Source organism: Paenarthrobacter sp. NPDC089714 (assembly GCF_044748905.1).
Taxonomy (GTDB): Bacteria; Actinomycetota; Actinomycetes; order Actinomycetales; family Micrococcaceae; genus Arthrobacter.
The window spans coordinates 624077-736382 of sequence record NZ_JBIVGX010000001.1 but is presented as its reverse complement, the minus strand read 5'-3'; the positions used below and the strand labels follow the sequence as shown (position 1 = coordinate 736382).

The window sequence follows — 112306 nt, the reverse complement described above, 5'->3', positions numbered from 1 at the left end:
TGGATTCATTGCGGGCAGCCGCGCGCGGGGCCGGGGCACGGAAGGTGCATGTGGACTCGTTCGCCGGGTACTGAGACGTTCAGGACCGCTGCGTGTTTGCCGAGGTGGCGCCCGGTTTTCCTTTGCACCGCGTGGACTGCTAAGCTCTAGGACGTCCCACCGGCAACGGAGGGAACCCCGGTTGCCCTCGTAGCTCAGGGGATAGAGCGTCTGCCTCCGGAGCAGAAGGCCGTAGGTTCGAATCCTATCGAGGGCACAGTGAATACCCCGCCAGCCAAGCTGGCGGGGTATTTTCATGCCCGCACGGGCGTTCTGCCGGAGCCCGCTGCACAGCCCGGCAACGCAAGGCAGGGCTATCAGTTCGAGGCTTGCCGGAGGCCCGCGGCCATAATGTCGGCCCCCGATCCTAGGCTGGATACAAGTTGCCCGCCAGACGTTTCCAGCCAAAGGGGTTGCCGTGTTTTGTTCAATCGTTCCGCCATACATGCTGCGCAAGCTTGCCGCCCGGAGTGAGCCGCGGCTCTGGGCCGTCGCAAGGGCTGCCAAAGAGTCCTTGCTGCATATCAAGGAACTGCAGGCCGTACGCTCGGCTCCTGCACCGTCCACACCGCCGAGCGCCCGGCAGGCCCAGCCCGGGCCACCCAAGCGGACCATCTACGACGCCGACACGTCGGAGAACCTGCCCGGCAGGCTGGTACGCAAGGAAGGCGCTGCTGCCACGGGCGATGTCGCCGCGGACGAAGCATATGACGGCCTGGGCAGCACCCACCGCCTCTACGCGGACATCTTCGGCCGCGATTCGATCGACGGCGCCGGCTTGCCGTTGGACGCCACCGTCCACTACGGCAATCTCTATGACAACGCGTTCTGGGACGGCCGGCAGATGGTCTTCGGGGACGGCGACGGTGAAGTGTTCCAGCGGTTCACCAAGTCGGTCAGCGTCATTGGCCACGAGCTCGCACACGGGGTCACGCAGTTCACTGCCGGACTCGCCTACCGCAACCAGGCCGGCGCGCTGAACGAGTCCATGTCCGACGTCTTCGGCGTGCTGGTGGAGCAGTACCTGAAGCAGGAGACCACCGCGCAAGCGTCATGGCTGATCGGCGAAGGACTGTTCACCGAGAAAGTCCAGGGGGCTGCACTGCGGTCCATGAAAGCTCCCGGCACCGCTTATGACGACGACGTGTTGGGCAAGGACCCGCAGCCCGACTCCATGGACACCTACGTCCGCACCAGCGCCGACAACGGCGGGGTGCACATCAACTCCGGAATCCCCAACCGTGCCTTCTACTTGGTGGCAGCCGAGCTCGGCGGCAACGCCTGGGGCGCCCCGGGCCAGATTTGGTACGGAACGCTGACCAGCGGCTCCCTGCCCCCTGCTTGCACGTTCGGCAAGTTCGCCAGGACCACACTGTCCACGGCGGAGGAACTGTTCGGCGCCGGTTCGGTAGAGCATGACGCCGTCCGAAAGGCGTGGGACACTGTGAAGGTGAAGGTTTAGGCCAGCCGGCGGGATTGCGCGCTCCTTGCGGTCCCGCCCCGGACTGGCTGCCTCAGGCCAGTAAACGGGAAAGCAGCCGGACATGAAGATCACCATCCAACGCAGCGGGGGCGTCGCCGCCATGACCCGTGTCTGGAGCGTGGAGGCCGTGTCCGCCGACCAAAAAGAGCGCTGGCTGCCCATGGTGGAGGCCTGCCCTTGGGAGGAAGCCAAAAGCCAGGCCCGCGCGTTGAACGAACCCGACCGTTTCATGTACTCCATCCGGGCAGGGCAACGCCGGGCTACCCTGCCCGAAAGGGCCGTGACCGGACCGTGGCAGGACCTCGTGGAATGCGCCAAGGCCGAGGGCGCCGAAACGCGTGGGCGCGTGGGCGGTCGGCGCTAGTCCCCGCCGCCTCGGACAGCCGCCAGCTCGGACAGCCGCTAGATTGCCTCGGCCAACTGCCCCCGAAAGGCCCTGCGGTAGCTCTGGGGGCTCGTATCCAGCACTTTGGTGAAATGGTGGCGCAACAGCACCGAATGCCCAAAGCCGGCCTCACGCGCAATCTCGTCGATGTTCAGTTCCGTGGTTTCCAGCAGTTCCTGTGCGCGGAGAACCCGTTGGGAGTTCAACCACGCGGCCGGCGTTGCGCCCGTTTCCGCGCGGAAGCGTCGGGCGAAGGTGCGCGGGGACATGTGGAGCCTGGCAGCAAGATCGTTCACGCTGTGCTCCTGGTCCAAATGCTCCACCATCCAGCGCAGGAGTGCCTCCATCGGCGCCGAACCGCAGGTAGGCATGGGCCTGTCGATGAATTGGGCCTGTCCGCCGTCGCGGTGCGGGGGCACCACCATGTCGCGTGCAATGGCTGCGGCCACGTTGGCCCCCAACTCCACCCGGACCAGGTGCAGGCACGCGTCGATGCCGGCGGCGGTTCCGGCGCTGGTGATGATGGTGCCGTCCTGGACGTAGAGGACATTTTCGTCCACGATCACTCCGGGGTACCGGCTGGCGAGGTCCTGGGAGTAATGCCAGTGGGTGGTGCAGCGGCGCCCTTCCAGAAGGCCGGCACGCGCCAAGGCATAGGCTCCCGAGCAGATGGACATCACCCAGGCCCCGCGCTCGTGGGCAGCGCGGAGAGCCGCATAGACAGACTCCGGCACTTCCTGGTCCCTGCCAAAGGGCGCCATGATCACCAAGTCAGCGTCCGCCGTTGCCTCCAAGCCACGATTGACGTGGAGGGAGAGCCCCGACTTCATCCGGACATCGCCGGGTTCGGGCGCACACACGCGGAAGTCGAAGGCGGGAACACCGGCTCCCCTGTCCGATCTGTCAATGCCGAAAACCTCAAAGGCAGTGCCGAACTCGAAGATGGAGAAGTCGGGAACCACTATCACGGCTACTGATGTCAACATCTCTCTATTGTGGCAGAAAATTGTTTATTTGGGTCATTTCTGCCACTGTTTTCCCAGTGCCTGCAAGAGAAGGATGGAGGCATGGAAATCTTCGGAATCATCCTCTTCATCGTCCTCATCACCGCCGTTTCAGCCACCATCGCTGCCCTCCTGAAGGACGGCCGCGGACACAACCCGCCCATCTCCTCCAAGGAACCGTGGAGCGCCTTCGAGGCCCCCAGCAGCCCCTACTGGAACCCGCGGATCTACTGAGCGGCCGGCCCCGGAACGCTGCCAATCATCCCCTCCCTGTCCCATCCATCCGACGCCCGTACGTTCACGGAGTTACTGCAGGACTCCTTGAACTGACGGGCGTCCTTCTACGCCTCCCCTGCCCTGTGCGGCACGCCGACGCGTGGGCTAGATTCTCCTCCATGATCCAAACCTCCGCCCGGCTACTCCAGTTGCTGTCCCTGCTCCAGGTCCGCCGGGAATGGACCGGCGCCGCACTGGCTGACCGCATGGGCGTCACTGAACGGACCGTGCGGCGGGACATCGACAAACTCCGCAACCTTGGCTACCCCATCCACGCTTCCCCCGGCATCACAGGTGGCTACCAGTTGGGTGCCGGCGCCCAGCTTCCACCCCTGCTCCTGGACGACAACGAGGCCCTGGCCGTAGCACTGGGGCTGAACTCTGTTGCCGCGGGACCGGTGGCAGGCATCGGCGAAGCCTCCGTCCGCGCGCTGGCGAAGCTTGAACAGGTGCTGCCCGCACGGTTGCGCCCGAAGTTCGCCATGTTGAAGGCCGCCGTAACCACGCTGCCCAGCAACGCCGCATCCGTGGACCCCCAGCAACTTACGGCACTCTCCGCAGCCATTTCCGATCGCCGTTACATCACGTTCGACTACGTGAAATCCGACGGCGATTCGGCGCGGCGCCTGGTTGAGCCCTATCGCCTGGTGGACACAGGCAGGCGCTGGTACTTGGTGGCCTGGGACGTGGATCGGGGCGACTGGCGGATTTTCCGCGCTGACCGGATGGCGTCGTTGCCCACGGAACGAAAGAAGTACGAACCACGGCCCCTTCCCGCCGAGGACTTGGCAGCCTACGTCCAGCAGTCGATCACGCGGTCTCCGTACCGCTTCGACGTCGTCGTGCGGCTGCGTGCCCCACTCACCGACGTTGCCGCCGTCGTGGGCCCGCACGCGTCCCTCACCGCGGAAGGGCCGCAGTCGACCATTCTCCGGGCCGGTTGGGACAACCTCGCCGCACCGGCGGCGCACCTGGCCGCCCTGGACATGGATTTTGAAATCATCGGGCCGGCGGAGTTCAAGTCCTTTGCCCTGGACCTGTCCCGCCGGCTTGTCGCGGCAGCGGGGATGTGACGGCGCCGCCGTTCCCGCCTGGTACCCCGCAGTAGACTGGCATCAACCATGACACTTCATATTTCCTACCCCGCCGAGCTCCCCGTCTCCGAGCGCCGCGAGGATTTGATGGCGGCCATCGCCGCGAACCAGGTGACCATCATCGCCGGCGAGACCGGCTCGGGGAAGACCACCCAGATTCCCAAGATGTGCCTGGAACTCGGACTGGGCGACAAGGGACTGATCGGCCACACCCAGCCGCGGCGGCTCGCTGCCCGGACGGTAGCGGAACGGATCGCCTCCGAACTCGGCGTGGACATCGGCGCGGAAGTCGGGTTCCAGGTCCGCTTCACCGGCGAGGTCAGCGCGGCTACCAAGGTCAAGCTCATGACCGACGGCATCCTGCTGGCCGAAATCCAGCGGGACAAGCTGCTGCGCAAATACAGCACCATCATCATTGACGAAGCCCACGAGCGCAGCCTTAATATCGACTTCATCCTCGGATACCTGAAGCGGATCCTCCCCCAGCGCCCGGACCTGAAGGTCATCATCACTTCGGCCACCATCGACCCCGAACGCTTCGCCAAGCATTTCGGCACCGAGGACTCGCCGGCTCCGATCATCGAGGTCTCGGGCCGGACCTATCCCGTGGAAATCCGCTACCGCCCGCTCTCCCAGCCAAGCGGTGACGACGATGACACCGACGACGAACTCGAAGAGGACCGGGATCCCTTGGACGCCGTCTGCGACGCCGTGGATGAGCTTGCCAAGGAGGCGCCCGGCGACATCCTTGTCTTCTTCTCCGGCGAACGCGAGATCCGCGATGCCGCCGAGGCGCTCAACAGCCGGATCCAAGGCAATCGCCGCCTGGCAGGCACGGAGGTCCTCCCGCTGTATGCACGCTTGAGCCTGCAGGAACAGCACCGGGTGTTCAACCCGGGCGGCAAGCGTCGCATCATCCTGGCCACCAACGTTGCGGAAACCTCCCTGACCGTTCCGGGAATCAAGTACGTGGTGGACACCGGAACGGCCCGCATTTCGCGGTATTCTCACCGGACCAAGGTCCAGCGGCTGCCTATCGAGCGGGTCTCGCAGGCCTCGGCCAACCAGCGCTCCGGACGCTGCGGACGCGTCTCCGAGGGCATTGCCATCCGCCTCTACTCGGAGGAGGACTTCGAGTCACGACCGCAATTCACGGACCCGGAAATCCTGCGGACCAACCTCGCGGCCGTCATCCTGCAAATGACCGCCATGGGCGTCGCCCGGAGTCCCAAGGACGTGGAAAACTTCCCGTTCGTGGAGCCGCCGGACTCGCGTGCCATTAACGACGGCGTCACCCTCCTCCGCGAACTCGGCGCCTTGAGCGCGCCCCGGCAACAAGACGCCCAGGATCAGCCGGCCACGGGCCGGGGCGGTCACCGCCGCGGCAGCCAAGGCGGCAGCGGCAGCGGGCTGACCGCCGTCGGGCAGAAACTCGCGCAGCTGCCTGTGGACCCCAGGCTCGGCCGCATGATCGTGGAGGCCGGGAAGCGCGGTTGTGTCCGCGAGGTCATGATCCTAGCCGCGGCACTGACCATCCAGGATCCCCGCGAACGACCCACGGACAAGCAGCAGCTTGCCTCGGAAAAGCACGCCCGCTTCCGCGATGAAAATTCCGACTTCACCGGGTACCTCAATTTGTGGAACTACGTGCAGGAAAAACAGCGCGAGTTGTCCTCCACGCAGTTCCGGCGCTTATGCCGCACGGAGTTCATCAACTACCTCCGGATCCGGGAATGGCAGGACCTTTTCACCCAGCTTCGGCAATTGGCGAAGCCACTGGGCATTACCTTGGACAACACCCGGGTCGCCGATCCCGTGGGGCACCACGACGGTATCCACATCAGCCTCCTGTCCGGCCTGTTGAGCCACATCGGCATCTACGACGAACGCAAGCGCGAGTACGCCGGCGCACGCGGCAGCCGTTTCGCGATCTTCCCCGGCTCGGCGCTGTTCAAGAAGTCTCCTGCCTTCGTCATGGCCGCGGAACTGGTGGAGACCAGCCGGCTCTGGGCCCGCGTGGCTGCGAAGTTTGATCCGTTGTGGGCCGAGCAAGTGGCCCCGGACCTGGTCAAGCGCTCTTACAGTGAACCGCACTGGTCATCGCGCCAGGGTGCAGTGCTGGCGCACGAGAAAGTCACCCTGTACGGGGTGCCGATCATCCCCAACCGCCGCGTCAACTACGGCCGGATCGACCCCGAATTGTCACGGGAGTTGTTCATCCGGCATGCCCTGGTGGAGGGTGAGTGGCGCACCCACCACAAGTTCTTCCACCGGAACCGCGCCCTCCTCCAGGAAGTCGAGGAACTGGAGACCCGCATGCGGCGCCGGGACATCCTGGTGGACGACCAAACGCTCTTCGAGTTCTACGATGCCCGTGTGGGCAAGGACGTGGTGTCCGAGCGGCACTTCGACAAGTGGTGGAAGGAAGCCCGCCAGTCCGACGCCACGTTGCTGGACTTCGATGAATCCTTCCTGATGACCGAGGACGCCGATGACCTGGATGACTCGGCCTACCCCAAGGTCTGGGTGCACAAGGGATTCGAGCTTCCGCTGAGCTACGAGTTCCACCCGGTGGCGCCTGGTTCGGCGCCCAACCCCTCGGATGGCGTCACGGCAGAAGTACCCGTGCTTTTCCTGAACCAGATGGAGGATGCTCCTTTCCGGTGGCAGATCCCGGGCCAGAGGGTGGACCTGGTCACCGCCTTGATCAAGTCCTTGCCCAAGCAGGTCCGGAAGAACTTTGTTCCGGCCCCGGACGTCGCGCGGCAGGCTACCGCTGCCCTTGAAGCGGACTTCGACACCGCCACGGATGAACTGGAGGCTTCCCTCGAGTTGGTCCTGCGCCGGCTGAAGGGGCACATCATTCCGCCGGGTTCGTGGAATTGGGAGGCAGTCCCCCAGCATTTGCGGGTGAGTTTCAAAGTGGTGGACAGCCGCGGCAAGGTCCTGGGCGAAGGCAAGGACCTCGCGGGCCTCCAGGAAGCCCTGGCCCCGGCCACCCGTCGCGCCATTGCAGAGTCGCTCGGAGCCACGCCGGCCACCACCCGGGCCTCGAACAAGGGTCCGGCCCGCCCTGCTGGCAAGGGTTCCCAACCGGCGCCCGCGGCTTCAAACACTCCGGCCAACGGCGCCGTTGCCGAGCGCGACGGCATCACTTCCTGGGATTTCGGCCCGGTGGAACGCCAGGTCACCAGGACCGTCAAGGGCCATGCCGTCACGGGCTTCCCCGCGTTGGTGGACGAAGGATCATCCGTTTCGTTGCGGGTATTCCAGACGCGGCAGGAGCAGGAAGCCGCCATGCGTGGCGGAGTAATCCGGCTCCTGGCCCTCCGCATTCCTTCGCCGGACCGGTATGTCCTGGAACACCTGAGCAACACGGAGAAGCTGACCTTCAGCCAGAATCCACACGGCTCGGTCAATGCCCTGATCGCCGATTGTGCCCTGGCCGCCATCGACAAGCTGACGCCCCAGGACCTTCCTTGGGACAAGGGAGCGTTCGATGCGTTGTACGAGGCTGTCCGTGCGGAACTGATCGATACGGTCTTCACCGTGACTGCCGTCGTCGAGCGCATCCTGGCCAGCACGCGCCGGATCCAGAAGCAGCTGAAGGGCAGTACCAGCCTCGCCCTGATCAGTGCCTTGAACGATATGAAGAGCCAGTTGGAGCAATTGGTCTTTCCCGGGTTCGTGGCACAGACGGGCTACGCCCAGTTGAGCCAAGTGCCGCGCTACCTGCAGGCCATGGAAAAGCGCCTCGAAAAGCTGCCCGGCAACGTCCAACGCGATGGCCTCAGCATGGCGGCGATCCAGGGCCTGGAAGACGATTACGACGATGCCGTCTCCGCGCTCCTGCCGGGACGCAGGATCGGCCCTGATTTAACCCGGGTGCGCTGGATGATCGAAGAACTCAGGGTGAGCCTGTTCGCGGTGGAGCTTGGCACAGCCTATTCCGTGTCCGAAAAGCGCATCCGGACCGTCCTCAACCAGGCCCTCGCACCGGCCTGACGGCCGTCCGGGGACTGACCGGCGGGCCTGCTCCTGAAAAAGAACCCGGTGGCGCCGAAAAAGCACCACCGGGTTAAGAGGTAAGGGATCAGTCCTCGGGCACCACGTCGCCGTGACCGGCGGAGCGGAGCGCCGCGCGCAGCTTCACGGCTGTGGCGTCCATGATGGCAGGGTCCGGGTTGTGGTCCACGTTGTGCACTTCGAAGTCGGCCATCGAATAGGCCGGCCACACGTGGACGTGGAGGTGGTCCACTTCGAAGCCCTCCATCAGGACGCCGACACGCTTGGCATCGAACACGTCTTCTTGTACCTTGCCGATCTTCTGGGCGACGTCCATGACCTTGGCCAGCAGTTCAGGGCTGGCATGGGTCCACGAGTCCACCTCTTCGCGTGGAACCACCAGGGTATGCCCGGACGTGATGGGCGCGATGGTCAGGAACGCCACCACCTCCGGGTCCTTCCACACGAAGCGGCCGGGAATCTCCCCGTTGATGATCCTTGTAAACAGCGTGCTCATGCGTCTGCCCTTTCCGAAGGTTCCTGGAGTGTTGAAGTGTCCAGCACGAACCGGTATTTCACGTCGCCCGCCACCATGCGGTCGTAGGCCTGGTTCAGTTGATCGGCTCCGACGATTTCAATATCGCTGGCCACCGAATGCGCGGCACAGAAGTCCAGCATTTCCTGGGTCTCCGCGATGCCGCCGATCAAGGAGCCGGCATAGGCCAAACGGCGCCGGATCAAGAGCCCCGGGCTCACTGGCGGCATCTCCTCCGCGGGCAGGCCCAGTTGGAAGAGCGCACCGTCCAGGCGGAGCGTCTTGAAGTACGGGTTAAGGTCGTGGGGTGCGGCAACGGTATCGATGATCACGTCGATGCTCCTGTTGGCGGCTTCCATTGCTTCGGAATCCGTGGACAGCACCACATGGTTGGCACCAAGCTCACGCGCTGCCTCAAACTTGGCAGCGGAAGTGGTGAAGACCGTGACATCGGCACCCATGGCCTTGGCGATCTTGACGGCCATGTGCCCCAGCCCGCCGAGTCCAACGACGCCCACTGCGTCGCCTTCCTCGACGTCGAAGTAGCGCAACGGGGAGTAGGTGGTGATTCCGGCGCACAGGAGCGGCGCTGCGGCCGCCGGGTCCAGGCCTTCCGGAATGCGCAGGACGAACCGGCGGTCCACCACCACCGAGGACGAGTAACCGCCTTGGGTAACGGCATCGCCGTTGCGGGGATCCTTGGCCCCGTACGTGCCAACATTTCCCCGCTCGCAGTACTGTTCCAGGCCTTCGAGGCAACTGTCGCATTCGCGGCAGGAGTCCACCATGCAGCCAACGCCCACACGGTCGCCTGGCGCAAAATCCTGCACCGCGGAACCGACCCGGGTAATCCGTCCCACGATTTCGTGGCCTGGCACCAAGGGGTACGGGGGGATGCGCCACTCGCCTCGGGTGGCATGGACATCGGAGTGGCAGAGCCCGCAGAATTCGATCGCGATCTCCACGTCGTCTTCCTTGGGCGCCCGCCGGGAAACGGTCAGCGGCACCAATCCGCTTTCCGGCGATGTGGCACCATAGGCAGCAGCGAGCAGGGATCCGGCGAACGACGGCGATGCTTCAGGGGTGATTGTTCTTCCAAGGGGCGGGGGCACAGGGCGTCCGGGGGTCATGCTTTGACGCTACTCCCGGCAGCACTGCCGGTGCCACTCGGACCGTCGAGGCGTTCCGCTTCGAAGGGTTGGTCACCCACCGCGACGGGATTCGCGTCGTTGTTCGACCATTGCGAAAACGATCCCGGGAACAACGCGGCCTCGAAGCCGGCGATTTCCAGGGCGGCAATCTGGTGTGCGGCCGTGACACCCGAACCGCAGTAGACAGCTACCTCGGATGACGCTCCGACGCCCAACTCCTCGAATCGCTCCCTGAGTTCCGCGGCGGGCAGGAACGCGCCCTCGGCGGTCACGTTGGCCGTGGTCGGCGCACTCACGGCGCCCGGTATGTGTCCGGCCCGCGGGTCGATCGGTTCCACCTCGCCCCGGTACCGCTCCCCCGCACGGGCATCGAGCAGCAGGCGTTCACCGTGCCATTGGGCAGCTTCGCCCTCGCCGATCGTCGCCATTGCTCCCTCACCCAGGGTGACCTGCCCGACGTCGGGATTCACCTCGCCTGCCTCCACGCGGTTCCCTGCCGCACGCCAGGCGGCCAGGCCGCCGTCGAGCAGGTACACCGAGGAGACCCCTGCGTTCCGGAGCATCCACCAGACCCGGGCGGCCGCCATGCTGCCGCTGTTGTCGTAAGCAACCACGGTGTCGCCGTCGTTGATGCCCCAACGCCGCGCGGCCTCCTGGAAGCGTGCCGCGGAGGGCAACGGGTGCCTGCCCAGGGACGGTTGCGCGTGGTCGGCGAGCTCGGTGGGAAGATCCACGAAAACCGCACCCGGCACGTGCCCGGCCACGTATTCGCTGTGCCCGTCAGTCCGGCCCAGGACCCACCGCACGTCCAGGAGCACAGTACGCTCTCCCGCCTCGAGGCGGTGTTGCAGCCCGGCTGCGTCGATCAGGATCGCCATCATTCTCCTTCGATATGCAGTTCCCTGCTGATGTCCGGTTCCAGCCTAGTCCGGCGGGCGAGGCTGGAACCGCCGGTAGGCTTGACCGGTGAGCAATTCGTGCATTCAGGACAGGGCCTGGGCCCACGAGGCCATCCGCAAGATCGAGGCCGAGAACAACCGATCGGCGGACACGCACCTCTACGCGGTTCCGCTGCCCGAACACTGGGGCGTGGACCTTTACCTCAAAGACGAATCGACCCACCGCTCCGGCAGCCTCAAGCACCGCCTGGCGCGGTCCCTTTTCCTCTACGGCCTGGTCAACGGCTGGATCACCGAAGGCACCACCATCGTGGAAGCGTCCAGCGGCAGCACCGCCGTCTCCGAAGCCTACTTCGCCCGGCTCATCGGACTGCCCTTCATCGCTGTGATGACCAAAAGCACCAGTGCCGAGAAGATCGCCTTGATCGAGGAGTTCGGCGGCGCCTGCCTGTTGGTCGACCATGCCTCGGAGGTCTACGCGGTTGCCGAAGAGACAGCCCGGACGTCCGGCGGCTACTACATGGACCAGTTCACTTTCGCCGAACGGGCCACGGACTGGCGCGGCAACAACAACATCGCAGAATCGATCTTCGAGCAGCTGACCCTGGAACGCCACCCGGTCCCGGAATGGATCGTGGTGGGCGCCGGGACCGGCGGGACCAGCGCCACCATCGGCCGGTACCTGCGCTACAACCGGCACAGCACCCGGCTGGCAGTGGTGGATCCGGAGAACTCAGCTTTCTACCCGGCCTGGCGGGACGGAACTGCCGGGACCGCTACGGGCTTGCCCTCCCGTATCGAAGGCATCGGCCGCCCCCGGGCCGAGCCAAGCTTCGTCCCGGCGGTCATCGACCACATGATCCAGGTCCCGGACGCCGCCTCCGTTGCGGCCATGCGGCACCTGGAAAAACTCACCGGCCTGCACGCGGGACCGTCCACGGGCACCAATCTGTGGGGCGTCTGGCAGCTGGTTGCGGAGATGGTGGCCGAAGGCAGGACGGGCAGCATCGTCTCGCTGATGTGCGACGCGGGCGACCGCTACGCGGGCAGCTATTACGACGCCGGATGGCTGGCCGGCAAGGGACTGGACCCGACCGCGTTCGAAACCGTCCTGGACAGGTTCCACGAGACCGGGCTCTGGAACTCCGGGGCCTAGACCTCGACGCTCTCGCGCGCAGCCAGTGATGCGTACGTGGTTCCGTACCGCGCACCGATGCGCGTCACATGGCCCTCAACCAGGCCACGGCCCAGGTCGTTGAGCAAGGCATCGTGGACGGGGAATGCCTGCGGCGCACGGACCGCGATCACGAAGTCCACCACTTCGCCCACCTTGGACCACGGCGCATGGATGGGTACCAGGAGTGTCTTGACATCGATTCCGTCCGGTACCACGAAGGAATCGCCCGGATGGAACACGTTGCCGTCCACGAGGTAGCCGATGTTGGAGACCACCGGAATCTGGGCATGGATCAACGCGTGCTGCCCACCAAAGGTCCTGACGTCGAATCCGGCCGCTTCGAAGGCCGAGCCGGGATCGACGGCATGGATGCGGTCTGCCACGTTTCCGGCGGACGCCTCCTCCGCGGCCTTCTTCACCGTGTTGGCCACCCCTGCCGGGGCATACAACTCCAGTCCTCCGTTGGCTTCCATGGCCTCAAGGACCGCAGGCTGATCTATATGGTCGCCGTGCTCATGGGTGATAAGTACTGCCTGCGCCCCCTCCAAGGCTTCCTTCGATTCGGAAAACGTCCCCGGATCAATGACCAGGACGTGGTTGTCCTTTTCCAGGCGGACACAGGCATGCGTGTACTTGGTGAGCTTCATGGTCTCAGCCTATGGTCCGCCGCAAAGGGTTTCCAAGCAGCCCGGCTGGTAAAATTGGGACTCGCCAGCACCCCAGGAAACGGAGCCTTCCACAATGCCCCACGGCACCCAGTCCGCCACGAGTGGTTCTTCTGCGCCTGCTTCCGGCGGCGTCAAGGAACAGCGCGTCACCAAGCAACGCCTGGCGGTCAGCGCTGCGTTGGATGAACTGGACGACTTCGTCAGCACGCAGGAGCTGTACCGCCTCCTGCAGAACAAGGGCATCTCGGTTTCGCTGGCGACGGCCTACCGCATTCTGCAGTCCCTCGCTGACGACGGCTTGATCGACGTCCTGCGCAACGGTGATGGCGAGGCCGTCTACCGGCGTTGCGCCGTCACCGGGCACCACCACCACCTGCTGTGCCGCAACTGTGGCAAAGCCGTGGAGGTCGAGGCGCCCGCCGTCGAAACCTGGGCCGCCCGCACGGCTGCCGAGCACGGTTTCACGGAGGTGGCCCACACCGTGGAGATTTTCGGACTGTGCCCGGAGTGCACCGCCCGGAAGGCCGAAGGCAAGCTTTAGAGCGCCCTCGCCGGTTGGTCCCGCGACACGCGTCCGTTGAGTCCCCGCTTGGCCCGGACCCGGCCGATCACCCGGCACACCACGTAGATCAGGAAGGACAACGTGGTGACGTAGGGGCTGATGGGGATGCGGCTGCCGAGTGCCAGGAGAATTCCGCCCACCGTGGCTGTGATGGCGAAAACGACGCTCAACAACACCACCAAGCGCGGTGACGTCGTCACCCGGAGGGCCGCCGCCGCCGGAGTAATCAGGAGCGCGAGCACCAGGAGTGCGCCCACGATCTGGATGGACAGCGCCACGCTCACACCCAGGAGCACCATGAAGCCGATGGCGATACCACGCACCGGCACGCCCCGGGCCTCGGCCATGTCCGGATCCACGCTCGCGAAACTCAAGGGGCGCCAGATGGCGGCCAGGGCGAGCATCACCACCACGGCCGTCCCGGCGAGGACCTGCAGCTGGACGGTGTCCACGGACACGATCTGTCCGGTCAGCAAGCCAAACTTGTTGGCCGCGCGTCCTTCATAGAGGGCCAGGAAGAGGATCCCCAGGCCTAGTCCGAAGGGCATGATGACGCCGATGATCGAGTTCTTGTCCCGCGCCCTGACTCCCATGAAGCCCAGGAGGACGGCCGCGGCCACGGAACCAATGAGTGAGCCGAAAATGATGTCGGCACCAATGAGCAGGGCGAACGCGGCACCGGCAAAGGAGAGCTCGGAGATGCCATGCACGGCAAAGGCAAGGTCCCGTTTCATCACAAAGGTGCCTACCAGCCCGCCCAGCAGGCCCAGGACGGCGCCGGCCCAGATGGAGTTCTGCACCAGGACCAGCAACTCGCCGTAGTTCTCGAAATTGAAGATCGTCTGCAGGACGCTTCCCCAGTCCATCAGAACTCCTCCCCGGAAGCCGCGTGGGCATCGTCATGGAAGTGCGTGGTGGCGTCGGGAAGTCCCACGACGACGATCCTTCCGTTGGCGTGGATGACCTCCACATGGCTGTTGTACAGATCCGAGAGGACTTCGGTGGTCATCACTTCCTGCGGGGTCCCCACCCGGAACCGGCCGCCGGCGAGGTAGAGCACACGGTCCACGTAGTCGATGACAGGGTTGATCTCATGCGTCACGAACACCACGGCGCTGTTGCGGGAATGGCATTGCTCGTTGATGAGCGAACTGACGGCCTGCTGATGGTGCAGGTCCAATGACAACAGGGGCTCGTCGCAGAGCAGGACCTGCGGTTCGGTGGCCAAGGACTGGGCAACCCGGAGCCTTTGCTGTTCGCCGCCGGACAATTGGCCCACCGGAACCTTGGCGTAATCCGCGGCGCCCACCAGCTCCAGCAGTTCATCCACGCGCTTGTTGACGGCACGCGAAGCCAACCTGAGGCCCCAGCGGTGTCCGTCGATCCCCAGACCCACCAGGTCCCTGGCACGAAGGGGCGTGTCCGGCGCAAACGACTTCTGCTGCGGAATGTAGCCGATGCGCCTGCTTCCGCGTTCCACCGGCTGGCCACCGAGGGCCACGGTTCCGGAGTGCAATTCCTGGAGCCCCAGGAGGACCTTGAGGAAGCTGGTCTTGCCGCTGCCGTTGGGCCCGAGCACGGCGAAGAACTCCCCCGGATGGATGTCGAGGTCAAGGTCTTGCCAGAGTGTCCTCTTGCCGAACTTCAGGCTCGCTCCGCGGAGGCTCACAACCGGTGTCAAAAGGTGTCCTCGATCCGTGCACGGCGCTTGGCCGTGGTAGTTGGGTGCCGCGATGGTCCGCGGGGCAGGTGATGGCAAGCGTGGGCCCCGCAGCCATCCTGATTATCTTAGGACGCTTGCGGGGCCTCCGCGGCAAGGCGGCGCAGGTTGTCGGGGCCTACTGCTTGGCCAATGCTCCCGAGATGGCATCGACGTTGCCGGCCATCCACTGAACGTAGTCCTTGCCCTCAGGCAGCGTCTCAGTAAAGTTCACCACCGGAACGCCGGCAGCCTCCGCCGCCTTCTTGACGGCCTCGGTCTGCGGACCCTCCGTCTGCTCGTTGTACGCCAGCAGCCTGACGCCCGGGACGAGGTCCGTGGTTTCCTTCAGGACGGAGGCGGGGACGTCCGTGCCTTCCTCGACGGCGGCGCTGTAGGCTTCCGGCGTCTTGTTCACCAGTCCGGCGGCCTCAAGGAGGTAGAGGGGAACCGGTTCGGTGATGGCCACGGGCGCGTCCTGGTTGCTTGCCTTGAGGGCTTCGAGCTTTCCGGTCAGGTCGGCCAGCTTGCCTTTAAGGGAGTCCGCGTTGCTCTTGAACGTGGCCGCCGATCCGCTGTCCAGGGCCCCAAGCTTTGCCGCCACGGCATCCGCCAGCTTGCCCATGGAGTCCAGGCTGTACCAGACGTGCTCGTTGAATTCCCCGTGGCTGTGGCTGTGGGCTCCGTCGGAGTGTGCCTCCTCGCTGTGGCCGGCTTCCTCTGGAGCCAGCCCGGATACCTCCACAGCGCTGATCATATTGTCATGGCCAATGTTGGTGTCATCGGCGATCTTATGGAGGAAGTCGTCGTAGCCTCCCCCGTTCTCCACCACAAGCCTGGCCTTGGAGATCACCAGTTTGTCCTGGGCGTTTGCCTCGTAGGAATGGGGGTCCTGGCTGGTCTTGGTGATGATGGCATTGACGTTGACCTTGTCCCCGCCGATCGCCTTGACGATGTCCCCGTAGACATTGGTGGAGGTCACCACCTCGATCGCTCCGGACGACGACGGCGAACCCGCCCCGGCATTGCCGGCGCAGGAGGACAGGGACAGGGCAGCAGCAGCGGCCACGGCGACCATGGACAGGCGGGCGGCGTTACGACGCACGAAAACCTCGGATCTACTCAAAATGAGAATCAAACACAACAAGTGGATGACTCCAGTGTAGCCCTAAATAGGAATCATTCCTATTTAGGGCCAACGGTCGGCCTCGCTTTCCACGGATCGCCTGACGCGATCCCTCCGCTACGACTGCTGTGCGCCACCGCCCAAGCGGCGGATTCCGGTGGCCTGGGTGGCGTCGCGGATTTCGCCCACAAGTTGCTCAATGACATCTTCAAGGAAGAGCACCCCCTGCGTATTCCCACCCGGTCCCACCACACGCGCCAGGTGTGAACCCGTCCGCTGCATCACGGACATGGCCCGTTCAATCTCGTCATCCGGGGACAGGTTGGCCAAAGAACGGATGCGCCCTTCGGCAATGGGGTGCCGGCGCCCTTCATCCGGGATGGAAAGGATGTCCTTGACGTGCAGGTATCCAGCGAGTTCGCCGTCGTCGTCCACCATGGGGAACCGCGAGAAGCCGGTGCGGCTGACCGCCTTCTCCACCTCCACCGGAGTGGCCGCCGTCTTGAGGACGACCAGCTTGTCCAGGGGCACCATGATGTGCGAGGCCGTGTGTTCAGAGAACTCCAACGCACCCGTTAGCAACCCGGCCTCGTCATCCACCAGGCCGTGCCTGGTGGACTCCTGCACGATCGACTGCACCTCTTCCAAGGTGAAGGAGGATGAAACCTCATCCTTCGGTTCGATCCTCATGAGCCGCAGGATGTGGTTTGCCAGCCAGTTCAGCGTCCAGATGATGGGTTTGACTACCCGGGCAATGAACACCAGCGGCGGCGCCAGCAGCAATGCCGCCTTGTCCGCCACGGATACGGAGATGTTCTTGGGCACCATCTCGCCAAACGTCACGTGGAGGAACGTGACAAACAGGAGGGCGATGGCAAAGGCAATCACGTCGGCCAACTCCACCGGGACACCCACCAGCTCAAGTGGCTCAGCCAGCAGGTGGTGGATTGCCGGTTCCGCAACCTGCAGGATCAGGAGCGAACACACCGTGATGCCCAACTGCGCGCAGGCAAGCATCAAGGACACGTTTTCCATGGCCACAAGGGTGGTTTGCGCGCGCTTGGACCCCGCCTCCGCCAAGGGTTCTATCTGGCTGCGCCGCGCGGACATGACCGCGAACTCAGCACCGACAAAGAAGGCATTGCCAACCAGGAGGATAACCAGCCATACCAGGCCTGCCCAGTCGCTCACAGGGTCCCCGCCCCGTGGGACTGTGCGCGGCCATCGTCGGAGGCCTCTTCCGGCTCCTCGATGTGGTGGAAGCAGATCCTGTCGATCCTGCGGCCATCCATCCTGGTAACCGTCAATGTCCCCCCGCCGGCGTCCACCACGTCGCCTGTCTTGGCGATCCGGCCCAGCTTGCTCATGACGTAACCGCCAACGGTTTCATAGGCTGCCTCATCAGGGACAGTCAGGCCGGGAATCTGCTCCGAAACTTCGTCCGGCCGCAGGAGGCCAGGGAAGTACCAATCCCCGGACGCGCTCTGGAGCAGTCCCGGGCGGACCTTGTCGTGTTCGTCGGACACTTCGCCCACGATCTCCTCCACAAGGTCTTCGAGCGTGGCAATGCCCGCAGTACCGCCGTATTCATCCAGGACGACGGCGAGTTGCAGGTTTCCTTCGCGCAGTTCAGCCAGGAGCGAGTCCAGGTGGATCGTCTCGGGCACGCGGAGGACTTCAGTCATGATCGCCCCGGCTTCCAGCTTGGCCCTGCGGTCGGACGGTACGGCAACAGCCTTCTTCACATGGACCACTCCACGGATATCATCCGCGGAGTCGCCGATCACGGGAAAACGTGAATAGCCGGTGCGGCGGGCGGCATCGAGGATATCGGTGACAGGCTGGTCGGCATCGATGGTTTCCATGCGGATGCGGGGCGTCATCACGTCGGCCGCAGTCCTGCCGGAGAAGTTCAACGTGCGGGCCACGAAGTTGGCAGTTCCAGCGTCCAAGGTTCCCAATTCAGCCGAACGCCGCACCAGGGAGGCGAGCTCCGCCGGGGTACGGGCACCGGAAATCTCCTCCTTGGCCTCAAGCCCAAAGAGGTTCAGGACCTTGTTCGAAAACCCATTGAGGACCACGATCGCAGGTTTGAAGACGGCGGTGAAGACCAGCTGGGGGCGGGCAAGGCGCTTGCCCAGGGGGAAGGCGAGGGCGATCGCCATGTTCTTCGGCACAAGTTCACCCAAGAGCATGGACAGCAGGGTTGCCAGCATCATGGCCACCACCAATGCCACGGAACGGGCCACCTCGGGAGCCAGCCCCAGCAGCCCCAGCGGGCCGGACAGCAGCTGGCCAACCGAGGGTTCCATAACGAAACCCGTCAGGAGCGTTGTGAGGGTGATGCCCAGCTGGCAACTGGAAAGTTGCGTGGAGAGGGACTTGAGGCACTTGAGCAAGGGCGCCGCGGCCTGGTCGCCGTTGTCCACCGCGCGCTGGACGCTGGCCTGGTCCAAAGCAACCAGGGAAAACTCAACGGCAACAAAGAAACCGGTGCCCAGGATCAGGGCAAAGCCGGCGAGGAGGAGGAGCCATTCCACTTAGCGGATCCCTCCCAGGGCCGGCGCGTGGGTTGGGGCGCCCGCCCGGCGTCGGCGGCGGTGGGCCGGCGGAGGCTGGTCCGGTCCCGCAGGCCTGGAACCTGCCGGACCACCGGCATGGAGGGCCGGCGGGTGATGGGCATGTGAACGGGTGTTGCCGGCTCGCGGGGCACGCTGTGGAGAGATGCCCTTCAGGCTCCCCCAGCAGTACCCAGGCCGGCACCTGGATTTACTGTCCATAAGGATTCCAGTTTACAGGCCGACCTGACCGTACCTTACTCATTTTCAGGGGTTGGTGACGGCCTGAAATCCTCCGCCGGAAGCCGCAACATGATTTAGGTCACCACTATTGGCAGTTAACCAACGATCCTAACTAGACTGACAGGGGTCTGAGTTCGCGGGACCCGGACCCTGGCGCATTGTTGTGGAAAAGCAACGTGGCCAGCGGGAAATCAACACTCATGGAAGAGGCGTATTTCAAGTGCCAGAGCAGCCCAGCCACCGTCTACCAGAGGAATTTGGCGGAAACGAGTGGCTCGTTGACGAACTGTACGAGCGGTATCAGCAGGACAAGAATTCGGTCGACGCCAAGTGGTGGCCGCTCTTCGAATCCTTTGACACCGGTGACGGCACTTCTTCCAACGGAACCTCCGCAGCCCCAGCAGCTGCCAATCCCCCCACCCAAGTACTTCCGGTTGTAGCCCCGGCTGCAGCGGCTCCGGCACCGGCGCCGGCCGCTCCCCCGGCCGCACCGGCGGCAGCCCCCGCCGCTGCCGCAGCTCCCGCGCCGGCGAAGAAGGAACCTGCCACGGTTGCCCGGGACGGGGCAAAGAAGCCCTCCGGCGGCAACGCAGCACAGCCCATTCCGGCCCAGCTCCCCAAGAGCACCAAGGCGCCCACCGCACCCGAGGAAGACGTCGTTTCCGTCCTTCGCGGACCGGCGAAGGCCATTGCGTCCAACATGGTCACCAGCCTCGAGGTTCCCACCGCTACCAGCGTGCGCGCCGTTCCAGCCAAGCTGCTGATCGACAACCGCGTGGTCATCAACTCCAACCTTGCCCGTGCCCGCGGCGGCAAGGTCTCCTTCACGCACATCATTGGCTACGCCGTAGTCCGGGCACTTTCCCAGTTCCCGTCCATGAACGTGTACTACGACGAGATCGACGGCAAGCCCAGCGCCGTCCAGCCCGCCCACGTCAACTTCGGCATCGCCATCGACATGCCCAAGCCTGATGGCACCCGCCTCCTGATGGTTCCCAACATCAAGAAGGCCGAGACCATGGACTTCGCGGAGTTCTGGCACACCTACGAGGACCTCATCAAGCGCGCCCGCAACGGCAAGCTGACGGCCGACGACCACGCCGGCACCACGGTCTCCCTGACCAACCCCGGCGGCATCGGCACCGTCCACTCCGTGCCGCGCCTGTCCAAGGGCCAGGCAGCCATCATCGGCGTCGGCGCCCTTGACTACCCCGCCGAGTTCCAGGGTGCCAGCGAGAAGATCATCGCCCAGAACGCCATCAGCAAGATCCTGACGCTGACGTCCACCTACGACCACCGCGTCATCCAGGGTGCCGGCAGCGGCGAATTCCTCAAGCTCGTGCACCAGCTCCTGCTGGGCGCGCAGAACTTCTACGACGAGATCTTCGAAGCCCTGCGCATCCCGTACGAGCCCGTGCGTTGGAGCCCGGACCTCCAGGTTGACCCGGCCGACGAGATCAACAAGGTCGCCCGCATCCAGCAGCTCATCCACTCCTACCGCGTGCGCGGCCACCTGATGGCTGACACCGATCCCCTGGAGTACGTGCAGCGCAAGCACCCGGACCTGGACGTCCTCACCTACGGCCTGACCCTCTGGGACCTCGACCGCGAATGGCCCACGGGCGGTTTCGGTGGCAAGCCGCAGCTGAAGTTCCGCGACATCCTCGGCGTCCTCCGCGACGCGTACTGCCGCACCACGGGCATCGAATACATGCACATCCAGGAGCCTGCCGAGCGCAAGTGGTTCCAGGATGAGCTGGAGCACCCCTACTCCAAGCCCAGCCGCGAAGAGCAGCTGCGCATCGTGTCCAAGCTCAACGCCGCAGAAGCCTTCGAGACCTTCCTGCAGACCAAGTTCGTGGGCCAGAAGCGCTTCTCCCTTGAAGGTGGCGAGTCGCTGATTCCGCTGCTGGACGCCGTCATTTCGGACGCAGCCGACGACGGACTCGACGAAGTCGCCATCGGCATGGCCCACCGTGGCCGCCTCAACGTCCTCACCAACATCGCGGGCAAGACCTACGCCCAGGTGTTCCGCGAGTTCGAAGGCACCCAGGACCCGCGCTCCGTGCAGGGTTCGGGTGACGTCAAGTACCACCTGGGTACCGAAGGCACGTTCACCTCGGACAACGGCAAGCAGACCAAGGTCTACCTCGCCGCCAACCCGTCCCACCTGGAAGCCGTCGACTCTGTACTCGAGGGCATCGTCCGCGCCAAGCAGGACCGCCTGGACCAGGGCGAATCGTTCCCCGTGCTGCCCATCATGGTCCACGGTGACGCCGCGTTCGCCGGCCAGGGCGTGGTTGCCGAAACGTTGAACCTGTCCCAGCTGCGTGGCTACCGTACCGGTGGCACCATCCATGTCATCGTCAACAACCAGGTTGGCTTCACCACGGCTCCGTCCTCCTCACGCTCGTCCACCTACTCCACGGACGTCGCCAAGATGATCCAGGCGCCGGTGTTCCACGTGAACGGCGACGACCCCGAGGCCGTGGTCCGCGTGGCCCAGTTGGCGTACCAGTTCCGCCAGCGTTTCCACAAGGATGTTGTCATCGACATGGTGTGCTACCGCCGCCGTGGCCACAACGAGGGCGACGACCCCTCGATGACCCAGCCGCTGATGTACAACCTGATCGAAGCCAAGCGCTCCGTCCGAAAGCTGTACACCGAATCGCTCATCGGTCGTGGCGATATCACCGAGGAAGAAGCAGAGCAGTTGCTCCGCGACTACCAGGAACGCCTGGAGCGCGTGTTCGCGGAGACGCATGCCGCCCAGACCTCCCCGATCCCGATCATCACCGCGGATTCCGCGGCGGTCTCGGACATCGAGCGCCCCATCGCGCAGCAGGCCGACTTCGGCACCAACTCGCCTGCCTCCACGGCGATTTCCACGGACACCCTCGCCCGCATCGGCAAGGCCCATCTGGAAATCCCGGACGGCTTCACGGTCCACTCCAAGCTCAAGCAGCTCCTTGAGAAGCGCGAGCAGATGTCCCGCGAGGGCGGCATCGACTGGGGCTTCGGCGAAATCGCAGCCTTTGGCTCGCTCATCATGGAGGGCGTCCCCGTCCGCCTCGCCGGCCAGGACTCCCGCCGCGGTACGTTCGTGCAGCGCCACGCGGTGTTCCATGACCGCGCCAACGGCAACGAGTGGCTCCCCTTGGGCAACCTCTCGGACAACCAGGCCAAGCTTTGGATCTACGACTCCCTGCTGTCCGAATATGCAGCCATGGGCTTCGAATACGGCTACTCGGTAGAGCGCCCGGATGCCCTGGTCCTGTGGGAAGCGCAGTTCGGCGACTTCGTCAACGGTGCCCAGACCATCATCGATGAGTTCATCTCCTCGGCCGAGCAGAAATGGGGCCAGCGTTCCTCCTTGGTCCTGATGCTGCCGCACGGCTACGAAGGCCAGGGACCCGACCATTCGTCGGCACGCATCGAGCGCTTCCTGCAGCTGTGCGCCGAGGACAACATGATCGTGGCCAACCCGACCACGGCGGCCTCGCACTTCCACCTGCTGCGCCGCCAGGCCTACAGCCGCCCGCGCAAGCCGTTGATCATCTTCACGCCGAAGCAGCTGCTCCGCCTCAAGGGCGCCGCTTCCGCCGTCGAGGATTTCACCACCGGCGGCTTCAAGCCGGTGATCGGCGAGAACGAAGTCCAGGCTGCCAACGTTGACCGCGTCATCCTGGTCTCCGGCCGCCTGTACTACGACCTCCTGTCCAACCGGCAGAAGTCCGGCGATACCTCCACCGCGATCATCCGCGTTGAGCAGCTTTACCCGCTGCCCAAGGCCGAGATCGAGGCAGAGCTTGCCAAGTACCCCAACGCGGACATCGTGTGGGCACAGGATGAGCCGGCCAACCAGGGTCCGTGGCCGTTCATGGGCCTCAACCTGGCACCCGAGCTGGACCGCAAGGTCCGCCTCGTATCGCGCCCGGCTTCTGCTTCCACCGCGGCTGGCTCCATGAAGCGCCACGCCGCCGAACAGGACACCCTGATCAAGCAGGCGTTCGAACGCAAGTAAGGAAATCTGCCCGGCCCGGGGCGCTGTCATGCGCCGCGGGCCGGGCATTTTCTGTTTAATGGGACAGATACCCGGTTCGCTAACCGGCGCTGACCGCATAAGCCGAGCATGGACCGTAACGAGTGTGAAGAGGTAACCGTGGAAGACAGGAAGCTGCGCATCGCGGCTGTTGGAGATGAACTGCTGGCCGGACTGGGCGATCCCCGTGCCTTGGGCTGGCTGGGCCGGGTGCTGGCCCGTACACCGCAGGAATCCGTCTCGGTGGAATGCTTTTCGCTCCCCTGCCCCATGGAAGGCACCGAGGGCCTGGCGGCACGGTGGCAGGACGAGGCCGGCCGGCGCTTCAGCGATACGCACGAGAATCGCCTGGTCATCGGTTTGTCCGGGCGTGATCTGGAGTTCGGCCTGTCCACCGCCCGGAGCCGGTTGAACCTGGCGAACATCCTTGACGGGGCCTCGCACAGCGGTGTGGAGGTTTTTGTCGTGGGCCCGCCGCCCACGCTGGATCCTGCCCGCAACAAACGGCTGGCCGAGCTCAACACCGCCTTCGCCGATGTCACCACCAGGCGTAACCACCATTACGTTGACACTTTCTCCCCGCTGCTCAACCACGAGCAGTGGAGGACGGACCTCGCAGCCAATGGGGGCACGCCGGGACAGGCCGGCTACGGGCTGATTGCGTGGCTGGTACTTCACCGGGGCTGGTTCCAATGGCTTAACATCGCCCAACCTGAGTAACCACGGCGTCGAACACGCCAGGGTCCGCAAACCGGCCGCTTGAAGCCATGTGACTGTTGCCAACCCGGGATTCGCGATATATCGTGTTTCTATCAACGCGATATATCGCATCTCTGGAGGGATCATGTCAGACGAGCTTTGGACCGTGACGGGCCCGCAAACCATCGACGTGGACGATGTCCGCTCACTCAAACTGGGAATCGTAAAAGGCCGCTTCGACGTGGTGACCCACGACGAGCCCTTTGTCCGGATCGAGGTGAGCGAGATCAGTGGCGACCCCTTGACGGTCACGCTGGTCAACGGCCGACTCGAAGTCCGCCATCAACTGCAGGGACCGCAGGGCTGGTTCCGCAACCTGATGGGCACCGTGAACAACACGAGCACCAATTCGGTGATCGTCGGGATCGCGCTTCCACCCGGTGTCGACGTCGAGGCGGGGACGGTGAGCGGCGACGGCCTGGTCTCCGGCATCAGCGGCCGCGTGCGGCTGAACACCGTCTCGGGATCCGTCATGGCCGACGGCACCAGCGGCGAACTGCACGTCAATACAGTCAGCGGCGAGGTCATCGCCCGCAACCACGACGGCGTCCTGACCGCCAAGAGCGTCTCCGGCGAAGTAACCGCCTCGGGCAGGTTTTCGAACGTGCGCGCCACGACTGTCAGCGGCGACCTCAGCTTCGACCTGCAGGACTACACCAGCGATTTCGGCGCCAATTCTGTCTCCGGCGACCTCACCATCCGCTTGCCCCACGATGTAGGCCTCGATGTGGTGGCGAAATCGGCCAGCGGATCGGTTGTCATCGATGATCAGCTCTATGCCCAGCCAGGCAGCAATGTACACACGATCGTGGGCCCCGACGAGAAGCTCATGTTGTTGCGCACCAACACGGTCTCGGGCAAGACGTTCGTCATGCACGCCACCGCACCGGCAGCGGAGGGCGAGCACCCGTTCCCCGGCGAAGCGGGGCTCTGATGCCCCCGGTCTTTGCCCACGGAGCACTCCGCCTGTACCTTCTTGCCTTGCTGGAGGCAGCGCCCAAGCACGGCTATGAACTCATCAAGGCCCTTGGCGACCGCTTTGGCGGCACCTACTCCCCGAGCGCCGGAACCATTTATCCCCGCCTGGCCAAACTCGAAGAGGAAGGGCTGGTGGCTACCGAGACCGAAGGCAGGCGCACGAAGTACCTGATCACCGACGCCGGCCGCGCGGAGCTTGACCGCCGGCGCCAGGAACTGGCCGATGTGGAAGACACCATCTCGGCCTCCGTCAGGCGACTCGCCGACGATCTGCGGGCAGATATCCGAAGCAACATGCAGGGCCTGCGGGCGGACCTGGCGGCGACGGCCGAAGCTGCGCGGACCAACGCCAGGACGGCCACCTCGGCCCCGGGCCGGCCCTCCGGATACTCACCCGAGGGCCAGCGCATCCTCAAAGAAGCCGAGCTCATGGTGCAATCCTTCAGGGACGATGTCCGCGTGGAGCTCAGGAAGCACGGCGCTTCACACCCGCTCTCCCCCGTGACCTTGGAAACAGTGCGCACCGTGCTGGACCAGGCCCGGATCTCCATCCGAAATTCGCTGCACGGCTGACCAGCACCGTCCCGGTTCGCTAGCCCATGCCCGGATGTGCGAAACTGGAGGGCAGCTTTATTGAGTATCAATCATTGAAGGAGGCCAGCTATGAGCAAGCGTGCACGTAAGCGTCGTGACCGTAAGCGCGGCGGCGCGAACCACGGCAAGCGCCCCAACACCTAAGCACAGGCTTAGCGTCAAGGCTTAACCGCAAGGGCCCCGGAAACCATCAGGTTTCCGGGGCCCTTGGCGTTCAAGGTCCAACCAGCATCAAGGGGCCAAACTCAGGCGTCCACCGGCTTGATCGAATGGATCCTGTCCAGAATGGAGTTCTTGAGGTTTTCCGGCGCCGATTCGGTGCAGGAGCGCTTGACCATGGTGCGGATGAGGCACTCGAGGTCGTACTGCTCGGAACATTCCTCGCAACCGTCCAAGTGCTGCTTGATCTCGCTGAGGTCCTCGCGGGTCAAGGCGCCGTCGAGGTACTCATAAATACGCTGCATCCGCGTATCGTCGCAATCGCCCAATCCCTGGCAGTCGCTCATTTCTCTTTCTCCTGATTGTTGCTACCGGCCGAGGCCTGGTCTTCTGTCTGGGCACTGAAGCCCCGTTCGGCGGCATAGTCCGCCAGCATGTCCCGCAGCATCTTCCTGCCGCGGTGAAGGCGCGACATCACGGTACCGATGGGGGTGTTCATGATTTCGGATATCTGCTTGTAGGCGTACCCCTCGACGTCCGCGAAATACACGGCCAAGCGGAACTCCTCCGGAATGGCCTGCAAGGCGTTCTTCACATCCGAATCCGGGAGATGGTCCAGGGCTTCGGCTTCAGCTGAACGGAGTCCGGACGAGGTATGGGACTCCGCTTTGGCCAACTGCCAGTCCTCGATCGTGTCCGAGTTGGACTGCAGCGGCTCGCGCTGGCGCTTCCGATAGAGGTTGATGTAGGTGTTCGTCAGGATCCGGTACAGCCATGCCTTGAGGTTGGTACCCGGCTTGTACTGATGGAACGCCGAGAATGCCTTGGTATAGGCCTCCTGGACCAGGTCTTCGGCATCGGACGGGTTCCGCGCCATGCGCATGGCCGCCGAGTACAACTGGTCTACGTACTTCATGGCGTCGCGCTCAAAGCGCGCCCGCCGCTGTTCGGGTGTCTCCTTGGCAGGATCGACGTCGGCTGCCGCCCCGGCGTCGTCCAGCCCGCCGGCTGCCTGGTCCATGGCCGTTGCGGCCGGTTCAATGGTGCTCATCGAAGCCAAGTCTACTGTCAGCTTCAGGGAATCCGGCTGCGCCGGTACCCGGGCGCCCAGTAAATCCAGACGGTCCTCAACCAGGGTCAAAAAACCAACTCCGTTCGCGAAGCGGCAAACACCATGCCGCAGCCCGGTCTTCACCGCGCCTGATGTTCACAACGGGTCCCGGTGGGTAATTATTCCGCAAAGGTGCAAGACTAGAGCAGACTGCACCCCTTGAACACAACGCTCAGTGACTTTTGTGGCAAGCCATCCAGGAGGCAAGACATGTCAGTAATCCGTTTTCTCGCGCGGCCCATGCTCGCGTCCAGCTTTGTCATCGCAGGTTTGGACAAGCTCAAGAACGCGGACGATACTGCCCGGCAACTCTCGCCGGTCCTGCGCCGTGCCTCCGAGTCCCTGCCGTTCCCAGCTGATGAGAAGGTCCTCGCGCGGGTGATCGGCGGCGCGCAGCTTGGCGCCGGCGCCCTGCTCGGCTTGGGTAAGCTCTCACGTTTCGCGGCCACCGTCCTGGCCGTGACGTCCGCACTGAACACCTATGTCGAGTGGCGTTCGGCAGACATCAGCACCAAGGAAGCCCGCGGCGCGCGCCGGGCCCAGCTTTTGAAGAACATCTCCCTCACGGGCGGCGTGCTGCTGGCATCAGTTGACACCGAGGGACGCCCCAGCCTGGCATGGCGCGCCGAACACCTCGCCACGGACGCCCGCAAAGCAACGGGCAAGCAGATCAAGCGCGCAGACAAAGCAGTTCGCAAGGCCGTAGATAACGCAGTTGGAGCATAAGGAAGCATGACAGGTACCACCGCAGCAAACGCCGACCCGAAGAACGGCACACCCCTCCCCCTGTGGCCAGCACCCTATGCCACGGTTCCGGTGGATGCCACGGTGACGGTACCGGGATCCAAATCACTGACCAACCGATTCCTGGTCCTGGCTGCGTTGGCCGACGGACCCTCCCGCCTGCGGGCACCACTCCATTCCCGGGACTCCGTGCTGATGATCCAGGCCTTGCGCCAGCTCGGCGCGACGGTCACCGAAGTACCCGGCGACGGCGATTACGGCCCGGACCTGGACATCACACCGATGGATCCGTCCGTCGCGGGCGGCGAAACAGCGATCGACTGTGGACTCGCGGGAACGGTCATGCGCTTCGTCCCACCCCTGGCGGCCCTGCGCGCCGGCGTCACGGTGTTCGACGGCGACCCCCACGCCCGCAAACGCCCCATGGGAACCATCATCGAGGCTTTGGTCGCACTCGGCGTGCCCGTCCGCAGCGAAGGCGGCAGGACGCCGTCGGCCCTTCCGTTCGCGGTGGAGGGCTCGGGCGAAGTCCGCGGCGGGCACCTGGTCATTGACGCCAGCGCTTCCTCCCAGTTCGTCTCGGCCCTGTTGCTTGTTGGCGCCCGCTTCACGGAGGGGCTGCACCTGGAGCACGTCGGCAAGCCGGTGCCCAGCCTGGACCACATCAACATGACGGTCGCAGTCCTGCGCAGCGTCGGTGTCCAGGTGGACGATTCCGTCCCCAACCACTGGCGCGTGGCCCCCGGTCCCATCAGGGCCTTCGACCAGCGCATCGAACAGGACCTGTCGAACGCCGGTCCGTTCCTCGCGGCAGCACTTGCCACGCGCGGCACCGTCCGGATCCCCAACTGGCCCCTCGAGACCACCCAGGTGGGTGACCTGTGGCGGAGCATCCTGGCATCCATGGGCGCTGAGGTGTCGCTGGAGAACGGAACCCTGACGGTCAAGGGCGGACCCGAGATCCTGGGCGCCGATTTCGACGAAACCAGCGAGCTCGCCCCTACCGTCGCCGCATTGTGCGCGCTGGCCACGGGCCGCTCCCGCCTCACCGGCATTGCGCACCTCCGGGGCCATGAGACAGACCGCCTTGCCGCACTGGTGGCCGAAATCAACCGACTCGGCGGAAACGCCGAAGAGACGGCCGACGGCCTCATCATCCACCCGGCCGCCCTTCATGGCGGTGTAGTCCACAGCTATGCGGACCACCGCATGGCCACGGCCGGGGCCATCCTGGGCCTCGCCGTTGAGGGCGTTCAAGTGGAGGACATCGCAACAACGTCGAAGACCATGCCGGAGTTTCCGCAGATGTGGGCAGCGATGCTCGGCCGGACCCCGGCTGAGGCTTCATCGGGCGGGGCCACGAGCTGACCATGGGCCGCGACGCACGCTCCTGGGACGAATCGGACGTACGGATCCGGCCCAACAAGAAGGGTTCCCGCCCCCGCACCAAGGATCGGCCCAGCCATGACGACGCCGTGATCGGCAGGATCATCACGGTGGACCGCGGCCGATATACCGCAGTGGTTGGTGAGGACACCGACAATGAGCGGGTGGTCATTGCCGCACGTGCCCGCGAACTGCGCCGGAACCCGGTGGTCCCGGGTGATTTCGTGGCACTCGTGGGTGATGTTTCCGGTGGCCCGGACACGCTCGCGCGGCTGGTCCGCGTCGAGGAACGCCGGACGCTCCTGCGCCGCAGCGCGGACGACACCGATCCCATCGAGCGCGTCGTGGTGGCCAACGCGGACCAATTGGTGGTGGTTGTGGCTGCAGCGAACCCGGAGCCTCGCACCGGCTTCATCGACCGCGCACTGGTAGCAGCCTACGACGCCGGCATCGAGCCGCTGCTCCTCGTCACCAAGGCGGATGTCAAGGATCCTGCCGAACTGCTGGCCAATTACCTCAGCCTCGACTTTCCGGTCATCATCAGCCGCACGGCGGATTCGCAGGCCTCCGGCATCGATGCACGTTCAGACGACGGGCTCTCCGCCCGTTTGGACAGCGACGCCGTCTCCCGCCTGCGTTCCCACCTCGACGGCAAGGTAACCGTCATGCTGGGACACTCCGGCGTGGGCAAATCCACCATGGTCAATGCCCTCACAGGAGCCGAACGGGCGACCGGTGGGGTCAATGCCGTCACCGGGCGCGGACGCCACACCTCCTCCTCCGCCCTGGCCCTCAAACTGGCGGACGCTCCTTCCGGCAGTTGGATCATCGACACCCCGGGCATCCGTTCGTTCGGCCTTGCCCACGTTGATGCCGACCGCATCCTGCATTCCTTCCCCGATCTGGAGCCCGGCACGGAAGCCTGCGACCGTGGCTGCAAACATGACGCGAGTGCAGTGAACTGCGGGCTGGATGAGTGGGTCAACCAAGGCAACGCCGGTCCTTCCGGCGTGGCCCGGCTGGCTTCGCTCAGGCGCCTGCTCGGTGCCGACCCCCGCCTGGAGGCCAAGGAAACCAAGGAATTGGGCACCGTCAACTGAGGGTCGGAGCCTCACCTCCCCCGGGGCGTGGAGGATTCACGATAGTTTGGTGGCATGACCCAACCCGTTTCCAGCTACAACGATGACTTGCGATTGGCCCACGTCCTGGCCGATTCCGTGGACGCCCAGACCATGGACCGGTTCAAGGCTTTGGACCTGCAGATCGAAACCAAACCCGACCTGACGCCGGTCACGGATGCGGACAAGGCCGCTGAGGAAGCCATCCGCGGACAGTTGTCGCGTTCACGCCCCCGCGATGCCGTCCTCGGTGAGGAATTCGGAAGCAGCGGCCACGGTTCACGGCGCTGGGTCATCGACCCCATCGACGGCACCAAGAATTTCGTCAGGGGCGTCCCCGTGTGGGCAACCCTCATCGCCCTGATCGACGAAGGCGAACCCGTGGTGGGCGTGGTCAGCGCACCAGCCTTGGGCAAGCGCTGGTGGGCGGCCAAAAGCATGGGCGCCTACATGGGCCGCTCGTTGGCCTCGGCCACCCGGCTGAAGGTTTCCAACGTTTCCACGCTCGCGGATGCGTCCATGTCCTACTCGAGCCTTTCCGGCTGGAAGGAGCGCGGGAACCTTGACGAGTTCCTCGGCCTCACCGAGGACATTTGGCGTACGCGCGCCTACGGGGACTTCTGGTCCTACTGCCTGGTGGCAGAAGGCGCCGTTGACATCGCCTGCGAGCCCGAATTGAACCTCTATGACATGGCGGCCCTCGTGCCGATCGTCACGGAGGCGGGCGGCCGGTTCACTTCCCTTGAAGGTGAGGATGGCCCCTTCGGCGGCAACGCACTGGCAACCAACTCGATCCTGCACTCCGAGGTCCTGAAACGCCTCAATCCGGGAATCGACGATCTCCTCTGAATTTTCGACGGCGGACACCTCCCCTGGGAGGTGTCCGCCGCACTTTATTCGCCAAATCCGCCCTTTCCGCATCCTGCGTAACAATGCGCTTAACAAAGTGGACGGCTTTGTGTCCGGCATGCGGGGTGCCTTAATGTCTACTACAGGTCACGAGTGCCAGCGCTAAACCCCGGTTTGCTGGCCGGCAACCCTCCATTCGCGGTGGGGTGCCCCGGGTGACGACCAGGCCGGTCCGGAACGGATACGGCAAGCGCGGATCCCCCCGCAAGGGGGTCCCTCTTGAGTGAGGTCCCATGAGCACTGTTACGTTCGAATCCACCGTCCTTCCCACTGCCACGCAGGAAGCCGCGGCCGCCAGGCCCCTTGCCGCCGTGACTGGCGCCGAACTGCAGGCGCCCCTGATCCAGGGCGGCCACGTCCGCTACGCCAACCTCGACTATGGAGCTTCCGCGCCGGCGCTGACCATCGTGTCCGCGTACCTGAACGAGGTCCTGCCGTACTACGCGAGCGTGCACCGCGGAGCCGGATTCGCGTCCCAAATCAGCACGTCCGTCTATGAAAACTCCCGCGAGATCGTGCGCGACTTCGTGGGCGGGCGCCCCGATGACTCCGTCATCTTCACCCGTAACACCACCGACTCCCTCAACCTGCTGGCCGGCTGCCTTCCGCAGATCGACGGTACGCCAACCGGCGAAGTCCTGTACCTGGACATCGAACACCACGCCAACCTGCTGCCGTGGCAGGGCGTACCGCACCGCAGCGTCGTAGCCGCTTCCACGCTTGCTGCGACCCTCGCCAACCTGCGCCACGAACTGGCCCAAGGCGGAGTCTCCCTGCTCGCGGTCACCGGCGCCTCCAACGTGACAGGTGAAATCCTGCCCATCGCGGAACTGGCCTCCCTTGCCCACGAATTCGGTGCCCGCATCGTGGTGGACGCTGCCCAGCTCGCCCCGCACCGCCGGATCAACATCGCCGAAGCGGACGTCGACTACGTGGTCTTCTCCGGCCACAAGCTGTATGCACCCTTCGGTGCCGGCGTAGTGGTAGGCCGCCCCGATTGGCTCGACGCCGGAACGCCGCACCTTGCCGGCGGTGGCGCAGTCCGTGAAGCCCGCCTCGACTCCGTCAGCTGGGCGACAGGTCCGGCCCGCCATGAAGGCGGATCCCCCAACGTCCTTGGCGCCGCCACCCTGGCCCGCGCCACGCAGGTCCTGGCCGGCCTTGACCAGCAGGCCTGGCACGACCACGAGGCCGCCATCCGCTCCTACCTTGTGGAGGGCCTGCAGGCCATCGACGGGGTAACCGTCCACCAGATCTTCAGTGATTCCACGGACACCATCGGTGTGGTCAACTTCTCGGTGGAGGGATTCGACGCCGGTCTGGTAGCCGCCTACCTGTCCGCGGAACACGGAGTGGGCCTTCGCGATGGCCGGTTCTGCGCACACCCGCTCCTCAAGCGCCTGGGCCTGCCGTCCGGTTCCCTGCGCGCCAGCTTCGGCGTGGGTTCCCGGCTGGAGGACGCCGCCCGGCTGCTCAAGGGAATCCAGGAACTGAAGGGCACCGGGCTGGGCTGGGACTACGTGGTGGACGAGGGCCGCTGGGTTCCGGCGAACGACCACCGCAGCTATCCCGAATGGGCCCCCAACACGCCCGGTACCGCAGGCGCTGCTCCCTGCACCGTGGACTGACCGCACTTTGCCGTAACCCGGCCAGCCCTGCCTTGCTGTAAATTCGTAGGGTATTTCCGGCGTTCGCGGTAGAGGAGTCTGTACACACCATGCGGTCCCAAGACCCTTCCAAGGGTTCGCATCAACCCGGCGGCCCCAAGCTGCACGCGGTCCGGCGCAAGGAACTGGGGCAAAGCTTCCAGGATGGCGGCGAGCACTACCACGTGGTGCGTCCCGGCTACCCTGCAGACTCCGTGGATTGGCTTCTTCCTGCCGGCGCGAAGTCCGCGGCCGACATCGGCGCGGGCACGGGAAAATTCACCACGCTGCTCGTGGACCGAGGTCTTGAGGTTGCCGCCGTCGATCCTTCCACGGACATGCTGGCGCAACTGCGCCTGTCGTGCCCGCAGGTCCATGCGTTGGAGGGCACCGCCGAGGCGAGCGGACTGGCGGACTCAGCTTTCGACGTCGTCAGTGTTGCCCAGGCCTGGCATTGGTGCGATCCCGTCAAAGCCAGCACGGAAATCGCCAGGGTGCTCCGTCCGCATGGCGTCCTGGGCCTGATCTGGAACCAATTGGATACTTCCGTCCCCTGGGTGCACCGCCTTTCACGCATCATGCATGCCGGCGACGTACACAAACCGGGTTTCCGGCCGGCCATCGGTCCGGAGTTCACCGGCTTGGAATGCCATGTCACCCATTGGGAGGATGCTGTGTCCCCCGGGGACATCATGGAATTGACCAAGTCGCGCAGCTATTACCTTCGAGCCAACGAGGCGACCCGTGCCAAGGTCATGGGAAACCTGGAGTGGTACCTCTACGAACACCTCGGCCACGCCCCTGGCCAAACCCTGGCCCTGCCGTACGTGACGCAGACGTGGCGGGCCCGCAAGGCCTGAGCCGCCCTCCCACGGTAGGCTTGGAACGTGAAGACCAGTACGCCCTCCTCCTCGATCGAGGACTACGTCAAGGTCATCTACTCCTTCACTGAGTGGCAGGACAAGCCCATCACGTCCTCCCAGCTGGCCCAACGGCTGGGCGTAGCCAATTCCTCGGTGTCCGAAATGGTCCGCAAGCTCAAGGACCAGGGCCTGGTGGACCACCAGCCCTACAGCGCCATCCGCCTGACGCCCGACGGCATGCGACTGGCCTTGGCCATGGTGCGGAGGCACCGGCTCATCGAGACGTACCTTGTGGAGGAACTCGGCTACCGCTGGGACGAGGTCCACGACGAAGCGGAAATGTTGGAACACGCAGTCTCTGACACCTTCATTGAACGCATGTCCGCCAAGCTGGGCCACCCTGTCCGGGACCCGCACGGAGACCCCATTCCCTCATCCGATGGCTCCGTGGAGCTACCGCACGCCTACCGCATGATCGAACTGGACCAGGGACACGCAGGCCGCATCACGCGTATCAGCGACGAAAACCCTGACCTGCTCCGTTACCTGGCCGCCGAAGACATTGCCTTGGACGCCCGCATCGAGATTGTAGGCCGCAAGCCGTTCGGGGGCGCCCTGGTGGTAAGGATCGGCAGTGGTGCCCAGCGGCGCGACTTCGACCTCGCCGATGAAATTACTTCGGCCTTGTGGGTGCAGAGCACCGAGGTGCACGAAGGCTGCGTCCTCGCTGACGTCTGAGACGGGCACCGCCCCAGGTCAGGACGCCGCCCCCAGCGGACCGCCGTCGTCGGACGTTTGGTCCGGAACAGCGGCACCTGCCTCATCGCGCTCCGGGTTGCGGATTCCGACGGCGGACGCCACCGCCCCCAGGACGAACAGTCCCGCCGTGACCAGCAACGCGTTGTACAGGCCATCCCGGGTAAAGACCGGGCCCACGATCAAGCCCGCGAAGGCGATGCAGATCAAGCCGGCGATGCGGGCTACTGCGTTGTTGACCGCGGAACCGATCCCCGCCTCTTCAGGTGGAACGGCACCCAGGATGGCAGCGGTGAGCGGGGCCACGAGGGTCGCAAGCCCCAGTCCGAAGACCACTTGGCCGGGGAACACCTGTGTCCAGTAATTGAGTGGCTCCTGGACGGACAAGGACATCAGGAAACCTGTCCCACACAACAGGGGTCCCGCGGTCATGAACCACCGCGGACCATACTTTCCGGCAAGGCCGCCAAAGTAGGAAGCGGCGAGCATCAGGATCACCGTCCCCGGCAGCAACGCGATTCCCGCCGCCGTAGCACCCATGCCGCCCACCTGTTGCAGGTAGATGCCCAGGACAAAGAAGCCCAGCGAAATGCCTCCGTAGATGGCCAAGGTAGCGAGATTGCCCCAGCCAAAGTTCCGGATGGCGAAGAGCCCCAAGGGAAGCATGGGCTCGGAGGTCCTGCCCTCGTGGAACAGGAAGAACCCCAAAGCCACACCGCCCAGCAGCAACGGAACCCACACGAAGGGGCTCGTCCACCCCAGCCTGCCCTGTTCGATGAACGCGAAGACCGGGCCGCCCAAGCCGATCATGGCCAGCAAGGCGCCCGGGTAGTCGATCCTCTTGCTCTTGTCCCGGGGTGCATCCGATGCCCGCAGGCCAGCCAACATAGGCCAGATGGCGGCGGCCGGAACCACGTTGATAAAGAGGATCACCCGCCAGGACAAGAGGTCTACAGACACTCCACCGATCAACGGTGCCACGATCGCCGCGGCACTGGTCCACCCGGACCACTGGCCGATTGCCTTGGACTGCGCCGGACCGGAAAAAGACGTGACGATCATGGCAAGGGAGCTGGGCACCAGCAGTGCCCCGGCAATGCCCTGCAATGCCCGGGAGACCACCAACACCTCGCCGTTCCAGGCAAGTCCACACATCACGGAGGTCAGTGCAAAACCAGCCAGGCCCCACTGCAGGATCCGGGCGCGGCCAAAATGGTCGGACAGGGAACCGGCCACCAGGATGAGGGCACCGAGGGTGAGGAGGTACGCATCCACCACCCACTGCTGGATCACCAGCCCGCCGCCCAGTTCACGCCCGATGGCCGGCAAAGCGAGATTGACCACGAAACCGTCGAGGATGGCGATGAAGGAAGCCACAATAGCCACCAGCAGCACCTTCTTCTGCAGGGCCGTGCTCGGCTGTATGGCCTCCGGTTCAGTCATGAGCACAGCCTACGCTTGCCGTATCGTTGAGTGGTGATCAGCAGACGTGATGTGGCCGTTGCCCTCGATATCTCCATGGAAATGGCCCAGCGCCACGGCATCCCGTCGCGCTTGCCCGAGGCAGGCCTCCGCGATCTCCAGGACAACCCGCCGCCATGGCTGGTGCAGTCCCGTGCCAACCGAACCGGGAAGCGTCCGGTCTGGGTACAGCTCACCTGCGCTGTCTGTGGTTTTTCCGAGGCCGCCCGGCCCAAGAAGTGGTGGCCCGACTTCTCCTTCGTTTACTGCGGGCACCACCGGAACTCCGAGCTTCCGGAACTGTTCCTGGGTGATGTCCGAAGCGAATACGAGGGCATCGGCAGCCGCTTTGTGGGCGTCGTGGACGTCCGCGAGGACCGTTAGCCGAACTCCCCCATCTCGGACGGGATCGCGAGGAGCTGGACCACCCTGCCGTCGCGAAGCACTGTCAATGGGAAGGACTGGCCGATTGCATCGGCGAAGAGCAGTTTCTGGAGGCTCTCGGCGCTCGATACCGCCCGGCCTTGCGCTTGAAGCACCAGGTCACCCGGTTCCAGCCCGGACTGCTCGGCCGGAGAGCCTGCCATGACCTCCACTACGCGAAGGCCTTCCTTTTGGCCTGTGCGGACCACTGCACTGGCATCGAGCGGAATGGGCGTACTGACCAATCCGAGGTAGGCTCGCCGCACCCGCCCGTCCTTTAGCAAGGAGGCGATGATGCGCCGCGTCGTCGCGTTAATGGGTACCGCGAGCCCCAGCCCCAATCCCGCAACCGCAGTGTTGATCCCCACGATCCGACCCCTTGTATCCGCCAAGGCACCTCCGGAATTGCCGGGGTTCAAGGCAGCGTCCGTCTGGATCACATCCTCGATCACCCGCCGGTGTTCTCCCGCACGGACAGGGATGGAACGGCCAAGGCCGCTCACCACGCCCGCAGTCACCGAGCCCGCCAGGCCCAGGGGGTTGCCAACCGCAATCACCAACTGGCCCACCCTCAGGGAGTCCGCGTTGCCCAGCGCCGCTGGCGGCGGCGTTGCCTTCAGCCCACGCACAACGGCCAGGTCAGACAACGGATCAGCTCCCACCAGTTCGACGTCGCTGTGCTTTCCGTTGGCAAACACGGCCCTGCCGGATTGGATCCCGGCCACCACGTGGGCGTTCGTCAGCATGTAGCCATCGTCGGTGAAAACCACGGCCGAGCCACTGCCCATCCGGACACGGCCGGTGCGGCTCTTGCTGGTCATCTCAATGGCGGCAACGTGGGGCGTGACGGTGTCCGCTACACGGACCACCGTCTCCGAGTAGGCGTCAAGGATCCGGTCATCGTCCTGCTGCTCCTCCGGGAAGAGTTCTTCCGGCTCGGTGCCCATCACATGCCTCCTGCCACCCACCGTGCTTATCCACTACAACCAGCAGGAAGGGACTGGTAGTCCACGTTTGGATACGCCGTGGGTGAACGGGGCTTCCCGGCCCGCCGCCTGGGGCATGACAGCAAAAAACCCCCGGACAATGTCCGAGGGCTTTCGCAGGTGGAGATGGGGGGAATTGAACCCCCGTCCGATGTCGTGTTGTCAGGGCTTCTCCGGGCGCAGTTTGCGTCGGATTTTCTCGGCCCCAGCCATCCTGCAAACAGGTGGCTGATCCGGGCCCAGTCATCTAAAAGTCCCGTTTACCCCAATGACAAAGGCAAACAGCAGTGGCTATCTAAATGACGCCAGGAACCGGGGCGATAGCAACCCCGGGCTGACGGACTGTCTTACTGCTTAGGCAGCGAGAGCGAAGTCAGTGCGCTTAGATTCGGCACTTATTGGTTTGCAGACAGCGTTTACGAGATAATTCTGCATCCTCGGCCCGCTTCACCTGTCGCGACTAACATCGTCGAAACCGATCATCCCCGTATTTTGTTACCAAACCGGCGGCCTTACCAAGCTCCACCGGACTATCCATCATAACGCATCTACCGGAACGTTCATTCCCTGGACACGCCGTGACCGGTCAGCGCCTGTTGCGCTCCCGGAGTTCCCGCAACGACTCGCGTTTGTCCTGCTGCTCACGCAGCGTCTGGCGCTTGTCGTAATCCTTCTTACCGCGGGCTATGGCTATCTCCACTTTCGCGCGGCCGTCAAGGAAGTACAGTTGCAACGGCACCACGGTGAATCCGGACTCACGGATTTTGTGCGAGATTTTGTCCAGTTCCTCGCGGTGCAGCAAGAGCTTACGACGGCGGCGGGCGGCGTGGTTGGTCCAACTCCCCTGGTTGTACTCGGGGATGTGGATACCTTCCATCCACAACTCGTCGTTGTAGAACGTACAGAACCCATCCACCATCGAGGCGTGCCCCTCCCGGAGGGACTTCACCTCGGTACCCATCAGGGCAATGCCTGCCTCGTAGGTATCCAGGACATGGTAGTTATGCCGGGCCTTCCGATTGGTGGCCACTACCTTACGGCCACTTTCCTTGGGCACGGTAGAACTCCTTGTTTGATGCGGATTTCCCTTAGTGTACGCCAGGGCCAGCAAGGCCCCGCGCCATAGGGAAGCAGTTTCGCTGACGGGGAAAGCCTTTACAGCAGCGTCATGGGGTCCACGGCAACTCCATTGAGCCACGTCTCAAAGTGCGCGTGGCAACCAGTGGAGTTACCCGTGCTTCCCGAGTAGGCAATGAGCTGGCCCTGTGAGACCCGTTGTCCGTTCGCCACCACGATGCTGCTGTTGTGGTAATAGATAGTGGTCAATGAGTTGCCTTGCACCACACCGTGGGACAGCTTGACGCGCCAGCCGCCGCCGTCCGCCGAATTCCACCCGGAGTTGAAGACTTCACCGGCCGCAGCAGCGTAGACCGGAGTTCCACAAGGCGCTCCAAAGTCGATACCCGTGTGCATGTAGCCGCCGGTGCCGTAGAAGTCGATGGTTCCGGGCGGCGTCGCACGCCATCCGAATCCTGAGGTGATGGGAACGTAACTGGCGAAGGGGTGCCGCAGGCCAAAGGACGACGGCGAGCCCACCGGCGGGACGAACGGGGTTTCCGGCGGTGCAGGCTTGCCTTGCGCAGCTGCGGCAGCGGCCGCGGCGGCTGCCGCCTCGGCAGCGAGCCTGCGCTGTTCCGCTTCCCATGCTTCGCGGAGTTTGCGGTCTCGCTCAGCGATCTCCGCCGCGACCGAATCCTGTTCCGACTTCACGCGGGCCAAGTCGGCTTCAATTCCGGGCTTGGCGGCTTGAAGCTGCCCGTTCAGCCGGGTGGTGTCCTCGATGAGTTTATCCACCTCGGCCTTTTTGCTGGCGGCTTCATCGCGGGCCGCCTTCTCCCGGTTCAAGGCCTCGTCCGCTTTCGCCTTGAGGTCCTGGATCTCGGCCTCGACAGCCGCAAGGCGCGCCTGGGAGTTCACGTTGGTGGCGTTCTGCTGCGTCAGCTTGGTCATGGCGGCGTTCTGGCTCCGCATGGCCTGGTCGGCGAGGTCCATGGACTCAGTAAGGCTGCCGGACTCGTTCGAGCCGAACAACAGCGCGATGTTGGTGGGGACGCCGCCGGACTTGTACGCCTGCGACGCGATCTGGCCGATCAATTTCTTGGTATCGGTGATCTTCTGCTTGTCGCTTTCCAGCTGCTCGGTGATCTTCGCCTTGTTCTGCTGGGCCAGCTCCACCCTTGCCGCCAGGGCTTCAACTTCCTTGACCGCGCTCGCGACCCGGCCCTGTGCCTCCAGCAGCGCCTGCTGGGCACCGGGAAGCCGCCCCTGGTAGACCACCAGGTCAGCAGCTGCTTTGGCGATCTTGGCGTCCACGAACTCGAGGGATGCCTGGACCCGTGCAGCCTCCGCCTCAAGCGCTGCCTGCTGGTCGTCCAGGTTGTCGGCCTGGGCCGCAGGAGCACCTGAAAGGATGCTGGCAGCCAGGCCCACGGCCAGGACTGCGCCGAGAATCCGGGCTTTTCCGCCTGCCAGGTGCCGACGAAGTGAAATCCGGTCCAACGTGGTCATCATGAGTCCTTTGCATTCACCGGCATCGTCTGTGCTGTTCCGTCCGTTGGACATACTAAACCTTCAAGTAGCGGCGGAGGGTTAACAACGAGGATATCCCGGCCAGGCCACCGCCCAGGGCGATGAGCACGGGAGCGATCACCAGGACCTGGGTGGAAGAGATGAAAGGCGTGTTGAGGAACTGCCTGGAAAGATCACCGTTGAGCCAGAAATGGGCCATGAGCCACAACGTCGCAGAGGCCAGCAACGCACCGACCACGGCGGCAATGACGCCTTCGAGGATAAACGGCAGCTGGATGACCGCCTTCGACGCCCCGACCAACCGCATGATGCCCGTCTCGCGACGACGGCTGAAGGCGGAGAGCCGGATGGTGGTGGTTATCAGGAGCACGGCGCAGAAGATCATCACGGCGGCGATGCCCACGGCCACCACGGAAGCGCCGTTCATCCAGGAGAAGATTCTTTCGAGGACCTGGCGCTGGTCGCTGACCGTTTCCACGCCCGGCTGCGAAGAGAACGTTTCGCTGATGATCTGGTACTTCTCCGGGTTCTTCATGTTGATCCGGAAGGAGGCAGGCAGTTGGTCCTCGGATACCGAGTCAACGATCGGCGAATTGGAGAACTGCTCCTTGAAGTGTTTGTAGGCCTCTGCCTGGGATTCGAATTGGAAGTCGTTGATGTACTGCTTGACCGCCGGCGATTCCAGCATGGCCTGAATGTTGGCCTGTTGTTCCTTCGTAGCCGGACCCGATGCGCAGCCCACTGTGGTTGAGCCATCGTTGCACAGGAAGACGGCCACCTGGACCTTGTCGTACCAGTAGCCCTTCATCTGGTTGATTTGCATCTGGAGCATGCCGGCAGCACCCACGAACGTCAGCGACACGAACGTCACCAGCACCACGGAGATCACCATGGACAGGTTTCGGCGCAGGCCGCTGCCGATTTCCCCCAGGATAAACAGGAACCTCACAGCTGGGCCCCCTGGGCGCGGGTGATTTCCTCGTCGCTGGCATCGCGCAGGCGTCGCGATTCACCCACCACGGGAATCATCGAGGTATACAGCGCCTTGGCTTCGTCCCGGATCACTTTGCCGTCCTTGAGTTCCACAACGCGGCGACGCATCTCATTAACGATGTCGTCGTCGTGGGTTGCCATGACCACAGTGGTCCCATTCTGGTTGATCTTGTCCAGGACACCCATGATGCCCATGGAAGTGATCGGGTCCAGGTTTCCGGTCGGTTCGTCCGCCAGGAGGATTCCCGGACGGTTCACCACTGCCCGGGCGATCGCCACACGCTGCTGCTCACCGCCGGACAGTTCATGTGGCATCCGTCGTTCCTTGCCTTCCAAGCCCACCGTCTTCAGGACCTCGGGAACGGTTTCCCTGATGATGGACCGGCTTTTGCCGATCACCTGCATGGCGAACGCCACGTTGGCGAAGACATTCTTCTGGGGCAGCAAGCGGAAGTCCTGGAAAACCACACCAATGCCGCGCCGCAGTTTGGGCACGCGCCAACTGGAAATGTTGGCCACGTTCTGGCCGGCCACATAGACGGAACCCGAGGAGGCCTTGTCCTCTTTAAGGATCAGGCGAAGGAAAGTGGATTTGCCGGATCCCGACGCCCCCACCAGGAAGGTGAATTCGCCGCGGTTTATCTCAAGGCTCACAGAGTCGAGCGCCGGTCGGGCATTCTGCTCATAGACCTTGGTGACATTCTCAAATCTGATCATGGCCCTTTTGACCCCGCCGGACATGACTGATTGGCCCAGTCCAACAGCCGGAGCGCGGGCTTTCGGTGGGGGAAGTGAGAGCACCGGCCTTCCGACTATACGCACGACCCCACGGTGATTTCGGGGCTTTAGGGGGCGTGTCGCCAAAACGGGGCCAACCCCGGAACCTGTGCTTAGTCGGCGGCGTTGCGGTTGCTGGTCCGCCAGCGGATCCCGGCGTCGATGAAGTCGTCGATATCCCCGTCGAGCACTGCGGAGGTGTTGCCTACTTCGTGCTCAGTTCGCAAATCCTTGACCATCTGGTAGGGATTGAGCACGTACGAACGCATCTGGTCGCCCCATGATGCCTTGACGTCTCCCGCCAGCGCCTTCTTTTCTGCATCTTCCTGCTCCTTCTTCAGCAACAGGAGCCGGGACTGAAGGACGCGGAGCGCGGCTGCCCGGTTCTGCAGCTGCGACTTTTCGTTCTGCATGGACACCACGATCCCCGTGGGAATGTGCGTCAGCCGGACGGCGGAGTCCGTGGTGTTAACGGATTGCCCGCCCGGCCCGGAGGACCTGAAGACATCCACGCGGATCTCGTTGTCCGGGATCTCGATGGAGTCGGTCTGCTCGATCAGCGGGATGACTTCCACCGCCGCGAACGACGTCTGGCGCCGGCCTTGGTTATCGAACGGGCTGATCCTGACCAGGCGGTGTGTTCCTGCCTCCACGCTGAGCGTCCCGAAGGCATACGGAGCCTTGACTTCAAAGGTGGCCGACTTCAACCCGGCCTCTTCGGCATAGGACGTATCCATCACCGTGGTGGGATACCCGTGGCGTTCGGCCCACCGAAGGTACATGCGGAGGAGCATCTCTGCGAAGTCCGCGGCATCGACGCCACCCGCGCCGGCCCGGATGGTCACCACGGCTTCGCGTTCGTCATACTCACCGGAGAGCAGGGTGACCACTTCGAGGTCCGCCAAGGCCTTGCCGATCGAGGCCAGTTCCTTTGCGGCTTCCGCCAAGGAGGCTTCGTCGCCCTCGTCCTGGCCGAGTTCAACCAGCACCTCCACGTCATCAATCCGTGCAGAGAGCCTGGTGAGGCGTTCAAGTTCCGACTGCCTGTGCGACAGCCGGGACGTGACCACCTGCGCGGAAGCGGGGTCGTCCCACAGGTCCGGTGCTCCGGCCTGTTCGCTCAGCTCGGCGATCTCGGCCTTCAAGGCATCGACATCACTGACGTTCTCGATGGAACTGTAGGTAGCGCGAAGCGCACGGATTTCTGCGGGAAAGTCGATCTCAGCCATGATCTTTCCAGCGTACGCTATCGGCGCCGCTCACCCGGCTGGGCGCCGCTATTGCGTCAGGCGGGACCTCGACGTGGACCGCGCCTCAACGCGTATTCCCTCCGGCAGGAGGAAACTGACCACCGGAGGATGCGCGACGGCGGTGAGAACCACCACCGCGGTACCGCCGGCAAAGCTGCCGGTTCCCGGCGCAACGGACAGCCGATCATGGCTGGCATAGGCGTCGATGTCGATCAGGTACGCCCCTGCCGCGGCCACCACGCGTTCGTCCACCAGGAATGCACCCGGCACCTCCTGGGCGCCGATGTCTTCGGGCCTGAACGTGTCCGCCGCGGCGAGCGCGGCACCATCGGCCATCGAGAGCAGCCGTTGATGTTCCACGTAAACGGCGGAAACGGCCATGACAACGCTCGCAAGGAGCAACGCCAGCAGGATGAATCCGATCGTCAGGACCGTGATCTGCCCTGCTTCGCGTTCTTTGCGGAAAGAGAGGCTTCTGCAGGCAGGCGCTGCCTCGTTCAAAGCCGGTTCCGAGCTCAACGGAAACGCCCGACTTTTTGGGTTGCTGAAGCATGAAGGCGGGCGGCATCCAGGTGTAAGGCATCCCCAAAAGGCGCCATGGGCAACGGAACAGTGACCTGGATGGAGACCGTAACAGCGGCACCCGCGGACAGGCAGTCGTGACGATCGCATGAAACATCCAAGGCAACGGCGTCCGGCAGGAATCCGTAGTCCTTCGCCGCAACCAGGGCGGCTTGCTCGGCTGCAGCCCGGGCCGCGCCGGGTTCGGCCTGTTGCATGTAGGCTTTCGCGGCCTGGTCGGCCGCTCCAACCACGGCAAACATTCCCCCTTGGATCTGGCCGATGGTCACGACGAAGTAGATGAGCGGAACCATGAGCAACAGGCCAAGAAGTATGAATTCCACGGAGGCGTTTCCCCGTTCGGCCTCAAGGCACCACGGCATGCCCGACCACTTTCAACGAGCCTCCGGCGCCCAGGAGTCCAACCACGGGCAGCGGCGCAGTGACCCGCACTTCCAGCGTGCGGATGCCCCCTGCTTCGACCACTGCCGTCGTGATGTCCTCCGCGAACCTTTCGTTGAGGGCGACGGTGATCAGTTCGGTGGTCCTCTCCTCGGCGTCGGCCGCCGTACGGTCTGCCATGGCCCCGTAGCGGGCGCCGGACGCAGCAGCGTCAATGAGCGTGTTGCGAACGTGGAGGACCAGCATCAGTTGGACCACGGCAACGAACAGGGCCGTCATCACCGAACCAACCAGAACGAAGTCCACCACGGCAGCCCCGCGCTCGCCCGCCGCGGTCTGGTCGGCGGGTCCCCGCGTGACCTCCCTTCTGTGGACTCCCGTTCCGGCTTTCGCGCAGCTTTCCGGCACTAGTTGCCCACCTTGGACATCGCCTGGCTGAAAAGGTTTTCCAAGGCAGGCGATGCGATGGCAAGGAGACCCGCCACGAGGATCGCGGACATTAATGTGACTGTCCCTAATCTCACCTACCAACGAGGGTGGATAGTGACGCGCGACCGAGGCCGCCCTGGTTCCACCTCGGCGTGAGTAATAAGCCTGGACAGGAGATCTCGTTTCGTGTCCATGGGGAGGATGGCCCAGTTCTCCAGCAAGTCGGGAACGAGGGAAGCGGGGGGCCGCGAGGCTACCACTTGAGCATCCCTGATTGAGACTTCGAGTTCGCCCCGTCGATCCGCCAGATCATCCCTTAGACGACGATAGGTGTCCTCTGGAATGGTCCCATCGAGCATCTTGTTTGTGAGCTGATCCAAGCGACCACCAATCTTCGCGAGCTCCTTCTTCAGGTGCGCGGCAGTGTCAGCCGCCTTGGATGATTGCTGCTCGGCCTTCGCCGCAAGGTCAGCCTCAGCCTCGATGTTGGCCGAGACGCCTTCAAGCCAGTTCAGGAACTCCTGTTCCACCGTCGTGGCCATGACATACCCGCCGGAGTGCCTTCGTTTGGCATTCACGGCCGAGCATTTGTATTTCGGGGTCCTGCCAGCACCGAAGAGTCCGGCTTGCATCGTTGCCCCGCAGGAGCAGCGGATCATCCCGGAGAAGAGGTACTGGGAACGTTCGCTACGGCGGTAGACCCGACGTGCTTCGCGTCGCGCCAAGTATTCAGTCCACTCGTCCTGGGTGATGACCGGCTCGTGGACTCCGGGAAGTCGCTCGCCGTGCCGGGTGATGAAGCCGGCGCCAAACCCCTGATCCATGAGGCGGCGAACCGTGCGATCCGACCACATTCCATCCGATGAAACCCCGTAGCCGGTAACAGGGCGTGTCGGCCCATCGTTGAGCCACTTCACTAGCGAGTAGAAGGTCTGGCCTGACAGGTAGCGGCGGTACAGCTCAGCGAGGACTGGTCCGGTGACGGGGTCCGGAGAGAATCCGTCTGCTTTGGAATATTGGTAGCCGAAGCGCGGTTTGCCGTTGGCGGGGATGCCGGCCTTTACCCGGCGCGAATGCACTTCTTTCCACTGCTCCCCCATCCGCTCCGATTCGAACGCGGCAAGTTCCGCGAGCATGCCGCGGGCGAACCGCCCCGATGACGTGGAGGTGTCTATAGGCTCTGTCGCCGACTCCAGGCGCCCGCCGATACCTTCGACGCGGTCAACTGCAATGGCCCAGTCCTTGCGGTTCCTCGAAACACGGCTGACCTTCCAAACAACCAGAACGTCAGCTTGGCCGGATTCGATCATGCCTATGGCTCGCTCAACCTGGCGGCGCTTCCAGAACCGGCCGGTCATATCGAGGTCAGTAATCGTTTCGACAATTCGGTAAGAGTTGCGCTCGCAGTGCTGTTCGATGGCGGCTAGCTGCAGCTCGGGACTGATCATGCCGTCGCGTTCCTTGGAAACGCGGATGTACGCGACGACCCGTTGTGGTGATGCGGGCACGGCTTTGAGGTGCGGCCTTGATTTTGGCATGGCTGTGTGGCTTTTCTCTAGGTGTGGCTAGTGCTGTAGCTCGACGTCCAGAAGCGTTTGCCATTCGGCGTCGCCTAGGTGGTCAAAGCGGTCCTGGAGGACCTCGGGTGTAACCCATAGCTCGTCGGCTAGCTCTGAGTGAGACCGGGCCCAGCGCAAACCCTTGATGAGTTGGTCGAGGGGAATGAGGCGTCGTGCCGCCTCGGCGCGCACCTCAGCTTCAACTGTGGCCGACTGGCAGCCAGTGTGTTCCCGTTCAATGTGGATCAATTCATGAGTCAGTGCACAGCGACGTTCGACTTGGTCGAGGGCTTTGTTGAGCCAGATGATGTCGATGCCGTTGGTGCGGCCTGGGGCGCCGTCCGGCATGACGACCCAGGAGAGCCGGATATGGGCTAAGGCTCGAAGTATCCCCCATGGATGAAACACGGGCTCTACAGTAGATTGCGGGGCAGACGTTTTAGCTCGGCCCCTTTGAACCGGGCAGGATCTTGGCGAGCAACGAAGCGGCCGCTTCGAATGTCGATGACTCAGTTTGCGGTTCACCCTTCATAGCAGGATGCTCACCGAAGGCTCGCGCCCCGAAGGTCTTTCGCAGGTCGTCCCTGACTTCGGGATTTACCACAGGCGCCAGGAAGGCATCAAAGGTTCGCAGCTGCACGGCCAAAGAATCAGCCCAGTGGGCCTGCGACCGATGATGCTGAGACTGTCGCCCAAGGTAGGCTGCCAGGCCGAACACGCCTGCAACGAATATGCCTTTCTGCACCATGCGGACGACGCGATCTAGATCTGTAGCAGCGGAAAACCAGTCTGAGGGCGCAAGCAAGAAGAGCAGGGCACACAGGGCTCCTAGGACGATCAGCGTAATCGTCCAACCGCGGAAAGCGTTGGCGGTCGTGGTCTGCGAATCTGCTAGGCCTCGGAAGTATTTCTCGAGTTGAAGATCTCCGTATTCACCGGCTGATTGTTTGAGCGCGTCCAGTGCTTGCTTGCCCTCCGCTAGAGCCTGCTTGCCCTCTTCCGCGTTGGCGCGGATCTCGTTCAACGCATCCCGAGCTATCGCCTCCTCGCGCCTTTTGCGCTCGGCTTCCTCCAACGTGTAGTCATTGAAAGCTCGCTGCAGGACTTGCGAGTTGTCCTGCGCTCCAATAGGCCCTAGGTAGTTGCGATCCGCATTCATTAGGCCCGCTTGGCGAAGATCGGTTGCAAGTTCATCCGCGGCCGTACCCAAAAAACTGTAGGCCGCGACGTTTAGCATCATTTCCCGAAGGTTTCGACGTTTGTCGTTGAGCGTCTCAAGAAGTTGAGTAGTGAGCCAGTGGTAGTCCTCGTGGCGCATCGGCAGCCTTGCATACCCTTGCGCGACGTCACCATCACTCAGTACACTCGCCCATGCCCTAGAGATGGCTGCAACCTTGCTGTATAAAGCGTCGCCTTGATCCGTCACCCTGCTAGGCATCTCGGCCAAGTCGTTGAAGCCTTCAGCGACCTCTTGGATTCGCCGCCACCGCTCGTTGTACTCCTGGCTCCCGTAGACTAGCCAGTCGTCTTCATTCAAGGTTTTCACTGACCCTCATCCTGACTTTCCTCGCCCCGCTGCTCCCACTCCTGTTCGCGATCTCGATGCGTTGCGGGACCTGAATACGCGGCCAGGTCCTGCCAGTTCTCCGGCAGTGGGATGTTTCCGTCGTCCGGTTGTTCTGCCGCGCGGACCGTCTTCTGTCCAGGGCGAGCGTTACGGCGCTCGCTGGCCCGGCCAAAGTCGATGGGTTCGTTGAGTCCGTGGACGATTGCATTCCTTTGCTCCTGATCGATCGCGTCAGGTGAGACCCGAAGGCCGGCCAGGACTGAGAGGAGCATCCGTTTGTCGCGCTCGCCTAATGAGGGGTCGCGGCGGATGGCTTCTTCTGCTGTCAGGTCGGCGCTGTTGTAGGTGACGATGCCCATGCTGGCCAATGCTGCCTGAGCGACCATCGCTTTGCTGACGCCTAGTCCGTCCGCCAGGGCGGAGACGGTCTCGATGTTTAGCGTTACTACTGGGGTGTTCCTGATCCTTGAGATATTCGACTTGCTTAGCTTGTGCCCCTTGCTGGCAGCGCGGGCAACGACGTCGGGATCTGACCAGCCGTTGGCTGATCGGACGTCGTCAATGAGTGCTGCTAGTGCGTGGCGTTGCTTCACAACATGAATCTTTCTGCGACCGGATAGGAATGTCGAACGAGTGGACACTAGGGCTGGATGCTCGGTGGACACTAAGAAATTGCCGACTTTCCCCAACTCTGCCATAGGACTAAGTGTTTTTGGACTTGCGGAGTGGACACCAGTCTGATTAGCATGGACACACAGACTGGACACAAGGACAGGAAGGCAGTACAGTGACTATCACGTCGATCGCCCGACCGGCAGCAAAATTAGGAGATATCTGGATGATCCTCAAAGATCCCAAGAAGCTTGCGAAGCTCATGGTGATCCAGGACGTAGGCCAGAGGGAGCTTGCGCGGGCCGCTGGATGGAAGGCCCATTCGTATCTGGGGCGCCTTCTTGCTGGCACTGCAACCAATGTCGAACCCGAGCCAGCAGCCCGAATCGCCACCTATCTGGGCGTCGGTATCGACGATCTTTTTTTGGTCAAAGTGGACAGTTCGGATGTCCAAAGCGGACAGACGAACAAGATTCACAACCGGTCTCACGCAAGCCGCGCGACTCGCAGGTTGCACGGATGAACACCCGAAACGTCTCCTCCGCTTGTCTCCGCACCGTCGAAGCTGAGACTGCCCGGATGCTCGGGATTCACAGAGACTCCGATGCGGCAGCACCTTCCCCCACTGCTGCCGCATCGGTCACAAGTTCCCCAGCCAATCGCTGAGGACAGAAAAAGGCGGCCCAGTGTCATTCCGCCAAGAAACTCACTGGACCGCCGCAGATAACCCAAGAGCCAGGCACCTGATCTGAACAAGGCCTGGCTCTCGAATCAGAAAGAGTCTAACAAATGGTCATCAGAAGACTCCGGCACCTCCCGCCGGAATCCCGCCCGCATATCGCCGCCGCTGGCCGAGTGCTCGCCCAGGCAACAGCCCGGATGAACGCCATGAGCCCCCGAGAGATTGCCGAAGCCGCCTATACGCCGGGTGGCCCATCCCTTGAACAGCTTGAACTGCTTGCCGAAGCGCGGCTCATGGGTCAGTCCGTCCGAACCGTCCCTTCGACGAAGGTCGCCTGATGGGCACCCGGATCGATACCGCGGACCTCCCCCGCCACTCGTACTTCAACGCCATGGATCGGCAAGGAGAAACGCAGGCCTTCGTGGACAAGATGATCCCGCACGAACAGGGCCGCCGGCAGAAACTCCTGATGTCAGCCATCCAGGACGCCGACAACCTGATCAGCGCGTTGAAGACGACGCGCCAATTCGACCGCCACGGCAACATCGAACTCGTACTCCCCCAGATCTCCGATGCGCTCGCCGATGTCGTGACGAAGACCAGGAACTTCATCGCGGATGTGGAGACCTGCACGGACCGTTACCGCAAGACCACTTCCGACTCATCCGAGGCTGCCGGGGGGCAGCCCGAAGAGCCGGCCGACACGGCTGCGGGCGGGTCCGTCATTGGTGTCGCGTATGTGGATGTCCTGCCCACCTTTGATCGCCCGCAGAAGGCCGACAGTGCCTCTCCGAAGCCCGGGCCGCATCTGGCATCCGTGACGATGTTCGATCCGAACCGATCCACCTCGGAGCAACTGGCGGCTCTTGACCGTGCTGCCAGCCGTCGGGCGGAGCAGCTGAAGGGTGGCGGCAGAAGATGAAGACCAGGAAGAAACTCTTCGCCGTCGTGCAGCCGATTGGGCATCGCCCGTACCGGGAGCATGCGGATCTGCATTTCCGTGACAACACGGAGCTGGCGGCCCAGTTGACGACGTATGCGCGCTCCAAGTGGCCGTCTCCGCAGAAGGTCGCCGTGGATATTCACGCGAAGCAGATCATCGTGGACGGGACTCCTCGCGCGAACTTCTCTTTGCATGAGTATCGGGATCACGGCGGTCAGACTGCGACGTTGCCGGGGGTGGGCCAGTGATGCGCCCGTCGGCGCGGGTCGGCCTGTATCGCCGCCGCGCTTTCTTGTACGGGCCTCTGGTCATCCTCGGCGCTGCGTTGGTCTTGATGACGACGGGCACCGCAAACGGCGCTTACCTCGCTGGCTTAGTGATTCTTTTGGCTGGTGCCGGCGGTTTCGTTCTCGAGTCCGGGCCGCAGCCCAGGCGCAGAAGATGATGACCGGCGATTGGGGGCGCCGATGACAGATAGACCACCTGGCGCCCGCCCTGGCGCCACCCCATCACCCCAGACAGCGGACGCTGTCCCGGTCCTTGCTCAGAAGGACCAGGAGAACGTCCACCGCCAGAGGCAGGTACCAGCCACCGAACAAGAGTGGCTTGGCAACCCAGTAGTCCGTGATGACGCTGCGTTGCGCCTTCTCCGCATCGAACGCACCACCACTCGCGCCCTTTCTGCGCTGCAGGATGGCGAACTCGATGCTGCCATCAGCCGACTACAGGCTGCGCTGACCCTTGCCCTGGCGGAGCAAGCAATTACGACACCTTGCGAAGGACAATCATGACCACCATCGAAACCAGAAGAATCGCCGTCGCGGATCTGATCAACAACCCTGACAACCCTCGTTCTGATCTTGGGCCGGATCAGGATCTCGTGGAGTTGGCGAACAGCCTCGCCAAGGACGGCAACACGGACGACTGCCACGTCGTGCCGGTGGCAGACGGCGAGGACGCCGGCAAGTGGATGCTGTTGGAGGGCCACCGCCGGAAGGCCGCAGCGCTGCTGGGCAATGTTGCAGAGCTGGATTGCAAGATTCGGCATGACCTGGACACGAAGGCCAAGCAGATCGCCTTCATGATCACCGCCAACACCCACCGTGAGAACTTCACGGAAATGGACACGGCCCGCGGCGTGCAGTCCTTGCTGGACTGCGAGGGCATGAACGTCAAGGCAGTCGCGAAGTCGCTCAGCCGCGGTGAGAAGTACGTCCGTTCCCGCTCGAAGATGACGAAGCTCTCACCGGCCGCGCAGGGCAAGATCGAGGACTCGACCCTGAACATTGATCAGGCGTTGGAGCTGCTCGCGTTCGCTGACGATGAGAAGGCCGAAGAGCGCCTGCTGCAGGTCTCGGACAAGCCCAACGATTGGGAAGTCCGTCTGGCTGCGGAGAAGGAGCTGCGGGCTTGGCGGGAGAACCTGCCACGCCTGACGGCCGAGCTGCAGGGCGCTGGTGTTCAGGTCGTTGACCGCCCGGAGGGGCCGCAGTGGGAATGGAAGGACTTCTACCCCACCTACAACGACCATGAAGTCACCGAGGCCGTGGAGCAGGATCTCATCGCGATCGTTCACCCCGACTTCCCCAAGATCACCTGGGCGCGAAAGCGCGAAGAAAGGAAGCCCTGGACTCCCCCGGAGCGCACGCCCGAGGAAATCGCGGCCGACGTTCGCCGCAGCGAGATCATCCGAGGGCTCGAACTGGCCGCCCCAGTCCGGGAGTCCTTCCTGAGGGGGATCCTGAAGAAGCCGACCGCCGAGGTGCTGCATCACCTTGCCCTGGATATGGCCGAGCAGCTCGACCTCGCGCAGGCCGCCTACTGGCTCGGCATGGAGGAACACGAGGAAATCGACGATCAGGAAGTCGTTGACGAGATCGCCAAGCTCAGCACCGACCAGCTCATCGTCCTCACGCACCTGGTGCGCCATGGCCGGGAAGAGCTGCTGACCGAACTCGCATCATGGGCACGCGACACCGGTTACATGTCCACCGGCCCTTGGCGCGAATCCCTTCAGCACTCCTACGGCTACCAGTGGACCGAAGCCGAACTGGATGCCATCAGGCACATCGCAGAGCAGAAAGCTGCTCAGCAGGAAGGCGGCGACAATGCCCACTCCGCTTAGCCACCTGCTCAAGCGCAACCCCGACAACGAGCCCGTATGCGGCTTCGGCTTCCGCCCGGAAATCCTCGATGACCCCGCACCGGTAGGAGTCATGTGGAAGGCCAAGCGCGACGTCCTTGACCACGTCGACGCGATGTCCGGTTTCCGCCCCTCGGCACCGTTCGACGGCGGCCCTGACCGACGGTTCCCCCGGGCAGGTGTCCGCCCGGGCGCAAGCGGCCGCTGGAAGCTCACCCTCTGGGATGAGGAAGGCGTCATGCATCCGCTGCCCTTCAAGAGCCAATGGCACGACACAGCCCAGGAAGCGTTCGACTTCGGCCAGTTCATCATCAGCAGTCACTGGAAGGCCGGCACTCGACTAGACGGGATGGGTCGCTGATGACCTGGGCACGGGTTATCGCCGACCGACAGGACCGGAAGATCCGCGTCTACCGCAGCCGATACGACGAGGCCATCAAAATCAGCGCCGCGCTCAACGCCCGCCGGCAGAACCTCCTGACAGAGATCCTCGCCGACGACCTTGACGGGCTCGACACAACCACCAAGTCCCGCCGACTCCGCCAGACGGACGACGAGCTGGACCTTGCACGCACCAACCTGCAAGCCGCCTGGGCAGCCCTCGAAGGCGAGGAAGCCCAGCACTACACCCACGAACCACGAGAGGCCAGAAGATGACCGCCACCACCACCGAGCCCACCACAACAACCGAGACGGCGCTCGCCGATCTGACAGTCACGGCTACCGGCACTGAATGGCTGCGCAAGCTCGCCGCCGTCGGAGTCGCTGTCTCGTCTCGGCCGCCGGTGCCGGTTCTGAGTTTCATGGTTGTGGAGTGCAGCCGCGGCAAGGCCACTCTCGCGGGCTATGACTACGCCACGACGGCGGTAGCCAAGCTGAATCACGAGGCCCTGGGCACGCTGCACAACGCCAAGGCCCTCGTGCCGTTCCAGTGGCTTGTGAGAACGATCCGCGTCCTGACCGCCCGCAAGCGTGACATCCCGGTCACGGTCGCTTCGAAGGAGCTGCTGGGCCAGCAGATGGTCACGGTCACGGCCGCCGGTTACACGATCCCCTACCTGCACGGCATCCCGCTCTCGGAGTATCCGCGCCTGCCCGAGCACGGCGAGCTGGACTCGTTCCGTCTCGACCGGGCGGATCTGGCCGGCGCTTTGGACCGGGCAACCGTCGCGGCCAGCAAGGACGACACCCTGCCGCTGCTGACCTCGATCCGGCTGGCCTGCAGCGGCAAGAAGCTTTCCGTCTGGGCAACTGACCGTTACCGGCTCTCAGCTGAGACGCTGCAGCTGCCCCGCACCGTGCAGGAGTTTGCATTCCTCTTGCAGGCGGCCCAGTGGAAGGCCATGACGAAGCACCTGGTGGGTGAAGAGATCACCGTGAGCGTCCTTGCTGCTGGTGACATTGCTGGCCGAAGCGGCGGATGCGAGACGCTGCACATCGGCTCCGGCGACGTGGCGTTCACCCTCTCGCCGGTTGGCGGCGACTACCCGAAGCTCGAAACCCTGTTTGCCGAGGTCTACACCCAGACCCTAAGCGTCAACCGCCGCGATCTCCTGGACCAGATCCTTGTCGCCCGCGAACTGAATGAACGGAACGTTCCGGCGCTGGTCAAGATCGGCCCGGGCTCCGTGTCGGTGTCTCCGAATTTCCACGCCGGGGCTGACCACGCGGCGACTCCCGTCCTGCTGGCTGACACGGTCAACATCGACGAATCGGCCACCGTAGGATACAACCCGCACTACCTCCTGGACGCCATCAAGTCCATCAAAGCCGACGCCGTCCGGTTCTCGTTCTTCAGCCTGACGAAGCCGACCTGCATCACCCCAGCCCCGGAGAAGGGCAAGAAGCAAAGCACCTATCGGCACCTGATCATGCCGGTGCGGCTGCCCAACGACGTCCTGAGCGGCGAGTAGACCATGACCCAGGACAACGAAGACGCGATGATCGCGCAGCTGCTCAGCCGCCCTCAGAAGATCGCCACCTGCGACGCCTGCAGGAAGGCGCTCAACGGCCAGGACGAGTGTGATTGCTCATGACCGTCGCTATCGAGCCACCGCGGCTGAAGGCCCTCACGGTCAAGAACCCGTGGGCGTGGGCGATCATCAACGCCGGCAAGGACGTAGAAAACCGCTCGCAGCCCACCAGCCACCGTGGAACGCTCTACATTCACGTAGCCAAGCGCGACGACGAAGCAGGCCACGAGCACGAGACCATCCGCCGCGCCCGGGCCGAAGCTCCCCAGGCCACCAGGAATCACCTGCAGCTGCAGGGTTACGTCCTCGGGACGGTGGAAGTCGTTGGCTGCCACTACTCCACGGACTGCAAGACGAAAGACACCTATTGCTCCGAATGGGCGCGCCCGGGCTTCTATCACTGGGAATTGCGGGAGCCTCGGCCCATCGCCTGCCCGTTCCCGGAAGTCGGCAAGCTCAACATTTGGAACCTGGCGGCGACGTCATGACCGCCGAGGACGAGCCGCCAAAAAACGAGACGCCCGTCCTGACAGCGAAGCTCGCGCAACTGCTCAACGACCACCCCGACTTCTACGCCCAGATCTTCCCACCCACGAAGGACAAGAAATGACCCTCGAAAGACTCTCCGACCACGAACTCACCATCTGCGTCGAAACCGCAGCTGAGGGCGTCGTCAACTCCCGGGCCAGCCACACCGGCGGCCCAACCTGGGACAAACTCACCGCCGACCAAAAGAACACCATCCGCGAACAAGCCCTCCCGTTCATCTTCCACGGAACAAAAGCGCTCGCCGATCTGGGCTTCTGGAAGAACCCGACGATCACCACGGCGGACGAGCTACAAAATCTCTACGACTGCGACCGCAACGTTGTCGTCATGGATGACGCGGGCCTGATCCTGCAGAACCTTGCCGATGGATGGAAGTCCCCAGGCAATGACGGATACCTGTCCTCGGCCCGGGCCTACCGCCTGTTCGGGCCGACGTTCCGGGTGCTGCTGTACGGCGAAGACCAGAGCATCACCACGACGGAGAAGGAAGCCGTCTGATGACGATGAGCCGGGAGGAAGCAGCGGCCAAGAAGTTCGGTGAGCTCGCAGGTGGCGGCCCAACGGTCGCCATTGATTACGAATACTCCGGCAAGATCCTCGCCGCAGCTGACGCGGCCGACGCCGCTGCCCAGGTCCATCGCATTGGCTTGGACGAAGAGTCACTCAAGCGAACCGCCGGGCGATCCTGGGACGCGCTCTCCAAGCGCGACATGACCCGCAACTGGTCGCAGATGAGCGGACGAGGGCAAGCCATCTGGATCGACAACGTTCGAAACGTATTACAAGCAGCAACCGAGGAGGACCAATGACCCAGGCAAGACGAGGCCAGTGCAACGAACCCGGCCCGTGGGGCACGATCTGCACGGACCACCCCGGCCACCGCTACTCACACTTCGACAGCGGCAAAGGAAACTCCTGGCAGGACGACTGGAAGGACGACACCCCAATCGAAGGCGGCGGCACCCTCCAGGAAGATCCAAAGCCGCGGACACGACTCGAAGCAGCCGCCAAGGCCATCTTCGACGTCCGCGACGACCCCTACGACAACACTGAATGGCACGAACTCCACTCCGCAGACCGTGAACCCTTCGAATGCCAAGCCAGGGCCGCGCTCGCCGCTGCTGACGGCTTCGGCAACGGAACTGCGGGAACGTGATCCGCTGCCCTGACTGCTGGCACTATCACGGAGCCGCTGGCAACCAATGGCCATCCTGTAACGGCATCTACTACTCAGAATCAGGCGGCGCACGCCGGTGTGCTTGCACCGGCCCAAGAACCGAACGAAAGGAGAGGTCATGAGCGATCGCCCCATCCGAGACTGCGAACACCCCAAGGCCCGACATCAGCACGGCACCCCCCAGGCCTACGTGTTGGATCAGTGCCGCTGCACCCCTTGTACCGAGGCCAACACTCGCCGTGAAAACGAACGGGCCGCGGCCAAGGCAGCTGGCACCTATGACTCCGGCCGCGTCGACGCTGAGCAGGTCCGACAGCACCTAGCCATGCTGAAAAAGGCCGGCTACGGACTGAAGACCATCGCGAAGATCGCGAAGGTATCAAACGCCACGCTCGGAAAGATCATCTACGGCGATCCGTCGCGGAACATGCCTCCGCGGGCGAGGGTGGAAAAGCGAGTCGCCGCTCGCATACTTGCCATCAAGCCGTCTCTCACCACGCTGGGAGAGACGACAGCGATCAAGGCCGGGCCAACCCAAGATCGCATCAAGCACCTTGTATGTCTCGGGTATTCGATTGGTTGGCAGGGTAAGCGCCTCGGACGAGACCATGGGAACTTTGCGCGGGTCATGGACCGGACGCAATGCAGCGCCAAAACCGCGCGCGAGATCCGTGCCCTATACCTACTGTTGTGGGACAAGCCGAGGGTAGCTCGAAATCGCCACGAGCAGGCGGCAATCACCAGGGCGCTCGCCTTTGCAGCCGCGAGCAGCTGGGAGCAGCTCCCGCCGCCGACCGAAGCCCCGCACGCTGAAGCACCTGCGAATCCCGATCGTGCGCTCACTCAGTTCCTTACCGATCGCATCCACAGACAAGCACGGAGGCGCTCCGCGTGACCACGAATCCAACACTGCCGAGAGCGGCGCAAACCATGAAAGAAGGTCCATCCAGTGCCATGGCTGAAGCAGGGCGACGCGGCGGCGAATCACCCCATCGTCCTCTCGGCCGTGGAAATGGACGACGCCGATGACCGGATCCTCAACGAGTGCTTCGGCTTCGTGGCCCGGTGCGCGACTCAAGCCGCAGCGTATGAGCAGGACTACATCATCAGCGTTGGCACCGCCCGGCAGATGGCCGGTTCCCTCGGCCGCTACAACGAGCTGATCAAGGCCGCGAAGTTCTGCGGCTACCTCACCGAAACCAAGATCACCGTGGAAGGCGAAGAACGCAAGGCCTTCAAGCTGGTCGAAGACAACGACCTCTTCCACATGATCCTCAAAGCCGAAAGAGAGTGGAACAACCAGAGAAAGAGAGATACCCGCAACCCTGAACTCACATGGAGAGTCAGAGCCCGCGACGGCGACGCATGCCGCTACTGCGGCAAGTCCGTCGCCTGGGGAGACACCAAATCAGGACGCGGCGCAACCTACGACCACACCAACCCCGGCCAGGCCGGCACCGTAGACACCCTTGTTGTCTGCTGCCGGGAGTGCAACGGACGCAGACAAGACGACCCCGAAAGCAACTGGAAGACCCTTTCAGTCCCGGCAGAGCCAATCATCGGCGAAGCAACGGCCGCTTTCATCGCCAAACACGGCACCCCGATAGAACCCACCTACACCCGACCAGGCACACCGGCCGCCCCAAAGGCGGCAACGGACGAGACGCACGCCGTAGAGCAGCCCACGCAGGCCGCTCCGGCACACAACGAGGCAACGGCACACTCCGGCCCCAACAACGACTCCACGGCCCACACAGCCACGGTCAAGCACACCCCGGCAGCAACGGCACACCCGGCTGCAACGGCACCAAAGACCAACACCAGACCAAATCCAGACCCAGGACACAGGTATCCCGGATCTGGATATGTCGGGACGGGTAGGGACGGGACGGGTCAGGCAGGTAAGGGAAGTGCAGGGCAGGAAGCCCCGCACACCTCCCAGGGCAAACCCAAGAACCAAACCAGAAGAAGACGCCCCCGCAACCGAGGACGGAACTGAACATGCCTACTAAACGACTTTCATCGCACAACTCACCATCAGAAGACGACTTCCAAGGGTCTGTCCTGGACCTTGCCCAGTACCTCAGTTACGAACTGCGCTACCACAACCCGGATAGCCGGCGCTCGCAGGCTGGCTTCCCGGATCTCGTCCTCGGCAGTCTGTCCAGGAGGCGTGTCCTGTTCCGAGAGCTGAAGACTTCAACGGGCCGCGTTCGTCCTGCCCAGGTCCTCTGCATGCAGATCCTCAAATTGGCCGGCCTCGATGTCGGCGTGTGGCGTCCCGAGGATCTGCGGAGCGGCCGTATCCAGCGAGAACTGAGAGGGGACAAATGACCACCTGCACAACAGAGGATTGCAACCGGCAGACTTCGCTCTACCTGTGCACTGACTGCATCGTGGAGTTGGATTCGCTGCTGGCTGACGTTGGTCCGCTGCTGCAGTTCATCGGCGGGGCCATCGATCAGACCGCTGTGACCAGGAGCCCGGGCGCAAGCGGTGGCGGTGGAGGTGTCGCGAAGTCCCGGCCTGCCATGAACGTTGATGCCTACCTGCTGCGGGCATGGCTTCACCAGCTCCCGGCCCGAGCCTATGACACGGCGGCTGACAACCCGAAAGCTGGCGAGATTCTGTGGATGGCGCGGGATTGGGTAGGCAAAGCACGCGATCTGGTGTGGGGACCGGAGGACTCCCGCGTCTACGGCCGCTGCGAAGAACCACTCGATGGCGAAGGAGAAGCGGATGAACCGATCTCCTGCGATGGCCGACTGGTAGCCCACCCGGACGACGTGACGGTCAAGTGCCCTGAGTGCAAAACCGTCCACAACGTCAGCGAAGTCATGGACAAGCTGAGACGCAAAGCCAGAGGGGAACCGCTGCCACCTCGGGCAGTGCGAGAGTTCCTACAGCGGAAGACCAGGATAGTGATCCTCAAGAAGGACTTCGAGAACTGGGTGCAGCTGGGCAGGCTGCAGTACGTCTTGGACCGGGTCACCACCTCGGCCAAGGCCCAGCGGATCTACTACCCGGGGGACGTTCTCAAGGTATTCGAGCACATGCAAGAGCGGAGGCGGATACGAGTCTGAAAGTGTAGTACCCTAAATCCGAGGGGATAGCTGTCCCCAAAGCTTTGGATGAAGGCCTCGACGGATTACCGTCGAGGCCTTTGTCGTGTCCGAGGTGGTGACGCTGGCGTGAACGGCATGAGCATCCCCGCTTGGTCAGGACGCCGGGCAGGCGAGGCGCTTCTCAAGGTCAAGGCCGAGGGCCGCCGGAAGGACAAGCCCTGTTGCATTTGCAAGCAAGGCATCGACTACTCCCTGACTTACCCGCATGAGCAGTCCTGCAGCGTGCAGCACGTGAAGTCACGCAAGCTGTACCCGCATCTGACGTGGGAGCCCAGCAACTGGGAACCCGCTCACCTCTCGTGCAACAAAGCAGCTGGCCCGGGTGAAGACCTCGGCATGGGCGTCACGTCCGAGGACTGGTAACCGTGGCCCGGACAGTCGTTGTGCTGTGTGGCCCACCAGGTGCCGGCAAGACCACGGCGGCCAGGCAGTCAGGCCTGCAGGTCTTCGACCGCGACGACCGGCAGTGGTCGAGTGAGAAGCAGTTCACCGAGGCGCTCGCCGCGCTCAGCTCGGATCGACGGGCTCGAGCTGTGGTCATCAGGACCGGTGCCACGTCAGCGGCCCGGGCCAAAGCCGCGCAGCTGGTGGCTGCCACTCATGTCTACTTGCTGACCGCCGATCAGAACGAGTTGACCAATCGCATCAGGCAACGAGATCGGGCCGACAAGGTCAACACCCTTGTTGGTGTCAGGACTTGGTTTGAACGATTCGACCGGGCCGACGGCGTCAGGGACTTCCCCGGCTGGTCCGGGGTCCACGAACCGGACCTTGGTGTGGTGTCCGACGACTGGTAGACCGCCAAAAAATCCAGCCCGCCGCCGCCCCGGACACTCCCCGCCTGCACCTCCCTCTCCCCCCGGGGTCGCGCCGCGTGGAATTGCCCCTAGATCGTTGAATTGGCGGGGAAAACGGACCCATTATCTTACCCGAAAGGTCGGTTTGAACATGGCAATTGCTGGCAATCTCACACTGGTCATTTCCGCCCGTATCGGCGACGGCGAACCGTCCGACATTGGCGAAATCGAGTTGCCTGTCGTGAGCGAGAAGATCCATACAGTCGGCAACGTCTCCATCACCGCACGTGTCCGCGTCGATGAAGCTGAACTGGCCGACCGCCTCAAAGACTTCGCCACTGCAGTGGGTGATGAGCTGACCGGGGCCGGACGCCCGAAGCCAAAGGTTGGGCCGCCCATCCAGGACGTCATTGCTTGGGCGGCGGGTGGATCGCGCATCGGCGTTTTCGCCTTCGACCGCGAGGCCGCGCAGGAACTGGTCGAAAGCTTCCTTGAAGCCCTAGGCGATGACGTTGAGGTCAAAAGGGTCAGTAAGGTCAACGGCAGGGCCGGGATCGACTTCCGCGGCGGAGGATTCATCCGGTTCCTGGCGACCCGGGGAACTCGGAACAACTACAGCTTTGACCGCATCTACATACCCGCCAGCGTGAACCACAGCGAAATGGAAGCGCTCGCGCCTCTCGTCCTGACAAGCAAAGAACCGGCAGTCGTCGGCTACTTCTAAATGCACGACCGTCAAGCCTTACAAGCAGCACACAAGAGCGGCGAATCCATCCGAGGGATAAGCCGGGACCGCGGGGCGTCGCGGAACGCCGTACGCCGAGCGCTGCGCCCGGGGGCCAGGGACAGCTACTATCGGCCCTCGGCATCCGAGGACGCCGAACCGGCCGTACGGGACGTTCTGGCCGACTACCCGGCAATGAGCGTCTCCGACATCGCCCTGCTGATCGACTGGCGGAAGTCCCGACGGCAACTGTCAGACCTGGTGGCCCGGCTGCGTCCCCGGACCGTCTCCGAATGGCCCGCCATTGAGGCCCGCCCGTTGCACTCGATCACCATCGGTCGCCTGGCCACAAAGCCGCTCGACGTCGGCAAGATGAAGATCGGGGAGTTGAACCTATGACCAAACGCAAACCATCCGACGCCCTTGAGCCGGTCGAGGCCCCCGACCACCTGCCCAAACCCGTTGCGGACGTGTGGCGCGAAATCGTCGCCAGCAATGACCTCGTGGGAAAGGTTGACCGGGTCGCACTGGAAACCTACTGCACCCTCACCGCCCGCCTACGCGAAGCCCGTGGCCGGATCGAAGACGAAGGCATGGTTGTCACCGACACCCGGGGCAAGGTCATCCCTCACCCCGCGCTCGCCGTTGAGCGATCCACGGCCGAGCAGATCCGAGTGTGGGGCGACCGGTTCGCCCCTCTCGTGAAGCCGACCAGGAAGAGCGGCTACATCTCCGACGCGACCGCCCGGACCATCACCGAGGCCAAGCACCTGCACGGGGCGCGCTTCGCTGGCCCCGTGGCTGCGCTGAAGACGCTGGCGTGGATGATCGACGAAGCCCAGCGGGACAGCATGGAAGCCCTTCAGAAGGCCATGACCACGACCGTTCCCCAATATCTGAAAGCCTGCGCCGAGCTGCAGGTAACACCGGCCTCGATCCCGGGTGTCGGAGTTCCTGTCCCTGCACCAGCTGAGGACGAAAAGCCGGCCAAAGAATCCAAGCCGGGGGTAGCCAGTGTCTCAGACCTCCAAGATCGCGCCAGGGCACGCCGCTCCGGTTAGTGGACCGAACGCGGTAGACCCGGGCGACTACTACCGCCAGATCTGCCACGTTCCTGAACCGGATCAGTCCGGGGCTAAGCGCAAGAAGATCTACGGGTACGCCGAACCGCGTATCTGCACCCCTCCGCTGCGGGCACTGACCCCGGAAACGACACTTGGCTATGACGTCATCGACTTCGCCCGGGACGTCCTGGGCGTGGATCTGTACCCGTGGCAGAAGGTGCTGCTGTGCCGGATGCTGGAACTGCTCCCGGATGGTTCTTTGAGGTTCCGCACGGCGGTCGTCCTGATCGCCCGCCAGAACGGCAAGAGCACGCTGTCACAGGTGCTGGCGCTGTGGTTCATGATCGTCTGGGGCTGGCCCCTGGTCATGGGTACTGCGCAGGATCTCGAAACCGCTGAGGAAGTCTGGCAGGGCGCTGTAGACCTCGTGGAAGAGGACGAGGAACTATCCAAGCTCCTCAAGCGCGTCGTGAAGGTTAACGGCAAAAAGGCCCTTGAGCTGAAGGCAGGCAGCCGGTACAAGGTCAAGGCAGCCAACCGTCGCGCTGGCCGCGGCTTCACCGGCAACCTGATCATGCTTGACGAGCTGCGTGAGCATCAGAACTGGGAAGCTTGGGGCGCGATCACCAAGACGACCATGGCGCAAGCCGAGGCCCTGATTCTTGCCCTGTCCAACGCCGGCGATATGACCTCGATCGTCCTGAAGTACCTGCGGAAGATGGCCCACGAGGCCATCGGGGATCCGGACGGCATCTGTGAGGAAATCGGAGCTGCAGGGCCGACGGCGCTCGACGTCGCTGATCTGGTTGAGGGCGATCTTGACGACATCGACGATGACGAGCTGGCCGAGTTCGAACAGGACGAAGACACCCTGGGTCTGTGGGAATGGTCCATGGCCCCGGGAACAGACAAGCGTGACCGTCAAGGCTGGGCACAGGCCAATCCCTCGCTGAACTGGAACCCGGGCTTCACCGAGCGCACCATCGCAGCGGCCTGCCGCACTGACCCCGAATGGGTCTTCCGCACCGAGGTCGGTTGTCAATGGTCAGAAGGCACCCTACTGGGGCCGTTCCCCCCGGGGGCGTGGGACAAGGGCAAAAACGAGCTGGTCAAACTCGACGACGGCACCGTAACAGTCGCCGAGGAGGACCGGATCATCCCGGGCTCACCTGTCTGGGCGGGCGTGGATCAATCCCATGACAGGTCCATGACCTACATCGCCTTTGGCGGCTTCAGGGCAGACGGAAAGTACCAGGTCGAAATAGTGACCGCCCGGCCCGGCTCGGACTGGGTCAAGGAATGGCTTATGGACGACAAGCGCCAGGGCAGGATCAAGGCGGTTGCCGGTCAGTCCAGAGGCGCACCGATCTCCCCGCTGATGGAGGATCTCGACGCTGACGAAGAATTCACCATCCCGGTTGTCGAGTGGTCCGGAAGCGACCTCACAAGCGGCTGGGCCGATGTCTTTGACGCTGTGCGTGATGGGACCGTGAGGCATAACCCGCAGCCACCCCTGGACACGGCGGCCGCCGTAGCCGTTCTGAAGATTTTCAGCGGCGGCGCTGCCCTGCCGGACCGCAACGCGTCCCCGGCGGAGATCGCCCCGCTTATGGCCTTCATCGCAGCCAAGTGGCTGATGAGCCGCCGGGTGATCGAACCGCCGCCTCCGCCGCCGCCACCAGCTGCGGTGACGACCGAGGAATCCACCTACGTCGAAGACAACGTGGCCCACATGGGCTTTTGATGAAAGGAGTACGCCTTGGTGAAGTGGTTCAAATCGGCAAGCTCGCGCAAGAACAAAGCCGAACCCGTCACAGCGGCTCCCGTCACGGAAGTTGGCTACGCTACGACAGCCAGTGAGTGGTGGTCTGATCTTGACGTCGAGGAAACGCCGGAACTGCGGTGGCCTCACAACGTCGAGGTTTACGACCGGATGCGCCGCCAAGACGCCCAGATCACCTCCGTTCTGCGGGCCATGACCTTGCCCATCCGCCGCACCAAATGGCGGATCGACCCGAACGGCTGCCGCCCCGAGGTCGCACAAAGGGTTGCCGACGATCTTGGACTTCCCCTGGTCGGAGCCGAGAACAGTCCGGTGATCCGGACCCGTGACCGGTTCTCCTGGTCCGAGCATCTGAGGCTCGCCCTGCTGATGCTCCCCTTCGGCCACTCGGTCTTCGAGCAGCAGTACCGCATCGACGAAGCCGGCCAAGCCCGACTTCGGAAGCTGGCATGGCGCCCACCCAAGACGCTTTCCCGCATCGACGTGGCACCGGATGGCGGATTGGTGGCCATCCATCAGCACAACGCCAAAGAGCCGATGGGCGTGGAGCGGCTGGTTGTTTACGTCAACGACCGGGAGGGCGGCAACTGGCTCGGCCAGTCCATCCTGCGGCCCGCGTACAAGAACTGGCTGCTGAAGGATCGGGCGCTGCGCGTTCAGGCCCAGACGCTGGACCGGCAAGGCATGGGCGTCCCGTTCTATAAGGCGTCCAAGCTCCCGGATTCAGTAACGGGGGAAGACCGGGTTGCGCGGGAGAACAAGGAAATCGAAGCGGGCCTGAAACTCGCCAAGGGCATCCGCTCCGGCGACAACTCCGGCGGCGCTGCACCAAACGGGGCCGATCTGGAACTGAAAGGCGTCACCGGCACCTTGCCGGATGCTGACGTACCGATCCGCTATTACGACGAACAGATCGCCCGGGCCGTCCTCGCGCACTTCCTGAACCTCGGCACCGAGACAGGTTCCTGGGCGCTGGGATCGACCTTCGCGGACTTCTTCACTCTCTCGCTGCAGACCCTAGCGATGCAGATCGCCGACACCGCCACCCAGCACATCATCGAAGACATCGTGGACGTCAACTGGGGAGCCAACGAACCAGCCCCCAAGTTGGTCTTCGAAGAAATCGGCTCCCGGCACGCGCCCACGGCCGAGGCGATAAAGATGCTCATCGACTGCGGGGCGATCAAAGCAGACCAGAAGCTGGACGACTTCCTGCGCACGGTCTATGGCCTGCCCGGCTTCGATGAAGCCACCGCACGGGAACCACTCCCCCGAACCGCAACGGAGACAACATGACACTTCAAATGCTCAAGCCCTCCGCAGCGTCAGGGCCCTGGTACCGGATGGAAGCCTCTACCGAGACCGACACGGCGGACCTCTACATCTACGAGATGATCGACAGCTGGTGGGGCGTGAGCGCGTCCCGGTTCGTCCGCGAACTGTCCGAACTGGACGTCTCCACGATCAACCTCTACGTCAACTCCCCCGGCGGTTCGGTCTATGACGGCGTCGCCATCATGAACGCCCTCCGCCGGCACAAGGCCACCGTCGTGGCCACCGTGGACGGGCTGGCAGCCTCCGCTGCCTCGTTCATCATCCAGGCCGCCGACGAGGTGGTCATGGGCCAAGGATCCGAGCTGATGATCCACGAGGCCTGGTCATTCGCCTACGGCAACGCCGAAACGCTGCAGAAAGTCGCCGGAGACCTTGACCGGATCTCCGGAACCATCGCCGAGATCTACGCCGAACGAGCGGGCGGCACCGAAGACGAATGGCGCGAGGCCATGAAAGCAGAGACCTGGTACACGGCCGATGAAGCCGTTACCGCCGGGCTCGCTGACCGCGTCGCCAAAATCGCCAAGAAACCCGAGACCGAGGACGCAAGCAACCGCTTCGACCTCTCCATCTTTGCCCACGCCGGACGCCAAAACGCGCCGGCACCGGCAGTCAACAGCCACCGCGAACGCCGCCCCCAGCTCAGCCTGGTCAACGGCTCAGCGCTCGCAGCGGCGGCCCACATGGTCGAGAAGACCATCCAGAAACCTCCGGCCGAGCCGAAGGACACCATCACCCCCGAAGAGAAAGGAACCGGCACTATGTCGGCAAAACTGAACCAGGGGCTTCGTGAACGGCTCGGCATCCGGGCTGACACGGAACTCGACGAAGACCAGCTGCTCGAAGCCTTGGATGAGGCACTCGAAGAGCAGGAGGCCGAAGAGGCCCCAGCAACCGCAGCAGCCGCCCACGCGCCCGGAACGGTCGTACTGGACGCAGCCCAGTATCAGGAGCTGCGCAACGCCGCTGACGATGGCCGTCTGGCCCGTCAGCAGCAGCTGGCGGACGAACGCAACGCGCTCGTCAACGCCGCCGTGCAGGACGGCCGCATCCCCCCGGCCCGCCGTGATCACTGGCTCAACTCCATTGAGGCGGATCCGGGCATGGCTGACACCCTCGCCTCCCTTGAACCGGGTCTGGTCCCGGTAAACACGGTGGGCTACACGGGCGGCGTGGAGGACTCCACGGACGAAGCCCGCGCTTACGACCACATCTTCCCGAAGGAGTCCTGATTATGGGTCAGTACCTGCCCCTGTTCCGCCCCGGCCAGACCGTGACCTTCGGGGTCACTACCGCCGTCACCGGCGGTCACCCGGTCGAGGTCGGCGCGTCTGACCGTTCGGTGGCTCCTGCGGGAGCTGCCTCCACCAAGGTCATCGGCGTCGCCGGTCATGACGCCGCCGTCGGCGACAAGGTAACCGTCGAGATCAACAAGACGGTCCACCTGCTCACGGCTTCCGGGGCCGTCACCCGCGGCCAGCGGCTGGAAGTAGCCGGCGCGGGCAAGGTCCGCACCTTGGCCGCCGGCACGGCGTACTACATCGCGCTCACATCGGCCGCTGACGGCGCTGCCGTTGAGGCTCTCGAACTCTAGAAGGGACGGTAGCTAGATGAGGACTTACCCCCTCACCCCAAGCCAGGTATCGCAGGCGACTGCGACCGAGCTGATCGCATTCACTCAGAGCCCCACGCAGCTGGCCCGCCGGCTTGGTGAAATCCTGACGGCTCAGCAGTTCCTCGGGCTGTTCCTCCTGCAGGGACGATACGACATCCAAGGCGGGGCCATCGCGGTTCCGGTGAACGAGAAGATCCGCACCGACCGTGGCGCAGAAAAGGTCGCCCCGGGTGCTGAGTACAAGCTCACGCCGCTGAGCGCCGAGCAGTACGAAATCTACACTGCCCAGAAGGACGGCATTGCCACCGAAATCACCGATGAGGAAATTGGTCGCAGCCTGCGCCGCCCCATCGATGAGGCCATGCTGTTCCTGCAGACGGAGCTGGTCTTCAGTGCCAATGAGCTGGCTCTCGGCGTCATCATGTCTGCCATCACCCAGACGCTCACCGCGGGAGCGGCTTGGACGAACGGCAAGCAGATCCTCAAAGACGCTTTGCGTGTCCAGGCTGCTGCCCGCCGGCTGAAGCTGGGATATGCCCTGGACACCGTGGTGTTGAACGGGGAACAGCACGCTGAGGTTATCCCTGAGTTGCTGGACGTCCTGCCTGACAACGACAACACCGCAGTCACGGGCGCCTTCCCCACCATCGGGGGCCTGACTTGGGTTGCCAGTGATGACGACGAGTTCTCCGATCCGCTCTTTGTTGACCGCCGCCGCCTCGGCGGCATTGGCCGGGAGAAGATCCCCTCCCCCGAGTACCGCCCGGTGGGCGGTGACACGGGCGTGGAGATCGCGTCCTTCCGTGAGAAGTCGGACAAGACCCGCATCCAGGCACGCAACCCGCATGTGCCTGTCGTAGCGAACCCGCTCGCCGGGTTCCACTTGACCGGAACGGGGGCCTAAGCAATGGCTGAAATCAAGGCAACCTATAAGGCCAAGGCCCCGGTGGTGAAAGTGTCTGTCGGCCCCGCTGACGGCAACCGGATCGCACGCTTCGTGGACCGCGGGGACATCATCCCCGACGGCGTCGATCAGGACCTCTTGGACAAGCTCGAGGAGCTCGGCCGCATCGAAAGGGTCAAGCCCGCACCCGCGGAAGAGTCGGAAGCCGCCAAGGCGGCCGCCGCGAAAGCTGCAGCCGAGGCGAAGGCCACCGCCGATGCCAAGGCAGCTGCAGATGCGAAGGCCGCGGCCGACGCGAAAGTCGCCGCTGACGCGAAAGCCGCAGCGGACGCCAAGACCGCTGCCGGCAAGACAGCAGCAACCAAGTAGAGGGGGTGGGCGTCATGGCCGAGGATCTGGCTGAGCTTGAGACGCTGGAACAGGCGTGGCGCCCACTCACCGCTGCGGAACGGCCCCGGGCAGAGTATTACCTGGGCATGGCCTCGCGGGCCATCCGACGGCGCTGGCAGGACGTTGACCAGCGCATCACCAACCCCGACGACCGACTGACCGCTGAGGATGTCTCCGATGTCGTGGTGCAGATGGTGCTCAGCGCTGTAGACGGCCCACCCGTCCGAGGCGCAAAGTCCTTCTCAGAATCCGTCGGCCCGATGTCGCGCTCAGCGACGCTGCAAGCCGGCAGCACAAACCCCGCGAACATCGAAGACTGGATGGTGGAAGTCATAGAAGGGCGACGAACCGCCCTTCCACAATTCCACGCTCCACCATCAGGCAGGTACGAGAACCTCTTCGAATGGCCGGAAGGCAGAGACTGATGTTCCCCCTACCGAACGGCGAAACCGTCCAACGAGAGCGTGCGGCGCTCGCCGAAGATCCCTTCTCGGGAGAACAAACCGTTCGCGAATGGTCAGACCCAGCCACCATTGACCTCGTCGGTGTCGCCATCGCCCCGTCTAGCAGCAATGAATCACTGGCCTCGGATCGAAACACGGTCACGACATCGATGAGCCTCTACGGACCGCCAGGAATCGACGTACTTCCTTTCGATCGCATCCGCGCCCGCTCGGGCTTATGGGAGGTCGAAGGTGAAGTCGCCGATTGGAAGAACGCTCTGACGGGCTGGAATCCAGGTGTGGAGTTCCGTGTAAAGAAGGTGGTGGGCTGATGGCAGGTGTGGAGTACAACGACGCCTTCTTTGAACGGTTGGGCAAGTCTGCCGAGGTCACTGACCTTTGTTCCGATGTCGCTAACGAGGTCGCCTCGACGGCACGAGCAACCGCTCCTAGAAACACGAACGATTATGCCGACGGCATCAGCGTTGAAGTTGTGGAGCGGGGCCGCCGCAATGTCGCGTTGGTGGTAGCCAAGGATTCGAAGTCCTTGCTTATTGAATCCAAAACCGGGAACCTCGCCAGGGCTTTGAATCAGGTGAAAAGGGGTGGGTAGCCGGGTCCTGTTCAGCGACTTGGAGCTGTACCTGACCGCCCGGATCCGCGCAGAGCTGGCCACCATCGGCGCCCCGATCACTCAAAACGTGTTTGTCAGCAACCAGTTCCCTAACCCTGCCCGGCCAAAGACTGTGGTTGTCCGGGACGACAGCGGCCCAACCACATCCATCATCACCAAGGAACCCAGTGTCGGAATCACCGTGCTGGCCGGTGATGACCCCACGCAAGGCCAGCAGGCCGCCGAGCTGGCCAATCTGGTCTTCATGATCGTGGCCAACTGCGCAGGGCCTGAGCCCGGCAACCCAGTCGCCAGGGTCATCAACGCCACCGGCCCCTACAAAGTGACTGAGGAATCTGGGCAGCCCCGCCGGTACATGACTTTCGACCTGTCCGTTGTGGGAGACCCCTACCCCTAAGCACTACCCAAACCAATCAACCAGCCATTCACGCCTGTGGATGGTTTTTCTATTTGGAGGCAAATAATGGCTGCTGATGAACTCGGCAACGATGTTTCTGCCGTTGGTGTACCGGTAACCGGTCACATCGGCTTCGCACCAGACGGCACTGTTGGGCCGACGCCGGCGGCGGGCGCGTCCCGCTCCTTCGTCCTTGACCCGGACTACAAAGTTCCCGGTCTTCTCACGGAGGACGGCGGTTTCGAGTGGACCCTGGAGCCGGATGGCGATCCCATCGTGTTCTGGCAGGACGGCTACTCCCTGCCTACCGGTATCGCCACCGCTGAGCTGGTCCTGAAGCTGGCCCAGACGGACGAGATTGTCCGTTCCATCACCCGCGGCAAGACCGCCGACGAGAACGGCTACATGACCGTCGACGCCGGCGGACACGCCGTGCAGTACTCGGTGTTCACGGAGGAAATTTTCAAGAACGGCGTTATCCGCCGCCGCTGGGCTCCGAAGGTCAGTATCAAGACGGTCAAGGAAGACAAGAACGAGCGCGGCAACGTCCTCGGCTACGAAGTCACCCTGACCATCCACCGCTCCCCGCTCGTGAACAACGAACACTTCGGTGAGTGGCTGATCCCGGCCCTGGCATCCGTTACGGCCGCCAGCATCACCGCGGTGAAGGGCACCCCGGACCCTGCTGGAACGGGCGAGCTGGTGACCATCACTGGTACCGGCTTCGCGACCACCACGGCTGTCACCATCGGCGGCACGGCAGTGTCCGACTTCGATGTGGTCTCCAACACCGAGCTGACCGCGGTTCTGCCCGCCGGCGCGGCTGGCGCGGCAAACGTCGTCGTCACGAACTCCGTGGGCGCCTCGGCGGCGTTCCCCTACACCCGCGACTCCTAGTCGCCTCTCTACCTGCGGTCCTGCGCTCCGTGATGGGTGGGCGCAGGACCGCAGCACCAACCCATCACCACCCATCGGATAGTGAGAGCACATCATGACTACCCGCAAAGCAGCAGCTGAGAAGCCCCGCTTCCTCGTGGTCGAGGACAAGCTTGTTTGCCAGACCACTGAGGGCGAAATCTCTCTCCCGCTGCGTTTCAAGACCAAGCTCCTGCGCCAGTTCGGCAGCCTCGATCAGATGGACGCGTTCTTCCTGATAGTGGACGAAATCGGCGGCACCGAAACGGTGGCAACGATCGATGAGCTCGACATCATGGAGACCACCGAAATCATGGTCGAGTTCTTCAAGGTGTTCGAGGACAAGGTGCAGGCCACCATGGGGGAATTGCAGCGCTCCTTGAAGTAATCGAGGAGCACCGCCCCGCACTGACCTACGATTTCCGCCACCGCTTCCACGTCTCCCTGGCTGACGTCGGTGACTCTGTGGGCTACCGCGAAGCAATTGACCTGGTGAACCGGCTCCGCACGGAAATGGGCTCGCACCTGTTCGCGTCCATGAGCGGCTGGTCCTTCGCCATGGACCGGGAGAGCTTCTACGGCGCCTTGCTGCTCACCAAGGTCCACAACGCGCTGTCCTCCAAGGGGGATGCCCCGCTGAGGCTTCCATGGCCGTGGGACGCGCAGGAAACGCCAGAGGCAGAAAAGGTCACCACCGAAGAACGCGAGCAACTGACAGCAGAACTGAAGCAGAGCAGCGCCTTCGGTCAACTACGCACATAGAGGAGGGCTGATGACTTCCGAGGTTGGATCCGGCCAGGTAGCCATCTTCCCTACGTTCCGGGGTTTCCGCAGCAAGACCAACGCGGAAATGTCTGGCGCTGGCCGCGAGGGTGGTAGGAGCTTCAACTCCGCTTTCAACGTCGGCGCCGGCGACCCGGGCCAAGCACTGATCAAGAAGCTCAACGCCCAGGTCGCTTCCGGATCCAAAGCACTCTCCAGTGCCCGCCTCGCTGAGCAGGACGCAGCAGGCAAGGTCCGCGTGGCAGAAGCCGCGCTGGCGGAGGCGCGGGCCAAGGGCGGGGAAACCAGCTCCCGGGCCATCGCCGCCGAGGAGCGCCTCGCCACTGCGCAGCGGAAGCTCGTGGACGCGCAGACCAAAACGAAGCAGTCCACGGACCAGCTGAAGGACGCACAAGCCAAACTGGCTGACGCGACCAACGACGCCGGAGGATCCGGCGAGCAGTCCGCCAACCGGTTCGCCCGCGGCTGGCAGACCCTGAAGCAGCGTCTCTCCTCCACCGTGCGCAGCTCCGTGGATGATGCAGGCAGTGCTGCCAAGTCCTCAGCCGAGGATGCCGGCAAGAAGTCCGGCGGGGCGTTCAGCGCAGGCTTCAAGGGCGCCATGGGTGCCCTCGCTGGCGTGTTCGCCTTCGATACGGTCAAGGACTTCTTCTCCGGTGCTGTGAAGGGCGCTGGCGACCTGGAGCAGTCCGCCGGGGCGATCCAGTCCGTCTTCAAGGGCAACGCCTCGGAGATGCTGAAGTGGTCCACCGAGGCGCAGAACAGCGTGGGCCTGACTCAGAACGAGTTCAACGAACTCGGCACGCTCATTGGTTCTCAGCTCAAAAACGGCGGCACCGCCATGGATGAGCTGGCACCGAAAACCAACCAGCTCATCGGTCTGGGTGCTGACCTTTCCTCAATGTTCGGTGGAACCTCGCGTGAAGCCATCGAGGCACTGTCCTCGGCCCTGAAGGGCGAACGGGACCCCATCGAGCGCTACGGCGTTTCCCTGAACCAAGCCAAGATCGACGCCGAAGCCGCTGCACTGGGCTTCAAGAAGGTCGATGGCGCTTTCGAGAACAACGCCCAGCAAGCGGCCACCCTGTCGCTGATCATGAAGCAGACCGCTGACGCGCAGGGCAACTTCGCCAAGGAGAACGACACGCTCGCCGGGCAGCAGCAGCGCGCGGCCGCCGGGTGGAAGAACATCACCACCTCCATTGGTGGTCTGTTCCTTCCCACGTTGACCAAGGTCTACGGCTTCATCAACACCAGCATCCTGCCCACGATCCAGAACATGGTGAACAGGCTGGGTGACGGCGGCCTGGCCGGTATGTTCCCTAGGCTCAGTGGATTCATCACCGAGTTCACCGGCGGGATCCGGGCCTTCGGGGCTGCCTGGGCGGATAACGACGACAGCATTACCTCCAACGGGTTCCCCGGTTTCATGGAGATGCTGGCCAACGGACTCCGGACGGTCACCGGGCTTCTTGGGCCACTGTTCCAGCAGTTCGGGGCGATCTTCGGTGGCCTTGCACCAACGGTGCTGCAGTTCCTCTCGGCGTTCTCCCCCATTGGGCTGATCTTCGAGGCTCTGCAGCCGGTCCTGCCGCAGATCGTGGCACTGCTCAGCAGCCTAGCCACTGTGGTGGGTGCCATGCTCACGCAGGCCATGGTCCAGCTGACCCCTTTGGTGCAGCAGCTGGTCACCATGCTGGCAGGCAACTTCGTCAGCATGATGCCCTTCGTGACTGATCTGTTCACGCTGTTCCAGACCATCCTGGCGGCCATCGTGCCGGTGGTGATGAGCCTGCTGGCCGCGATCATCCCGCTGGTGTCCACCTTGCTTTCGCAGCTGGCACCGATCTTCATGCAGCTGATCACGGCGATCATGCCCCCGCTGGTCTCGATCATCGGGAACATCGTTTCGGCCATCGCGCCGCTGGTGACAACCCTTGCAAGCCTGCTGATTCCCATCATCCAGGCACTGATGCCCATTGTGGTGACCGTCTTCGGCGTCATCGTGAGCATCATCACCGCGGCAATGCAGATCGTCCAAGGGATCATCGAGGTAGTCACCGGGATCATCTCCGGGAACTGGGCGCAGGTCTGGTCCGGGATCCTGAACATCATCGGTGGGGTCTTCAACCTGATCATCAGCGTCATCTCGGGCGCGATCCAGCTGGTCATCTCCGTGGTCCTGAACGGGCTAAATGCCTTGGTGGGGTTCTTCACCTCGGCCTTCACCGGGATCGTCAATTACGTCGTGACCTCGTGGAACTCCATCATCACCGGCGCCCAAGGGATGCTGGCTGACCTGCTGGGGTTCTTCGGCGGCATCGGTGACTCCGTGCTGAAGGCATTGGGGGATATCGGCGGGCTCCTGCTGGAGTCCGGTAAATCCCTCATCCAAGGCTTCATCGACGGCATCACCGGCGCAGCAGGGGCTATCGGTGACGCAGTGGGCGGCGTGCTCGAAGGGGTGCGGGACTTCTTCCCGTTCTCCCCTGCCAAGCGCGGCCCGTTCTCCGGGCGCGGGTACACCACCCACTCCGGAAAGGCACTGGCCGGGGACTTTGCCGAAGGCATGGTCAGCGAGCAGAACAAGGTGCAGGCCGCCGCGAGCACCATCATGACGGCCGCTAGCCTGACAGGCGAGCCTGCCACGGCGGGAAGTCGCTCCGGAGGCCAGCAATCGGCGTCTGGTGGCGGCTGGGCGGGGAACGGGGCAACGGTCCATGTGACCATGCCGATCCGCGACCAGATGACACCTCAGGCCGTGGCGCGGGCCTTCGATAACCAGCTCAACTACAAACTGAGGAGAGAACGTGTCTGATGAGCTCCTGATCAATATCGGCGGCCTGCAGGTGTTTGGCCGCCCTGATCTTGGGCCGCTGACCGTTGTCAAGGATGGGCTGGACGGGTGGGATGACCGGGTGCCGCTGCGAGGCGATCAGAAAGCGCACCCGCAGGGTCCCGGCTCCTACTCCTTGCCCCGGTATCCGGACTCCCGGCCGGTGACCATCACCGGGAAGATCCTTGCGCAGAGCATCCCGGAGAGAGAGCGTGAAGGCCTTCAGCTCACAGGCCTCGGGGCTGACGGTTCCTTGGTGAGGGTCGAGGTAGCGAAGGGTGGCATGACGCAGTGGGCGGATGCCTACGTTGACGACGTTGACGTGGATCCGATCCATGGGACCACCAAATCTGATTACCACCTCACGCTCTGGTGCCCGGACCCTCGCAAGTACGGGCACACCACGCAGTACGTGGCCACGCAAGCCTCGGCCGCTGCAGGGATCATCAACCGCGGCAACTACCCGGCCACACCGTCCATCCAGGTGCAAGGGACCAGCGCCGCGGGGTACACGCTCAATTTCATGGGCCAGCCCTTCGTCGTGACGCAGCCTTTGTGGTTCGCTTCGCCGCACACCATCGATTACGAGGACGGCCGGCTCAGGATCAACGGTGTGGTGATGCACCACGGCCTGGGCGTAACCAACACGCCTCAGCTCCCCTCGAACGCGGACACCACGCTCTCCGTGGTTCCGGCCAGCCCAGGCGGCGTGGCCACAGCCACGCTTACCCTGACTGACACCTACATCTAGGAGGCCATGTGTCCTGGAAGGTCTACTCCGTCAGCACTTCCACCTGGAAGGACCGGATTGAAGTGCCGGCGGACACCTTCTCCGGCGGCAGGCAGCTGAACGCTACTTCGCAAGGGGCGGCAACGTTCCTAACTAAGAACGCGAAAGTGCGAGAGGTTGTCACTCCGGTGACCATGGCCAAGCTGCGGAGGGCGCTGGTCGTTGAGTGGGCTGGTGTCCCGGTGTACGCAGGGCTGATCGTTGACACCAACCGGGACCTGTTCACCGGCGTACTGGAAGTCCAGCTGGCCGATATCTGGTGGATCTGGAAAGCCAGGCACGTGCTCGCGATGCACGGCGCCGGCGTGGAGAAGCTGCCGCCGCTGGTCTTCACGGGCCATCTGGCCACCATCGCCAAGAAAGCGATCCAAGAGGGCATGGACGCGGCCCCGCTGGCCCGCTACGATCTGCCCATTATCTGGGAGGCGGACCTGCCCGGCCCTGACGTCCGCGAATACTATGGGTACAACTTCCCAACAGTCGCTGATGTCCTGGATGAGCTGATCAAAACTGACGGTGGCCCGGACCTGGACTTCCCGCCGCAATGGGGCCCCGATTTCGGGTTCCAGTGGGCCATGCGATCCGGAAACTTGGTCAGCGGTTACTGGGAATGGGACGCCACCACCCGCAAAACCGATGTCATCGGCATCAAAGAATCCGGATCCGGCGCCAACGTCGCTAACAAGGTGATCGGCACCGGGGAGGGCAGCGGCGAAGACATCCTCGTGAAAGCGGAAGAGTCTTTCGCGACGTCGGACTTTCCAGCCTTGGAGCGGGTTGAGTCATATTCGGGCATCAAAAACCGTGACCAGCTCGCGGCCAGGGCGAGGGCTGATGTCGAGGCAGGGAACGAACCAACCGAGCAGCTCAGCCTTAGCATCCGCCCAGACGGGGCCGTCGCAGTCTCTGACTTGCTACTGGGGGGAACCGTGCGCGTAAACCTCGCAGACGCCTTCTACGTTCCTAACGGCTGGAGCGACTGGCGGCTGCTCGGGTTCACGTTTACGCGGGAAAGCGTGGACCTTCAACTACAACAGCAGGGAGGCTGACGTGACGCAGGTCCGGAATCTGGAGAATGACCCTGTCATCCAGAGGCTTGTGCAGCGGATCCGGCAGCTTGAATTCGCCTCGAACCAGAACAACATGGCTATCGGGCGCTCCGGGCTCCGCGTCCACAGCGGCGGCGTGATCACCATCGAGAACGGTGGATTGGTTGTCACAGGCACTGCCGAGGTAATCGGCCGACTGATCGCTTCCGGTCTGGTCACCTTCATCGGTGACGTCGTTATCTCCGGCCCGCTGGACGTTTCCGGGACAGTGGATGTCTCAGGCGTAATGACAGTCCTGAATGACCTCGAAATAGCATCCGGCGGCCTTTTCAAGGCCGGCAACATCGAACTCCGGCCTGACGGCTCGGCAAAGTTCGGAACGATGGAAATCGACCCAGACGGGAAAATCACCAGCGGTTCGGCAACAATCAACCCGGACGGATCGGCAACATTCGGGTTGTTCACCATCTCCTCCGAAGGTGATTTGGAATCGGACGGAAGCCTGGACATCAACGGCCCCGCCAATCTCAACAACGATCTGACCGTAGCCGAGGGAAAGGTCATTAGGCTCGGCGGTTTGACACTGGAAAACACCGGGGCGGGCGGCGGGACCCTGAACTTTCCGAATGGTTCAGTGTCCTCGACGTCATTGCTTGGCATGCTTTTGGCCAGCTCAGTTCGCATCGAACTGGCGGCGCCCACAATCAAGTTGGATGGGCTGCCGGACAAGACCGGTGTTACGTCGAACGTCTATATCGACGGCAGTGGGCGACTCTGGCGGGTTACTTAGCGGACGGTGTTGTATTCCGTGCGGAGCTCCCGGCTTGCAAAGGATGCCACTGCCGCTGTGTTGTCCTTGGCGATGTTTATCGGGCGACACGACAGATTAATACACCAAGCCCCGCGCTCCGGGGCTTTTTTCATGCCTAGGAGGCCTCTATGGCAACAGTGAACGGGAACATCAAGGACATCCTGGGTGCGAGCTTTTCAGGGAAGTTTCCTCAGCTGATCTTCACGCTGAATGCCCCGCAGATGAAAGAAAACGGGGTCATTTTCCCGCAGGAGCCAGTCATCATCACGCCTGCGGCCAGCGGCTTATGGACAGGTGACTTGGCATCCACTGTGGACATGCTCGGTGACGCTTGGTACACGCTCCAGATCCGTTGGGTGAAGTCGGTTGTCCCCCGGACCTTCGGTGGGTTCAACTTCCCCGACTGGCAAGTGCAGGTCCCTCTCACCGGCGGTGCCCTATCGGACCTCCTCGGCCGCCCGCCGAAGAACACCCGCATGGTCTATGTCTCTCTCACTCCCCCGGACAGTCCGCGGCCTTTCACGCTGTGGCTCAAAGACGATCCGAGCGACCCGGCTAACCCGCTCAATACCGGGAATCTCTACGAATGGAGTAAGTCCTAATGGCTACTTGGAAATGGTCGCTGATCGCGAACATTCGCGGGTCCCAGGGCGTGCAGGGCCCTCCGGGTGACGCATCGTCCTGGAAGGCCAACACGCCATATCTGGCTGGGCAGACCGTCATCTCCCCCAACGGTGATGTTGTGGCTGCGAAAGTCGGCTTCACCTCGGGCGCCACCTACGACATCGCCAACTGGAACATCGTCAACAGGCCACTAACTGTTCCCAATGGCACGGACTGGAACACCGTCGTTGATATGCGGCAGTACCGGGTGGACAGCTTCACGAACGCTGCCACGATGACCAACCTGCCGCCAGTACCGGCTAACCCCGGCTTCGCCGGCATCATCGATGTGATGCCCGTCGCCCCTGGCCGAGTCGCTCAGGTAGCCATCGAGTACGCGACGGCAAACCCTGGCCGCATGTGGTCCCGTATCCAGAACGTCAACGGGTCCTTCACCGCGTGGGAAACGACAGCCGCCCAAAGCTCGGTGATCGCCAGCGGGCAGGACCTGAACACCCTCTCGCCCGGCAAGCACCGTACCGAGACGTCTATCATCGCCACAAGCACCCTGAACAACCCAGGAGTTGTGAACCCGTTCGATATCGACGTCCGCCGGATCTCGGTAGCTAACGGCGTAACGGTTCAGGTGCTGACCGAGTGGAGCGCGACAGGCCCGATCATCTCGCGGCGCATCAGCCTCAGCAACACCTTTCAACAGTGGTCGACAGACGCGCCGGTGACACCGTCCCGGACGGTTTACGATGCGTGGGGCGACTCACTGACTGAAGGCGGCGGCGTCGGAGGTTCCTGGCTGGCTTCGGAGGCATGGCCCGCCCGCGCCGGCACGGTCCTGACAGGCACGACGGTGAACAACCGTGGTCGCTCTGGAGATACCACCGATGAGGTGTTGATTCGCATGGGAGTGCACCAGCTCTACTTCACCGTGAATGGTGGCAGCATCCCGGCGTCCGGGGCCGTGTCCGTGGTGACGAAGTTCAAGTCCTTCATCCCGCGGGATCGCTCCTACGCAGGTTCTTTGGCCGGGGTCCCGGGCACGCTGGCCTTCACGTTCTCGACCAAGACCTGGACATTCACGCGCACCAACTCCGGAACCGCTTTGGCCGTTGCCGGTTCCACTCAGTTCATCAGCGGCCAGAACCTCGTGAAGACCACCCCGTTTACATTTTGGGCGGCCCGCAACGACTGGGATTTCGTCGTAACCGGACTGGAAGGCGTCACCGCGGACCACATCATCGCGAACCACCGCAAGGTGCTCGACTACTTGCCCGCCGGTGAGAAGCGCGTCCTGTTCTTCGGCCCGACACTGAACCTCAACGAGAAGACCGGCACCGTCGGCTACAACCGAATCTGGGACCTCATCACGATGATGAAACTGCTGTTCCCCGGCAACTTCTATTCGGTGATGGAGTACCTGATCGGTCCAGCCCTCACGGATGCGGGAATCACCCCGACAGCGGCAGACACTGCGGCGATCGCGAACAAGGAAGCACCGCCCTCGGTCTTCCTTCCGGGAGACACCACCCACTTCCGCAAGGAAATCGCGGATGCGATCGGTCGGTTCTTCGCCGCGCCGCTCATCACTGCCAAGGGCTTCGTGAACTAGCAGATGACAGGACGGAAACACGTGTGGAGCCAGCGCTCATCACCGCCATCGTCGGAGGCCTCGCGGTCTGCGGCGGCGGCGTCTGGAGACTCATCGACCGGGCAGACAAGAAACGCGAAAAGCGGGAGGTCGCAGTGGAAGCACTCCTGACAGCCCGAATCGCGGAACTCCTGAAGAGGGTCAAAGCTCTCTCCCGGTACAACTCCCGAATCAAGGCGGCCGCTGGCAAGTGGCGGGAACAGTTGATCGCCAACGACATCCAACCGGATCCCGCCGAATGGCCAGAGGATGAACATGACGACACAGAGTGACGAGCAGCTTGCCGCGGCACAGAGAGCTGCCGCAAGGTCCCGGAAGTCAGATAAGCGCTGGAAGCTCTGGCTTGCGTTCAGCGTCCTACTTCTCCTCGCCGTCGTGGCTGTGGCTGGATGGTTGGCGTTCGACAACCACCGCCTGGCTGTGGTTAATGCCCAGTACGGCGCGGAACAGGCGCAGGAGAAGCAGAACCTGGCGCAGGCGGCAACGGATGCGCTGTGCAAGTCAGCGGACCAGACTGCCGCGGCGAGCGAGACCTGCCGCAACTTGGAGAAGGCCGCCACCGAACCTACCCAGGGACCGCAGGGAATCCAAGGTATTCAGGGCGTCCCAGGCCCGCAAGGCATCCAGGGGCCGCAAGGCGAAGCCGGGCCAAAGGGCGAGAAGGGTGACGTCGGGACCACCGGACCGGATGGGGCTGCGGGCGCGAACGGCGTAGACGGGGCCAACTCCACAGTTCCAGGACCGGCCGGGCCACAAGGCGAACAAGGCCCCATAGGTCCAGCAGGACCCGCCGGTTCTGCTGGCGCGAACGGAACCAATGGTGTGGACGGCAAGGACGGGGCTCCGCCGTCGTCGTTCACCTTCACCGATCAGGACGGCCGGCAACAGACCTGCACGCCGAACCCACCCGGATCCACTACATATACGTGCGCCGCCACGTCTGCGCCGAAGACCGGAGGTACCTCATGACCCTCATCCTTGCTCGGCCCAGCCGCGGGCCTGTCACTCAGTATTACGGCAACCCCCAACCAGACGGCTATCCCCACGCTGGACAGGACTACGGATACACCGACGGCGTAAACGTCTACCCCGAGGTCTACGCAGCAGCAGACGGCATCGTGCTTTACGCAGGGGATAGCCGAAATCTGGGTTGGCCAAACCAGTGGTACCTAAATCCGGACTTCAATCGAAACGACAACGTCGATTCCAGCGCCGGCAACGTAATCATCATCGGGCACAAGGCAGGCGGCGCCACGTTCATCGCTGACACCGGATACGGACACCTTGCGTCCTTCAAGGTCAAGACCGGCGATGCGGTCAGGGCCGGGCAGCAAATCGCCATCAAGGGAAACACTGGATATTCATTTGGAAGGCATCTGCACTTCTTCCTGATGTTCCGGCCCTACAACTACGCAACCGTCACTTACGGCTGCAGTGACCCCAACCCATATATGAAAGGCGGGGCCGCGCTCGGACCTGCCGGCACCATCAACCGAAACCAGGAAGAGGACGACATGTACACCGACACAGACCGCGCCCGGGACAATCTCACCGCCGAGCGAGTGAATTACCTCTGGGACACCGTTGGACCCGGCAAGTCCGGCTACAAGCCCGAAGGAGAACTGGCTGGTGACATCCGCGCTGGGCGTCGAGCAGCAGAAGCAGCTTTGGACAGTGTGACTCCCGGGGAGTTTGAAAAGCGGCCCGCCGGCGCCACCATCCAAGCCATGGTGGCCATTGCCGCGAACTCCCAAGGCAAGACCGTGGGAGAGATCGTTGACGGCGTAGCCGAGAAGCTGGCAGACGGCGTCGAGTTCACCCTCCAGACCAAGCAGGAAGGCTAGTCATGGCTGATCACGCATTGTCCACTCAGGAGCGTAATCCGCGCTCCGCAGTCCTTCGCACCTTCTTCGCAGTTGTCGCGCTGGTGCCGCTGCTCAACGGCGTGCTCTTGGCGACTGTCGAAGCACTGAAGCCCTATGAGGTGTACCTGCCCTCCTGGGTGTTTCCGGCGCTCAACGGCATCCTCGTGGCCATCGCGGCACTTACGGCGCTGGTGACACGAGTCCTCGCCGTGCCCGGTGTTAACGACTGGCTCCGCAAGTACCTGCCGATACTCGCCCCCGAGGACAATCGGTAAGCAAAAGGCCCCATCTCCTTATGGAGGTGGGGCCCTTTTGTCGTTTGCTGGTGCGGCTCAGGTCTCCGGTCGGAACTCCCATGCGCTGACATTCAGTTCGTCTTCCGGCATGTCGTGGATCAGCCGATCCGCTTCGGACTCCACTTCTGAGCGCTCAGATTCTGGCTGTGACGTAGTCATCCACTCAGACTAGCAGCATCGCTGTTGACGCCTGTTCTATCGGTGGCAACCTGGGTCACGAGTGGCATGATGCCAGGTACTCGTTGGTAGCATGGCCACCGAGTAGACCCTTCAAGCATAGGCGACAAGTATGTCGAATAAGATCGCGGCCGCTATGGACGCAACCCTCACACTTTCTGACGTTTCTCGTGACCTTGAGTTCTCTTCTAGAGAGCGGGTTATCACGGCTGAGACAACGCGTGGTCTTGGCATAGAGGCCTTCGGGCATTTTGCGGCGGCACCAACGAAGCTCCTCTGCTTCTTGCCGTCGGCCCAGAGGAAAGACGCCCCTCCACAAGCGCCGTTTTATCCGCGTTGGTCCTGGGCGGCGGGCTTCCCGGGCTGGGACGTCCTCTCACTGAGTGACCCTATGTTGAACTCCGCCCCGGAACTAGCCGCCTCTTGGTTCGCCAGTTCAGAAGAGGACATCGTGTCCGAACTCGCGGCATTCATTAGGGAGTTCTGCGATCGACGCGGCATCTCGGTCGCGGATGTTGTTCTTTATGGCAGTTCGATGGGCGGGTTTGGCGCTTTGATGGTTGCGGCTGAACTCAAGGTTGCACGGGCCGTTGCAGAGGTTCCGCAGCTGGACCTCCTGCTGTATCCGGACAAGGACGCCTTGGTGGATGTAGAGAAAATGGCCCTTCATGGGCGATCTCTGACTAGCCTCGCCGAAGAACATCCGGAACGAACCAATGTCTACGAGCGGATGGTGTCAACTGGCGCATTACCCCCATTGACGATCGTTACCAACCGGGGAGATAGCGCCTTCCAGGAAACGTTGGAGTTTGTGGATCGAGTGCAGTCCCTTGCGGACCACTCTGATTCTGTTGGTTCCGTTTCGCTTCATCTGACGTCGCGGAACGAAGGCCACAGTGTTCAGCCGACTCCTTTCATGGTTCAGTTTCTGAAATCTACCGCAGAGATACCTGCACCTGCGACGACCTACTTCCCTCCCGTTGAGGGCGAAGCGCGTCGCTTGGCTTTCCCAGACTGGCACGTCGAAGATGGCGATTCCTGGGGTGAGCGCGAGCTGAGTGAGTCCGTTACATGGGTCAAGTGGAGCGGAGGAAGTGAACTCCGAATAGCATTTGATGTCCAGAACTCTGCCGCCGCGAGCACAAAGGGCATGGTCTTCAGCGTCGCGGCTAAGGGATCAAGTCATGAATCCCTCACTCAGCAGGGACTCCACTTCTCGCCCTACCGCGGCATCGGATACTTCAAGTACGTTGAGTTGCCCGCAGGTACCTCTACGCAGAGCATCAGTGTTCGGCTGGAATCGGGAGCCTCGATTGAGGCCATCGGGCTTGGTTCATGGGATGTGAAGCGCCCTCTGGTCCGGGATCTTCGGGCTTCATAGAGGGGATTTTCCAATCAAGGGCACCATTCTGTGCCTGATGTATCGGCTGGCCGCCCGGATGTACCTAATGCCACACCGGCGGCCGGCCATGAAGGCGCCACAGGGACTTGTCAATTAAGTCCAGACTGTTTGCGATCTTGTGTCGGTTATGAAGATTCCTGTCAAGTCCTTGAGTTTGAGTTCCCTGCCCGTCATTCTTTCTCCATAGGTCCAAGGTCTCACCCTACGAGCCCAAGGATCCACTGTGGAAAAATTCAGGACCAGAGCGTCCTCCACTCATCCCACCAACCTTCGGCATTTCGCCGCCGCTCTATTCGCTGCGTTCGTATTGATCATCGGATGCATTCAAGGCCCCGTTGCTCAAGCGGCACCAACCCCCGTGTACCCCGTTAGTGGATACTGGATATTCGGCAGCACGAGTGACGCCGCAAACACCGCCAAATTGACGGATATTAAATCCGTCGGCGGGGATACCGTAATCACGTTCGGGGCTTACCTTAAACCTTCGACGCTTGCCTCAGTCCCAGCGGGATGTTCCATCTCCGGTGTCAACTGTGCGACTGCGGCGGCGTCCGGGGTCAAGGTCAACCGATACTTCAGCTACTCAGACGGGAACTCATGGGGTGCGCCTGCACTTTCATGCCCCCGCGATAAGACCGTAACCAGTGGCACGGCCGTTTACACAGTCATGGTCATTCCTACTCAGGGAACTGGCTGCAACTCGTCCGATGGCACCTATGACATTGTCGTCATCACCAGCGGAACCAATTCAATATCTGTGTCCGTAGCCAAGGCGGCAACTGCCCTTGGGATGAAGTTGTATGTCGGCATGCCCGCACCCGTGAAGCGGACAGACCTCACTTACGCGGTGGACTTTTCGTACCAATCGACCTTCAGTGCTTTCACGAACCGCTTCCTGCAACTCCAAGCAAAAGTGAACAACGTGCCAGGCCTCGCCGGCTACTATCACTACACGGAAATGCCCGTCGCAGATGGAGGCTTTTGGGACTCAACCCTTGCCCTCTACAGCCTTCAGAACGCAGCAATTGCCAAGTACCAGCCGGGCCGCGCCGCACTGGTGAGTCCCTACATCGCGGCACGCAAAGATACTCCGGGACGCCTTACCCCTGACAACGCCCGCGCAGCCGTCCGAAAGATCGCCGGGACTGCTAATGGTGTACGTCTGGCCATAGCGCCTCAGGACGGCATGGGGACGGGAAACGGTGGATCTTTCTTCGGCCACGAAGCCGGCACCAGCGTGGACCCCTACGCTGCCTCAATTGTCGGCAGCGGTACCTGGTCCGAAAAATACACCGCCTCGACTCGTGACTTCTTCCTCGCAATGTCTGAAGGCGTTGAAGGTACCGGAGCCGAGTTGTGGGCCAACATGGAAGGCATGGCGCCGGGCACAAGCCAAAACCAGTGTGATGCCAACTATCGTGGCCAGAGCACGAAAGCGCGGCATGACCGCCAGTTGCAGCAAATCGGCAACTATCCCGTGAAGGTTATCTCCTATATGTGGGACCCGTTCTACACCTGCAGAGGCACTTGGGCACCAATGCTGGACCAGATGAGGGCCGGAAGCATGACACCGGTAATCACGGACTCAATTTTCTACGGCAACGGAGATGTACTCGTTACCGGTCAAAATTTGAGCGGTGGGAGCATCCAGGTCAAATGGACTGATGCTTACGGACGAACCTTCGATAAGACTGTTGCCGCGACCAGCTACAACGCCAGCTACGGCACGCAGCGTGGAATGAATCCCCGACTGGAATCTGTGACCGCGAAACTGGGGAACACATCACTGGGCTCAGGTAAGTACGTCTACATCAATGTGATCAACGGATCGGGCGTCAGGAACGACGCACCATACTCTGATCGTGGCTAGCCAGGAGGCATAACTCCTCACATATCCCAGCCTTCAGTTCCGACTTAAGGCCCCCACTCTAGCGAGAGAGTGGGGGCCTCTTGTCGTTATGTTCTTGGTGCACCGTGCCAGTAGTTGCTCTTGCAGCTCGGGCAGAACCACATGCCGATTTCGCGCTTCCAGTTGGCACCGTCGTTGGTGACAGTCACGTTGCAGTGGTCGCAGGTCTGATTTACCGGCGGTTCACCTTCTGTTGTACTTTCAAGCCCCATGGAGCGAAGATAACCCGCCCTCCACCGTTTCGAGTAATTTGACTTGCGCTATGACAACAACTGTCGTATGTAAGTCTGCTTGCCAATTGCACTCTCAGAGCCTGTCAAGCGCGCTTTAGCGAGGCAGGCGCTCCGGAGAGCCTTCCCACTCCAGAGAGTCAATGACTGACTGGACGATGAGCTTGGCGAATCCAAGGGCCTCTGAGCTTACGGGGACTTCGCCCACGCCCCCGTCGGCCGTCGTACGACTGTAGAGGTTGTCAGTCAGCAGTTCGGAGACCATGATCCCCGGCTGGGTTTCAATGAGGGGCGTTTTGACGGCCTTCAGGTCGATCCTCTTTCCGAAGGACTTACCCTGGGCAAACTCCTCGTTGTGGTGCGCAGCATTTCGCACAGCTCGCAGATCTGGAAAGGCCTTCCTGAACTCCTGATCCGCTTCCTTGACCTTTGCTGGAATGCCGGACACTTTGAGTAGCTGCTGTAGTGCGCCAGCCAAAGTGTCAAAGGCGTAGATGAACGTGCGTGCATGAATCGACGAAAGGAGCCGTTGATAGTGGTTGGGCCATTCACCTTGCTGCCACTGCCAATGCTTTGTTTCGAGAGTCGCCCGTTCGCGGTTCGCGTCTGAGAGCTTCATCTCTTCCCTGACAGACAACCCCGCAGGTATCTCCATGTCGTACTGGTCCTGCAGTTCCCGCTCCTTGGCCACCCTTGCTTCCCAGCGCGCATCCCAGGATGCATGTAGGGCCTGGTCCTTTATTCGGGCGTCCTCGAACAGGGTCAGGGCGACGGCGGCTTCGTCCACGCAGTCAGTCAACAGTCTGATTAGGTTGGTGATGTCGGAACGTTCGTTGTCCTCCGGCCACACTAACCAGGTGCCGGACTTCGTAAACTCCGCGATGTACAGGGCGGCGCCCGGTTCCAGCTTCATTCGGCAGTCCTGATGACTATTGACTTGCAATCCTCGGGGATTAGCGCCAAGGCTGCGGCATGCGCGGCGTCATAGTCGGCGCCGGTGGCAGTCACATGCCCGATGTCGCCTTCTTCGTTTTTGATGGTCAGGGTTACTTCCACGGATTGATTCTATTTCGGTGTCGGTGCTTGGGCGTACGCTGCCCGCATGGATGAGTACGAAACCGAAGCCTTGGCTGGTGACTGGCGGGCCGCCTGCACGGTCCTCTCCCGGGCTGCTATCAAGCCGGAGGTGCTGGAGGCGCTGATAACCCTCGACGCGCACTACGAGGTCGTTTTTGGGGTGCTGGGCAGGCATGGTGTCACAGTGGAGCATCTGACTTGGGCGGCCAGCTTCGATGATCCACGAATCTTAGGGCGCGTGGTGTCCAATCCGAAGACGCCGACGTCGCTGGTTCGGGAGATCCAGGCGCGGGCCGCAGCTAGGCCGGAGGATGTGTGGATACACCTAGCCGCCTACTGCAGCAGGGTGTTGCATCGCGCAGCTGCCGAGTCGGGACTACATTCTGGGATTCTGAGTGACCCCAGCTAAGCGGCTCACTGTTCGTGCCTGAGGCCGGCGTGCCCGGTTAAGTCGAGCGACTACTGCCGGCTTGTAAGCGGCGGATTCTGTTCGGATAAGCCGATTGATTTCCTGCCGGTATTTGGTCGGCGTCATGCCAAAGCGATCCATTGCAGCGGAGTCGAGAGAGCCAGCGTACTTGAACTGTTCCCCGGCGAGGTCGATCATGGCCTTTTCGTGGTCTGAGAGCATCCGGGAAGAATACGGGGTGGGTAAGACATCAAAGCGCACGAGGTGAAATCAAAGACCGTCAAGAGAGTGACTGTCTTTAATTTCACCTCAGCCAGGGACCTGGTGAAATCTCAGACAGTCAAGAAGGTGATCATTACCCACCCGGGCACGTCGCCCCGCTCGGTTTCGTCGTCCATAGGGGTGGCCCGCAGCACAACTGCCATGGCCCAGGCGGAGAGCTTCCGCGTGCCGGAGGTTCCTGCGGCGCGGGTGGAAAAGTGGCTGGTCAAGGGATCCCCGATTCTTCATGGTTGTGAGTGAAATGAAAACTGTCGTGTCCGCTGTTTGTGGGCAGCGCTCCCTAGAAACTCAAGTCCAAAGCCGTGACTGCCGGGAAGGCAGCAAAGATGACTGTCAGGGGCAGAATGCCGAAGACAAGAGGGACCATCATTCCGATTTCCTTGCGGCCCGCCGATTCCATGAGCTCGCGTTTTGCGGCGTCCCGGACATCAGCTGCCTGCGCCCTCAGCACGTCTGCCAAGGGCGTACCGCGCTCTACCGCCACCACCAAACCATCCACGAACCTGACCAGCGGAGGAAGGTCCGTCCGGGCAGAAAGTGCCTGGAGTGCCTCAACCAGTGGTTTGCCCGCACGGGTATCGGCCAGGACGGCGGCAAACTCCTCCGCCAGGGCGCCCCGTGAGGTGCGGCAGATCCTGTCCAACGCCCCTGAGGCGCTCTCCCCTGCGGCCACCGCGAGCGCCATGAGTTCTGCAAGGCCGGGAAACTGGGACAACAGTGCTGCATCGCGCCGTTTGATGGCCTGGCCCAACACGTGGTCCCGGAGCAAGTAGCCGCCCAGGGCGGCTCCCCAGATCAAGGCGACGCCACCCACCGGATTGAATCGGCCTGCGGCAGCGTTCACAGCAACACCGATCAGTGCGACTATGAATCCCGCGGCCGCCCACACCAGCTGTTCGGCCCTGAAATCCAGAACGGACTTTGCGGAACCAGCACGCGCCAACCGCTTGGCCAAGGCAGCCCCACCCGGGTTGAAACGGCTGACGAAAGCCAATCCATCGCCAATCACGGGGCGAAGAATCCGCTCCAGCGCACCAAAGGGGGTACCAGCGGTGGCCGTGGCCCGAAGTAATCTCGATTCGAGGTTGAGCGTCCTAAGCTGCGGTTCCACCCTGTCCGAAAACGTCATAGGGCGCATGAATGGCAGTCGGGCAACCACCAACCATGCTCCTGTTCCCAACAGCAGGCCCAGGAGGACAGCGGTGGTTGTGGAACCGTTCATCCGAGCACCCTTTCGTCCTCGGGAAGGGCACCAATACGCAGCATGGCGGTATAGCAGACTGCGGAAACAACAAGGCCGCCCAGGAGGACCATGGCCCCGGTCGCCGTGTTGTACGCGAGCATGGCTTCAGGCCTTCCGGCCATGACCACCAGGACTATCCATGGCGCAGCCACCGCAAGCCTTGCTCCGTTGACGGTCCAGGACTGCCGCGCTTCCAATTCATTGCGGGTCCGGGCACTTTCCCTGAGGAAGTCGGCCAGGGTTCCCAGCATGCGGCCAAGGTCGGATCCGCCAACCTCGCGTGTCATCCGCAGGGCTTCGATGATGCGGTCAGCAACGGGATCCGCCAGTCTCGCTTTCACAGTGGTCAAGGCAGCATCGAACCGGCCACCGGATCTGTAGTCGGAGCCGAAGTCCGTGAAGACGTGGCGCAGTTCTTCCGGGCCCTTGGTGCCAAGCTGGATCAAGGCATCAGGAAGGGAAAGTCCTGCGCGGATAGCCGAACGAAGGTGGTCCACAACATCCGGCCACAACTGCCGCAGCACAGCGCGTCGTCTCCGCGCCCGCCTGCGGACAACAGCCAGGGGCAGCCATGCACCAAAGACACTGAAGCAGGCGGACACGGGCAGCGATCCCGTGACCAGGAAGAAGACCAGGAACGCCGCCAGGCCAACGCCCGCACAACAAAACAGCAGGCCAGCACTGGAAACCTTTTCGATTCCCGCGGAGAGCAGCAGGAGTTCCAGCTTCCGCGGAACGTGGTTTCGACGCGCCTGCGTGTCGGGCTTCTCCCAGGCAGACCACCACACCAGGAACATCCCTACGCCACCCACAGCACCCAGCAAGGGAGCCATCAGTTCAATTCCAGCAGGGCCGCGACGTCGAATCCCGAGCGCGCGAACTTGTCGATGGCGGGCAACGAGGTGCCGTTGGGCACCAACCGGCCCTCGGCCATCTGGAACACCGGCGACGATTCGATCACGCCGTTCTCCACCCGGCGGCCAAGGGCCAGGATTTCAGTTACCTGCCTGCGGCCGGTGGAATGCCGGCTGCAATGCACTACGAGGTCAAGGCACGAAGCGACGGTGGGCACAACAAAGGCATTGGAGATGTTTGCTCCCGCAAGGAGTGGCAGGGTACAGATCTTGGTCACGGCATCATGGGCGGAGTTCGCGTGCACAGTGCACATGCCAGGGAGTCCCGAGTTCAAGGCAATGAGCATGTCCAGGCTTTCGGCTTCCCGGACTTCCCCCACCACCAGCCGGTCCGGCCGCATGCGCAAGGCCTCCTTGACCAGCCGCCTCATGGGTATTTCACCCTCCCCTTCGAGGTTAGGCTGCCGGCACTGCAGCCCCACTACATCCCTCAGCGGCAACTGCAGCTCGAAGATCTCTTCCACAGTGATGACCCGTTCCCGGGAACCGATGGCCGCAGCCAAGCAGTTCAAGAGCGTCGTCTTTCCTGCTTGGGTTGCCCCGGAGACAAGGATGTTCAGCCCGCTGGCCACCGCTGCGGAAAGGAACCTCGCCGATTGTGGCGTCAGGCTTCCCATATCCACCAAATGGTCCAACTTGCTGGCCCGTGCAATGAACTTCCGGATATTGACGGCCCAATGCTCTCGTGTGACATCCGGAATGGCCACGTGCAGGCGGGACCCGTCGGGCAGGGAGGCGTCGACAAAGGGGGTGGAAAAATCCAGCCTGCGCCCGGAGCTCTTGAGCATGCGCTCCACCAGATCGCTGATCTGTTGACCGTTCAAGGTGATGGCTGTCAGTTCGGACTCACCGTTGCGGGCCACGAAGATCTGGCTGGGTGCATTAATCCAGATTTCCTCGATGCCGGGATCGTCAAGCAATGGCTGTAAGGGGCCGAATCCAGCGACGGCGTCGAAAACGTGCCGCCGGGCCTCTTCCAATGGGCCAAGCGGAGGCAACGATCCCAGGAGGGACCTGTCGTCGTAGTCGCGAACTGCCGCATCGACCAGTTGCCGAATATCCGACCCCTTGTCCAAAGGATCCAGACCGCTTCGCCTGATGAGCTCACGGACCTCTCCCTCGACGATCCGCAGTGCTTCCATCAGTCCCCCAATAGCCCAATAACCTGTAAACGAGAGGCGCATCTCGAGTTACTTACGCTAGGCGAGCACGACCGCCCTTCCAAGCAGCCCGGTGGAAGCTGTGGATAAGTCCGCATCATTTACCCCTTTGGCAGCTCCAGCACCACTAGTCACTCCAGTTTCGAAGGTGTTAGGGTAATGCCCGTTAGGAGCTGGCCTTTGGTCTCATGCGCAGGCGCCCGCCCCGGAGCTTGTCCGCAAGCCATCACCATGCGCCGCTGAGCCGCGGCACAGGGCCGGAAATGTGGATATGACAAGCAACCCAGTACGGTCGATCCGTCGCATTCCCCTGGCCAAAGCGGGGTTTGCCCTTTCACTTGCCCTCGCGGCCGGTACCTTCCTGGTGACGCCGGCCTGGGCTGACGACTCCGGCCCGCGCCCGGTTCCGCCATCGGTGAGCGGGCAACCGACAGTTCCGAAGGCGGAGTATCCTCCCATCGGCTCGTCGCCGAGCGTGGACGCCCCGCAGTCCGCGAAGACGCCGGCGGGTAACTCGCCGGCCGCGAATACCGCCGTCGAACCTTCAACGGCCGGGAGCCCGGCAGCTGTGCCACCTTCTTCCGATACCGCGCCCACTCCCTTGGCCGAGCGCGCGAAGCCTGGCGCAGCCCCGGATGCGGAGGCCCTGAAGGCCGCCATGAGGGCGGCCATTCCGGCCGGCGGTGCCGAAATGGGCCAACGGTCGCCACGTGTTGCTTCTTCGAAGCAGCAAGCCGGAACCGCAGGCCCCGCTGGAGCGCGCGGCGTTGGCAGCGTGGTGCCCATGGCTCCCGATCCCGGCCACTGGCAGCCGACAGTGGGCGTCCAGGGGCAGGACGTCAGCGCCCACCAAGGCAACGTGGACTGGCAAAGCCAGTGGAACCAAGGTTCCCGTTGGGCGTACGTCAAGGCCTCGGAGGGCAATTACTACGTCAACGAAAACTACGCGCAGCAGTACAACGGCTCCCGCAACGTGGGCATGGTCCGTGGCGCCTACCATTTTGCAATCCCCAATTGGTCTTCAGGCGCGGACCAGGCACGCTATTTCGTTGCCAACGGTGGTGGATGGACAGCTGACGGCTACACGCTGCCTCCTGTGCTGGACATCGAATACAACCCCTACGCCGGCCGAACCATCAACGGCTTCTACTTCGGCAACACGTGCTACGACATGTCCAAGGCCCAGCTGGGTCAATGGGCCGCAGACTTCGGCAACACGGTCAAGGCCCTGACAGGACGCTTCCCCGTCATCTACAGCACCACCGACTGGTGGAATACCTGCGTCGGGAACACGACCTTCGGCAGCTACCCCCTATGGATCGCCTCCTACTGGTCCAACCCCACCAACTCCCCCGGCACCATGCCGGCAAGCTGGGGCAACTACACCATGTGGCAGTACAGCAGCACGGGCCCCTTCCAGGGCGACTCGAACATCTTCAACGGCAGCTATGACCAGCTGCGGACCTTCGCCCGCGGCGTTTCCTACCCCTCAAATCCATCCATCAAGTCCGGCGCCGACATCCTCACCACCAGCGCGGCGGGCAGGCTCGACAATTTCCCGGCAGATGGCAGCGGCAGGATCACCGGCCCGGTCACCATAGGTTCGGGCTGGTCCGGAGCGAAGGCGGCCTACGTGGTCGACTGGAACCAGGACGGCGTCCAGGACATCCTTTCGCAATGGTCCGACGGCACGTTGAAAGTGTTCAGGGGCGCTCCCGGCGGGGGTTTCTACGCCCCCATCCAAGTGGGTTCCGGCTGGCAAGAAATGTCCCTCACCGTCGGCTGGTGGAACTCGAAGGATCCGTATCCCGGCGTGATCGGGCAGGACTACCTTGGCAACCTTTACCGGTATCCGAATTCCGGCGGCGGGGCCCTGGGCAGCGGTGTCAGGATCGGCACCGGGTTCAGCGGGCACCAGCTGAACCAGATCGACTTCGACGGCGACGGCAACCAGGACTTGGTCACACGAACCGCAGACGGGACGTTGCGCCTCTACAGGTCCAATGGTGTGGGCAGCTTCATCAACGAGCCCGCGAGGACCATCGGTACCGGATGGTCCGGCATGAGCGCGGTCAGCTCCGCCATCAACTTCAGCGGCGCAGCCTCCCAAGGCCTCCAGGCCCGGGCAGCCAACGGCGACCTCTACTACTACCCGGCCATCTCCGGTTCCTGGGGCAACCGCAGCCTTATTGGCCTTGGATGGAACGATGCCACGCTCATCAGCGGGGCACCCCTGGATGTGGAGACCACGTTGGGCATCGATGAAGAGGACCTTCTGGCCGTTCGCCCGGACGCCAACCTTTACCGCTACCCCGGCACGGGAACAACAGCATTACTGCCCGAGGACCTCATTGGAACCGGGTGGGCCGGGCTCCAAGCAGGCTTCGTCACCGACTGGAACGGCGACGGTGCGCTGGACATTGTGGCACAGTGGTCCGACGGACGCCTGAACGTCTACCCGGGCAGGAGCGGCAGCGGTTTTGGCGCTCCCATCTCCCTCGGAAGCAACTGGAAGAACTGGACGTTGACGGTGGGTACGTGGAAGAAGGCCGATGCGAATCCGGCCATCGTGGGCTACGACGCCAACGGCCGCCTCTACTACTTCGCCAACCCCAGTGGCAAGACGGTTTCCACCGGAGTCTCCATCGGCCTCGGTTGGTCTGGACTGGACATCGTTCAAATGGATTTCGACAAAGATTCGAACGCCGACCTCGTGGCCAAGACCGCCACGGGTGACCTCAAACTGTACCGAAGCAACGGTACCGGCAATTTCATCGCCGAAACCCCGCGCGTGGTGGGCACAGGCTGGGATGTCATTTCCAGTTTCGGCGCGATACGCAGTTTTGCCGGGGCAGGGTCCACCGGGATCATGGGCCGCACCACTGGCGGCGAGCTCCGCTATTACCCGGTTGGTTCCAACAGCACCTGGGGCACCCCGTCAAGGGTCGGAACCGGATGGAACGGCCTGACCATCCTTGCCCCCGCAGCCAGGTAACCACCCGGCGGTACGTCATGAAGGCCCGTCCACGGAAATTCTCCGCGTGGACGGGCCCTCGTGCGTTTGTCCCACGAGACATTGGCCGCACACGATATTAATCCGGCTTGAACCGGCCTAAATTCCTCCATCACATGTTCTAATGAAGGTGGTCTCACGTATTGGCTGTTCAGCGCATTCGGGAAACGGACTTTGTTTGGGGGCAAACGAAGAACATCCTGCAGCGCGCAATCAAGGAGTGATCTTTTATGGCGTTTAGAGTTGGAACTGCCATCGCTGACATTACGCCGTCCCTGAGCACCAATCCGTATATGGCAGGATATGGGACTACCGATGGCGGGCGCGAAGCCACCAGCAGTTCGCCATTCGAGCCCCTCTACGCCCGGGCCATCCTCATCTGGGAAGACGCCAATCCGCACATCATCATCAGCCTGGATGTGCTGGCCTTGCCGCGGGCCATGCACCAACGCATCAGGGACCGGATCCTGGATCTGGCGGACTGGTCCACCAGTGACATCCTCATCCAGGCCACGCACACCCACAACGGCCCCGCCTTGATCGACACGTTGCATCCCTTCATGGCGTACGGGCTCTCGGACCTGGGCTTGGTCCGGTCCTACAGCGCGGACCTGGAGGACACCATCGTGAATCTCGCGCAGGAAGCCCTGGATGCGGACGAGACAGCCGTAACTTTCGACTACAAGGTCTCCACCCAGAATTTCTCGGCAAACCGCGTGGGCCTGCCTTATACCGAGACGGCTGTGCCAATCCTGGTAGCAAGACGGGGTAACGGCACCCCGGCGGCCGTGATCTTCAGCTATGGCTGCCACCCCATCAGCGCAGGGCTGCGGACGCTTTTCGATGGGGACTTCGCCGCCGGCGCCTGCAACTATATCGAGAACCGCAACCCGAATTGCTTCGCGATGTTCATCCAGGGACCCGCCGGCGACCAGGATCCCGGCGGCGTCCGCAGTTGGGAACTGCGGGACCAGCATGGCGACGCGCTGGGAGCCACGGTCAACAACAATATGCAGTCTGCAGGCCGCGCCTTGGCCGGCCCCATGGTCACCCGGTACCAAGAAGTTCAGTTACCGCTGGACATCACCCCGACGGCGGCAAACCTCGCAGCCGTGCGGGCCGCCTATGTCTCCCGCCTTCCGAACCCGAACGGGCAGCCACAGTGGTACCAACGCCATGCACAGGTGATGATCGGACGGATCGACAGCAACAGCTACGCCACATCCGTGCCCTCCCCGTTCCAGGTCTGGAAGTTCAACGGCAGCCCCCAATTGAAGATCGCCATGATCGGTGGCGAACTTGTGAGCGGCTATGCCGCCTACTTCCGCAACAGGAACGGCGGCACCAACGGAATCATCGTGGGTGGATATGCCAACGAGTCCTGCTGCTACATTCCCAGCAATGAATTCTTTCCACCATCAATGCCCCTGGGCAGCTACGAGGGTGGCTGGGAGCCGGATTATCCGGGAATTGCCGGCGGTTCCATGACCGTCTATGGGCATATTGCCCATTTCAAGGCCGGCGCAAATGGCGTGGAAACCACGCTGATCAATGCCATGAATTCACTGCTGGCCTAGAATTCCGGCAGCGGCAATGGCGCGGACCCGAAAAGGGTCCGCGCCATTTGTTTGTGCAGCACAAATAATTGCTAGGAAACCACGGCAGTCTTCAGCCATCGCGTAAAAATGGCAGCCTGAGGCGCCAAGGGCGCCAGCGTCAGGGATCCTTTCACCACGGGAACGCCGTAGGCGGCCAGGGAAGCCGCCAGGTTCCGCGGATCGGTCCGGGTAGAGGCACGGATGATCCGGAGGCAGAGTTCGGAGGCCTGTCCACCCGGGGCTCCGGCAGCCACCGCTGCATTGACGGCAGCAGTCTCTTCGGATGTCAGCACGTGCGGACCCGAACCAACATAGGCCACTTGGCAGTCCGTGATGTGCATGTAGCGGGTGGAAGCCCACACCTCTTCCAAGCTTGAGAACTTGCCAATGAGGCTGCCGTCTGCGGCCAGGCACGTGAATTGGTACCTGACCAACGGCTCGGGCTTTTCCCTGGCCACATGGTCGTCTTTCGCGACGGCCGGCGCCACGTCAAGGGCGGAGGTTTGGGAAGTTTCTACTTTGGTTCCTGAGCAACCGGCCAGGGCAATTGTTGCCACACCAAGCTGAAGAACACTGCGCCTGCGCATGTCCACCGAGGGATCCCCACTTCATTCGGATGCTCCCCAGCTCCGCATGCATTGGTTATTCGCCCCACGCCGTTTCCGGCTGCGTCTTAGTACATCTTCCCCCAAATTCCGCATTTGTCACTAGTAAAGTTTTGGCCGGCCGCCAGGTCCACGGTCTTGGAGGCCTCGGGAAGGCCGCCGCTGGCTACGACGATTCCGCCTGGCGCCGCGACCGACCAGGTGCATCCGTCGGTGGAAACCCCTTGCTTGACCAGTTGGTAGCTGCCCGGTTCCATCTGTTCCCCGACGGCATGGGTACCATCGCCCACGCGCGTCCCGTTGGCCCAGCCGGTGAGGATCTTGCCCTGCGGGGCTTCGGGGCAGTATTGGGCTGCAGCAAGGAGCGTTGCCTTGGCACTTCCTGCAAACCCGTCCGGCCCCGCCTCGTCGCTGATCCTGGTGCACAGCCGGAGGATGTCCAGCATGACGGCCAATCCCCCGTCTCCCCCGTCCTGCTGGCCGGCGGCAGAAACCGCTTCGGCTTCACGGGGTGTCGCTTCGAATGGCTGCTGGCCTTCGTAGCCAACTTCGCAGGAACCCATGCGGGTGTAGTTGGTTGCGGCCCAGACCTCCGCAAGGCTGGACAGCTGCACTTCCGGAGATGCGTCCAGGCTGGTGCAACGGAAGGAGTAGCGGCCAGGTTCGTCGTCACCGGGGCCGATGTCACCTTGGCCGGGTGGGTCACTCAACGGAACGGACGACGGCGACGGGCTGGGTGCCGCGGTCACGGTGCCGCCCGTGGAAGCCGACGGGCTGGAGTTGGCAGAGGGCTGTGGCGCAGGGGCGTTGCATCCGCCCACGAGCATCACCAGGAGCACTGCCAAAGGGATCATTCTGCGCATCGCTACCTCCACCTCAATCGTCCGTGGCATGCAATCCGTGGTCAAGACAGGGCGCGGTCAGGACCGGGGAGGGGGCAGGTTCCGGACTGTGCCGAAAAATTCCACTAGTGACAAATGTGAAAATTGGGGGAAGATGTACTAAGACGCAGCCGGAAACGGCGTGGGGCGAATAACCAATGCATGCGGAGCTGGGGAGCATCCGAATGAAGTGGGGATCCCTCGGTGGACACGCGCAATCGCAGTGTTCTTCAGCTTGGTTTGGCATGCCTTGCCCTCTCCGGTCGCTCAAGAACCTCTCATGAAACCTCCCGCCATACTGCCTTGGGCACCAAGGGCGAACGGCTCCGGCGTCGGAAAACAACCGCCGTCGTTGCGGCCGCAAGCCTGGCCACGGCGGCACTGACGGGAATGCTGGCAGCCGGTCCCGCCGCAGCTGACCAGGCCCGCCAAACCGTGGCTGTCGGCCTGACCAAGGCTGCCGGCGCAGTTGTCGACCCGAAGGGCCGGATCTGGGTATCCGACTCCAGGGCCGGCTTCTGCCGTGTCACCGAGACGGCCGGTGCAACCACTGGCGGCCTCGAAACCAGCACGTGCCTCGGCGGAACCCTCACCGGCCATAAGACTGGGCCCGCCCTCGCCGGCACGCCGGCAATCATCGATCCAACACCGGGCAACCCGGGCAGCGGTGACGAAATCGCGTTCATTCCGGATGCCGCCGTCGGAAGTTCCGAGGTATACCGGGCCGTGTGGAACGCGGGAAGCAGTGTTTTCAACTACAAGAGCCAGTTGACTATTTTTGACGGTGACCTCCGGCCGAACGCTGCCAGTGACGGTCCTGACGGCAACATCTACTTGTCCTTTGCCAATGCCAGGTCCATCGTCAAGATCGCCGATCCAACGGCACTCCACCCCAGCATCGAGTCCATTGCCTCGGTCAATTCCAGCTCGCTGGGGATCGCGGCAACCCACCGCAACAGCAGCGGCAACGTCGTAGTATATGTCGCGGAAACATCGGGCCTGACAGTCTTCACTGCACCGGACGACGGCGTCTTGACCAACTATGTACCTACAGCCTTGTACAACGTCGGTAAGCCAACGGCCATCTACTACGATTGGGAGACGCCCCTGGTGCTCTACACCGGAACCGGCGGCGGCACCGGCATTGCCGATGCCGGCAAGGACACGATCTCCCGGATCGACCTGAGCAACGACTCAGTGGACAACCAGTGGGCGCTTGGCTTCAGCAAGGTCGGCGGCATCACCATGCGGGACGGCAAGGTCCTGGTCATGGACGATCCCGGCCAACTGGACCCGACCAAGCCGAGCGGACAGGGCAGGCTGCAGAGCCTCGGCGGCATCGTGCCGTCCATCGTCAGCGGCCCGACGGCGGCAAACGGCACCCAGGCGGCCAACCCCGCCTTCACCAACGACTCCACGCCCACCTTCACTGTGGCGTCGACGCCTCCGGGCGGCGCCCTCGACTGCAGCCTGCAGCTGAGCGCGGCTGCACCGGTCTGGACCGGCTGCACCAGCGGGAGCTTTACGCCCGCCACCGCCTTGGCGGCCGGAGCCTACACCTTCTCCGTCAGGGCGGCACCATCCGGCGTTCCGGTTTCCCGTTCCTTCACCGTCGACCTGACAGCCCCGAAGGCGCCGGTCATCACAGCACCTGCTGACGGGTCAACGGTCAACGGCTCTCCGGTTCTGGGGGTGACGTCAGATCCGGACTCGGTACTTTCCTGCTCCATTGATTCCACTACCGCGTTTACGGCCTGCGCCAACGCGCAGACACTGAACCTGGCCACGGCAGGCCAGCATGTGATCCGGGTCAGGGCAACAGACATGGCCGGAAACATCAGCCCGGTCGCCTCGGTGACAGTGACGGCAGACCTGACCGCTCCCCAGGTGAGCATCACCTCACCGGCGCAGGGAGCAACAGTGGGTGCCTCGCCGTCGTTCGTCTTTACGTCGACGTCAAGCGACATCGCAGGCTACCGCTGCAAGCTCGGCAACAATGCCTTCATTGAATGCACGTCGCCCAAGGCGTACACCAACTTGCCCAACGGAACGGCAACGTTCACGGTCGAGGCGAGGGACGCAGCAGGAAATACGTCCACAGCCACCCGAACGGTTACGGTGTCCGCTGCGGACACCACGGCCCCGGTGGTTTCGGTCAATCCAGCGGGCGGCACCTATGGTCCCAACAAGACCGTTACGCTGTCCGTCAACGAGGCTGCAACCATCTACTACACCACTGATGGAAGCACCCCCACCGCGACAAGCTCCGTGTATTCGGCACCCCTGCCATTGCAGACCATGTCCCTGAAGTACTTCGCCAAAGACACGGCCGGCAACTCCTCGGCCGTCGCCACGCAGGCTTACACGGTGGACAACACCGCGCCTGTGCTGACGGTGTCCCCGGCGGCCGGTGGCTATCCCTCCGGCCAACTCGTAACGATGACATCCAGCGAGGCCGGCGGTATCTTCTACACTACCGACGGCACCACGCCTGGCACGGCAGCCACTGGAAGCACCAAGGCGTACACGGCGCCGTTTGCGCTGACGGGTAACACCACCGTGAAATCCCTCGCCGTGGACGCCTACGGCAACGCCTCGGCAGTCCAGTCCACCGCCTACACAGTGCTGGATACAACGCCACCGGTGGTCACAGCCAATCCGGCCGCGGGCAGTTACCCTGCCAACCAGCAAATCACGCTGACGGCCAATGAAGCCGGCTCCAGCATCTACTTCACCACCAACGGGACCAATCCGACGGCCACGGCCGCGAACAAGTACTCCACGCCGATCACGCTGACGGCGGCCATGACGCTGAAGTACTTTGCGGTAGATCCGGCCAGCAACAGTTCGGCAATCGTCAGCCAGTCGTACACGGTTGCAGCGCCACCGGCCAACACCTGGAAGGACTACACGGGCGATGCCAAGAACGATGTGATTGCCCGCGATAACGGTGGAACGCTCTGGCTCTACCCGGGCAACGGCTCGGGCGGCTGGTTGACCCAGAAGTCCCTCGGAACAGGATGGAACTCACTCACCGCGATCGTTCCCACCAAGGACTTCAACGGCGATGGCCGCAGCGACGTCCTGGCCCGGGACACCAACGGTGTCCTCTGGCTCTACGCAGGAAACGGGGCCGGTGGACTCCAACCGCGGATCCAGGCCGGGACGGGCTGGAACAGCATGACGCTCATCCTGGCGCCGGGCGACTTCAGCGGCGACGGCAAGGCCGACGTCCTGGCCCGGGACTCCGCCGGCGCCCTCTGGCTCTACCGCGGTAACGGGACAGGCGGCTTCGGCACTGTGACGCAAGTCGGCTCAGGCTGGAACGCCATGAACGCCATCCTGAGCACGGGCGACTTCAACGGTGACGGGAAAACAGATGTGCTGGCCAGGGACACCTCAGGCATCCTCTGGCTGTACCCGGGCAACGGTACCGGCGGCTGGCTCAGCCGGGTGCAAGTGGGCAGTGGCTGGTCCTCGATGACTGCCATCATGGGACCCGGTGATTTCAACGGGGACGGAAGGAACGACGTCCTGGCCCGGGACGCCGGTGGCAATCTGTTCCTCTACCCGGGCAATGGAACGTCCGGCTGGCTGTCCCGCAGCCAGGTCGGCTGGGGATGGGGAGGCTTCACATCGCTCCCCTGACCAGAGCCACATAGGGCAGGACGGGGCTACCTGCCCTATGGCTCATAAGAAAACGGCCCGGACGCAGTCACTGCGTCCGGGCCGTTATTGGTGAGTTGTCAGGCACGTTCCTTCATGGGATGCATGGTTGGCCTGTCCGGGCTGGCCTGGATGTCCAATTGGAGCGAGACCAGCAACATCTGGACACCCAGCACAAAGGGCACCACAGCAAGCATCACCGACCCTGCAGTCGGCGATCCGACACTGGCAGCGAGGACCCAGGCGCCAACACCGAGCCCCATGACGATCAGGACGAGTCCCGCGATCAGCAGCAAGGCCACGGCGGAGAAGGACCACACCATGTACTTCCACCAGACACGGCGCCAGAAGCCACCAAACAACATGGCCAACAGTTCCGGAATGACCTTGCGCAGCTTGATGCTGGAGACTTCGTTTCCGTAAACGGCCGGAATCGGAACGTCGACGATCGGAACATCCAGGATGTTCAAGTGGATCAGGAGGTCGTTCTCGAAGCTGTACCGGGCCGCTACCTTGTTCATCGGTAGGCGTCGAAGAACCTCTGTCCGGATTGCGGTGTAGCCGTTCTGGGGATCGAAGATGTGCCAGTAACCGGAGGCAAGCTTGGTCATGAAGGACAAGACGATGTTGCCGAAGATCCGGTAGCCGGGCATGCCTGCGAAGGATTCACCGGAGAAGAACCTGTTGGCCTTCGCGAACCCGTAGCCGTCCACCACGGGATCAAGCAACTGGGGAAGGTACTCCGGGTCCATCTGGGCGTCGCCGGCCATGACGACGTTGATGTCGGCACCGAGCTCCATCGCAGCCTTGTGCGCGGTCAGGACAGCGCCGCCGACGCCCTGGTTGACCTCGTGACGGATCAGGGTGACCCTGCCGTCGTCGGCGCGCCGGGCAGCGCCGGAGGTGTCGTCGGGGCTGCAGTCATCGACGATGACGATGTGATCGACAAACTCCGGCATGGTCTGGATGACCTGCGCGATATGGTTCTCTTCTTTGTAGGCCGGTACTACCGCGGCAATTCGAACGCCTCGATACATCGCTTATCCTTCGCTGCTCTTTGGTGTGAGGTTCGGTGGTGGCGCGTCGGTGTCTGTCGCGCCATCGGTCTTGTGGCTGGAGTCCTTCGCGTGCTTCTTCTGCGGGAAGACCCAGTGCTTGTAAATGAAGTAGTTCCAGGCCATGGTCACCGCGGTCGCCACCACTTTACCGGCAACGTAGCCCGCGCCAAGGAACTGGAAGAGTTCCACGATTCCCATGACTGCCAGGGTATTGAAAGCCAGGAGCCCCGAGTAACGGAGCACGCCGCCAATGGCCGTGCCTCCGCCGCCGAAAGCGAAATGCCGCTGAAGGAAGTAGTTGAAGAAGAAGCTCCCCCAGAATCCGGCGCCCGTGGCGAGCCAGAGCGGCCAGCCAAAGACCTGGAAACACAGTGCGAGCAGTCCCAGGTCAACCAGGAAACTCAGGCCACCGATCAAAAGGAACCTGAAAAGGCTCGACGCCAGGAACTTAGCGATGAATGCCTTCATGGTCAGCAAATCCTTCCGAGCGGGGCAATGCCGTCAGGGTTCCGGTTTTCGAGGATGCCCGGCACACCGTCAAGCTGGACCCTGTCCTTGGCATCGGCGTCAAAGGCTTCCTTGCCGCCAGGCAACTGGGACCAGTCGATCTGATACAGCGCGGCGTTGCCTTCGCGCGTGACCAGCTTCAGGTACGGGATGGAATCCGGCTGGGTCAGGCCGGGCTTTGGTTCATCCCAGGCGCGGATGCGTCCGTCAGCTATGTAAACCCACTCGATGCCGAGCTCGGAAGCCGCCGTACGCGCTTGGGCGTCAGTGGCCAGTTCCGGAAGTTTCTGCAGGACCAGCAGCTGCCTGTTGGTGGGAAGGACCTCGAAGTGCCGGATCATGGGCATGCGGTTGCCCAGCGCGTACATCCATACTGAACCGTCACACGAATCGTTGAGGACCGTGGCATCCTGCGGGACGTACTGGTCCATCTTGCTGAGGAGATCCACCTCCGCAGCACTCAGCGTGGCGCCATCCACTTTGGTGTTGATGTTGATCCGCTCCGCGTTCTGCTGGAAGTACGGCGTGGCCCCGATTCCCGCGGCCAACAGCACGACGAACGCCGCAGCCACCGTCACCAGGCGACTGGGCCGCCGTCGTGCGTCACTGCCGTCTTCCGACGGCGACGACCGCCGCGCACGAATCCTGCCTGCCAGCCATTCGACTGCCTCGGCGGCCTGGGCAACGCCCAGACCCGCCAACGGCACCAGCAGCATCACGAGGATACCGAAGATCCGCCACTGGTCATCGTAGAAGGGGGCCGTCAGGTTAAGGAACCGGGGACTCTCACTGCCCATGGTGTAAACCGAAAGGAAAGCGAACGCCAGGACCGGTCCGAAATACCACCACATGCGGATACGGAGCACCACGGCCAGGCAGCCCAAAGCCACCAGGACAGTGAGGATCGGCATCGCAATGGACCCATGGTGCAGGAAGATGATGTTCTGGATGGCCCCGTTGCGGTCGGTATCCGGCGCCCACATCATCTTGGAGACGCGTTCGGACTCCTTGAGCATCTGCTGGATGATCGGCAGGCCAAGCACGGCGGCGAGCACTCCGGCAACTGCCAGGTAGACCGTAATGCCAAGGATCCGGCCCCTTCGCCTGATCGCGGCCGAAAGGAACCAGAAGACCAGCAACGGCAGGACAACGAACGCAAGGGAGGGGTGGACGGCAATCAGGCCGACGGCACCGAACGCGATTCCGGGGATCCAGAACTTCCTGCCCTCCAGCGCCCCCTTGATGGCAAGGAAAGCGAAGGGACCCACCAGCAGCATGCCGGCGAAGAACGGTATCAGTGGACCACGCCACAGAAGGTCGTAGGGATAGACCGTAAACCAACCGGACACGGCTCCCGCAGCGGCAACGGCAATCGGACGGCGCGTTACCACCATGGTCAAGGCCATGGTGCTCAGCGGCAACTGGACCGCCATCATGACCAAAACGAAGACGTTCAGGAAAACAGGGATGCTCACGCCGGTCAGGGGCCATACCAGGGACAGCAAAGCATGGAACGCTATGGGATAGCTGCGGATCGGCGCATCGGCAATGGACGTGTCGTAGTAGGCAAAGTTACCCGCGATGCCCGGATCCCACTCATGGTTGACCGAGATCAAGCGGATCATGTTGGCGTGCCAGGGAATGTCCCAGTCCTGGTTGATGCCAAGGAGCCCCTCGGTACCAACAGTCCAGGACGCTGCCGCCACAGCCCCGCCGGCCACCAAGCCGGCAAGCAGGATCCACCAAGCTCCCGAAATGTGGTGCTTGCCGAAAATTCCGGGACCGGCCGGGACCGGCAACCCGAACCTGGCAGGGAACCGACGCTGCAGCGTCAGGCGCAAGGCCAAAAGAACTCCGGCCAGAATCACCAGCACGCCAGCGACAGGCAGCAGTTGCCAGCTCATGCCCAGCCCATGGCCCATGACGCCGATGACCGTCAGGGCACCCATTCCCAACAACGGTGCAACCACCGGCAAGATGGTCCGACGGACTCCCAGTGCCTCCCCGAGCAACCAGCCGGGACCCCACCACAGCACAACGATCAGGAGTACACACAACAGCAGAGGGCCGATAGCCATTCCTACGGTCGCCTTTCTTAGATGCTTCCACCAGCCATCCGGTGACAGACGACTTATGCAGTTGGAGGCCGGACTAGTTGCGTTCCCTCAACCAAGCCACGGCTTGGTCTGCTGGACCTTCGAATTGCACGGTACCGGACGAAAGGACTACTCCCCTGTCACAAATGCGGGCGATCATGTCCAGGTCGTGGCTGACCACCACAAGGGTGCGGCCCTCATCGGACAATTGCTTGATTTTCGCCAGGCATTTGCGCTGGAACGGTTCGTCGCCCACCGCAAGGATCTCGTCCACAAGGAAGATATCCGGCTGGGTGTGCACCGCCACGGCAAAGGCCAGGCGCAGGAACATGCCCGAAGAGTAGAACTTCACTTCCGTGTCGATGAACTGCTCGATCTCCGAAAATGCGACGATCTCGTCGAATTTCGCATTGATTTCTTCCTCGGTCATCCCAAGGATCGCAGCATTCAGGAAGACGTTCTCGCGTCCCGAGAGATCCGGGTGGAACCCGGCGCCAACTTCGATCAGGCCGGCAACCCGGCCCTTCGTACGGACCGTCCCCTTGTCCGGCAGGATCACGCCCGAAATCAGCTTCAGCAACGTTGACTTGCCCGAGCCGTTGAAGCCCAGCAAAGCAACCGTCTCGCCCGGCTGGATCTCGAAGCTCACGTCATGCAGGGCGTCGAATTTCTTGGTCAGCTCGCCCTTGCGACCCTTGACCAGCCAAACCAGCGTCTCCTTCAAGGAGTGTGAATGGCGGAGGTTGAAGGTCTTCTTCAGGTTCTTGACGATGATTGCGGCGCCCACTCAGACCTCCTGCGCAAAGTGGCCCTCAAGCCGGCGGAACACCAGCTGGCCAATAATAAGGAACACAGCGGCCATCCCCAGCCCGGCGAAACCAGTCATGAGGAGATGCGGCGGCAATTCAACCGGCTTCGTGACGGTCGGGTACCAAAAGGCCCAGTGGAACAATTCCACGGCAACGGTCACCGGGTTCAGCTGGTAGATCGTCAGCGCCCAATCGGGAGCAAGGCGGCGGATCATGGTCCAGTCATAAAGGACCGGGGACGTCCAGGTAACAACCATCATGAGCATGTCCACGATGTTCTCGGCATCACGGAAAAACACGTTGATGGCACCGGCGAGCAGCCCCAGGCCGGTGGCCGTGACGGCGACGATGATGAAGCCGAGCAACGCTCCGAAAAGCTGGAGGGCGTCCGGGTGCCACCCGTTGAGCAGCGCTGCCGCCAACAGGACCACCAACTGCGGCAGGAAGTGCACCGCGGCAACCCAGACCGAAGCCACCGGGAACAGTTCCCGCGGGAGGTAGATCTTCTTCACCAAGGCGGCATTCCACACAATGGAACGCGTGGCGTTGGAGAACGCTTCGGTGAAGAAATTCACCACGATCACGCCCGAGAACATGTACAGGGCGTAGTTGGGGATCTGGTCCCCCACCCGAAGGACAATGCCCAGGGCCAGGAACAGGACCAAGTACTGGACCAGGGGTTTGACGTAGGACCAGGCCAGTCCCAGCACGGAACCCCGGTAGCGGACCCGCAGTTCCTTGCGGACGATCAGTTTGAGGAGATACCGGCGCCGGAAGACATCCAGCAGCCCGGCACCAACCCCGGGAACAGCATATGTATCAGTCGACTCGGCCATCGCTACTGTTTGGGCTCCGAAGCGTCGAAGGTTTCGCGCCATGAATCCATCGAAGTGATCTCATGCAAGGCCTCGCGGTACTCTGCGCGCAGGGCCTCCCAGTTCGAGAAGAGCTGAGCGTGGAGTTGGGCGCTTTCCACAAGCATGCGGCGGACAAGCTTCGGATCACGCCGGTACCAGGAAGCACCCGTGCCGTCGGCGTTCGACACGACGGCACTGTCAAGGTGCGCAAGGCTCCACCATTTGCCGTCCTGGTGCGCCACGTGGGCTTCGGGGTTGGTTCCGGCCGATTCGCGGACCGGTGCGATGGTCTGCTTCAGGACAGTCTTAACTGCCCACGGAAGGAGGCCGAGGGCACCCGGCTGCTTGTACGTCTGGGGCTTCTTCGGGGGACGCTTCCGGAACACCTCCGGGAACGCTCCCGGATCGGTCTTAACCTGTGAGTCGACGAAGTCCTCGCGCATGGCCCGGAGCTTGGGCATGGTTGTGGGCAACTGCTCGTGGAGCTTGCCCGGTCCCTCAAGGACGTCCTTGAGGGCCATGATGCGCGCTTGCTCCGGGTAATACTGCATGGACACGAGGTGCTTGATATCGGTGTTCAGGCTTTCCCGGAAGATGCGTCCGCCCTTGGGGAACGGGGAATGCAGGAGCGTCGCGATGAGGCGGTTGCGCTCGTGGTAGTAGGCCTGCCAGTCCACGGAGTCGTCCTTGTCAGCCCAGGAAACGTGCCAAACGGCTGCACCGGGAAGGGTGACTGTCGGGAACCCGGCGGCACGGGCACGCAGGGAGTACTCAGCATCGTCCCACTTGATGAAGACGGGCAGCGAAAGGCCGATCTTCTCAATGACCGCCTTCGGAATCAGACACATCCACCAGCCGTTGTAGTCTGCATCCCAGCGACGGTGCAGGAGCGGCGTGGAACGCAGCCCCTCAGCCGAGAAGTCGTGGTTGCCAAGGCCCTCGACCGGACCCCAGAGGAACCGGTAGAAGTTGACGACTTCGGCGTAGGCGTGGAGCACCGACTTGTTGTACATGTCGAACATGTGGCCGCCAACGATCGTTGGCTTGCGGCAGAGGTCGGCGAAGGCAACTGCACGGAGTACGCCCTCGGTTTCCAGTTCGATGTCGTCGTCGAGCAACATGACGTAGTCGCTCTTGTCGGTGACCAGGGTCTCGTACATGTTCCGGGCGAAACCGCCGGAACCGCCGAGGTTTCCCTGGTTGATGATGCGCAGCTGGTCTCCCATGGAGGCTGCTACGGCATCAAACCCGTCCTCGTCGGCGACTTTCTTGTTGCCCTGGTCCACGATGATCAGCTCGGCCAGGATCTGGCGAAGTCCGGCGTCGGCGTCGATCGACTTGATGGTCTCGAGGCAGTAGTCCGCACGGTTGAAGGTGGTGACACCAAGGGTCACCTTGCCCTGCGGACGGCCCTCGGACGGAACGGCCCAGTGGGCATTCTTCAGCGTCATTCCGTCGCCGCCGGCGATCAGGTCGAACCAGTACCAGCCGCCGTCTCCGAAGGGCGCAAGGGTCAGTTCAACGTCGTTGGACGCCTGGCCCTCCACCAGGATGGAGTCCACGCGCTGCGAGGCTCCCCTGGCGTTGGAGCGATAGACGATGACCGTGCCTTCGCCTTCGGTTTCGATGTGCAGGACCGTCTTGGTGGCAATGGTCCATTTGCGCCAGTAGCTGGCCGGGAAAGCATTGAAGTACGAGCCAAAGGAGAGTCGCTCGCCCCTCCGGACCTGAACGGAGCCACGGTCCAGGATGTCTTCCGGGTGAAGCTTGCGGGCCATGCCGACGGCCTGGATGACCGCTGTGCCGTTCTCGTCCTGTTTGCGGACCTTGTTCGTGTCGGGGTCAACGTACAGAGGCAGGGTGTCGAGGTCCCGGTTGGCGGGGAAGACCACGCGCTGGACGATCCGAAGGTCCTGGTCGCCGGCCTCGGCTTGGGCAACGGTCATGGAAGTCTCCTGGCTTTCGTTAGTCGTGGCGGTCATGCGTCCACTCCACCGCTTTCCAGCTTGGCGCCGCCCGTGAAGTGCGGCTTGATCTTGTTGTCGAACATGGACAGCGCAGAGCCAATGGCCATGTGCATGTCCAGGTATTTGTAGGTTCCGAGCCGGCCGCCGAACAGCACCGACTTCTCGCCGCGTGCCAGGTCGCGGTAGGCAAGCAGCTTGCTGCGGTCATCGGAAGTGTTCACGGGGTAGTAGGGTTCGTCGCCCTTCTCCGCAAAGCGCGAGAATTCCCGCATGATGACTGTGGCGTCCTTCGTGTAGTCCCGCTCGGGGTGGAAGTGACGGAACTCGTGGATGCGGGTGAAGGAGGCATCTTCGTCCGGATAGTTCATGACGGCGCAGCCCTGGAAGTCCTCAATGGGAAGAACTTCTTCTTCAAGGTCGATGGTCCGCCAGGACAAATCGCCCTCCGCGTAGTCGAAGTACCGGTCCACGGGTCCCGTATAGATGACCGGAACCTGGCCCAGGACGGAGGAGCGGCCAAATTCGCCGTCGTCGAAGAAATCGGTGTTCAGGATGACCTCGATGTTCGGGTGGTCCGCCATCCGCTCGATCCATGCCGTGTAGCCGTCAACCGGAAGGCCCTCGTAGGTGTCGTTGAAGTACCGGTTGTCGTAGTTGTAGCGGACGGGGAGCCGGGAGATGATCTCTGCGGGCAGGTCCTTGGGATCCGTCTGCCACTGCTTGCCCGTGTAGTGCTTGATGAATGCCTCATACAGCGGTCGCCCAATAAGCTGGATGCCTTTGTCGTTGAGGTTCTGCGGGTCCGTTCCGGCAAGCTCGCCGGCCTGTTCGTTGATCAGGGCACGGGCCTCCGCCGGGCTCATCGCGGAACGGAAGAACTGGTTGATGGTGCCCAGGTTGATGGGCATGGGGTACACCTCGCCCTTATGGCTGGTGTACACCTTGTGCTGGTAGCTGGTGAACTTGGTGAAGTTGTTCACGTAGTCCCAAACACGTTCGTTGGACGTGTGGAAGAGGTGCGCGCCGTAGCGGTGGACCTCGATTCCCGTCTTCTCTTCATTCTCGCTGTAGGCGTTTCCTCCAATATGGTGGCGGCGATCAAGCACCGCGACCTTCAGCCCCAACTCGGTAGCGGCGCGTTCTGCAATGGTCAGGCCAAAGAAACCCGAGCCGACGACGACGAGATCAGCGTTCACAAACTCTCCTGTGTATTGGCGTGCGGGCACAGAAGTGCCCACGTCTACTGGTCAAGGCTACCCGACGAGACGCGGGTTCCCCGTATCCGGGGGACTGCCGGGCAGGGACCTGGGAGGTCCCTGAACAGCAAAGGGAGGCTGGCAAAAGCCAGCCTCCCCCACAACCCTCAGCCGGGTTGGCAGCTCAAAGAGCGATGACGGAACCCGACTTTGCCGAGTCCAGGACGGCCTCCGCAACCCGCAGGGTTTCCAGTCCTTCGGCCATGGTGACAATATTCAGCGACTTGCCAAGCACGGCGTCGCGGAAAGCCTCGTGTTCCATCTTGAGGGGCTCCCGCTTGGCCAAGGCGAAGCGCGTGGACGATCCCTCGGAGACACCGCGGAATGCCGCGATGGAATCCCAGTCAGTCTGGAAGGTCCCATTCTCCACAAACGTGAGGTCTGCCGAGATGGTGTCTGCGATGAAGGCTCCACGCTCGCCGAGGACCACCGTGGTGCGCTCCTTCATGGGCGACAACCAGTTCACGATGTGGTTGGTGACGACGCCGCTCTTGAGGTGGCCGATGGCGGTAACCATGTCCTCGTGCTCGCGGCCGCTCCGGGAGGTCGTGTGGGCCACGACGTTGACGAAGTTGCTCTGGGCAAGCCAGGCGGTGAGGTCGATATCGTGCGTGGCAAGATCCTTGACCACGCCAACGTCCGCGATGCGTGCCGGGAACGGTCCCTGGCGACGGGTGCTGATCTGGTAGACCTCGCCGAGGTCTCCGTTTCCCAGCCTGTCGCGGAGGCTCTGCAGGGAGGGGTTGAAGCGTTCGATGTGACCCACTGCGCCAATGAGGCCCTTGGACTCGAACGCCTCGGCAATGCGCCGGCCCGACTCGGAGTCGTTCGCAATGGGCTTTTCCACCAGGCAGTGGATGCCCGCGTCAGCCAACTGGAGCGCCACTTCCTCGTGCAGAATGGTGGGAACGGCTGCAACTGCCATGTCGATCCCCTGCGCGATGAGCTCCTCCACCGTGTTGTATACGGTGAGGCCATCGGCAACATTGTGCGGATCACCAAATGAATCCGCCACGGCAACGAGGTCAACGCCTTCGAGCTCCCGAATAACGCGGGCGTGATGGCGGCCCATCATGCCCAGCCCGATGAGCCCCGCGCGAAGGTTCGCCACTAGCTACCTGCCTTCGCAACAGCATTGACCGCCGCGACGATGCGCTCGAGGTCATCCTGGCTCAGCGAGGGGTGGACCGGAATCGACAGCACGTGGGTGGCGGCTTCCTCGGTGACGGGGAGATCGTCCGATGTCCGGAACGGGGCGAGCTGGTGGTTGGGGATCGGGTAGTAGACACCGCAGCCCACCTGGTACTCCTCGCGCAGCGCCTTGGCGAAGCCGTCCCGGTCGTCAGCAATGCGGATGGTGTACTGGTGGTACACGTGCTCGTAGCCTTCAGCGACCTTCGGGGTCACAACGCCTTCGATGTTGGCGTCGAAGAAGGCTGCGTTTTCCTGACGGGTCTTGGTCCAGGCTTCCACCTTGGTCAGCTGGACGCGCCCGATTGCCGCATGGATGTTGGTCATGCGGCAGTTGAAGCCAACCAGTTCGTTTTCGTACTGGCGCTCCATGCCCTGGTTCCGGAGGAGGCGGAGGCGTCGTTCGACGTCGGCCAAACCGGTGCTCACCATGCCACCCTCGCCGGAGGTCATGTTCTTCGTCGGGTAGAGGCTGAACATGGCGAAGTCACCGAAGGTACCAACCTTGCGGCCGTTGACAGCCGCACCGTGGGCCTGTGCTGCGTCCTCGAAAACCTTGACGCCGTGCTTGGCAGCCAAAGCGCCGATCGCGTCGACATCGAAGGGGTGTCCATAGAGGTGGACCGGCATGATGGCCGCGGTGCGGTCAGTGATCCTGGACTCAACCGAAGCAGGGTCAAGCGTGTAGTAATCGGGATCGACGTCCGCGAAAACGGGTGTTGCTCCCGTGAGAGCGACGGAGTTCGCAGTGGCCGCGAAAGTAAAGGAGGGAACGATCACTTCGTCGCCCGGACCAATTCCGGCAGCAAGCAGGCCAAGGTGGAGCCCCGAGGTGCCCGAGTTGACGGCAACTGCTGCCCGGCCATCCAGGAGGACCTGGGAAAACTCCTGCTCGAACGCCGCAACCTCGGTGCCCTGGGCGAGCTGCCCGGTGGCCATGACAGCCGTGACGGCTTTTGCCTCGTCGTCGCCGATGATGGGCTTGGCGGGGGGAATGAATTCGGGGCTCATGCCTCTACCTCTCGAAGAGTCTCGTTCTGTTCAACATATGTGGCGCCCGTTTCTGGACATACCCAGTGCTCACCACTGCGCTTCAACGGGAAACCTGCCTTGCCAACCCAACCATGCCGCTTCGCGGGAACGCCAACCATCAAGGCAAAGTCGGGCACGTCCTTGGCCACGACTGCTCCCGCGGCAACGGTGGCCCACCGGCCGATGGTTACCGGTGCCACGCAGACAGCGCGGGCGCCGATGGACGCACCCTCGCGGATGGTCACCCCCACAGGTTCCCAGTCGTGGGCACTCTTCAGGCTCCCGTCGGGGCCAACTGCACGGGGGTAGGTATCGTTCGTCAGGACCACGGCCGGACCAATGAAGACGCCGGCTTCAAGCTCGGCGGGCTCATAAACGAGCGCGTAATTCTGGACCTTGCAGTTGTCTCCCATTTTTACTCCGGTGCCGATATAGGCACCGCGACCGACAATGCAATTGGTGCCCAATTCGGCCTTTTCGCGGACTTGTGCGAGGTGCCAAATCTTGGATCCCTCACCAATTACGGCCTCGTCTGAAACATCGGCGCTCTCTGCAACCACTATCACCGGTGAAGGTCCTTCCTCATTGAGCACACGCGACAACGAGTTTCATCTTAGCCGAGACACCATGCACCCGCGTCAAGCCGGCTTTGCGCGGCAAGACACGGCGAAGTTGTCCACATAGCCGCTCCCAGTGAGGGAATACAAGGGCATTGCCTGCGTAGCGTCGAAGGCAAAGGTCCCGCTCCCTCCCCGGCGCAATCGAAAGGAACAGCCGATGCCCCTTGAGTGCACTCTTGTTCGCGGCCCTGCAGCGGCGTTTCAATCGCAGTCCGAGGAGCTTTCCATCGATGTCGCCGACGGCACCCCGGGTGACCGGCTGCAGAATCTGCTGACAGTGGCGCGCGACGCCGGCGTGATCACCGTTGCGGGAGTGGACGTGGCGACGTTGACAGTGGGAAAGCCCCCGTTGGTGAATGGCTCGGTATTGGTGGACGGCGCTGTCAGCAAGTGTGGGACAGGTGCCCAAGCAGATATGGCTCAGGCGTCGGCGTTGATGCTGATGGCGCACTCGGGGCCTGACGCCGGTGCCGTGTTCGTCCTGGAGCGTGGACGGTACGCCATCGGCCGGGGAAGGTGCGATGTCTCGCTCCCGGATCCTGGTATGTCGCGTGATCATGCCCTGTTGGAAGTTTCTGCAACGGCGCTCCGTCTGAAGGAGACGTCCGGCTTAGTACATGTAGACGGCAGGCGTGCCCGCCGCTCCGCTTTAACTTCATCGTCGAAGGTGCGCTGCGGCAACTCGGAATTCTCGATCCACGCGTCCACCGGGGGCAGCCCGGGCCTACCGCCCGAAGCCGGCAGATCCGTGCAGGAACCGCTCGATGTCAAACGAAAGACTCCCCCGCGAAACCGTTGGGCGACTGCCATCGGCGCCTTGCTCCCCCTCTTTGTTGGAGTGGGGCTCGCAGTGGCAACCGGCATGTGGATGTTCCTCGGCTTTACGGCCATCTCCGCTGCCAGTCTGCTGGTTCCGGCTATCGCGGGCAGGAAGGGGCACCAGGAATTCCGGACAGCCCTGGAGCGGGCCGTCCGCGAAGACGCAGATCGACGACGGCGGTGCGCGCCCTCCGCGGCAGAGATCAGCATCGCTGCTGGCCAGGTGGGAGAAGGCCCCGGCTGGAAAGTTACCCCCGTTCCCCTTGCCGTATCCTCCTCCGCGCCGGAGACCGGCGTGGCAGACCCTTGCCTCGGCACCTGGGACGTCCCCGTCTGGCTCCGGCTTGGTGTGGGAAGGGTGCTGTCCAACGTCCGGGTGGTACCGCAGGACCCCTCTTTCAGTCCGCCCGCACTTGAAGCCGCTCCCGTGACGTTGGATCCGTCCCTATCAACAGTGACCCTCCTTGGACCACGCCGCCACATAGACGGTCTGGTCCGCTTCATGGTGGTGCAGCTGGCCAGCTTTCCCCTGGCCTCGGGCATCCCCGCGATCCTGCTCGGCAAGGCCCACCGGCTACCCTTGTCCGCCCGGTTCCTGGACGGATTTGTTCTTGTCTCGGACAATTCTTCGGCATTGGACGCCCTCCGCGCGTTTGAGGGCAGGCGTGCCGGGAAACTGATCATCCTGGACCCCTTCCCGCTGTTCGACGACTACGAGGCCCTGATCTCTGCGGCGAAAGCTGCCTCCTGGCAGCTCATCATCCATGCCAGCGGGGCGGACGATGAACCTGGCAACGTCGTCCAACTCGATGCCTCCGGAGTATCAGCCAGAATCAAAGCCGGTGGAACGGCGCTGCCATTCGTTCCCGATTTGGTTTCGGAACTCACTTTCGATCGGGCATGCCGGCATCTCGCGGGCAGGGAAGCGCGGGAAACCACCGGGCAAAACCCGGTCATACCCGCACAGTGTTCACTCGAAGAACTTGCATCAACGAGGCCCCGGAGCGTGCTCCGGCGCTGGACATCGGAAAGCCGGAACAAGAACCTGGAGGCAATCCTCGGCAGGGACGCGCACCGTCCCCTGACGTTCGACTTCCACGTTGACGGACCGCATCTGTTGATCGCCGGTACTACGGGCTCCGGCAAGTCGGAATTGCTTCGGACACTCGTAGCCTCATTGGCGCTCAAATACACTCCGGAGCACGTCGTCTTCGTTTTCATCGACTTCAAGGGCGGCTCAGGACTGGGGCCATTGACATCACTGCCACACTGCGTCGGCATCTTCACGGACCTCGCCAGTTATGAGCTGGAGCGGGCGTTGACTTCCCTGCGGGCTGAAATCAGGTACCGCGAGGAACGCCTGTCCGCAGCCGGAGCTGCGGATCTTGCCGGGTACCTGGGCTCGCAGCACGCGGATGCCTTGCCCATCCCCCACCTGATGCTCGTTGTCGACGAATTCCGGATGCTGGTGGACGAGGCCCCTGCGGCCCTGAGCGAACTTATGCGCATCGCCACGATCGGCCGGTCGTTGGGCATCCACCTGGTCATGGCCACGCAGAGACCCCAAGGCGCCTTGACCGCCGATATCCGCGCAAACGTAACGTCCAGCATCGCACTTCGCGTCCAGTCTGACGGCGAATCCATGGACATCATCAACTCCA

At 63.0% G+C, this 112306-nt stretch carries 120 protein-coding genes, 1 tRNA gene, 1 other RNA gene and 1 riboswitch (2 of these 123 cut by a window edge); of the genes, 75 read left to right on the top strand and 47 right to left on the bottom strand.

The window, feature by feature from the left end:
* The 4 genes from ACIPY3_RS03580 to ACIPY3_RS03565 all read left to right on the top strand — a co-directional run.
* A protein-coding gene (locus tag ACIPY3_RS03580) for an FAD-dependent oxidoreductase (protein ID WP_400330176.1) crosses the window boundary here: on the top strand, nucleotides 1-74 show its end. The gene continues 1426 nt to the left of window position 1, outside the view; only the last 74 of its 1500 coding nucleotides appear in the window; its start codon lies off the left edge, out of view; it ends in the stop codon at nucleotides 72-74.
* 109 nt (nucleotides 75-183) lie between these two features.
* A tRNA-Arg gene (locus ACIPY3_RS03575) sits at nucleotides 184-256 on the top strand.
* A gap of 228 nt (nucleotides 257-484) precedes the next feature.
* Nucleotides 485-1501: a M4 family metallopeptidase gene (locus tag ACIPY3_RS03570; RefSeq protein ID WP_400330620.1), complete on the top strand. Its 1017-nt coding sequence runs from the start codon at nucleotides 485-487 to the stop codon at nucleotides 1499-1501.
* Between the two features lie 82 nt (nucleotides 1502-1583).
* On the top strand, nucleotides 1584-1886 hold the full coding sequence (locus ACIPY3_RS03565) for a protealysin inhibitor emfourin (protein ID WP_400330173.1): 303 nt from the start codon (nucleotides 1584-1586) through the stop codon (nucleotides 1884-1886).
* Nucleotides 1887-1924: 38 nt separating this feature from the next.
* Here ACIPY3_RS03565 and ACIPY3_RS03560 read toward each other — a convergent pair whose 3' ends face one another.
* Nucleotides 1925-2893, bottom strand: coding sequence for a GlxA family transcriptional regulator (locus ACIPY3_RS03560; protein ID WP_400330170.1), 969 nt, complete (start codon nucleotides 2891-2893; stop codon nucleotides 1925-1927).
* An 81-nt stretch (nucleotides 2894-2974) separates the two neighbouring features.
* Between ACIPY3_RS03560 and ACIPY3_RS03555 the strand changes: the two genes are divergently transcribed.
* The 3 genes from ACIPY3_RS03555 to hrpA all read left to right on the top strand — a co-directional run bounded on the left by ACIPY3_RS03555 (nucleotide 2975) and on the right by hrpA (nucleotide 8286).
* On the top strand, nucleotides 2975-3145 hold the full coding sequence (locus ACIPY3_RS03555; RefSeq protein ID WP_397322377.1) for a hypothetical protein: 171 nt from the start codon (nucleotides 2975-2977) through the stop codon (nucleotides 3143-3145).
* A gap of 161 nt (nucleotides 3146-3306) precedes the next feature.
* The gene (locus ACIPY3_RS03550) at nucleotides 3307-4260 is read left to right on the top strand and encodes a helix-turn-helix transcriptional regulator (protein ID WP_400330167.1); all 954 of its coding nucleotides are present in this window, start codon (nucleotides 3307-3309) and stop codon (nucleotides 4258-4260) included.
* 48 nt (nucleotides 4261-4308) lie between these two features.
* Nucleotides 4309-8286 (top strand): ATP-dependent RNA helicase HrpA, encoded by a 3978-nt coding sequence (hrpA, locus tag ACIPY3_RS03545; RefSeq protein ID WP_400330165.1) that lies wholly within the window; start codon nucleotides 4309-4311, stop codon nucleotides 8284-8286.
* An 88-nt stretch (nucleotides 8287-8374) separates the two neighbouring features.
* On the opposite strand, the gene ACIPY3_RS03540 is transcribed toward hrpA, so the two are convergent.
* From ACIPY3_RS03540 to ACIPY3_RS03530, 3 genes are read right to left on the bottom strand one after another with little or no spacing between them, the layout of a single operon-like run.
* On the bottom strand, nucleotides 8375-8803 hold the full coding sequence (locus ACIPY3_RS03540) for an HIT family protein (RefSeq protein ID WP_400330163.1): 429 nt from the start codon (nucleotides 8801-8803) through the stop codon (nucleotides 8375-8377).
* Nucleotides 8800-9951, bottom strand: a complete 1152-nt coding sequence (locus ACIPY3_RS03535) for an NAD(P)-dependent alcohol dehydrogenase (RefSeq protein WP_400330161.1) — start codon at nucleotides 9949-9951, stop codon at nucleotides 8800-8802. The genes ACIPY3_RS03540 and ACIPY3_RS03535 overlap by 4 nt, the downstream gene beginning before the upstream one ends.
* Nucleotides 9948-10850 carry a sulfurtransferase gene (locus ACIPY3_RS03530; RefSeq protein ID WP_400330617.1) on the bottom strand — a complete coding sequence of 301 codons (903 nt, stop codon included), beginning with the start codon at nucleotides 10848-10850 and terminating at the stop codon, nucleotides 9948-9950. The genes ACIPY3_RS03535 and ACIPY3_RS03530 overlap by 4 nt, the downstream gene beginning before the upstream one ends.
* Nucleotides 10851-10938: 88 nt before the next feature.
* Here ACIPY3_RS03530 and ACIPY3_RS03525 point away from each other — a divergent pair, with 88 nt between their 5' ends.
* A complete protein-coding gene (locus ACIPY3_RS03525; protein ID WP_400330159.1) occupies nucleotides 10939-12027 on the top strand; it encodes a PLP-dependent cysteine synthase family protein in 1089 nt (362 codons plus the stop codon).
* Here ACIPY3_RS03525 and ACIPY3_RS03520 read toward each other — a convergent pair.
* Nucleotides 12024-12695, bottom strand: coding sequence for an MBL fold metallo-hydrolase (locus ACIPY3_RS03520; RefSeq protein WP_400330157.1), 672 nt, complete (start codon nucleotides 12693-12695; stop codon nucleotides 12024-12026). The two genes, ACIPY3_RS03525 and ACIPY3_RS03520, sit on opposite strands and share 4 nt — an antisense overlap.
* A 94-nt stretch (nucleotides 12696-12789) precedes the next feature.
* Between ACIPY3_RS03520 and ACIPY3_RS03515 the strand changes: the two genes are divergently transcribed.
* Nucleotides 12790-13257, top strand: a complete 468-nt coding sequence (locus tag ACIPY3_RS03515; RefSeq protein ID WP_400330154.1) for a Fur family transcriptional regulator — start codon at nucleotides 12790-12792, stop codon at nucleotides 13255-13257.
* Here ACIPY3_RS03515 and ACIPY3_RS03510 read toward each other — a convergent pair.
* From ACIPY3_RS03510 to ACIPY3_RS03490, 5 genes are all read right to left on the bottom strand, one after another.
* Complete coding sequence (locus tag ACIPY3_RS03510) at nucleotides 13254-14144, bottom strand: metal ABC transporter permease (RefSeq protein ID WP_400330152.1); 891 nt, start codon at nucleotides 14142-14144, stop codon at nucleotides 13254-13256. The genes ACIPY3_RS03515 and ACIPY3_RS03510 overlap by 4 nt on opposite strands.
* The gene (locus ACIPY3_RS03505; RefSeq protein WP_400330150.1) at nucleotides 14144-14947 is read right to left on the bottom strand and encodes a metal ABC transporter ATP-binding protein; all 804 of its coding nucleotides are present in this window, start codon (nucleotides 14945-14947) and stop codon (nucleotides 14144-14146) included. The genes ACIPY3_RS03510 and ACIPY3_RS03505 overlap by 1 nt, the downstream gene beginning before the upstream one ends.
* A 169-nt stretch (nucleotides 14948-15116) precedes the next feature.
* Entirely contained in the window at nucleotides 15117-16115 is a 999-nt protein-coding gene (locus ACIPY3_RS03500; protein ID WP_400330148.1) for a metal ABC transporter solute-binding protein, Zn/Mn family, read from the bottom strand.
* A gap of 105 nt (nucleotides 16116-16220) precedes the next feature.
* Nucleotides 16221-17294: a hemolysin family protein gene (locus ACIPY3_RS03495; protein ID WP_400330145.1), complete on the bottom strand. Its 1074-nt coding sequence runs from the start codon at nucleotides 17292-17294 to the stop codon at nucleotides 16221-16223.
* Nucleotides 17291-18643, bottom strand: coding sequence for a hemolysin family protein (locus tag ACIPY3_RS03490; protein WP_400330142.1), 1353 nt, complete (start codon nucleotides 18641-18643; stop codon nucleotides 17291-17293). The genes ACIPY3_RS03495 and ACIPY3_RS03490 overlap by 4 nt, the downstream gene beginning before the upstream one ends.
* A gap of 481 nt (nucleotides 18644-19124) precedes the next feature.
* Between ACIPY3_RS03490 and ACIPY3_RS03485 the strand changes: the two genes are divergently transcribed.
* From ACIPY3_RS03485 to ACIPY3_RS03465, 5 genes are all read left to right on the top strand, one after another.
* On the top strand, nucleotides 19125-22928 hold the full coding sequence (locus ACIPY3_RS03485) for a multifunctional oxoglutarate decarboxylase/oxoglutarate dehydrogenase thiamine pyrophosphate-binding subunit/dihydrolipoyllysine-residue succinyltransferase subunit (RefSeq protein ID WP_397322360.1): 3804 nt from the start codon (nucleotides 19125-19127) through the stop codon (nucleotides 22926-22928).
* Nucleotides 22929-23066: 138 nt separating this feature from the next.
* Complete coding sequence (locus ACIPY3_RS03480; RefSeq protein ID WP_400330614.1) at nucleotides 23067-23666, top strand: GDSL-type esterase/lipase family protein; 600 nt, start codon at nucleotides 23067-23069, stop codon at nucleotides 23664-23666.
* 124 nt (nucleotides 23667-23790) lie between these two features.
* A complete protein-coding gene (locus tag ACIPY3_RS03475) occupies nucleotides 23791-24639 on the top strand; it encodes a DUF4097 family beta strand repeat-containing protein (RefSeq protein ID WP_400330139.1) in 849 nt (282 codons plus the stop codon).
* Nucleotides 24639-25256 carry a PadR family transcriptional regulator gene (locus ACIPY3_RS03470; RefSeq protein ID WP_400330137.1) on the top strand — a complete coding sequence of 206 codons (618 nt, stop codon included), beginning with the start codon at nucleotides 24639-24641 and terminating at the stop codon, nucleotides 25254-25256. Before ACIPY3_RS03475 ends, ACIPY3_RS03470 begins: the two co-directional genes overlap by 1 nt.
* Nucleotides 25257-25346: 90 nt before the next feature.
* Entirely contained in the window at nucleotides 25347-25421 is a 75-nt protein-coding gene (locus ACIPY3_RS03465) for a 50S ribosomal protein bL37 (protein ID WP_369299106.1), read from the top strand.
* 101 nt (nucleotides 25422-25522) lie between these two features.
* Here the strand turns inward: ACIPY3_RS03465 and rsrA are convergent, their stop codons facing one another.
* Both rsrA and ACIPY3_RS03455 read right to left on the bottom strand, forming a co-directional pair.
* The gene (gene rsrA / locus ACIPY3_RS03460; RefSeq protein ID WP_400269838.1) at nucleotides 25523-25783 is read right to left on the bottom strand and encodes a mycothiol system anti-sigma-R factor; all 261 of its coding nucleotides are present in this window, start codon (nucleotides 25781-25783) and stop codon (nucleotides 25523-25525) included.
* Nucleotides 25780-26577 carry a sigma-70 family RNA polymerase sigma factor gene (locus ACIPY3_RS03455; protein ID WP_400330134.1) on the bottom strand — a complete coding sequence of 266 codons (798 nt, stop codon included), beginning with the start codon at nucleotides 26575-26577 and terminating at the stop codon, nucleotides 25780-25782. Before ACIPY3_RS03455 ends, rsrA begins: the two co-directional genes overlap by 4 nt.
* Before the next feature lie 180 nt (nucleotides 26578-26757).
* Here ACIPY3_RS03455 and ACIPY3_RS03450 point away from each other — a divergent pair, with 180 nt between their 5' ends.
* From ACIPY3_RS03450 to ACIPY3_RS03420, 7 genes are all read left to right on the top strand, one after another.
* Nucleotides 26758-27273, top strand: coding sequence for a DoxX family membrane protein (locus tag ACIPY3_RS03450; protein WP_397322354.1), 516 nt, complete (start codon nucleotides 26758-26760; stop codon nucleotides 27271-27273).
* 6 nt (nucleotides 27274-27279) lie between these two features.
* Nucleotides 27280-28659, top strand: coding sequence for a 3-phosphoshikimate 1-carboxyvinyltransferase (gene aroA, locus ACIPY3_RS03445; protein ID WP_400330131.1), 1380 nt, complete (start codon nucleotides 27280-27282; stop codon nucleotides 28657-28659).
* Between the two features lie 2 nt (nucleotides 28660-28661).
* Nucleotides 28662-29777 carry a ribosome small subunit-dependent GTPase A gene (locus tag ACIPY3_RS03440; RefSeq protein WP_400330128.1) on the top strand — a complete coding sequence of 372 codons (1116 nt, stop codon included), beginning with the start codon at nucleotides 28662-28664 and terminating at the stop codon, nucleotides 29775-29777.
* A gap of 54 nt (nucleotides 29778-29831) precedes the next feature.
* Nucleotides 29832-30644 carry a histidinol-phosphatase gene (gene hisN, locus ACIPY3_RS03435; RefSeq protein WP_397322351.1) on the top strand — a complete coding sequence of 271 codons (813 nt, stop codon included), beginning with the start codon at nucleotides 29832-29834 and terminating at the stop codon, nucleotides 30642-30644.
* 145 nt (nucleotides 30645-30789) lie between these two features.
* Nucleotides 30790-30903: riboswitch (SAM riboswitch) on the top strand.
* Nucleotides 30904-30937: 34 nt separating this feature from the next.
* A complete protein-coding gene (locus ACIPY3_RS03430; protein WP_400330125.1) occupies nucleotides 30938-32332 on the top strand; it encodes an aminotransferase class V-fold PLP-dependent enzyme in 1395 nt (464 codons plus the stop codon).
* A gap of 89 nt (nucleotides 32333-32421) precedes the next feature.
* A complete protein-coding gene (locus ACIPY3_RS03425; RefSeq protein WP_400330122.1) occupies nucleotides 32422-33210 on the top strand; it encodes a class I SAM-dependent methyltransferase in 789 nt (262 codons plus the stop codon).
* Nucleotides 33211-33237: 27 nt separating this feature from the next.
* Nucleotides 33238-33951 carry a metal-dependent transcriptional regulator gene (locus ACIPY3_RS03420; protein WP_400330119.1) on the top strand — a complete coding sequence of 238 codons (714 nt, stop codon included), beginning with the start codon at nucleotides 33238-33240 and terminating at the stop codon, nucleotides 33949-33951.
* Nucleotides 33952-33969: 18 nt separating this feature from the next.
* Here the strand turns inward: ACIPY3_RS03420 and ACIPY3_RS03415 are convergent, their stop codons facing one another.
* Nucleotides 33970-35412 (bottom strand): MFS transporter, encoded by a 1443-nt coding sequence (locus tag ACIPY3_RS03415; protein ID WP_400330117.1) that lies wholly within the window; start codon nucleotides 35410-35412, stop codon nucleotides 33970-33972.
* 75 nt (nucleotides 35413-35487) lie between these two features.
* Between ACIPY3_RS03415 and ACIPY3_RS03410 the strand changes: the two genes are divergently transcribed.
* Nucleotides 35488-35814 (top strand): hypothetical protein, encoded by a 327-nt coding sequence (locus ACIPY3_RS03410; RefSeq protein ID WP_400330611.1) that lies wholly within the window; start codon nucleotides 35488-35490, stop codon nucleotides 35812-35814.
* Here the strand turns inward: ACIPY3_RS03410 and ACIPY3_RS03405 are convergent.
* The 14 genes from ACIPY3_RS03405 to ACIPY3_RS03340 all read right to left on the bottom strand — a co-directional run bounded on the left by ACIPY3_RS03405 (nucleotide 35811) and on the right by ACIPY3_RS03340 (nucleotide 47559).
* Nucleotides 35811-36800, bottom strand: a complete 990-nt coding sequence (locus tag ACIPY3_RS03405; RefSeq protein WP_400330114.1) for a S1C family serine protease — start codon at nucleotides 36798-36800, stop codon at nucleotides 35811-35813. The genes ACIPY3_RS03410 and ACIPY3_RS03405 overlap by 4 nt on opposite strands.
* Nucleotides 36801-36957: 157 nt before the next feature.
* Nucleotides 36958-37326, bottom strand: a transfer-messenger RNA (tmRNA) gene (gene ssrA / locus ACIPY3_RS03400).
* A gap of 99 nt (nucleotides 37327-37425) precedes the next feature.
* The gene (smpB, locus tag ACIPY3_RS03395) at nucleotides 37426-37896 is read right to left on the bottom strand and encodes an SsrA-binding protein SmpB (protein ID WP_364158310.1); all 471 of its coding nucleotides are present in this window, start codon (nucleotides 37894-37896) and stop codon (nucleotides 37426-37428) included.
* Nucleotides 37897-37994: 98 nt separating this feature from the next.
* On the bottom strand, nucleotides 37995-39407 hold the full coding sequence (locus tag ACIPY3_RS03390) for a peptidoglycan DD-metalloendopeptidase family protein (protein ID WP_400330608.1): 1413 nt from the start codon (nucleotides 39405-39407) through the stop codon (nucleotides 37995-37997).
* A 55-nt stretch (nucleotides 39408-39462) separates the two neighbouring features.
* On the bottom strand, nucleotides 39463-40377 hold the full coding sequence (gene ftsX / locus ACIPY3_RS03385; RefSeq protein ID WP_400330111.1) for a permease-like cell division protein FtsX: 915 nt from the start codon (nucleotides 40375-40377) through the stop codon (nucleotides 39463-39465).
* Nucleotides 40374-41138 carry a cell division ATP-binding protein FtsE gene (ftsE, locus tag ACIPY3_RS03380; RefSeq protein WP_400330108.1) on the bottom strand — a complete coding sequence of 255 codons (765 nt, stop codon included), beginning with the start codon at nucleotides 41136-41138 and terminating at the stop codon, nucleotides 40374-40376. Before ftsE ends, ftsX begins: the two co-directional genes overlap by 4 nt.
* A 173-nt stretch (nucleotides 41139-41311) precedes the next feature.
* Entirely contained in the window at nucleotides 41312-42427 is a 1116-nt protein-coding gene (gene prfB, locus ACIPY3_RS03375) for a peptide chain release factor 2 (protein WP_400330105.1), read from the bottom strand.
* 48 nt (nucleotides 42428-42475) lie between these two features.
* Nucleotides 42476-42949 (bottom strand): pilus assembly protein TadG-related protein, encoded by a 474-nt coding sequence (locus tag ACIPY3_RS03370; RefSeq protein ID WP_400330102.1) that lies wholly within the window; start codon nucleotides 42947-42949, stop codon nucleotides 42476-42478.
* Nucleotides 42950-42963: 14 nt separating this feature from the next.
* Nucleotides 42964-43353 carry a hypothetical protein gene (locus ACIPY3_RS03365; RefSeq protein WP_400330099.1) on the bottom strand — a complete coding sequence of 130 codons (390 nt, stop codon included), beginning with the start codon at nucleotides 43351-43353 and terminating at the stop codon, nucleotides 42964-42966.
* A gap of 22 nt (nucleotides 43354-43375) precedes the next feature.
* Nucleotides 43376-43720 carry a TadE/TadG family type IV pilus assembly protein gene (locus tag ACIPY3_RS03360; RefSeq protein WP_400330605.1) on the bottom strand — a complete coding sequence of 115 codons (345 nt, stop codon included), beginning with the start codon at nucleotides 43718-43720 and terminating at the stop codon, nucleotides 43376-43378.
* A gap of 215 nt (nucleotides 43721-43935) precedes the next feature.
* A complete protein-coding gene (locus ACIPY3_RS03355; protein ID WP_400330096.1) occupies nucleotides 43936-45378 on the bottom strand; it encodes a recombinase family protein in 1443 nt (480 codons plus the stop codon).
* A gap of 27 nt (nucleotides 45379-45405) precedes the next feature.
* The gene (locus ACIPY3_RS03350) at nucleotides 45406-45807 is read right to left on the bottom strand and encodes an ImmA/IrrE family metallo-endopeptidase (RefSeq protein WP_400330093.1); all 402 of its coding nucleotides are present in this window, start codon (nucleotides 45805-45807) and stop codon (nucleotides 45406-45408) included.
* A 31-nt stretch (nucleotides 45808-45838) separates the two neighbouring features.
* The gene (locus ACIPY3_RS03345; RefSeq protein ID WP_400330089.1) at nucleotides 45839-46945 is read right to left on the bottom strand and encodes a hypothetical protein; all 1107 of its coding nucleotides are present in this window, start codon (nucleotides 46943-46945) and stop codon (nucleotides 45839-45841) included.
* The gene (locus tag ACIPY3_RS03340) at nucleotides 46942-47559 is read right to left on the bottom strand and encodes a hypothetical protein (RefSeq protein ID WP_400330086.1); all 618 of its coding nucleotides are present in this window, start codon (nucleotides 47557-47559) and stop codon (nucleotides 46942-46944) included. Before ACIPY3_RS03340 ends, ACIPY3_RS03345 begins: the two co-directional genes overlap by 4 nt.
* Nucleotides 47560-47753: 194 nt before the next feature.
* On the opposite strand from ACIPY3_RS03340, the gene ACIPY3_RS03335 reads away from it, so the two are divergent.
* The 46 genes from ACIPY3_RS03335 to ACIPY3_RS03110 all read left to right on the top strand — a co-directional run bounded on the left by ACIPY3_RS03335 (nucleotide 47754) and on the right by ACIPY3_RS03110 (nucleotide 79846).
* A complete protein-coding gene (locus ACIPY3_RS03335; protein ID WP_400330083.1) occupies nucleotides 47754-48101 on the top strand; it encodes a helix-turn-helix domain-containing protein in 348 nt (115 codons plus the stop codon).
* A 266-nt stretch (nucleotides 48102-48367) separates the two neighbouring features.
* Nucleotides 48368-48598 (top strand): hypothetical protein, encoded by a 231-nt coding sequence (locus ACIPY3_RS03330; RefSeq protein WP_400330080.1) that lies wholly within the window; start codon nucleotides 48368-48370, stop codon nucleotides 48596-48598.
* Nucleotides 48598-49182: a hypothetical protein gene (locus tag ACIPY3_RS03325; RefSeq protein WP_400330078.1), complete on the top strand. Its 585-nt coding sequence runs from the start codon at nucleotides 48598-48600 to the stop codon at nucleotides 49180-49182. Before ACIPY3_RS03330 ends, ACIPY3_RS03325 begins: the two co-directional genes overlap by 1 nt.
* Entirely contained in the window at nucleotides 49179-49451 is a 273-nt protein-coding gene (locus ACIPY3_RS03320; protein ID WP_400330075.1) for a hypothetical protein, read from the top strand. Before ACIPY3_RS03325 ends, ACIPY3_RS03320 begins: the two co-directional genes overlap by 4 nt.
* 219 nt (nucleotides 49452-49670) lie before the next feature.
* Nucleotides 49671-49994, top strand: coding sequence for a hypothetical protein (locus ACIPY3_RS03315; RefSeq protein WP_400330072.1), 324 nt, complete (start codon nucleotides 49671-49673; stop codon nucleotides 49992-49994).
* On the top strand, nucleotides 49991-51328 hold the full coding sequence (locus tag ACIPY3_RS03310; RefSeq protein WP_400330069.1) for a ParB/RepB/Spo0J family partition protein: 1338 nt from the start codon (nucleotides 49991-49993) through the stop codon (nucleotides 51326-51328). Before ACIPY3_RS03315 ends, ACIPY3_RS03310 begins: the two co-directional genes overlap by 4 nt.
* A complete protein-coding gene (locus tag ACIPY3_RS03305; protein ID WP_400330066.1) occupies nucleotides 51312-51707 on the top strand; it encodes a hypothetical protein in 396 nt (131 codons plus the stop codon). The genes ACIPY3_RS03310 and ACIPY3_RS03305 overlap by 17 nt, the downstream gene beginning before the upstream one ends.
* A complete protein-coding gene (locus ACIPY3_RS03300; protein WP_400330063.1) occupies nucleotides 51707-52003 on the top strand; it encodes a hypothetical protein in 297 nt (98 codons plus the stop codon). Before ACIPY3_RS03305 ends, ACIPY3_RS03300 begins: the two co-directional genes overlap by 1 nt.
* Complete coding sequence (locus ACIPY3_RS03295) at nucleotides 52000-53259, top strand: hypothetical protein (RefSeq protein ID WP_400330060.1); 1260 nt, start codon at nucleotides 52000-52002, stop codon at nucleotides 53257-53259. Before ACIPY3_RS03300 ends, ACIPY3_RS03295 begins: the two co-directional genes overlap by 4 nt.
* Nucleotides 53260-53378: 119 nt before the next feature.
* Entirely contained in the window at nucleotides 53379-53807 is a 429-nt protein-coding gene (locus tag ACIPY3_RS03290; protein ID WP_400330057.1) for an ASCH domain-containing protein, read from the top strand.
* Nucleotides 53804-53929 (top strand): hypothetical protein, encoded by a 126-nt coding sequence (locus tag ACIPY3_RS03285; protein WP_400330055.1) that lies wholly within the window; start codon nucleotides 53804-53806, stop codon nucleotides 53927-53929. Before ACIPY3_RS03290 ends, ACIPY3_RS03285 begins: the two co-directional genes overlap by 4 nt.
* Nucleotides 53926-54366 (top strand): hypothetical protein, encoded by a 441-nt coding sequence (locus ACIPY3_RS03280; RefSeq protein ID WP_400330053.1) that lies wholly within the window; start codon nucleotides 53926-53928, stop codon nucleotides 54364-54366. The genes ACIPY3_RS03285 and ACIPY3_RS03280 overlap by 4 nt, the downstream gene beginning before the upstream one ends.
* On the top strand, nucleotides 54366-54677 hold the full coding sequence (locus ACIPY3_RS03275) for a hypothetical protein (protein WP_400330050.1): 312 nt from the start codon (nucleotides 54366-54368) through the stop codon (nucleotides 54675-54677). Before ACIPY3_RS03280 ends, ACIPY3_RS03275 begins: the two co-directional genes overlap by 1 nt.
* Nucleotides 54674-55024: a hypothetical protein gene (locus ACIPY3_RS03270; RefSeq protein WP_400330047.1), complete on the top strand. Its 351-nt coding sequence runs from the start codon at nucleotides 54674-54676 to the stop codon at nucleotides 55022-55024. Before ACIPY3_RS03275 ends, ACIPY3_RS03270 begins: the two co-directional genes overlap by 4 nt.
* Before the next feature lie 139 nt (nucleotides 55025-55163).
* Nucleotides 55164-55940, top strand: coding sequence for a hypothetical protein (locus ACIPY3_RS03265; protein WP_400330044.1), 777 nt, complete (start codon nucleotides 55164-55166; stop codon nucleotides 55938-55940).
* A 54-nt stretch (nucleotides 55941-55994) separates the two neighbouring features.
* A complete protein-coding gene (locus tag ACIPY3_RS03260) occupies nucleotides 55995-57044 on the top strand; it encodes an HNH endonuclease (RefSeq protein ID WP_400330042.1) in 1050 nt (349 codons plus the stop codon).
* 2 nt (nucleotides 57045-57046) lie between these two features.
* Nucleotides 57047-57379, top strand: coding sequence for a VRR-NUC domain-containing protein (locus tag ACIPY3_RS03255; RefSeq protein WP_400330039.1), 333 nt, complete (start codon nucleotides 57047-57049; stop codon nucleotides 57377-57379).
* Complete coding sequence (locus tag ACIPY3_RS03250; RefSeq protein ID WP_400330036.1) at nucleotides 57376-58128, top strand: hypothetical protein; 753 nt, start codon at nucleotides 57376-57378, stop codon at nucleotides 58126-58128. The genes ACIPY3_RS03255 and ACIPY3_RS03250 overlap by 4 nt, the downstream gene beginning before the upstream one ends.
* Nucleotides 58129-58245: 117 nt before the next feature.
* Nucleotides 58246-58533: a hypothetical protein gene (locus ACIPY3_RS03245; protein WP_400330034.1), complete on the top strand. Its 288-nt coding sequence runs from the start codon at nucleotides 58246-58248 to the stop codon at nucleotides 58531-58533.
* Between the two features lie 2 nt (nucleotides 58534-58535).
* Nucleotides 58536-58967 (top strand): hypothetical protein, encoded by a 432-nt coding sequence (locus tag ACIPY3_RS03240; RefSeq protein ID WP_400330031.1) that lies wholly within the window; start codon nucleotides 58536-58538, stop codon nucleotides 58965-58967.
* A gap of 151 nt (nucleotides 58968-59118) precedes the next feature.
* Nucleotides 59119-59691, top strand: coding sequence for a hypothetical protein (locus ACIPY3_RS03235; protein ID WP_400330028.1), 573 nt, complete (start codon nucleotides 59119-59121; stop codon nucleotides 59689-59691).
* The gene (locus ACIPY3_RS03230; RefSeq protein ID WP_400330025.1) at nucleotides 59692-60090 is read left to right on the top strand and encodes a hypothetical protein; all 399 of its coding nucleotides are present in this window, start codon (nucleotides 59692-59694) and stop codon (nucleotides 60088-60090) included.
* Nucleotides 60087-60752, top strand: coding sequence for a P27 family phage terminase small subunit (locus ACIPY3_RS03225; RefSeq protein ID WP_400330022.1), 666 nt, complete (start codon nucleotides 60087-60089; stop codon nucleotides 60750-60752). Before ACIPY3_RS03230 ends, ACIPY3_RS03225 begins: the two co-directional genes overlap by 4 nt.
* Complete coding sequence (locus tag ACIPY3_RS03220; protein WP_400330019.1) at nucleotides 60706-62499, top strand: terminase large subunit domain-containing protein; 1794 nt, start codon at nucleotides 60706-60708, stop codon at nucleotides 62497-62499. The genes ACIPY3_RS03225 and ACIPY3_RS03220 overlap by 47 nt, the downstream gene beginning before the upstream one ends.
* An 18-nt stretch (nucleotides 62500-62517) precedes the next feature.
* The gene (locus ACIPY3_RS03215) at nucleotides 62518-63834 is read left to right on the top strand and encodes a hypothetical protein (RefSeq protein WP_400330016.1); all 1317 of its coding nucleotides are present in this window, start codon (nucleotides 62518-62520) and stop codon (nucleotides 63832-63834) included.
* Nucleotides 63831-65105 (top strand): head maturation protease, ClpP-related, encoded by a 1275-nt coding sequence (locus ACIPY3_RS03210; protein ID WP_400330013.1) that lies wholly within the window; start codon nucleotides 63831-63833, stop codon nucleotides 65103-65105. The genes ACIPY3_RS03215 and ACIPY3_RS03210 overlap by 4 nt, the downstream gene beginning before the upstream one ends.
* A 2-nt stretch (nucleotides 65106-65107) precedes the next feature.
* Nucleotides 65108-65467, top strand: coding sequence for a capsid cement protein (locus ACIPY3_RS03205; RefSeq protein ID WP_400330010.1), 360 nt, complete (start codon nucleotides 65108-65110; stop codon nucleotides 65465-65467).
* Nucleotides 65468-65483: 16 nt separating this feature from the next.
* Nucleotides 65484-66392, top strand: a complete 909-nt coding sequence (locus ACIPY3_RS03200; protein ID WP_400330008.1) for a hypothetical protein — start codon at nucleotides 65484-65486, stop codon at nucleotides 66390-66392.
* Between the two features lie 3 nt (nucleotides 66393-66395).
* A complete protein-coding gene (locus ACIPY3_RS03195; RefSeq protein WP_400330005.1) occupies nucleotides 66396-66761 on the top strand; it encodes a hypothetical protein in 366 nt (121 codons plus the stop codon).
* Nucleotides 66762-66775: 14 nt separating this feature from the next.
* On the top strand, nucleotides 66776-67207 hold the full coding sequence (locus tag ACIPY3_RS03190; RefSeq protein ID WP_400330002.1) for a Gp19/Gp15/Gp42 family protein: 432 nt from the start codon (nucleotides 66776-66778) through the stop codon (nucleotides 67205-67207).
* On the top strand, nucleotides 67207-67557 hold the full coding sequence (locus tag ACIPY3_RS03185) for a hypothetical protein (protein ID WP_400330000.1): 351 nt from the start codon (nucleotides 67207-67209) through the stop codon (nucleotides 67555-67557). The genes ACIPY3_RS03190 and ACIPY3_RS03185 overlap by 1 nt, the downstream gene beginning before the upstream one ends.
* Complete coding sequence (locus ACIPY3_RS03180) at nucleotides 67557-67838, top strand: HK97 gp10 family phage protein (protein WP_400329997.1); 282 nt, start codon at nucleotides 67557-67559, stop codon at nucleotides 67836-67838. Before ACIPY3_RS03185 ends, ACIPY3_RS03180 begins: the two co-directional genes overlap by 1 nt.
* On the top strand, nucleotides 67831-68256 hold the full coding sequence (locus ACIPY3_RS03175; protein WP_400329994.1) for a hypothetical protein: 426 nt from the start codon (nucleotides 67831-67833) through the stop codon (nucleotides 68254-68256). The genes ACIPY3_RS03180 and ACIPY3_RS03175 overlap by 8 nt, the downstream gene beginning before the upstream one ends.
* A gap of 66 nt (nucleotides 68257-68322) precedes the next feature.
* Complete coding sequence (locus ACIPY3_RS03170) at nucleotides 68323-69153, top strand: IPT/TIG domain-containing protein (RefSeq protein WP_400329991.1); 831 nt, start codon at nucleotides 68323-68325, stop codon at nucleotides 69151-69153.
* 94 nt (nucleotides 69154-69247) lie between these two features.
* Nucleotides 69248-69559 (top strand): hypothetical protein, encoded by a 312-nt coding sequence (locus ACIPY3_RS03165; RefSeq protein ID WP_400329988.1) that lies wholly within the window; start codon nucleotides 69248-69250, stop codon nucleotides 69557-69559.
* A gap of 77 nt (nucleotides 69560-69636) precedes the next feature.
* Nucleotides 69637-69933 carry a hypothetical protein gene (locus tag ACIPY3_RS03160; RefSeq protein ID WP_400329985.1) on the top strand — a complete coding sequence of 99 codons (297 nt, stop codon included), beginning with the start codon at nucleotides 69637-69639 and terminating at the stop codon, nucleotides 69931-69933.
* Between the two features lie 10 nt (nucleotides 69934-69943).
* Nucleotides 69944-72772 (top strand): hypothetical protein, encoded by a 2829-nt coding sequence (locus tag ACIPY3_RS03155; protein ID WP_400329982.1) that lies wholly within the window; start codon nucleotides 69944-69946, stop codon nucleotides 72770-72772.
* A complete protein-coding gene (locus ACIPY3_RS03150; RefSeq protein ID WP_400329980.1) occupies nucleotides 72765-73541 on the top strand; it encodes a hypothetical protein in 777 nt (258 codons plus the stop codon). Before ACIPY3_RS03155 ends, ACIPY3_RS03150 begins: the two co-directional genes overlap by 8 nt.
* A gap of 8 nt (nucleotides 73542-73549) precedes the next feature.
* Nucleotides 73550-74629 carry a hypothetical protein gene (locus tag ACIPY3_RS03145; RefSeq protein ID WP_400329978.1) on the top strand — a complete coding sequence of 360 codons (1080 nt, stop codon included), beginning with the start codon at nucleotides 73550-73552 and terminating at the stop codon, nucleotides 74627-74629.
* A 1-nt stretch (nucleotide 74630) separates the two neighbouring features.
* A complete protein-coding gene (locus ACIPY3_RS03140) occupies nucleotides 74631-75419 on the top strand; it encodes a hypothetical protein (RefSeq protein WP_400329975.1) in 789 nt (262 codons plus the stop codon).
* 149 nt (nucleotides 75420-75568) lie between these two features.
* Nucleotides 75569-76042 carry a hypothetical protein gene (locus ACIPY3_RS03135; RefSeq protein WP_400329972.1) on the top strand — a complete coding sequence of 158 codons (474 nt, stop codon included), beginning with the start codon at nucleotides 75569-75571 and terminating at the stop codon, nucleotides 76040-76042.
* Nucleotides 76042-77667, top strand: coding sequence for a hypothetical protein (locus ACIPY3_RS03130; protein ID WP_400329969.1), 1626 nt, complete (start codon nucleotides 76042-76044; stop codon nucleotides 77665-77667). The genes ACIPY3_RS03135 and ACIPY3_RS03130 overlap by 1 nt, the downstream gene beginning before the upstream one ends.
* A 23-nt stretch (nucleotides 77668-77690) precedes the next feature.
* Nucleotides 77691-77978, top strand: coding sequence for a hypothetical protein (locus ACIPY3_RS03125; RefSeq protein WP_400329967.1), 288 nt, complete (start codon nucleotides 77691-77693; stop codon nucleotides 77976-77978).
* Entirely contained in the window at nucleotides 77962-78675 is a 714-nt protein-coding gene (locus tag ACIPY3_RS03120) for a hypothetical protein (protein WP_400329964.1), read from the top strand. Before ACIPY3_RS03125 ends, ACIPY3_RS03120 begins: the two co-directional genes overlap by 17 nt.
* Nucleotides 78672-79550 carry a M23 family metallopeptidase gene (locus tag ACIPY3_RS03115; RefSeq protein WP_400329961.1) on the top strand — a complete coding sequence of 293 codons (879 nt, stop codon included), beginning with the start codon at nucleotides 78672-78674 and terminating at the stop codon, nucleotides 79548-79550. The genes ACIPY3_RS03120 and ACIPY3_RS03115 overlap by 4 nt, the downstream gene beginning before the upstream one ends.
* A 2-nt stretch (nucleotides 79551-79552) precedes the next feature.
* Nucleotides 79553-79846 carry a hypothetical protein gene (locus ACIPY3_RS03110; protein WP_400329958.1) on the top strand — a complete coding sequence of 98 codons (294 nt, stop codon included), beginning with the start codon at nucleotides 79553-79555 and terminating at the stop codon, nucleotides 79844-79846.
* 57 nt (nucleotides 79847-79903) lie between these two features.
* Here ACIPY3_RS03110 and ACIPY3_RS03105 read toward each other — a convergent pair whose 3' ends face one another.
* The gene (locus ACIPY3_RS03105) at nucleotides 79904-80026 is read right to left on the bottom strand and encodes a hypothetical protein (RefSeq protein WP_400329955.1); all 123 of its coding nucleotides are present in this window, start codon (nucleotides 80024-80026) and stop codon (nucleotides 79904-79906) included.
* Between the two features lie 130 nt (nucleotides 80027-80156).
* On the opposite strand from ACIPY3_RS03105, the gene ACIPY3_RS03100 reads away from it, so the two are divergent.
* Together ACIPY3_RS03100 and ACIPY3_RS03095 are read left to right on the top strand one after the other, a co-directional pair.
* Nucleotides 80157-81425 carry a hypothetical protein gene (locus ACIPY3_RS03100; protein WP_400329952.1) on the top strand — a complete coding sequence of 423 codons (1269 nt, stop codon included), beginning with the start codon at nucleotides 80157-80159 and terminating at the stop codon, nucleotides 81423-81425.
* A gap of 688 nt (nucleotides 81426-82113) precedes the next feature.
* Nucleotides 82114-83316: a hypothetical protein gene (locus tag ACIPY3_RS03095; protein ID WP_400329949.1), complete on the top strand. Its 1203-nt coding sequence runs from the start codon at nucleotides 82114-82116 to the stop codon at nucleotides 83314-83316.
* Between the two features lie 366 nt (nucleotides 83317-83682).
* Here the strand turns inward: ACIPY3_RS03095 and ACIPY3_RS03090 are convergent, their stop codons facing one another.
* Nucleotides 83683-84498: a hypothetical protein gene (locus ACIPY3_RS03090; protein ID WP_400329947.1), complete on the bottom strand. Its 816-nt coding sequence runs from the start codon at nucleotides 84496-84498 to the stop codon at nucleotides 83683-83685.
* Nucleotides 84495-84641 (bottom strand): hypothetical protein, encoded by a 147-nt coding sequence (locus ACIPY3_RS03085; protein ID WP_400329944.1) that lies wholly within the window; start codon nucleotides 84639-84641, stop codon nucleotides 84495-84497. The genes ACIPY3_RS03090 and ACIPY3_RS03085 overlap by 4 nt, the downstream gene beginning before the upstream one ends.
* A 46-nt stretch (nucleotides 84642-84687) precedes the next feature.
* Between ACIPY3_RS03085 and ACIPY3_RS03080 the strand changes: the two genes are divergently transcribed.
* Complete coding sequence (locus tag ACIPY3_RS03080; protein WP_400329941.1) at nucleotides 84688-85071, top strand: hypothetical protein; 384 nt, start codon at nucleotides 84688-84690, stop codon at nucleotides 85069-85071.
* Here ACIPY3_RS03080 and ACIPY3_RS03075 read toward each other — a convergent pair.
* From ACIPY3_RS03075 to ACIPY3_RS03055, 5 genes are all read right to left on the bottom strand, one after another.
* Nucleotides 85039-85293: a DUF3263 domain-containing protein gene (locus ACIPY3_RS03075; protein WP_400329938.1), complete on the bottom strand. Its 255-nt coding sequence runs from the start codon at nucleotides 85291-85293 to the stop codon at nucleotides 85039-85041. The genes ACIPY3_RS03080 and ACIPY3_RS03075 overlap by 33 nt on opposite strands.
* A 110-nt stretch (nucleotides 85294-85403) precedes the next feature.
* Nucleotides 85404-85562 (bottom strand): hypothetical protein, encoded by a 159-nt coding sequence (locus tag ACIPY3_RS03070; protein ID WP_400329935.1) that lies wholly within the window; start codon nucleotides 85560-85562, stop codon nucleotides 85404-85406.
* Nucleotides 85563-85633: 71 nt separating this feature from the next.
* Nucleotides 85634-86575, bottom strand: coding sequence for a type II secretion system F family protein (locus ACIPY3_RS03065; protein ID WP_400329932.1), 942 nt, complete (start codon nucleotides 86573-86575; stop codon nucleotides 85634-85636).
* Nucleotides 86572-87429, bottom strand: a complete 858-nt coding sequence (locus tag ACIPY3_RS03060) for a type II secretion system F family protein (protein WP_400329929.1) — start codon at nucleotides 87427-87429, stop codon at nucleotides 86572-86574. The genes ACIPY3_RS03065 and ACIPY3_RS03060 overlap by 4 nt, the downstream gene beginning before the upstream one ends.
* Complete coding sequence (locus ACIPY3_RS03055) at nucleotides 87429-88652, bottom strand: CpaF family protein (RefSeq protein WP_400329926.1); 1224 nt, start codon at nucleotides 88650-88652, stop codon at nucleotides 87429-87431. Before ACIPY3_RS03055 ends, ACIPY3_RS03060 begins: the two co-directional genes overlap by 1 nt.
* A gap of 289 nt (nucleotides 88653-88941) precedes the next feature.
* Here ACIPY3_RS03055 and ACIPY3_RS03050 point away from each other — a divergent pair, with 289 nt between their 5' ends.
* Both ACIPY3_RS03050 and ACIPY3_RS03045 read left to right on the top strand, forming a co-directional pair.
* Nucleotides 88942-91665 (top strand): GH25 family lysozyme, encoded by a 2724-nt coding sequence (locus ACIPY3_RS03050; protein ID WP_400329923.1) that lies wholly within the window; start codon nucleotides 88942-88944, stop codon nucleotides 91663-91665.
* Between the two features lie 248 nt (nucleotides 91666-91913).
* On the top strand, nucleotides 91914-93260 hold the full coding sequence (locus ACIPY3_RS03045; RefSeq protein WP_400329920.1) for a hypothetical protein: 1347 nt from the start codon (nucleotides 91914-91916) through the stop codon (nucleotides 93258-93260).
* A gap of 71 nt (nucleotides 93261-93331) precedes the next feature.
* On the opposite strand, the gene ACIPY3_RS03040 is transcribed toward ACIPY3_RS03045, so the two are convergent.
* Together ACIPY3_RS03040 and ACIPY3_RS03035 are read right to left on the bottom strand one after the other, a co-directional pair.
* Entirely contained in the window at nucleotides 93332-93838 is a 507-nt protein-coding gene (locus ACIPY3_RS03040; RefSeq protein ID WP_397322331.1) for a hypothetical protein, read from the bottom strand.
* A 116-nt stretch (nucleotides 93839-93954) separates the two neighbouring features.
* Nucleotides 93955-94749: a hypothetical protein gene (locus tag ACIPY3_RS03035; RefSeq protein WP_400329917.1), complete on the bottom strand. Its 795-nt coding sequence runs from the start codon at nucleotides 94747-94749 to the stop codon at nucleotides 93955-93957.
* Nucleotides 94750-95070: 321 nt separating this feature from the next.
* Between ACIPY3_RS03035 and ACIPY3_RS03030 the strand changes: the two genes are divergently transcribed.
* The gene (locus ACIPY3_RS03030) at nucleotides 95071-98415 is read left to right on the top strand and encodes a chitobiase/beta-hexosaminidase C-terminal domain-containing protein (RefSeq protein ID WP_400329914.1); all 3345 of its coding nucleotides are present in this window, start codon (nucleotides 95071-95073) and stop codon (nucleotides 98413-98415) included.
* 98 nt (nucleotides 98416-98513) lie between these two features.
* On the opposite strand, the gene ACIPY3_RS03025 is transcribed toward ACIPY3_RS03030, so the two are convergent.
* From ACIPY3_RS03025 to ACIPY3_RS02980, 10 genes are all read right to left on the bottom strand, one after another.
* Nucleotides 98514-99470: a glycosyltransferase family 2 protein gene (locus tag ACIPY3_RS03025; RefSeq protein WP_397322327.1), complete on the bottom strand. Its 957-nt coding sequence runs from the start codon at nucleotides 99468-99470 to the stop codon at nucleotides 98514-98516.
* Nucleotides 99471-99473: 3 nt separating this feature from the next.
* On the bottom strand, nucleotides 99474-99959 hold the full coding sequence (locus ACIPY3_RS03020) for a GtrA family protein (RefSeq protein ID WP_400329911.1): 486 nt from the start codon (nucleotides 99957-99959) through the stop codon (nucleotides 99474-99476).
* Nucleotides 99960-99961: 2 nt separating this feature from the next.
* Entirely contained in the window at nucleotides 99962-102076 is a 2115-nt protein-coding gene (locus tag ACIPY3_RS03015) for a DUF6541 family protein (RefSeq protein ID WP_400329909.1), read from the bottom strand.
* 73 nt (nucleotides 102077-102149) lie between these two features.
* Complete coding sequence (locus ACIPY3_RS03010) at nucleotides 102150-102881, bottom strand: ABC transporter ATP-binding protein (RefSeq protein WP_397322323.1); 732 nt, start codon at nucleotides 102879-102881, stop codon at nucleotides 102150-102152.
* Complete coding sequence (locus ACIPY3_RS03005) at nucleotides 102882-103739, bottom strand: ABC transporter permease (protein ID WP_400329907.1); 858 nt, start codon at nucleotides 103737-103739, stop codon at nucleotides 102882-102884. It abuts the gene before it with no gap.
* 2 nt (nucleotides 103740-103741) lie between these two features.
* Complete coding sequence (locus tag ACIPY3_RS03000; protein ID WP_400329904.1) at nucleotides 103742-105742, bottom strand: glycosyltransferase; 2001 nt, start codon at nucleotides 105740-105742, stop codon at nucleotides 103742-103744.
* A complete protein-coding gene (glf, locus tag ACIPY3_RS02995; protein WP_400269810.1) occupies nucleotides 105739-106923 on the bottom strand; it encodes a UDP-galactopyranose mutase in 1185 nt (394 codons plus the stop codon). The genes ACIPY3_RS03000 and glf overlap by 4 nt, the downstream gene beginning before the upstream one ends.
* A 184-nt stretch (nucleotides 106924-107107) precedes the next feature.
* Nucleotides 107108-108094 (bottom strand): Gfo/Idh/MocA family oxidoreductase, encoded by a 987-nt coding sequence (locus ACIPY3_RS02990; RefSeq protein ID WP_400329902.1) that lies wholly within the window; start codon nucleotides 108092-108094, stop codon nucleotides 107108-107110.
* Nucleotides 108094-109185: a DegT/DnrJ/EryC1/StrS family aminotransferase gene (locus ACIPY3_RS02985; RefSeq protein WP_400329899.1), complete on the bottom strand. Its 1092-nt coding sequence runs from the start codon at nucleotides 109183-109185 to the stop codon at nucleotides 108094-108096. The genes ACIPY3_RS02990 and ACIPY3_RS02985 overlap by 1 nt, the downstream gene beginning before the upstream one ends.
* The gene (locus tag ACIPY3_RS02980; protein WP_400329897.1) at nucleotides 109182-109799 is read right to left on the bottom strand and encodes an acyltransferase; all 618 of its coding nucleotides are present in this window, start codon (nucleotides 109797-109799) and stop codon (nucleotides 109182-109184) included. Before ACIPY3_RS02980 ends, ACIPY3_RS02985 begins: the two co-directional genes overlap by 4 nt.
* Before the next feature lie 184 nt (nucleotides 109800-109983).
* Here ACIPY3_RS02980 and ACIPY3_RS02975 point away from each other — a divergent pair, with 184 nt between their 5' ends.
* Nucleotides 109984-112306: the 5' portion of an FtsK/SpoIIIE domain-containing protein gene (locus ACIPY3_RS02975; RefSeq protein WP_400329895.1), read on the top strand. 1763 nt of this gene lie beyond the right edge of the window; the window shows 2323 of its 4086 coding nt (coding positions 1-2323); the start codon lies at nucleotides 109984-109986; its stop codon lies beyond the right edge, outside the window.

Excerpts from the sequence above, each read along its gene's own strand:
- ACIPY3_RS03570 (WP_400330620.1), top strand. The coding sequence starts at position 485 with ATGCTGCGCAAGCTTGCCGCCCGGAGTGAGCCGCGGCTCTGGGCCGTC.
- ACIPY3_RS03565 (WP_400330173.1), top strand. The coding sequence starts at position 1,584 with ATGAAGATCACCATCCAACGCAGCGGGGGCGTCGCCGCCATGACCCGT.
- ACIPY3_RS03560 (WP_400330170.1), bottom strand. The coding sequence starts at position 2,893 with ATGTTGACATCAGTAGCCGTGATAGTGGTTCCCGACTTCTCCATCTTC.
- ACIPY3_RS03555 (WP_397322377.1), top strand. The coding sequence starts at position 2,975 with ATGGAAATCTTCGGAATCATCCTCTTCATCGTCCTCATCACCGCCGTT.
- ACIPY3_RS03550 (WP_400330167.1), top strand. The coding sequence starts at position 3,307 with ATGATCCAAACCTCCGCCCGGCTACTCCAGTTGCTGTCCCTGCTCCAG.
- hrpA (WP_400330165.1), top strand. The coding sequence starts at position 4,309 with ATGACACTTCATATTTCCTACCCCGCCGAGCTCCCCGTCTCCGAGCGC.
- ACIPY3_RS03540 (WP_400330163.1), bottom strand. The coding sequence starts at position 8,803 with ATGAGCACGCTGTTTACAAGGATCATCAACGGGGAGATTCCCGGCCGC.
- ACIPY3_RS03535 (WP_400330161.1), bottom strand. The coding sequence starts at position 9,951 with ATGACCCCCGGACGCCCTGTGCCCCCGCCCCTTGGAAGAACAATCACC.
- ACIPY3_RS03530 (WP_400330617.1), bottom strand. The coding sequence starts at position 10,850 with ATGGCGATCCTGATCGACGCAGCCGGGCTGCAACACCGCCTCGAGGCG.
- ACIPY3_RS03520 (WP_400330157.1), bottom strand. The coding sequence starts at position 12,695 with ATGAAGCTCACCAAGTACACGCATGCCTGTGTCCGCCTGGAAAAGGAC.
- ACIPY3_RS03515 (WP_400330154.1), top strand. The coding sequence starts at position 12,790 with ATGCCCCACGGCACCCAGTCCGCCACGAGTGGTTCTTCTGCGCCTGCT.
- ACIPY3_RS03510 (WP_400330152.1), bottom strand. The coding sequence starts at position 14,144 with ATGGACTGGGGAAGCGTCCTGCAGACGATCTTCAATTTCGAGAACTAC.
- ACIPY3_RS03475 (WP_400330139.1), top strand. The coding sequence starts at position 23,791 with ATGTCAGACGAGCTTTGGACCGTGACGGGCCCGCAAACCATCGACGTG.
- ACIPY3_RS03470 (WP_400330137.1), top strand. The coding sequence starts at position 24,639 with ATGCCCCCGGTCTTTGCCCACGGAGCACTCCGCCTGTACCTTCTTGCC.
- rsrA (WP_400269838.1), bottom strand. The coding sequence starts at position 25,783 with ATGAGCGACTGCCAGGGATTGGGCGATTGCGACGATACGCGGATGCAG.
- ACIPY3_RS03450 (WP_397322354.1), top strand. The coding sequence starts at position 26,758 with ATGTCAGTAATCCGTTTTCTCGCGCGGCCCATGCTCGCGTCCAGCTTT.
- aroA (WP_400330131.1), top strand. The coding sequence starts at position 27,280 with ATGACAGGTACCACCGCAGCAAACGCCGACCCGAAGAACGGCACACCC.
- ACIPY3_RS03440 (WP_400330128.1), top strand. The coding sequence starts at position 28,662 with ATGGGCCGCGACGCACGCTCCTGGGACGAATCGGACGTACGGATCCGG.
- hisN (WP_397322351.1), top strand. The coding sequence starts at position 29,832 with ATGACCCAACCCGTTTCCAGCTACAACGATGACTTGCGATTGGCCCAC.
- ACIPY3_RS03430 (WP_400330125.1), top strand. The coding sequence starts at position 30,938 with ATGAGCACTGTTACGTTCGAATCCACCGTCCTTCCCACTGCCACGCAG.
- ACIPY3_RS03425 (WP_400330122.1), top strand. The coding sequence starts at position 32,422 with ATGCGGTCCCAAGACCCTTCCAAGGGTTCGCATCAACCCGGCGGCCCC.
- ACIPY3_RS03415 (WP_400330117.1), bottom strand. The coding sequence starts at position 35,412 with ATGACTGAACCGGAGGCCATACAGCCGAGCACGGCCCTGCAGAAGAAG.
- ACIPY3_RS03410 (WP_400330611.1), top strand. The coding sequence starts at position 35,488 with ATGGAAATGGCCCAGCGCCACGGCATCCCGTCGCGCTTGCCCGAGGCA.
- ACIPY3_RS03405 (WP_400330114.1), bottom strand. The coding sequence starts at position 36,800 with ATGGGCACCGAGCCGGAAGAACTCTTCCCGGAGGAGCAGCAGGACGAT.
- ACIPY3_RS03390 (WP_400330608.1), bottom strand. The coding sequence starts at position 39,407 with ATGACCACGTTGGACCGGATTTCACTTCGTCGGCACCTGGCAGGCGGA.
- ftsE (WP_400330108.1), bottom strand. The coding sequence starts at position 41,138 with ATGATCAGATTTGAGAATGTCACCAAGGTCTATGAGCAGAATGCCCGA.
- prfB (WP_400330105.1), bottom strand. The coding sequence starts at position 42,427 with ATGGCTGAGATCGACTTTCCCGCAGAAATCCGTGCGCTTCGCGCTACC.
- ACIPY3_RS03355 (WP_400330096.1), bottom strand. The coding sequence starts at position 45,378 with ATGCCAAAATCAAGGCCGCACCTCAAAGCCGTGCCCGCATCACCACAA.
- ACIPY3_RS03330 (WP_400330080.1), top strand. The coding sequence starts at position 48,368 with ATGGTCATCAGAAGACTCCGGCACCTCCCGCCGGAATCCCGCCCGCAT.
- ACIPY3_RS03325 (WP_400330078.1), top strand. The coding sequence starts at position 48,598 with ATGGGCACCCGGATCGATACCGCGGACCTCCCCCGCCACTCGTACTTC.
- ACIPY3_RS03320 (WP_400330075.1), top strand. The coding sequence starts at position 49,179 with ATGAAGACCAGGAAGAAACTCTTCGCCGTCGTGCAGCCGATTGGGCAT.
- ACIPY3_RS03315 (WP_400330072.1), top strand. The coding sequence starts at position 49,671 with ATGACAGATAGACCACCTGGCGCCCGCCCTGGCGCCACCCCATCACCC.
- ACIPY3_RS03310 (WP_400330069.1), top strand. The coding sequence starts at position 49,991 with ATGACCACCATCGAAACCAGAAGAATCGCCGTCGCGGATCTGATCAAC.
- ACIPY3_RS03305 (WP_400330066.1), top strand. The coding sequence starts at position 51,312 with ATGCCCACTCCGCTTAGCCACCTGCTCAAGCGCAACCCCGACAACGAG.
- ACIPY3_RS03300 (WP_400330063.1), top strand. The coding sequence starts at position 51,707 with ATGACCTGGGCACGGGTTATCGCCGACCGACAGGACCGGAAGATCCGC.
- ACIPY3_RS03295 (WP_400330060.1), top strand. The coding sequence starts at position 52,000 with ATGACCGCCACCACCACCGAGCCCACCACAACAACCGAGACGGCGCTC.
- ACIPY3_RS03290 (WP_400330057.1), top strand. The coding sequence starts at position 53,379 with ATGACCGTCGCTATCGAGCCACCGCGGCTGAAGGCCCTCACGGTCAAG.
- ACIPY3_RS03285 (WP_400330055.1), top strand. The coding sequence starts at position 53,804 with ATGACCGCCGAGGACGAGCCGCCAAAAAACGAGACGCCCGTCCTGACA.
- ACIPY3_RS03280 (WP_400330053.1), top strand. The coding sequence starts at position 53,926 with ATGACCCTCGAAAGACTCTCCGACCACGAACTCACCATCTGCGTCGAA.
- ACIPY3_RS03275 (WP_400330050.1), top strand. The coding sequence starts at position 54,366 with ATGACGATGAGCCGGGAGGAAGCAGCGGCCAAGAAGTTCGGTGAGCTC.
- ACIPY3_RS03270 (WP_400330047.1), top strand. The coding sequence starts at position 54,674 with ATGACCCAGGCAAGACGAGGCCAGTGCAACGAACCCGGCCCGTGGGGC.
- ACIPY3_RS03265 (WP_400330044.1), top strand. The coding sequence starts at position 55,164 with ATGAGCGATCGCCCCATCCGAGACTGCGAACACCCCAAGGCCCGACAT.
- ACIPY3_RS03255 (WP_400330039.1), top strand. The coding sequence starts at position 57,047 with ATGCCTACTAAACGACTTTCATCGCACAACTCACCATCAGAAGACGAC.
- ACIPY3_RS03250 (WP_400330036.1), top strand. The coding sequence starts at position 57,376 with ATGACCACCTGCACAACAGAGGATTGCAACCGGCAGACTTCGCTCTAC.
- ACIPY3_RS03245 (WP_400330034.1), top strand. The coding sequence starts at position 58,246 with ATGAGCATCCCCGCTTGGTCAGGACGCCGGGCAGGCGAGGCGCTTCTC.
- ACIPY3_RS03235 (WP_400330028.1), top strand. The coding sequence starts at position 59,119 with ATGGCAATTGCTGGCAATCTCACACTGGTCATTTCCGCCCGTATCGGC.
- ACIPY3_RS03230 (WP_400330025.1), top strand. The coding sequence starts at position 59,692 with ATGCACGACCGTCAAGCCTTACAAGCAGCACACAAGAGCGGCGAATCC.
- ACIPY3_RS03225 (WP_400330022.1), top strand. The coding sequence starts at position 60,087 with ATGACCAAACGCAAACCATCCGACGCCCTTGAGCCGGTCGAGGCCCCC.
- ACIPY3_RS03210 (WP_400330013.1), top strand. The coding sequence starts at position 63,831 with ATGACACTTCAAATGCTCAAGCCCTCCGCAGCGTCAGGGCCCTGGTAC.
- ACIPY3_RS03205 (WP_400330010.1), top strand. The coding sequence starts at position 65,108 with ATGGGTCAGTACCTGCCCCTGTTCCGCCCCGGCCAGACCGTGACCTTC.
- ACIPY3_RS03200 (WP_400330008.1), top strand. The coding sequence starts at position 65,484 with ATGAGGACTTACCCCCTCACCCCAAGCCAGGTATCGCAGGCGACTGCG.
- ACIPY3_RS03195 (WP_400330005.1), top strand. The coding sequence starts at position 66,396 with ATGGCTGAAATCAAGGCAACCTATAAGGCCAAGGCCCCGGTGGTGAAA.
- ACIPY3_RS03190 (WP_400330002.1), top strand. The coding sequence starts at position 66,776 with ATGGCCGAGGATCTGGCTGAGCTTGAGACGCTGGAACAGGCGTGGCGC.
- ACIPY3_RS03185 (WP_400330000.1), top strand. The coding sequence starts at position 67,207 with ATGTTCCCCCTACCGAACGGCGAAACCGTCCAACGAGAGCGTGCGGCG.
- ACIPY3_RS03180 (WP_400329997.1), top strand. The coding sequence starts at position 67,557 with ATGGCAGGTGTGGAGTACAACGACGCCTTCTTTGAACGGTTGGGCAAG.
- ACIPY3_RS03170 (WP_400329991.1), top strand. The coding sequence starts at position 68,323 with ATGGCTGCTGATGAACTCGGCAACGATGTTTCTGCCGTTGGTGTACCG.
- ACIPY3_RS03165 (WP_400329988.1), top strand. The coding sequence starts at position 69,248 with ATGACTACCCGCAAAGCAGCAGCTGAGAAGCCCCGCTTCCTCGTGGTC.
- ACIPY3_RS03155 (WP_400329982.1), top strand. The coding sequence starts at position 69,944 with ATGACTTCCGAGGTTGGATCCGGCCAGGTAGCCATCTTCCCTACGTTC.
- ACIPY3_RS03135 (WP_400329972.1), top strand. The coding sequence starts at position 75,569 with ATGGCAACAGTGAACGGGAACATCAAGGACATCCTGGGTGCGAGCTTT.
- ACIPY3_RS03130 (WP_400329969.1), top strand. The coding sequence starts at position 76,042 with ATGGCTACTTGGAAATGGTCGCTGATCGCGAACATTCGCGGGTCCCAG.
- ACIPY3_RS03120 (WP_400329964.1), top strand. The coding sequence starts at position 77,962 with ATGACGACACAGAGTGACGAGCAGCTTGCCGCGGCACAGAGAGCTGCC.
- ACIPY3_RS03115 (WP_400329961.1), top strand. The coding sequence starts at position 78,672 with ATGACCCTCATCCTTGCTCGGCCCAGCCGCGGGCCTGTCACTCAGTAT.
- ACIPY3_RS03110 (WP_400329958.1), top strand. The coding sequence starts at position 79,553 with ATGGCTGATCACGCATTGTCCACTCAGGAGCGTAATCCGCGCTCCGCA.
- ACIPY3_RS03105 (WP_400329955.1), bottom strand. The coding sequence starts at position 80,026 with ATGACTACGTCACAGCCAGAATCTGAGCGCTCAGAAGTGGAGTCCGAA.
- ACIPY3_RS03100 (WP_400329952.1), top strand. The coding sequence starts at position 80,157 with ATGTCGAATAAGATCGCGGCCGCTATGGACGCAACCCTCACACTTTCT.
- ACIPY3_RS03095 (WP_400329949.1), top strand. The coding sequence starts at position 82,114 with ATGGTCATTCCTACTCAGGGAACTGGCTGCAACTCGTCCGATGGCACC.
- ACIPY3_RS03090 (WP_400329947.1), bottom strand. The coding sequence starts at position 84,498 with ATGAAGCTGGAACCGGGCGCCGCCCTGTACATCGCGGAGTTTACGAAG.
- ACIPY3_RS03080 (WP_400329941.1), top strand. The coding sequence starts at position 84,688 with ATGGATGAGTACGAAACCGAAGCCTTGGCTGGTGACTGGCGGGCCGCC.
- ACIPY3_RS03075 (WP_400329938.1), bottom strand. The coding sequence starts at position 85,293 with ATGCTCTCAGACCACGAAAAGGCCATGATCGACCTCGCCGGGGAACAG.
- ACIPY3_RS03065 (WP_400329932.1), bottom strand. The coding sequence starts at position 86,575 with ATGAACGGTTCCACAACCACCGCTGTCCTCCTGGGCCTGCTGTTGGGA.
- ACIPY3_RS03060 (WP_400329929.1), bottom strand. The coding sequence starts at position 87,429 with ATGGCTCCCTTGCTGGGTGCTGTGGGTGGCGTAGGGATGTTCCTGGTG.
- ACIPY3_RS03055 (WP_400329926.1), bottom strand. The coding sequence starts at position 88,652 with ATGGAAGCACTGCGGATCGTCGAGGGAGAGGTCCGTGAGCTCATCAGG.
- ACIPY3_RS03050 (WP_400329923.1), top strand. The coding sequence starts at position 88,942 with ATGACAAGCAACCCAGTACGGTCGATCCGTCGCATTCCCCTGGCCAAA.
- ACIPY3_RS03045 (WP_400329920.1), top strand. The coding sequence starts at position 91,914 with ATGGCGTTTAGAGTTGGAACTGCCATCGCTGACATTACGCCGTCCCTG.
- ACIPY3_RS03035 (WP_400329917.1), bottom strand. The coding sequence starts at position 94,749 with ATGCGCAGAATGATCCCTTTGGCAGTGCTCCTGGTGATGCTCGTGGGC.
- ACIPY3_RS03025 (WP_397322327.1), bottom strand. The coding sequence starts at position 99,470 with ATGTATCGAGGCGTTCGAATTGCCGCGGTAGTACCGGCCTACAAAGAA.
- ACIPY3_RS03020 (WP_400329911.1), bottom strand. The coding sequence starts at position 99,959 with ATGAAGGCATTCATCGCTAAGTTCCTGGCGTCGAGCCTTTTCAGGTTC.
- ACIPY3_RS03015 (WP_400329909.1), bottom strand. The coding sequence starts at position 102,076 with ATGGCTATCGGCCCTCTGCTGTTGTGTGTACTCCTGATCGTTGTGCTG.
- ACIPY3_RS03005 (WP_400329907.1), bottom strand. The coding sequence starts at position 103,739 with ATGGCCGAGTCGACTGATACATATGCTGTTCCCGGGGTTGGTGCCGGG.
- ACIPY3_RS03000 (WP_400329904.1), bottom strand. The coding sequence starts at position 105,742 with ATGACCGCCACGACTAACGAAAGCCAGGAGACTTCCATGACCGTTGCC.
- ACIPY3_RS02985 (WP_400329899.1), bottom strand. The coding sequence starts at position 109,185 with ATGAGCCCCGAATTCATTCCCCCCGCCAAGCCCATCATCGGCGACGAC.